Genomic DNA, 104,698 nt, shown 5'->3' with positions numbered 1-104,698 from the left:
GTTCCCGGCAGGTGCGTGCGTACGGCGTGTAGACACGGTAGCACTCGCCTTTACCGGTCAGCACCGTGCCTGGGCGCAGCAGCGAGGCGCCGTGGTGCAGGGTCCAATCCACGCCATCCGCCTGCAGCGCCTGGGCCACCGCCGCGTCGCGGCGGCGTTCGTTGATGGCCCATTCGGTGTTGGCATGGACTTGCGCGATGGCGTGCGCCCGGCAGAAGCCGGCGATGGCACGAGGAGCCGCGTCCCAATCGGCAACCGTCAACAATTTGAGGGGAATGCCCAGCTTGCCCAGATCGCCCGCAAGCTCGCGCAGGTTGCGCAACCAGAAATCCACCTTGGCTGGCGCGTCGCCATGCCGGCGCCACTGTCCGGGCGAAGCCAGGAACAGGGCGGTGACCGTGCCATTCTCCGCGGCGGCGGCCAGTGCGGGGTTGTCGTGCAGGCGCAGATCGGTGCGCAGCCAGAGCAGCGTATTCATCCAGGGCGGTCCAGTGTGGTACAGGGCGGGATCGGCGGACTGGCGGGTCCGGGCCAGTGAGGCTGGCATTCTAGCTTGCGGTCCGGGCATGGAAGACGATGTAAAAACTACGAGTAGATGTGACGGGGGATTCGCGTCGGCAGGAGGGCGGGGTACAGGGCCAACTCGGCGCGGGTACCGTGCGGTCGCGGTCAAACCATGAAACACGCTGGCGCTGCGTACGTATTGACGGGCCTGGCCCCGCGCCATGTAATCCCATTAACGACAAGAGCAAAGTTGAACGCTATGGGAAATCTGATGGACCTCCGCCCGTCCTTTCTGAGGGGACGTACCTCCGCCGGCAAGACGTCCCGCGACGTCCTGCAGGCCCTCTGGCGTTCGCTTGACCTCCCCGACGAGTCGCTGGAGCACGTGCTGCTGACCGGCGCGGATCCGGTGGTGCCCTCGTCTTTTGCGGTCGGCGCGGCGGCGCAAGCCAGCATGGCCGCCGCCGCCCTGGCCGCAGCCGAGCTTTGGCACCTGCGGGGTGGCGCCCGGCAGCAAGTCAGCGTCGACATGCTGCATGCCGCCCAGGAGTGCCGCAGCCATTTCAAGATCAACGGCCTGACGCCCAATCCGTGGGATCCCATCAGCGGCGTGTACCGCTGTGGGGACGGGGGTTGGGTGCGCATCCATGCCAATTTTGCGCACCATCGCGACGGTGCGCTGGCGCTGCTGGGCTGTCCTATCGGCGAGGGCACCACGCGTGAAACCGTGGAGCGCGCGTTGAGCCGCTGGAAGGCGCTGGACTTCGAACAGGTCGCCGCCGATGCCGGCATGGTGGTGTCCGCCATGCGCAGCTTCGACGAATGGGACCGCCACGCGCAAGGCCAGGCCATCGCCTCCCAGCCGTTGATGACGATCGAGCGCATCGGCGAGGCCGATCCGCGGCCCCTGCCCAAATACGGCCAGGACGCCCGGCCGCTGAAAGACATCCGCGTGCTTGACCTGACCCGCATCATCGCGGGGCCGGTCTGCGGCCGCGCGCTGGCCGCCTATGGCGCCGACGTGATGCTCGTGAATTCGCCGCAGTTACCCAATATCGACAACATCATCGACACCAGCCGCGGCAAGTTGTCCGTGCTGGCCGACCTGGATACTGCGGACGGCCGCATCGCGCTGGGCAATCTGCTGCGCAGCGCGCACGTGCTGGTGCAAGGCTACCGGCCTGGCGGGTTGGCGGCGCTGGGCTTCGGCCCGCAGGACGCGGCCCGCATCCGGCCGGGCATCGTCTATGTGTCGCTATCGGCCTACGGCAACGTCGGCCCCTGGGCCAACCGGCGGGGATTCGATTCCCTGGTGCAGACCGCCACGGGTTTCAACCATGCCGAGGCGCAGGCCGCCGGCCAGGACGCGCCGAAACCGCTGCCCATGCAGATACTGGACCATGCGTCGGGATACCTGATGGCATTCGGTGCGCAAGCCGCGCTGGCGCGGCAGGCAACCGAAGGCGGTAGTTGGCATGTCCGCGTGTCGCTGGCGCAGACCGCGCACTGGCTGCGCAGCCTGGGCCGGGTGGATGGCGGGCTTGCCTGCCCGATGCCGGGATTCGAAGGCTTGCTGGAGACCGAGCCCTCGGGCTTCGGCGAATTGCTGGCCGTGCGCCATGCCGCGCGGTTCTCTGAAACGCCGGCGCGTTGGACGCGCCCGTCCAGTCCGCCTGGCACGCATCCTCCGGTCTGGCCGTTCAATTAGCAGGCCGCCAGCGCCAATCCCCGGGCGCCGCCCGGGGCGGTTGCCCGTTATTGTCTGGCCTTCCAGTCGCGCAGCGCGCGCAGGGTGTTGGCCACGTGCGAATCAGGGTTCATGTCCGTGAATTCATACAGGATCTTGCCTTGCGGCGAGATCACGTAGGACACCCGTTGCGCGTAATCGGGCCGCTTGTCATGCACGGCGTCATAGGCCTTCATGATCTTGCCGTCGCCATCGGCCGCCACGGCGAATTTGCTGCGGCATTCGCTGACCGAGAATTTGTTCAGCGTGGCGATATCGTCCGTCGACACGCCGATGATGGTGGCCCCCAACGACTTGTATTCATCCGTGGCTTCGGCGAAGTTATGCGCTTCGATCGTGCAGCCTTTGGAAAACGCGGCCGGGAAAAAATACAGCACGACCGGGCCTTGCTTCAGGGCCTCGTTCAGCTTGAAGGTGAAGACATTGCCGCCCAGCGAAGCCTGGGTGCTGAAGTCGGGCGCGGGCGCACCCACGTTCAGGGCCGCTTGGGCCGAGGTGCCGGCCAGCAGGCCGCAGAGCATCAAGCAAGAGACAAGGCGATTCATGGGAAGCTCCGGTATCGGGTGCGCCACGCGGTGGACGCGCGCGGCAAAGTGCCTACTGTAGTCCTGCCGCTTGCAGGGGTCCAGGGCCTGTGCAAGGGGCTTCTTTTAGTGTGAACGGGCCCTGGTTCAGTCGCGGTTCGGCCCGCCCCGGCCCTCGCCGCGTTGCGCTTCACGGCCGCCGCCTCCGCCGCCTTGTTGCGGCGGGCGATTTTCAGGCCGGGGAGAAGCCTGCTGGCGCGCCTGTTGCTGCGCCTGTTGCTGCGCTTGCTGCTGCGCCTGCTGGTGTTGCTGATGCTGTGGTTCCCGCGCTTGCGGTTGCTGTGAATCGCGGGCCTGCTGCTGGCGCGACTGTTGTGGCTCGCGGGCTTGCCGCGCCTGCGGTTGCTGATCCCGGCTTTGCTGCGGCCGGGCCGCCTGCTGCGCTTGTTGCTCGCGGGCCTGTTGCTGGCGAATCTGCTGCTCGCGGGCTTGCTGCTGCTGCTGCTGCTGCTGCTGCTGCTGCTGCTGCGCGCGCTGTTGCTGTTGCGGGTCCCGCCCGGGATCCCGTGCCTGCTGTGGCGCCGGCGATTGCGGGCGCGTCGTGCCCGTGACGGTTTGCCCCGGCGTCTGCTGCGGGCCGCGAGGCGGGGTGGCGTCGCCAGGCCGATTATCGCGTCCATGGTCCCGCCCGTTGCCCGGACCATTCCCGGGACCGTTCCCCGGGCGCGCATCGCCGCCAGGGCGCTGCGTGTCGGGCGCGCGGCCGTTGTTGTTGGGATGGTCGACGAACGCCTGGGGCGGACGACCCTTGTTATGTTCGTAGAACTGCGCGCGGTTGTTGCCCGCGTCGCGCACGAAGCCGCGCTGCATGTCAGTGGGCGGCGCGTGCCGGTCGTTGCGGGCGGCCAGTTCACGGGGGTCGGCGTTGCGGCGGATGCCGTCGGGACCGCCGTGGTAGCTGACGCGCCGGTTGTCCACGTTGTTGACGATGACGGTGTGGTTGTAGACATTGGTGACGCGGGTGACGTTCACATTCGTCACGGACCGGTTGTAGTAGAAGCGGTCGCGTTTCCAGTAACCCCCGACATAGCCGATGCCGACGTAGCCGAAGCCATAGTTGATACCGCCATAGAAGCCCACGTGGGGACCCCAATAGCCGGCGTTCCAGATATACAGGCCGTTCACGAATCCCCAGTACCCCGGCGTCCAGAGCGCGCCGTTGTAGGGCGCCATCACCCAGGCGCCGGGCACCCAGAAATAGCCGTAGCGGTTGCGGCTCCAATAGCCGGGCACCCACATGTAGCCGTCGGCCGGCGCGGGCGGCTGCACATAGACAGGCAGTGGCGGGGGCGGCTCGGGGCTGCGGTCCACCAGCGCCAGGTTGGCGTTGGCGGGGTCGCTGCTGTCATAGGCGGGGGCAACGGGCGCCGGTGGCGCGGGGGGCGGGGCGTAGGTCTGCGCGGCCGCGCTGGCGCAGGCCGCCAGCAGGGTTGCGGTGGCCAAGGGCCGCAAGCGGGAAATCCGGACGGAAGATGTCATGGCTGTTCCTGATCGCCTCGGTTGCGAGGGTCAATATCCGCGGTAGTAATAATGCGGTGCGGGGTACGCCGGGTAATAGTAGTGCGGCGTGTAATAGACGGGGGCCGGGCGGTAGTAGCCCGGTCGGGCCGGCACCACCACGCATCCGGTCAACGAACTGGCTATCGCCAGCACCAGCAGCAGACGCTTCTTCATGTCAGTACTCCAAACCAGCGCCGGGCGTGCGGTGCATTGCCTGATGCGCTGATACGGATTAGGCCATACCCCGGGGCGCGAGTTCGCGCCTGTAATCGTTCCGAAACAGCTTTCAGGTGACGGATGTTTGCGCTTGCGTGACGGCGCGTGTCGTTGGTATCAATCTCTGCCGGAAAAGCAACGGGGCCGCCTGAGCGACCCCGTTTTTCGTGCGTCGCGCCGTCAACCGGCGCGACGCGGTCCCACGCGTCAGTTCCAGCGGCCGCCGCTACCGGCCAGGCTGAATCGGCCGGCGCCCATGAAGGCAATGGCCAGGGCGGTGAAGAGGAACATGCCTTGCAGTTCCAGCGCCCAGCCGCCGGTGTTGGTGATGCTGCCCAGTTGGCCGGTATGGGCCAGCAGGATCGCGACCACCATGTTGATGGCGATTACCAATCCGCCAAGACGGGTGTAGACGCCGATGATGAGCAGGACTGGCGCGATGATTTCGCCGATATAGACGCCATAGGCCAGAAAGCCTGGCAATCCGTGCGACGACAGCATGCCGCTGATGCCTGTGACGCCGTTGCCCATCAATTTGGACAGGCCATGGAGCAGAATCAGAATGCCGAGGGTCAGGCGCAGGATCAGCTTGCCGGTATCGTCGGATTTGATCATGGTGAGTTTCTCTTGTGATGGTTAAGGGGACAGCGGCTCGTTGGAGCATGCCGTTGACCTTTGGTTCCACGTCCGGCGTGTCGCGATTGCCGCGGACACACCGGGCCGGGCCGGGCCATTATGGCAAAACCCCAGCAAAATCATCAAGCTTTCATCGTGGTCTTTCGACCGTTACGCCGAAAAAAACGCTGTCGCGGCAGCAATCAAAATTCTTCGAGGAACCGCATGCGGAACCGGCGGCCCTTGATGTTGCTGTTGGACACGCGCGAGAACACCTGCTTGGCGATCTGGCGGTCCAGGGCCACGTAGGAATTGAATTCGGTGATGTTGATCTTGCCGACCTGCTCGAAGGTCAGGCCGCCGTCGCCGGTCAGGGCGCCCAGCAGATCGCCCGGGCGCAGCTTGTCTTTCTTGCCACCCTGGATGCACAGCGTGACCATCGGCGCGCGCAGGGGGCGGTCGGCCTTGGGTTTCAGCGACTTGATGTCGCCCCACTTCAGGGGCGAACCCTGGTATTGCTCGACCAGATTGGCCCAGCGCATTTCGTCGGGCGAACACAGACTGAGCGCCAGGCCCTTCTGGTCGCCCCGGCCGCTGCGGCCGATACGGTGGACGTGGACTTCGGTGTCTTTGGTGACGTCCACGTTGATCACGGCGCCCAGGTTCTGGATGTCCAGCCCGCGGGCGGCCACGTCGGTGGCGACCAGCACGGCGCAGCTCTGGTTGGCGAACTGGATCAGGATCTCGTCGCGCTCGCGCTGTTCCAGGTCGCCGTTCAAGGCTTGGGCGCTGATGCCGTCGGCCTGCAGCCGTTCGACCAGATCGTGGCTGCGGATCTTGGTGTTGCAGAAGGCCAGCGTGGAGACCGGACGGAAATGCGCCAGCAGGCGGGCCACGGCGTCCAGGCGGTCTTTACCGTCGATTTCGTAGAAGATCTGCTCGATGCGGCTGGCGTCGTGCTGCGCTTCCACCTTCACCTCGGCGGGGTTGCGCAGGAAGCGGGCGCTGAGCTTGCGGATGTTGTCCGGGTAGGTGGCCGAAAACAGCAGCGTCTGGCGCTTGGTGGGGCAGTGCGAGGCGATGGCGACGATGTCGTCGTAGAAGCCCATGTCGACCATGCGGTCGGCTTCGTCCAGCACCAGCGTGGTCAAACCGGACAACTCCAGGCTGCCGCGCGTCAGGTGGTCCTGGATGCGGCCGGGCGTGCCGACGACCAGATGGGCGCCGCGCGCCAGCGATTCGGCCTGGGGGCGGGCGGCCGCGCCGCCGCACAGGGTCAGGATCTTGACGTTGGGGATCAGGCGCGCCAGCCGGCGCAGTTCCTGCGCCACCTGGTCGGCCAGTTCGCGGGTGGGACAGACCAGCAGCGCCTGGGGCGTCAACCGGCTCGTGTCCAGCTTTTGCAGCACGCCCAGGCCGAACGCCGCGGTCTTGCCGCTGCCGGTCTTGGCCTGCGCGATGATGTCGCGGCCTTCCAGGATAAGCGGCAGGCTTTGCGCCTGGATGGGCGTCATTTGCTCGAACCCCAGGCTTTGCAGGTTGTCGAGCAGGGCGGGCAAGAGGGGCAGGGTGGAGAAGGGCGTGTTGGTCACAATAGGGGGATCGCAAGAAAGCGAAAAGCGGAGTCGACCGACAGTGTAAGCCCTGGGCAGGGCTTGGCCGCCGCCTGGGCGGGCGGCATGCTCAGATAAATAGGGGGCGCGCACAAGGGCGGGGGGCGTGGAACGAGTCGTGACGCCGGTTGCCGCTACGGCTGCGGCTCGTACGTGCTGGCCAGTGCGCGGGCGGCAGCCTGCATGCGCGGCAGCCACGCCCGCGCGCCGTCGATGGACAGGCGGGCCACCGGCGCGTGCAGGGCCACGGCGGCGATGACACGCGGCCCGTGCAGGATGGGCACGGCCATGCAGACGATGCCCAGCAGGAACTCTTCGCGGTCGAAGCTGGCGCCTTCCTTCTTGATGACGCGTAATTCGTGCTCAAGCGAGGCCACGTCGCACAGGGTGTTGGGCGTATAGCGCGGCAAGGGGGCGGCGGCCAGCAGGCGCGCGCGCGGCTCGCGCCGCATGTGGGCCAGGAACAGTTTGCCGCTGGCCGAACAATGCAGCGGCACCCGCGAGCCGGTCTGCAGGTTCACGCGCAGCGGCCAGGCGGTTTCCACGCGGTCCAGATAGATGACCTCGTCGCCGTCCAGCATGGTGCAGTTGCAGGTTTCGCCGATTTCATCGACCAGGCTGTCCAGGATGCGGTGGCGTTCCCCGCGCAACGGGGAATTCAGCAGCGTCTCGCGCGCCAGCGCGCTCAGGCGCGGACCGCTGACATAGCTTTTGCCGGCGGGTTCGCGCAGCAGCATGCCGGCTTCGACCAGCCGCGTCAGGATGCGCAGCACGGACGGTTTGGGCAGGCCGGTGGCGTCGGTCAGCGCCGCCAGCGACACGGGGGTTTCGGATCGGGCGACCTGTTCCAGCAAGGTCAGCGCGCGCAACGCGGCGGAGGATTCGTCTTTCATCTTTCAATAATTGAAGATTCGGCGGCCAACGGCCTATCGTCGCACGGATTTTGCAGAAAATGAAACGCCATGGGGTGGGACGCGCCGGTTTTCTCCGGCAGTATCGATTCACCCCGGCCACGATGCAACCACACAAGCGCCGGCCTGCCAGGAGAGAGACCATGAGCAGCAAGCAACACATGACCCCCAGCGAAGCGTTTGTCGAAACGCTGGTCGCCCAGGGCGTCAAAGACGTATTCGGCATTGTCGGTTCGGCCTTCATGGATGCGCTGGACCTGTTTCCCGCCGCGGGCATCCGCTTCGTGCCCACGGTGCATGAGCAGGGCGCCGCGCACATGGCGGACGGCTACTCGCGCGTCACCGGCCGCCATGGCGTGTGCATTGCGCAGAACGGCCCGGGCATCACCAACTTCGTGACCGGCGTGGCCGCGGCATATTGGGCGCACAGCCCGGTGGTAGCGATCACGCCCGAGACGGGCACCGCCGGCATGGGGCTGGGCGGCTTCCAGGAAACCGAACAGCTGCCTATTTTTTCCCGCATCACCAAGTACCAGGCGCATGTGAACCGCCCGGACCGCATGGCGGAATTCACGGCCAAGGCCTTTGACAACGCCTTGGCCGAACGCGGCCCCACGCAGTTGAACATCCCGCGCGACTACTTCTATGGCGAGATCGACGTGGCGATTCCCGAGCCGCGCCGCATCCGCCGCGGGCCGGGCTCGGAAGAGGATCTGGAGGCGGCGGCCCGCTTGTTGGCCGAGGCCAAGTTTCCGGTCATCGTGGCCGGCGGCGGCGTGCTGTTCTCGGAAGGCCAGGCCGAATGCGTGGCCCTGGCCGAATTGCTGGGCGCCCCCGTCGTGACCAGCTATCTGCACAACGATGCGTTCCCCGCCAGCCATCCGCTGTGGTGCGGGCCTTTGGGCTACCAGGGCGCCAAGGCCGGCATGAAGCTGCTGTCGCAAGCGGACGTGGTGCTGGCGCTGGGCACGCGGCTGGGGCCTTTCGGCACCTTGCCGCAGCACGGCCTGGACTATTGGCCGCAAGGCGCGCGCATCATCCAGGTGGACGCCGACCACCGCATGCTGGGCCTGGTGCGGCCGGTGTCGGTGGGCATCTGCGGCGACGCGCGGCCTGCCGCCGCGGCATTGACCGCCAAGCTGAAGGGCCGCGACGTCGCCTGCGCCCGCACCAAGGCGGCGCGCGGCGACCAGATCGCGTCGCAGAAGGCAGAATGGGAAAAGGAACTGGACGGGTGGTCGCATGAGCGCGACGACTGGAGCCTGGACATCATCGAGCAGGGCGGCGGCCGCATGCATCCCCGCCGCATGCTGCGCGAGCTGGAACGCGCAATGCCCAAGCACGTGATGGTGTCCACCGACATTGGCAACATCTGCTCGGTGTCCAACAGCTATCTGCGCTTCGACGAACCGAACTCCATGCTGGCCGCAATGAGCTTCGGCAACTGCGGCTATGCGTTGCCGGCGCTGATCGGTGCCAAACTGGGGCGCCCCGACCGGCCGGCCGTGGCCTACGTGGGCGACGGCGCATGGTGCATGAGCTTCCAGGAATTGCTGACCTGCGTGCGCGAGAAGATTCCGGTGACGGCCGTGGTCTTCCATAACGGGCAGTGGGGGGCGGAAAAGAAGAACCAGGTGGACTTCTACGGGCGCCGCTTCGTGGGCAGCAACCTGCTCAACCCCAACTTCGCCGAACTGGCGCAGGCCATGGGTGCGCAAGGCATCCGCGTCGAACATGCCGATCAGGTCGGCGCCGCGCTGCAGGCGGCATGCAAGGCGCAATCGGAAGGCAAGACCACGGTGCTGGAGATGATGGTCAGCCAGGAACTGGGCGACCCTTTCCGGCGCGATGCGCTCAAGCAGCCGCTGCGTCTGCTGGACAAGTACAAACAGTATGTGAACCAGCCGTTCCATTCGGGCGAAGTGCCGCTGTCGATCGAACCCGCCAAGGGTTGACCGATGCTTGCGGCGCGGCAGGTGCCGCGCCGCAAGCATCTCCTCTGATTTTGCGGACAGCCGCGGCAGGAGCACGTATCCATGGCAATCGATCGCTTGTTCGAATCTCTGCGCGATGCCGCGCTATCGGCTGGGCGGCAACGCACCGCGGTCGCCTATCCCCTGTGTTTGTCGAGTCTGGGCGCGGCGCTCCAGGCCCGGGACGCCGGTTATATCGAACCGGTGCTGGTCGGGCCGGCGCGCCGCATCGCGGCCTTGCTGGCCGAGATGGGCGTGCGCGCCGGCGACTTGGAGATCTTGGATACCCCCGATGACGAGAAGGTGGCGGCGCGCACGGCCGCCGCCTTGGCGCGCGACGGCGCGGCCGCCATGCTGATGAAGGGCAGCCTTCACACCGACCATTTCATGTCGGCCGTGGTGGCACGAGAATCCGGGTTGCGCACAGACCGTCGCATCAGCCACGCGTTCGTCATGGCGGTCGCTGCGTATCCCAAGCTGTTCATCCTGACGGACGCCGCCGTCAACATCGCGCCAACCTTGCAGGAAAAGGCGGACATCGCCCAGAACGCGATTGATCTGGCGCGGGCGCTGGGGGTGCCGCGTCCGAAGCTTGCCGTGCTGTGTGCCACCGAATCCGTCAATCCGTCGATGCCGGCCACGCTGGACGCCGCCGCCCTGTCGAAAATGGCCGATCGCCAGCAGATCCGCGGCGGCGACATCGACGGGCCGCTGGCGTTCGACAACGCGATCTCGCGAGACGCGGCGGAGCAAAAGGGCATCGTGTCGCGTGTGGCGGGCGATGCCGACATCCTGCTGGTGCCGGACATCGAGGCGGGCAACATGCTCTACAAGGAACTGACCTGGCTGGCAGGCGCCGGGACGGCCGGGCTGGTGCTGGGCACGCGCGTGCCGGTGCTGTTGACGAGTCGGTCTGATTCCATGGAGGCCCGGGTCAATAGCTGCGCGGTTGCGGTCCTGTATGCGCGCGCCGTTGCCGCAAACCCTTCCGGCCTGCCTTGAAGGTGTTCACGGCAACGCTGGCACCAAAGACTCTGTCTGTTTGGTACTAAGGCCTGGTCCATTGGGTGGCTACGCTAGTGCGCAAGCCATCCCATGAATGGCCGGGTAGCAAACACATCAAGGGGAATAAATCATGCGCAGCGCACGACAAGGCTTTGCAACGATTCTGGCGGTGATGGCGATGGCGGGCGGGGTCGCTGCGGCGGATGCGCCCAAACCCGGCGGCACGCTGGTGGTGGGGTCGACGCAGGTGCCGCGGCACCTGAACGGCGCCGTGCAATCGGGCACCGCGACCGCCTTGCCCAGCGCACAGCTCTTCGCCAGTCCCCTGCGGTACGACGCCGACTGGAAGCCACAACCCTACCTGGCCGAATCCTGGGAACTCGCGCCCGACGGCAAGTCCCTGACCTTGCATCTGCGCAAAGACGCCGTGTTCCATGACGGCAAGCCCGTCACGTCGGCTGACGTCGCGTTTTCCGTCATGGCGGTCAAGAACAACCACCCGTTCCAGACCATGTTCGCGCCCGTGCAATCCGTGGACACCCCGGACCCCCACACGGCCGTGCTGCGCATGAGCCAACCGCATCCGGCGATTCTTCTTGCGCTGTCGCCGGCCCTGATGCCGGTGTTGCCCAAGCACATCTACGACGACGGCCAGGACATCAAGACCCACCCCCGGAATTCGGCGGACGTGGTGGGCTCAGGCCCGTTCAAGTTCAAGGAGTTCAAGCCGGGGCAGGAGATCGTGCTGGAGCGCTTCGACAAGTTTTTCCTGCCGGGCAAGCCCTATCTGGACCGGATCGTGGTGAAGATCAATCCGGATGCGACCAACCTGCTGATTGGCCTTGAGCGCGGCGACATCGGGGCGTTGCCCTTCATGACCGAGCCGACCATCTTGCGCCGCGCCAAGGACAACCCCGCCATCGTCATGACCAACCGTGGCTACGAAGGCATCGGCGCGCTGAGCTGGCTGGCCTTCAACACGGCGCGCAAACCGTTGAACGACGTGCGCGTGCGGCAGGCGATCGCGTACGCGACCGACAAGGGCTTCATCACGAAGGCGTTGAATGCGGGCTTCGCCAAGCCCGCCGATGGCCCCATCGTCGGTACCAGCCCCTTCGCGACGTCTGACGTGAAGAAGTACCCGCTTGACCTGAAGAAGTCCGAGCAACTGCTGGAAGAGGCCGGTTTCAAGAAAGACGCCAAGGGCGAGCGCCTGACGCTGACGGTCGACTACATGCCGGGTTCTGACGTGCAGGGCAAGAACGTGGCGGAGTACCTGCGCAGCCAGCTGAAGAAAGTGGGCATCGCGGTGCAGGTCCGCGCCTCGCCCGATTTCCCCACGTGGGCCAAGCGCATCGCCAGCCATGATTTCGACATGACGACGGACATCGTCTTCAATTGGGGCGACCCGGTCATCGGCGTGCACCGCACCTACTTGTCCAGCAACATCCGCGACATCATCTGGACCAATACGCAGTCCTATGCCAATCCGAAAGTGGACGCGCTGCTGGCGCAGGCCGGCATGGAGACCGACATGGAAAAGCGGCGCGCGCAATACGCCGAGTTCCAGCGCCTGGTGACCGAGGACGTGCCCATCGATTTCCTGACGGTCATCCCGTACCACACCCTGACGTCCAAGAAAGTGCACGGCATGCCAGAGGGGATCTGGGGCATGCTGGCCCCGCTGGACGACGTTTACCTGCAATAAGACGAGGCCGCCATGCTGCGTTTTCTGTTGCGCCGTCTTGCCTACGCGGGGCTGTTGCTGCTGGCCGTGGTGACGCTGAACTTCCTGCTGATCCATATCTCGCCCGGCGATCCCGTCGAAACCATCGCCGGCTCCATGGGCGGCATCAGCGAAGACCTGCGGGCGCAGTTGCGCACGCAGTACGGGCTGGACAAGCCCTTTCTGGTGCAACTGGGCCTGTACCTGGCGCAGGTGCTGCGCGGCGACCTCGGCTATTCCTACTTCTTCAACGTGCCGGTGGCGCAGCTGATCTGGGAGCGCGTGCCCGCCACGCTGCTGCTGGTGGTGACATCGGTGTTCAGCGCATTCATCGTCGGCACGCTGCTGGGCACGCTGGCCGCCAGGAAGCCGAACGGGCCCCTGTCCCAAGGCATCACGCTGCTGTCGGTGGTGGGCTATTCGGCGCCGGTGTTCTGGACGGGCATCATCCTCATCATCCTGTTCGCGTCCGCGTTGCCGATCTTCCCCGTGTCCGACATGCGGTCGGCGGGCGGCCCGCAGGACGGTTGGGCGGGCATGCTGGACGTGCTGCACCATCTGGCGCTGCCGGCCTTCACGCTGGCGTTCGTCTACCTGGCCCAGTACAGCCGGCTGGCGCGTGCCAGCGTCATGGAGGCGCTGTCGGCCGACTACATCCGCACGGCGCGTGCCAAAGGTCTGCCGGAACGGTCGGTCCTGTACAAGCACGCGCTGCGCAACGGCGTGCTGCCGGTGGTGACGATGCTGGGCCTGCAGTTTGGCAACGTGCTGGCCGGCGCCATCCTGGTCGAAACGGTCTTCAATTGGCCGGGGCTGGGGCGGCTGGCGTTCGACTCGGTGCTGCGGCGGGACTACCCGACGCTGTTGGGCATTTTGTTGTTCGCCTCGCTGCTGGTGGTGGTGATGAATCAGCTAACCGATCTGGCTTACCGCCTGATCGATCCCAGGATCAAGACATCATGAGCCAGGCCCCTTCCGCCATTCCTCTTGCCGCCGTGGCGGCCACCGCGTCTCGCGCGCCGGCCAGGCAATCGTATGAAGCCCTGCGGGTGTTCATCCGAAACCCCTCGGCGGTGTTCGGCGTGCTGCTGCTGACGGCCATCCTGGCGGTGACGATCTTCGGGCCGATGCTGATGCAGGCGGATCCGTTCGAAATCGCCAGCGCGCCCATGGATCCGCCGGGCGGCGACATGCTGCTGGGCACCGACTACCTGGGCCGCGATGTGCTGACCGGCATGGTGTACGGCGGCCGCGCGACCTTGCTGGTGGGCGTGGTGGCCGCGGTGTTGTCGATGGCCATCGGTCTGACGGTCGGCGCGCTGGCCGGCTACTACGGCGGCTGGGTCGACGAGACGCTGATGCGCATCACCGAATTCTTCCAGGTGCTGCCCACCTTGCTTTTTGCGATGGTACTGGTGACGCTGTTCACGCCGTCGCTTGCGACCATCGCGGTGGCGATCGGCGTGGTCAGCTGGACGGGCACGGCGCGGCTGGCACGAGGCGAATTCCTGCGCTTGAAACGGCGCGAGTACGTGCTGGCCGAACGCGTGATTGGCGCGAGCGACGCGCGCATCATCTGGCGGGTGATCCTGCCCAACGCGCTGGCGCCGCTGATCGTGTCGGCCACGCTCGCCATCGGTACGGCGATCCTGTTTGAGGCCGGCCTGTCGTTCCTGGGGCTGGGCGATCCGAACATTATGAGTTGGGGGCTGATGATCGGCAGCAACCGCCCCTACATTCTCACGGCCTGGTGGGCCGTGACGCTGCCCGGCGCGGCCATTTTCCTGACCGTGCTGGCCGTCAGCCTGATCGGCGACGGGCTGAACGACGCGTTGAATCCCACGTCGCGGGGCCGCTCATGAACGACCGCCTGCAAGTCCCCGCCCTGGAAGTCGAGTCGCTCAGCCTGGAGTTCCGTGCGCGCGGCCGGGTGGCCGAGGTGTTGAGCGAAGTCAGCTTCGCGCTGCGCGCGGGCGAGACCCTGTGCCTGGTCGGCGAATCCGGTTGCGGCAAGAGCATGACGGCGCTGGCCATCATGCGTCTGATTCCGGCGTTGGGCCGGATCGGCGCGGGCCGTGTCCGCCTGTCGGGCGCGGATCTGGCGCTGCACGACGACGAGGCCATGCGGCGCGTGCGCGGCAACAAGATCTCGATGATTTTCCAGGAACCCATGACCGCGCTGAACCCCGTCTACACGGTAGGCGACCAGATCGCCGAGCCCCTGCGGCTGCACCAGGGCTTAAGCCGTGCGGACGCCCGGGTGCGCGCCATCGACATGCTGAAGTCGGTGGGCATTCCGGTGCCCGAGCGCCGCGTGGACGACTATCCGCACCAGATGTCCGGCGGGATGCGCCAGCGGGTGATGATCGCCATCGCGCTGGCCTGCGACCCCGACGTGCTGATCGCCGATGAGCCGACCACGGCGCTGGATGTCACCGTGCAGGCGCAGATTTTCGACCTGCTGCGCGAGCAGCAGGCGCGCCGTGGCACCGCGGTGCTGCTGATCACGCACGACATGGGCGCGGTGTCCGAAATGGCTGACCGCGTCGTCGTCATGTATGGCGGGCGGGTGGTCGAGCAGGGCGGCGTGCGGCAGATCCTGGCGCATCCCCGCCATCCCTATACGCAGGGGCTGATCGCCTGCCTGCCCGAACTGGACCGCGAACCGGACGACATCCGCCCGGACCTGCCCGAAATCCCTGGCGTGGTGCCGTCTGTGTGGGACCGCGGCGTGGGCTGCCCCTTTTTGGACCGTTGCAGCCGGTCGCTTGCGCGCTGCCGCAGCGAATTCCCGCCGTTGGCGCGCGTGGCCGAGGGCCAGGACGTGGCCTGTTGGCTCTATCAGGAGGCCGCATGATGGCGCAGCCGCACGTTCCCGCATTGCTGTCGGTCCGGAACCTGGCCGTGCATTTTCCCGTGGGCGGGAAGGGCCGCGACGGCAAGCCGGTGGTGGTCAAGGCGGTCGACGGCGTGTCGTTCGACCTGGCCCGCGGCCGCACGCTGGCGATCGTGGGCGAGTCCGGCTCGGGCAAGACCACCACGGCGTTGTCGGTGCTGCGGCTGGCCGACCCGACGTCGGGCTCGATTCATTTCGACGGCACGGACCTGACCGCCCTGGGCGGATCGTCGTTGCGGCAGATGCGCCGGCGGCTGCAACTGGTGTTCCAGGACCCCTATTCGTCGCTGAACCCGCGCCAGCGCGCCGAAGACATCGTGCGGGCGCCGCTGGACCTGATGCGTATCGACCCGCCTGGCGGGCGCGAGGCGCGGGTGGCCAAAATGTTCGAACTGGTCGGCCTGCGGCCCGAACAACGCCAGCTGTTTCCGCACCAGTTTTCCGGTGGCCAGCGGCAGCGCTTGAACGTTGCGCGGGCGCTGGCCAGTGCACCCGACCTGATCGTCTGCGACGAACCCGTGTCGGCGCTGGACATCGCCATCCGCGCGCAGATCCTGAACCTGCTGCGCCGGATCCAGCGCGAACAGGGGCAATCGTTCTTGTTCATTTCGCACGACATGGCCGTGGTCGAGCACATCTGCGACGACATCGCGGTGATGTACCTGGGCAAGATCATTGAACAGGCGTCACGCCGCGCCTTTTTCACGCGCCCCTTGCATCCGTACAGCGTGGCGCTGATGTCTGCCGTGCCGACGGTCAAAGGGGGACGCGAATCCGCCGCCCGCCGCGTGCGGCTGATGGGCGACCCGCCCAGTCCGGTGAACCCGCCGCCGGGCTGCTGCTTCGCCGGGCGGTGTCCGGCCGCGCAGCCCGACTGTTCCGCGCGCGAGCCCGAACTGCGCGAGGTCGTGCCCGGCCATCGCGTCGCCTGCCATTTCGTAGCGGTCCGCGACGGCGCCCTGGTGGCGCCGCTTGCGGGCTGATCCCAACCGTCACAAGGAACCCTCGATGACCCGGCCTGAAGGCAAGACGACGATCTACGCCGCCCGCAGCATCCTGACTATGAATCCGGCTCAACCGCGCGCCACCCATGTGGCGGTGCGGGACGGCCGCATCCTGGGGGTGGGCCGCAGGGAAGACCTGGACGGCTGGGGGCCGGCCGACGTGGATGACCGGTATGCGGACAAGGTGCTGATGCCCGGCCTGGTGGAAGGGCACTGCCATCTGCCCGAAGGCGGCATGTGGAAATTCGTGTACGTGGGCTACTACGACCGCCGCGGACCGGATGGCCGCCTGTGGAGCGGGCTGAAGAGCTTCGATGCGGTCGCCGGCCGCCTGCGCGACGCCGAGCAGAGCCTGCCGAAGGGCGAAACCCTGATCGGCTGGGGCTTTGACCCGATCTTCTTCGACGGCCAGCGGATGCGTGTCCAGGACCTGGACCGCGTGTCGCCCGAGCGGCCCATCGTCGTCATGCACGCCAGCATGCACTTGATGAACGTGAATACGCCGATGCTCGCTCGCGCAGGCATCGACCGCGACACCGACATCGAAGGCGTGACGCGGATGGAAGACGGCCGGCCCAGTGGCGAACTTTGCGAATTCGCCGCCATGTTCCCGGTCATGCGTCTGATCGGCAGCCCGTTCCGGACCGTGGGCTTGTCGGAAGACGGGCTGCGCATGTTCGGCAAGGTGGCGCAGTGGGCGGGCGTGACCACCGCGACGGACCTGGTCAATGAATTGGGCGACGAAGGCATCGCGACGCTGGCGCGCATTACGGCGGAACCGGATTATCCCGTGCGTATCGTGCCCGCCGCGTCGGCGCTGACCTACGCGGGCGATCCGGCGCGTTGCCTGGAGAAGCTGGCGGCGGCCAAGCGGATGAACCACGACAAGCTGCATCTGGGTATGGTCAAGCTGGTGGTGGATGGATCGATCCAGGGCTTTACCGCGCGGGTGCGTTGGCCGGGGTATTACAACGGCGCGCCCAACGGTATCTGGGTCATCGCGCCGGCCGAACTGGACGCGACGGTCCAGGCCTATCACGACGCCGGCGTGCAATTGCACATCCACACGAACGGCGACGAAGCCACCCAGCGCGCGATCGAGGCCGTGGACCTGGCGCTGCGCCGCACGCCGCGCCGCGACCACCGGCACACGTTGCAGCATTGCCAGATGGCCGACGCGGCGCAGTTCCGGCGGATGGCCAGCCTGGGCATGTGCGCCAACCTGTTCGCCAACCATATCTACTATTGGGGTGACGCCCATTACGCGCTCACCATGGGGCCGGACCGGGCCAACCGCATGGACGCCTGCGCATCGGCAGCGCGGGCGGGCGTGCCGTTTTCGATCCATTCCGATGCCCCGATCACGCCGCTCGGCCCGTTGTTCACCGCTTGGTGCGCCGTCAACCGCCTGACCGCGTCGGGCCGTGTCCTGGGCGAGTCCGAGCGGATCAGCGTGGACGCGGCGCTGCACGCCGTCACGCTGGGCGCAGCCTATACCTTGCATATGGACCATCTGGTCGGTTCGATCGAAGTGGGCAAGTACGCGGACTTCTGTGTGTTGGACGAGGATCCCGCCAGGGTGCCTGCCGACCGGCTGAAAGACCTTGCCGTTCTGGGCACCGTCGTCGGCGGGCGGCCGTTGGCCCTGGAAGGGGCCTGAGATGGCCGGCACGGGCGTGGCGCGCATACCGTTGACGGTCATTGGCGGCTTTCTGGGCGCGGGTAAGACGACGCTGCTGAATCATGTGCTGGGAGCCAGCCGCCGCCGCGCGGCGGTGCTGGTCAACGACTTCGGACCCATTGATATCGACGCCGGCTTGGTCGCGCAGCGCGCGGACGAAGTGATCCGGCTGGCCAACGGCTGCGTCTGCTGTTCGATGGCCGGCGGGCTGGACGACGCGCTGGCGCGCGTGCTGGCGCTGGACCCGCCGCCGGAGTGGATCGTGATCGAAGCCAGCGGTGTGTCGGATCCCTCGCGCATCGCGCAGGTCGGGATGTGCGACCCGCTGCTGCAGCTGGAAGGCGTGGTGGTGCTGGTGGATGCCGCGAACGTACAGGCGTTGGCCGCGGATCCCCTGCTGAGCGACACGGTGGCGCGGCAACTGCGGGCGGCCGATCTGCTGGTGCTGAACAAGACCGACCTCACGACGCCGGAAGACCTGACGCAGGTGCGCGCCTGGCTGCGGGACGTGACGCAAGGCGCGGCCATGATCGACACCCGGGAAGGGCGCGTCGATCTGCGCTGCCTGTCCGGCGACGCCGGGTCGGGCGCGTCGGGGCACGATTGCGCGCATACCGGTTGCGGCCATGCCGCGCATCGTGCCGCAATGCCGAATCAAGACCCCGATCATCCTTTCCAAAGCTGGCTCTGGGAAGCCCCCGGCACCCTGAACGCTGATCAACTGGCGGAGCAGCTTCGGCAGATGCCCCGACAACTGTTAAGGGGGAAAGGCTGGGTCCGCACCGACCGGCATGGCCTCGTGCTGGTGCAATGGGCGGGCCGCCGCGTGCGCTACGACACGCAGGCCGCGCCACCCGAAGGCCTGGACGCAGAAGGGCTGGTGTTCATCGGCCTGCGCGACGCCATCGATCCGCGGCAAGTGTCCGCGACGCTCTTGCCCGCCACGGCGTGACTGGTGCAAGCGATTTTCCGCTTCTGGTTCTAGACCCTGCCAGACCGCTCTCGTACCTTGGATCCTGTACGCAGGCGCATGCCGCGCCGGCGTCTATCGGAGGGTAGGCAATGCACAAGACCGTCACCGTGGAGATGTTGGCCGAATTCGCGGCCGCCTGGAACCGCCACGATATCGATGCCTTGATGAGTTTCATGAGCGAGGACTGCGTATTCGAGACCGTGGGGGGGCCGGACGCGTGTGGCAGCCGGCACACCGGACCGGAAGCGGTCCGCGCGGCATTCGCCGCCGCGTGGAAGAACTTTCCCGATGCGCAATGGAACAACGGCCGGCATTGGGTGGCGGGTGAGCGTGGCGTGTCCGAATGCACCTTCACCGGCACCGCCGCGGACGGGTCGCGGGTGGAAGCCGACATGGTCGACGTCTTCACGTTCCAGGACGGCAAGATCCGCGTGAAGAACGCGTTCCGCAAGCAGCGCCCGGCTTTGCCGGCCCGTGCCTGAGGCCGCGCCTCGGGCCTCGGAAGCACTCCGGGACCTTTCCGGAAACACCCAGGACACGGATTCGAAGCATGGATACCCAAATGCCCTTCGACACCTCACGCCCGCCCCGAGCGGCCACCCCAGGGGCCAACGCCTATAACCCGACCTATGATCCGCTGGTTTCGCCGCCCGGCCGGGGCCAGGACTACGCGCCCACCTATTGGGTCGCCAGTGCCGGCGATCCGCCCGAGGACGACGGGCCGATCCAGGGCGATGTCGATGCCGACATGGTGATCGTCGGATCGGGATTCACCGGCTTGTCGGCTGCGTTGACGCTGGCGCGCGACTTCGGCGTGCGCGCGCTGGTGCTGGAAGCCAACCGCGTCGTCTGGGGCTGCACCAGCCGCAATGGGGGCCAGGGGCAAAACGCGTCCGGCCGCCTGTATCGCTCGCAATGGATCGAACGCTGGGGGTTGGACACCGCCCGCCGCCTGGACGCGGAAATCCGCGAGGGCTTCGAATACTGGAAGAGCCTGGTCGCGCAAGTGGACTGCGACGCGCAGCCGGGCGGTCATTTGTACACGGCGCACCGCCAGAAGAAGATGGCGTTCCTTGCGAACGAGGCCCGCGTGATGCGCGAGGTGTTCGGTTACGACGCCAGGATGCTTGGCAAGACCGAACTGCGCGAACGCTATGTGGACGACCATGAAGCGGTCGGTGCCATGCATGAACCGGACGGCGTGGGCGTGCATCCGCTGAAGCTGGCGTATGGCTACCTGCGCCAGGCGCGCGCGCTGGGCGTGCGCGTGCATCCGTCCAGCCCCGTGCTGGGCTGGCGCAAGGAAAACGGTGTCATCCTGCTGGAGACGCCAGGGGGCGTAGTGCGCGCGCGCCGCGTGGCGTTCGCGACGGGCGGCTATACCGCGCAGGGTGTGAACCCGTTGCTGGACAATCGCATCATGCCGGTGTTGTCGAATTCGCTGGTGACGCGGGTGCTGTCACCGGCCGAACGCGAGGCGGCGGGGTTGAAGAGCACGGTCTTCATCACCGATACGCGCACCTTGCGCTTCTACTACCGCCTGCTGCCGGACGGCCGCATGCAGATCGGCAGCCGCAGCGCGTTGCGCGGCGCGGATGCCGAGCATCCCCGCCATCTGGCGCTGCTGCGCGAAGGCCTGGCGCGCAAGTTCCCGTCGTTGCGCGGCGTGGAGGTCGCGTATTCGTGGTGGGGCTGGGTGGACGTCAGCCACGACATGATGCCGCGCGTGACGCAACCGGATCCCGCGTTGCCCGTGTACTACGCGTTCGGCTACGGCGGCAACGGCGTGGCGTTCTCGGCGCATGCGGGCAGGCGGCTGGCTGAACGGATGATGGGCAAGGACGGCCCCGCCTGGGACCTGCCCATCTACGATTCGCCGCTGCCCGGGCACTTGTTCGCGCCGTTCCGTCGGATCGGGCAGGGCCTGCTGTACCGTTGGTATCACCTGCGCGACGAGCACCTGTAGCGTCCGCCGGCGCGGCGCGTGGCTATGCCGCCGTTCGCAAGCGGTAGCGGTGCACGACCTGCGCCAGCTTTTCGATCCCCGGCCCGATATGCTCGGGCCGGATCGACGTAAAGCCCACGCGCAGGTAGTTGCGCGGAGCGTCTGCGCCGTTCATGAAGAACACGTTCCCCGGTTCCACCACCACGCCTTCGGCCAGCGCCGCTTCGGACAAAGCGGCGGCATCCAGCCACGGCGGGCCGGCCAGCCAGCAGGACGACGAGCCCGTGATGGGAATCGCCTTGAAATCGGGCAGATGCCGGGCCAAGGCCTGGGCCAGCTCGGCGCCGCGCTTCTGGTAGGCCTGCGACTGCTTGCGCAGCAGCGAATGGTGATGGCCCAGCGAGATGAACAGCGAGAAGGCGCGCTGGATATAGGCGGACGGGTGGCGCAGCATCAGCCGGCGCAGGGCCCGCAGTTCGCTGGTCAGTTCGCGCGGCGCGACGATATAGCCGATGCGCAGGCCCGGCGCGAACGACTTGGCCAGGCTGCCGACATAGATGACGCGGCCGTCGCGGTCCAGGCTTTTCAGCGCGGGGATCGCGCCTTCGCCCCAGCGGCTTTCACTTTCGAAATCATCTTCGATGATCATGCTGTCAGCCTGACGCGCCAGCGCCAGCAGGGTCTCGCGTCGGTCCATCGCCAGTGTGACCGTGGTGGGGCATTGGTGGCCGGGCGTGACGAAGACGTAGTCGCACCCGAGCAGATGGGTGCCGGTGCACAGGCCGCGCTCGTCCACCGGCAGCGGCAACAGGTTGCGCGTATGGCTGGCGAAGATGTTGCGGGCATCGGGGTAGCCGGGATCTTCCATGCCGACCACGGTGTCGTCGTTGACCAGCAGGTCGGCCAGCAGGTAAAGCGCGTGCTGCGCACCCACGGTGATGACGATTTCCTCGGCGTCGGCCCAGACGCCCCGGCGCGGCAGCACCTGCGTGCGGATCTGTTCGATCAGCGTCGGGTCGTCGTGGGTGATGAGGTCGGGCGCCCAGCTGCGGATATCCAGCACGGAAAGTGCCTTGATGCAGCATTCGCGCCATTCGGCGGTGGGAAACAGGTCGGGGTCGAACTGGCCATACACGAAGGGGTAGGGTTGCTTCTGCCAATCTTGCGGTTTGGTGATATTGCGCTGCCGTGAAGGCCGGAAGCGCAGCCTTTCATCCCATCGCACGCGCCGCGGGTCGGGCGCATCGTCCAGCGGCGCGGCGTGGGCGGCATCAGAGGCCGAACCGGAATGCCCCTGCATGACGGAATCGCAGACGAAGTGGCCGCTGCGTTCGCGTGACACCAGATACCCCTCGCTGACCAGTTGCTGGTACGCGAAAACCACCGTGTTGCGGGCGATGCGCAACTGGTCGGCCAGTTGCCGGCTGGAGGGCACCGGCATGCCGGGCGGCAGGTGGCCGCTGAGGATGGCCGACACCAGCATCTGGCGCACGCGGCCTTGCAGGCTGAGGTTGGGCGCGCTTTCCCTTTCAAACAGGCGTTCCCACAACACAGGCTTGAGCATCGAGGCCTGGCTGGACATGACGGCTCCTTGTGACGGCGATGCGGGACCCCGGCGCAGGGCGCGGGCGGGGTCGGGTTCCGGATCTGAGCCTCAGGATAGAGGAGCCACCAGGGCGAAGAAATGGGGGATTGCCCTGTCGGTAACCGTCTTAGATGCGTCCCTTCCAGGGGATGGCGAATTTCTCCAGGTAGCGCACCAGCAGGTCGAAAGCGAAGGCGAACACGCCGATCACGATAATGCCCATGATGACGGTGTCGCTGGCCAGGAATTGGGCGGCGTTCAGCACCATGAATCCCAGGCCCCGGTCGGCGGCCACCATTTCGGCGGCCACCAGCGTGGTCCATCCGACCCCGATGCCGATGCGCATGCCCGTGAAGATCTCGGGCATCGCCGCCTTCAGGATTACGTGCCAGACGATCTGCATCCGCGTGCCGCCCATGGCGTAGGCGGCATGGATCTGTTCGATGGATACCGACCGCACGCCTGCGCGGGCGGCGATCGCCATGGGCGCGAAGATGGCCAGGTAGATCAGCAGGATTTTCGGGAACTCTCCGATGCCGAACCAGATGATGATGAGCGGCAGATAGGCCAGCGGCGGCAGCGGGCGGTAGAACTCGATGGGCGGGTCGAAGATGCCGCGCGCAAATCGGTTGACGCCCATCAGGATGCCCACGGGAATGGCGGTGAGGCAGGCCAGGAAGAATGCGCCGAAGACCCGCGTCAGGCTGGCCAGCGCATGCTCGGCCAGCGTGGAATTGGCGACGCCGTCCGTCATGGCCGAGACGAACTTGTCGTACACGGCGATCGGGGACGGCAGGAACAGCGGCCGCACCCAGCCCGCGCTGGTCACCAGGAACCACAGGGCGATCAGCGCCAGGCTGGTCAAGAGGCTGATGTGCCCGCTGTAGCCGGCGCCTGGCGCGCCATAGACCATCCCCGGCGTCGCGGGCTTGTGCCCGGACCGGTTCCTAGACATGGACGGCTTCGGGCGAGGCGGCGGCGCGCTCGTCGCCGTAGATGATGCCAAGGACTTGTTCGCGCATGGCGATGAAGTCGGGACTGGATTTGATGCCACGTCCATCGCGGGTCTCCAGGTAGCGCCGGTTGAAGTCCGGCGTGAAGGTGTGCGTGATGCGGCCCGGGCGAGGCGACATGACGATCAGCCGCGACCCCAGGAAGAGCGCCTCTTCCACGCTGTGGGTGATGAAGAAGAACATCTTGCTGGTCTGCCGCCAGATATCCAGCAGCAGCTCCTGAATGGTTTCGCGCGTCAGCGCGTCCAGCGCGGCCATCGGTTCGTCCATCAGCAACATGGCAGGGTCGCAGGTCAGCGCGCGGGCGATGCCCACGCGCTGCTGCATGCCGCCTGACAGCTGGTAGATCATGTGGCGGTGGAAATCCTGCAGGCCCACCAGTTCCAGGTTGCGGCGGGCGCGGGCGCGGCGGGTCTCCTTGTCCACGCCTTGCAGCTTCAGCCCGAACTCCGTGTTCTCCAGCACGTTCAGCCAGGGCAGCAGGGCGTGCTTCTGGAAAACAACGCCCCGGTCGGCGCCGGGCCCCACGATGGGCCGGCCGCCCAGCGTGATTTCGCCCTCGGTGGGCGACAGGAACCCGGCCAGCAGGCTGAGCAAGGTGGTCTTGCCGCAGCCCGAGGCGCCCAGCGCGACGACGAATTCGCCGGGCTGGATGGTCAGGTTGACGTTCTGCAGCGCGATCACCGGTCCGCTGTCGTGCAGGCCGGGATAGGTGACGCTGACTTGTTCCGCGCATAGCCGCTGCGCGGCGGAGGTGGACGGCATGGTCATGCGGGCTCCCCTTGAGGCGCGCCGGGCCGTTTACTTGGCCGCGGCCTTCGCGTACTGGTCGGTGACATGCGGGCTGTAATCGGCCAGAGCGCGATCGATCTGCTTCTGGTCTTTCAGGAACGTGGCGCTTGCCCCGAAGGCGCGCGCCGCGCCCGATTCCTTGCCGCCGCCCAGCCACTCGTTCGAGGCCTGTTCCTGCGCGGTGGGGAACACCAGCAGGCCCAGCGCTTCGACGACGTCGTCGGGCTTGCCGCCGATCAGGCGCACGATACCCTTGACCTGGGGCGATTCAGCGGTCCACTTGGCGCCGTTGGCGCGGTAGTCGGCGTAGGACTTGGCCAGCACGCCGGTGAAGGCGGCCATGAATTTCGGGTTCTTGGCGGCCCAGGCGCGGTCCACCACGATGCCATCGAACGTCGGCACGCTGGCGGCGCCGATCTGCTGCGAATCGGCGATGATCTTGCCGCTCTTGGCAATTTCCGTCAGCGCGGGCGGCCAGACATACGCGGCGTCGATGTCGCCGCGCTGCCAGGCGGCGACGATCTGCGGCGGTTGCATGTTCAGGATGCGCACGTCGCGCGGCGAAATCTTCCAGACTTGCTCCAGCCCCACCAGCAGGTGGAAGTGGGAGGTCGACACGAAGGGCGTGGCGACCCGCTTGCCCTTCAGGTCGGCCGTGCTGTTGATGCCGGAGCCGTTGCGGGCGACCAGCGCTTCCGATTTTCCGATGTTGTCCAGGACCCAGAACAGCTGCATGTCGACGCCCCGGGTGGCGGCCGAGGTGATGCCGGTGGACCCGAGGACGCCGACCGGCACGTTGCCGGAGGCCAGCGCGGTGGAGATGTCGCCGCCGGACGTGAACTGCCGCCAGTCGACCTGGTAGCCGGCCTCTTTTAACGCGGTGTCGAAGCTGCCGTCCGCGATGGCGGACAGGAACGGCCCCACGATCAGCTGATAGCCCACGACCAGCTTGGTCTGGGCGTAGGCGGGTGCGGCCAGCAGCGCGGCGGCCAGGCCGGCAAGGGTGCAGCGGCGGATGTGGCGGAATATCGCGTTCATGGTGGTCTCCGAGAGAGAGCGGCCGCGCCCCGGCGCAACCGGCTTGCTGGGTGCCAGTTTGCCCGGATGGGACCAGAACGCTAGGGCCAGATGCCTGGATCAGTAGGAGCCAAACGCCAGGGGCCCAATGCGGCCGGGCCCGGCCGCCGCGCCGGCGATGCCGGGTACAGGCATCGTCGGCGCAGCGGGCGGGCCCGCGATATGCGCCAAAAGAAGGGAGGGGGTCCTGCTATCGGATGAGACTGAGGAATTCGGCCCGGGTCGACGGGTTGTCGTGGAATTCGCCCAGCATCACCGACGTGACCATGGACGAGTTCTGCTTTTCCACGCCGCGCATCATCATGCACATGTGCTGGGCTTCGATGACGACGGCCACCCCCGCCGCACCGGTGACGGTCTGGACGGCTTCGGCGACCTGACGGCTGAGGTTTTCCTGAATCTGCAGGCGACGGGCGTACATCTCGACGATGCGGGCGACCTTGGACAGGCCCAGCACGCGGCCCGCCGGCAGGTAGGCCACGTGGGCCTTGCCGATGAAAGGCAGCATGTGGTGCTCGCACAGCGAATACAGCTCGATGTTCTTGACCAGCACGATTTCGCGGGTGTCCGAGGTGAACAGCGCCCCGTTGACGATTTCGTCCAGATTCTGGCCGTAACCGCGGCACAGGTGGCGCATGGCCTTGGCCGCGCGGGCGGGCGTATCGGCCAGCCCTTCGCGGGACGGGTCTTCCCCTAGTGCTTCGAGAATGGCGGTGTAGTGCTTTTCCAATGACATGGGGACTCCTGGGGGCAGCGCGCGCGTCGTGGCGTTGTGTTGTGTCGTCTGGCGTCGGGGACGCCACAATGGAGGCAAGTCTACCGCAGCGTGGGCGGCGGGTCAGGCGGCCGACGCGGATTCCGAGACCTAAACGCCCCGGTTCTCGACGGCGTACTTGATCAGTTCGGCCTGCCCGTCGATGCCCAGCTTGCGCTTGATGTTCAACCGGTGCGTCTCGACCGTGCGCACGGACAGGCCCAGCGCCTGGGCGATCTGCTTGTTGGCCTGGCCGCTGGCGATATGGCGCAGCACGTCGCGTTCGCGCTGCGTCAAGAGGGTAGCGGGGGCGCTGGCCTGGGACAGCCGCACGGCCACGGCCGCGCTGAAGTAGCTGCGGCCTGCCACCACCGCGCCGATGGCCGTGACGATCTCTTCGGCCGGTTCGTCCTTCAGCAGATAGCCCCGGGCGCCGGCCTTCACCGCCTGCACCATGTATTCGGGGTTGTCGTGCATGGACAGCACCAGCACGGCGATTTGCGGATAGCGTTCGTGCAATTGCGCCGTGAGCTCCAGTCCGCCCACGCCCGGCATGTTCAGGTCCATCAGCACCAGATGGGGCAGGGTGTCGCCCTGGGGATCCTCCACCAGGCACGCCGCCAGGAACATCAGCGCCGCCTGCGCGTTGCCGGCTTCGCCCACTACGCGCAGGCGCGGCACGGTCTCCAGGCGCAGGCGCAGCCCGTCGCGTACCAAAGGGTGGTCGTCGACCAGCAGGAGTCGGATGGCGTCGTCGGTGTCGGTCATGCTTGGGTCGTCGCGGTAGGGGCGGACAGGGCCGGCAGGGGCAGCCAGGCCTGCAAGGTCGTGCCTTGGGCGTTGGTGTGGAAGCCCAGGTTACCGGATAGCGCGGACATGCGTTCGCGCATGTTGCGCAGGCCGATGCCGCGGCGCGGGTCCTGCTGGACGTCGGCGAAGTCGAAGCCGCAGCCATCGTCCGAAATCGTCAGGCGCAGGTCGTGCGCGCCGTAGGCCAGGGTCAGGTCGGCGCGGGTGGCACCGGCATGGCGCACCACGTTGGTCAGCGCTTCCTGGGTGACCCGGAACAGCGCGGTGGCGTAGGCGTCGGGCAGCTTGACCGGGCGGCCGGTGGTGCGCAGGCGGACGGCCAGCGGCGGAGCCCCCTCCGTGCTGGGGATGGCGAACTCGCGGCCCAGGTGCTCAAGCGCCGCCGGCAGGCCCAGGTCGTCCAGCAGGGTCGGGCGAAGGTTGTGCGAAATGCGCCGCACCTCGCCCACGGCGCAGTTCAGGCGGTCCAGCGCGCCACCCAGGGGTTTGTCGATATGGGCCAGCGCCTGCGGTTGCGCTGGCAATGATTGCCGTAGCCGTTCGCGCGCGGCTTCCAGCGACAGCTTGATGGATACCAGCACCTGGCTGATGCCGTCGTGCAGTTCGCGTGACAGGCGCGCGCGCTCGTCTTCCTGCGAGCGCACCAGTTGCTGGGCCATCAGCCGCAACTTGGCGTCAGATTGCCGGTGGTCGCTGATGTTCAGCGCCAGGCCGCAAGCGGCTACCCCGAGGATGGACACGGCCGCAATGCCCGCCACCCAGGCGAACATGCTGCGGATGTTGGCCTGCGCGGCGGCGTCGATGCGCACCAGAGCCTGCTCCACGTCGTCCAGGTAGATGCCCGTCCCCAGCATCCAGCCCCAGCGGTCCAGCACCACGACATACCCCAGTTTTTCCACGGTCTGGTGGGTAGAGGGCTTTTCCCACAGGTAGTGCACCACCTCGCCTTGCTGGCCGCCGCGGCGGGCGGCCGTCAACAGGTTCTGGATGACGGTCTGGCCATGTGTGTCGCGCAGGTTCCAGAGGTCTTGGCCGACCAGTTCGGGCTGGCGCGGATGCATCAGGTTCTTGCCCTGCAAGTCGTAGACAAAAAAGTAGCCGTCGTGGCCGAACTCCATCTGCGCCAACAGTTCCAGCGCCCGCTGGCGCGTGGCCTCGTCGTCGCCCGCCGCCTGCAAAGGGGCGACGGCGCTGTAGGCCAGGCTGACGTAATGCCGCAATTCACTTTCCTTGCTGGCCAGCCAGGCGCTTTCCACGACCTGCTTTTCGCGCTGGGCCAGTTGCAGCCCCTGCACATAGACGGCCACGGTGATGGCGGCCACGGCCACCAGCAGGGGCACGGCGGCAAGTAGCAGGATTTTCAGGCGCAGCTTCATATTGTGGAGTTCAACCCGGATAAGGATTGGTGCGATGCATCACGACGGCTTCGCCTTAAGAGTCATTGGTCGACGGGCCGGATTTTACGGTTTCCACCGGGTTTTGTTGCAGCGCAATGCGTAGTACCACGTACGCGGATTGCGTAGTTCCGCGCTTGTTGGCGGGGGGGCAAAACGAAATACTAACGCCCGCGTCCCCAGGACGCAGTGCGGACGCCTGCGCGCCCGCCACCCTACAACAATGAGTCTGCCTTCCGCGGGACGAAAAAAGCGTTTCACGCCACAAGCAGGGCGGGAGGCAAGAGGAGCACTTATGCATACCAGCAGTAAGGGACTGGGTCAGCACCTGGTCTGGCTGGCGGTTGCGGTACTGGGCGCGTTCGCGCTGGGCACCGTGGCGCTAGCCAGAGGGGAGACCATCAACGCGCTATGGGTGGTGATCGCCGCCGTATGCGTCTACTTGATCGCATACCGCTATTACAGCCGTTTCATCGCAAAGAACGTCTTCCAGCTGGACGCCTCGCGCATGACGCCGGCCTGGAAGCACAACGACGGCCTGGACTACGTGCCCACCAACAAGCACGTGCTGTTCGGCCACCACTTCGCCGCCATCGCCGGCGCCGGCCCCCTGGTGGGCCCGGTGCTGGCCGCGCAGATGGGCTATCTGCCGGGCATGCTGTGGATCCTGGCGGGCGTGGTGTTCGCCGGCGCCGTGCAGGACTTCACCATCCTTTTCATCTCGACCCGCCGCGACGGCCGGTCGCTGGGCGATCTGGTCAAGTCAGAACTGGGCAAGATCCCGGGCGTGATCGCGCTGTTCGGCGCCTTCATGATCATGGTGATCATCCTGGCCGTGCTGGCGCTGATCGTGGTGAAAGCGCTGACGCACTCGCCGTGGGGCACCTTCACGATCGCGGCCACCATCCCCATCGCGCTGTTCATGGGCGTGTACCTGCGCTACATCCGCCCGGGCAAGATCGGCGAGGTCTCCATCATCGGCTTTGTCGGCCTGATGGCCGCCATCACGTTCGGTCAGGACGTGGCCGCGCACCCGGTGCTGGGCCCGATGTTCGACTTCGACGGCAAGGGCCTGACCTGGATCCTGATCATCTACGGCTTTATCGCCGCCGTGCTGCCCGTGTGGCTGCTGCTGGCCCCCCGGGACTACCTGTCGACCTTCCTGAAGATCGGCACCATCCTTGGCCTGGCGATCGGCATCGTGGTCGTGGCGCCCGAACTGAAGATGCCCGCGCTGACGCAGTTCGTCGACGGCACCGGCCCGGTCTGGTCGGGCAACCTGTTCCCGTTCCTGTTCATCACCATCGCGTGCGGCGCCGTGTCGGGCTTCCATGCCCTGATCGCGTCGGGCACCACGCCCAAGCTGATCGAAAACGAAACGCAGGCCCGCTATATCGGTTATGGCGGCATGCTGATGGAATCGTTCGTGGCCATCATGGCGCTGGTGGCGGCTTGCGTGATCGAGCCGGGCATCTACTACGCCATGAACAGCCCGGCGGCCGTTATCGGCACCACGCCGGACCAGGTGGCCCAGGTCGTGTCCAGCTGGGGCTTCGTGGTCACGCCGCAAGACCTGATCCAGACGGCCAAGGACGTCGGCGAAAGCACGATCATTTCACGCGCGGGGGGCGCTCCCACGCTGGCCGTGGGCATGGCGCACATTCTGCATCAGGCCATCGGCGGCCCGGGCATGATGGCCTTCTGGTACCACTTCGCCATCCTGTTCGAAGCGCTGTTCATCCTGACCGCGGTTGACGCCGGCACGCGTGCCGGGCGCTTCATGCTGCAAGACCTGCTGGGCACCTTCGCCCCGTCGCTCAAGCGCACGGATTCGCTGCCGGCCAACCTGATCGCCACCGCCTTGTGCGTGGCGGCCTGGGGCTACTTCCTGTATCAAGGGGTGGTCGATCCGCTGGGCGGCATCAACACCCTGTGGCCGCTGTTCGGCATCGCCAACCAGATGCTGGCCGCGATTGCGCTGACGCTGGGCACTGTCGTGCTGTTCAAGATGAAGCGCGACCGCTACGCCTGGGTCACGATCCTGCCCACGCTGTGGCTGCTGGCGTGCACGCTGACGGCAGGCTGGCAGAAGCTGTTCGATGCCGACCCGCGCGTCAGCTTCCTGGCCCACGCCGCCAAGTACAACGCGGCTATCGCCGAAGGCAAAGTGCTGGCCCCGGCCAAGTCGCTGGGCGAGATGTCGCGCGTGGTGATGAACGACTACATCAACGCCGGGCTGTGCGCGATCTTCATGTTCGTGGTGGTCAGCATCGTGGTGTTCGGCTTGAAGTCGGTGCAGCGCGCACGCGCCGAGAACAAGCCGACCTCGCGCGAGACGCCCTACGAAACGCTGCCCGTCGCGGCGGGCGCGGACTGATCGCCAAGGAGGCGCCGCATGCTGTTTGGCAACATGAGTTCAGCCGCCGGCGCCGCCGGCCGTTACCTGGGGCAGACGCTCCGGTTGATGGTCGGCGTGCCGGACTACGAGACGTATGTGGAACACATGCGGCGTACCCACCCCGACCAGGAGCCCATGACGTACGAGGCTTTCTTCCGCGAGCGCCAGGACGCGCGCTACGGAGGAAAGAAACGGATCGGCTGCTGCTGACGAAAAGCCCCTTCGGGGGCTTTTCTTTGGACGGGGGGATTTGGGGGCGCGAGAAGACGCGCAAGATGGGTTACGCGCGTTGGGCAGAAGGGTTCTTCGTCAAGGATTCCCGCGCCTCACCGCTCCTATGAAACTCGTCGCAGCTTCTCCGAATAGATCACTAGCGGCACCGCGCATAGCGCGCACAGGGCCATCACGAGGAAGCCGCCCGGCGCATAGCTGCGGTACAGGGCGCCGCCCAGCTGGATGCTGCCGAACATGAATACGCCGCCCGACAGCAGCGCGTAGAGCGCGATCGCCGAGGTCTTGCAGGCGGCGGGCACGTGACGGGTGATGTACCACATGATCGCGGCGTTGTTGCCGGCCAGCGTGAAGCACTGCAGCAGTTGCAGCGCGGCGATCAGCGCCGGGTCGGTGGTGGCGGACAGGCCCGCCCAGCGGATCGCCGTCATGACTGCCGACGCCAGGATCAGCCATTGCGCGCCGGTCCGGGCCAGCACCTTGGGCGCCAGGAAGAAGAACAGCACTTCGCTGCTGACGCCCACGACCCACAGCAGCGAAATCAGCGCGGTCGTCAGGCCGTTGGCCGTCCAGTACAGCGTGGAATAGGAATACAGGAAGCCGTTGCTGGCCTGGACCAACGACGCCGCCGCGATGCACATCACGAGCGGCCGGTCGCGCAGCACCGCCAACATGGGCAGCCGCACGCGTTCGACGGGGGCCTCGTCGGCGGCGGGGCGCGCGGCTTGGGGCAACCGTCGCACGCAAGCCAGGCAGGCCACGATCAGCAGGATCGACAGCCACATCACCCAGTCGACGTCGAAGGTCTTGATCAGGTAGCCGCCGATGACGGTGACTGCCGCAAAGCCCAGCGATCCGCAGGCCCGCATGATGGTGTAGGCGTTTCCTTGCTTTTTGCCGCTGGCGATCGCCATGCGGTCCATCAGCGGCAGCACGGCCGGAAAGACGGCATTCAGCAGCAGGGTGATGGCGAGCATCCAGCCTGCCGTCTGCGCAAACGGATAGCAGATGAACAATACTAGCGACGCCGCCAGCGCCGAGGCGATCAGCGCGTGCGCGCGGCCGCTCTGGTCGGCCAGGTGGGCCACGACCGGCGTGGACAGGATCTTGGGCAGGAAGGAGGTGGCGACGATCAGCCCGATGACGGCGGGATCCACGCCACGGCTGGCGAACCACAAGGGCAGGAAAGGGATGCTGACGCCCTGAAGGCCGTAATACAGGAAGTAGAACCCGTGCAACGCGATGGCGCCTTGTCTGGCGTCGGGATTGCCGCGCATAGCGATGGTGTGAATCTGGCTGAGACGAAGGCGCGTAGCATACTCCTTCCCGGGGAGGGCGCTACCAGGGCAGCGGGGCCTTTTCACCGTTGGCGTGTTCGCCGTAATAGATCGACGGCAGGAAGCGCGACAGGTAGGTGAATTCGGTATAGCAATGCCGCAGCAGGCTCAGGCCCAGTGCATCGGGCACGTCGTGCTCGGGTTGCGCACTGGACTTGCCCAGATAGAAGCGGCTGCGCAACACGCAGCCGAACGGCGTGTCGCGCGCCAGATGAATCATGTCGCCGTCCAGCGGATCGCCGTCGGCGTCCAGCGTGATGGGGTCACCGAATCCGATGCGCGCGTAGACCGCGGCCGACACGTCCTGGCGTTCGCGTGCCGCCTGCAGCCGCCCCGGATCGAAGCACTCGCGCGGGTCGTGGAATTTCAGCTTCGCGGCCACGGGCGGGATGTCGGCCAGGGATTCCACGGCATGGATCGACGCACCGATATAGCTTTCGCCGCGCCGCCACTGGGCGTCCCACCCGCGATGCTCGACATGGTCGTGCGGGTGCCACCATTTGATGTGCTGGGTGGTTTCGAAGAACGTGAACCACCAGTCCAGCATTCGGCCTTTGCAGCCGTGCAGGTCGGTGCGCGCGGCCACCACCAGTCCGCCGCCGGGCAACCGGGTGATGCCCGTTTCCAGGCGCAAGGGGGAGGGGTCCAGCAGGGTGTCGATGTCTGCCAGGATGTGGGAATCGTCGGGGTGCGGGGTGGCCATGGAGGGGCTCCGAGTTTGGGGAGTCCCTATTCTATAATAAAGAAACGTTGATCGTTTCCTAAATTAACGGGCGTGTAAGATCGCATCCGGAACACTCAGGAGGACGGCGTCGATGCCGCAAACACCCCCGACCGCCGCGCCCCGTGCGCGCGGGCGTCCGGCCCGGCCGGAATCGGAACAATTGGCGGCGGCGCTGGAAGCCGCCACGTGGCTGCTGCTGAACGCCGGCTATGCCGCGACCACGCTGGAAGCGGTTGCCAAGCGGGCCGGGATGGCCAAGAAGACCGTCTATCGGTACGCCGCCAATCGAGAGGATCTGGTGGCGCAAGTGGTGCGCGGCTGGACGGATGCCTTTGAACCCGTGATGACGCAGGACGTGTCGACGCCCGCCGAGGTGTTGCCCGCCTTGGCCCGCGTGTTGGACGTGATCGCAACGCGTGCGTTGTCGGCCGATGCGGTGGGCATGTTCCGATTGCTGACGGCGGACTTCCCGGCGCGCGAGGCGCTGCTGCCCGTGTATCAGAAGAACGGCATCGAACGGGGTACGGCGATGCTGGGCGATTGGCTCGCCCGGTTGGGCAAACGCGGCCTGATCCAGATCCGGCAGCCGCACGTCACTGCTGGCTTGCTGTTGTCCATGGTGATCGCCGAGCCCCTGCGGCAGATGGCGCTGGGCCTGGTGCCACCGTTGCCGGAAGGTTCCGTCAGCGACCGCATCCAGGCGGCGCTTGCGCTGCTGGCCGGAAGCCGCGCGGGCGACGGGCCCGGGTTTGCGCTGAAAGACTGAGGGAGCAGGGCGGCGTCGGGTGTTCAGCTTGCCGCCCGTTGATTCAAGCCATTGGCAAAGGCTGCGTGCGGGATTACCCTGGGGGGTCTCGCACGGCGTAGCCCATGCCGAGACTGCGTACTTTCTATCATTCCAAGGAGCGGCATTTCATGGCCAAGAAACTGAATGAGAAGACCATCAAGACGCTCAAAGAGCGGCGCAAACTTCCGCTGGCAACGCCTACCGACCTGGCGGCTGCTGCCACCCGCGACATCTCCGCCGCGCTGAACCAGCTACTGGCCGACGTGTTCGCGCTGTATCTGAAAACCAAGAATTTCCACTGGCACGTAAGCGGCCCGCACTTCCGCGATTACCACCTGCTGCTTGATGAACAAGGCGATCAGCTGTTCGCCATGACCGACCCCATTGCGGAACGCATCCGCAAGATCGGCGGCACGACGCTGCGTTCGATCGGGCATATCTCGCGCATGCAACGGATTTCGGACAACGACGCCGACTACGTGCAGCCGCTGGACATGCTGGCTGAGCTGCGCGAAGACAACAAAGTGCTGGCGGCGGCGCTGCGCGAAGCCCACAACATCACCGACGAACACCGCGACATCGCCAGTTCGAGCCTGATCGAGAACTGGATCGACGAAACCGAACGGCGCACCTGGTTCCTGTTCGAAGCCAGCCGCCAGGGCGACTCCACGGGTCACTGATTCCGGCTTCGTCTCGTCGGAAACGAAAACCGCCCAGCCCTGACGGCCTGGGCGGTTTCCCATTGCGCGCGCCATGTCGAAAAGGGAAGGGCGTGCGCATCAACCGCGTGGATGGCGGCAATGCACACGCGCACGGGCGCTACGCCAGGCGCGATGTCGCATTCATCACGCTGTTCTGTCTCAAGAGGCTGCTTTTTCGTTTTCTGCCTGGACCATCAGTGTGAATTTGCCAACGCCTTCACTCCCACGACCGTTCCAGAAGGGCCTCCCAGGGGCTCGTTCAACTATCCCTTGACGTGGAACTTCAGGTCGCGTAGCCTTTTTTAACCGATCGGTATAAAAGGAGCTGTCGACATGGAATTCCAAGGTAAGGTTGCCCTCGTCACCGGGGGTACGCGGGGCATCGGGGCGGCCATCGTCCGGCGGCTGGCACAACGGGGAGCGGCCGTGGCTTTCACGTACGCCAACTCTGACCAGGCGGCAAAAGACCTCTTCCATGGACTGGGTACGACCGATGCCAAGGTCTTGGCCATCAAGGCGGATAGCCGTGATCCGGCCGCCGTTCGCGCGGCCGTCGCGCAGACCGCCCGCGAACTGGGTGGGCTGGACATCCTGGTCAATAGCGCGGGTGTATTTCCCTCGGGCCCCATCGAGGACGCCACGCTCGAAGAGATCGACGACACGTTGGCGATTCACGCCAAGGCGGTCTTCGTGGCCTCGCAGGCCGCGTTGGCCCACATGGGATCCGGCGGGCGCATTATCTCCATCGGCTCCTGCTTTGCCGCGCGGGTGCCTTATGGGGGCGTGACGCTTTATGCGATGAGCAAATCCGCGCTTATCGGGTTCACCAAGGGCCTTGCGCGCGAAGTCGGCAGCCGCGGCATCACGGTCAACATCGTCGATCCCGGGTCGACAGACACAGATATGAATCCCGCTGACGGCCCGGCCGTCTCCGGGGAGTTGGCGCTCATGGCGATCAAGCGCTATGCCCAGGCCGACGAGATCGCAGCCGCCGTCGGATACCTGGCGGGCCCCGAGAGCCGATTCATCACTGGCGCGTCGCTCGCCATTGATGGCGGCTTCTCGGCGTAGCACCGCCGCGAGAGCCGCGGGTGGGGCTCGACGCCATCGCAGTTAACATCGAGTGAGGATTCAAATGGCTTGGGGACTATTGGTTCTGGCCGGCGTGCTTGAAATCGTCTGGGCGCTGGCGCTTAAACAGGCAGACGGATTGACGAGATTTTGGCCGAGCGTGATCGGTGTCAGTGTTGCCATGCTAAGCCTTGTCCTGCTCGGCCTGGCCTTGAAGGATCTGCCAGTGGGCACCGCTTATGCCATTTGGGTGGGGATCGGCGCCTTTGGCGTGGCGGTCTTCGGAACCTTGGTGCTGGGCGAACACATGTCATGGGCCAAGCTGTTGTTCCTGGGATTGATCGGGGTAGGGGTAGCGGGTCTACGGATGATTGAATCGTGAATGCTGGCAAGAAACAAGAATCAGCGCCTGCTGTGAAAATCGGGCGTCCGAGAGCGTTTGACAGAGACTCGGCGTTGCTTGCGGCCATGCGAACCTTCTGGGCGCAAGGCTACGAAGGGACATCGGTGCAGGACCTTGTCGGCGCCATGGGCGTCAACAAGCCCAGCCTCTATTCAACCTTTGGTTGCAAGGAAGAGATTTTTCGGGAGGCAGTCGAACTCTACGACCGCCTCGAAGGGCGGGCGACGTCCGAGAGCCTTAGCGAAGCCAGCACCGCCCGCGAGGCCGTTGAGACCATGTTGCGGTCGAACGCGCGAGCCTATGCCGTTGCCGACGGGCCGCGCGGTTGCATGATCGTGTTGTCATCGCTGCTGGGGGCGCCCGAGAACGAGAGCGTCCGTGCGTTCCTTGCCGGCAACCGGTCGGAGGGAGAAGCGGTGCTCAGGGATCGCCTGGCGCGGGGCATTGCGGAAGGCGACCTCCGGGCTTCAGCCGACGTCCACCAGCTTGCCGCCTTCTACACCACCGTGCTTGAAGGGCTCTCCATTCAGGCCCGCGACGGCGCATCCGCGGAGAAACTCAACCTGATCATCGACGCCGCAATGCTCGCCTGGCCGGGCGGCTGACGGGGCTACGGCTGGACCACCATCCAAGCGACAATCCGGCGCACGACGGGCAACAAGAACAAGAGGCTTGGAAACGCCACGATCCAGGAGGCGCCCCAGGCGCTTGGCCAGCGGCTGGCAAAATCGGGGCCCCAGCCGACGCTCGTGGCGGTGGCCACCGCTGAAACGAGGGCCGACATGAAAACCGACAGAACCAGCGGCATCAGGAAGCGGGCATAGGCTTGCGGGAATTTCTTCATTTGTTGTCGGCGGCCAGGTCGTTGATGTAGTCGCGCAGCGAGCGCGGTTCCCGTTCCAGCGCGGCCCTCAACGCAAGACTGTTTCCCCCCAGCCCATACGCCTGGTAGTGGTCGAGCACTTTTGACAGCAATAGCAACGAGTCGCCGCGATAGGGCAGGCGGGCATTCGCTGCCCATTCGTCGAAACCGGGCTCGGTCGCCACGATCGGGTATCCCAACGCTTCCGACAAGGCCGCCACGATGTCCATGCGGCTGAACATGCCGGCGCACAGCTCCAGCGCCGCGTAGGCCAGCCTGTCTTCGGTCAGCGCGATGGCGGCAACTTCCGCTACATCGCGATAGTCCACACGGGCGACCCTTGTGTCCTTGGGAAAGGGTTCGCCGAAGCAGGAGTGGTCGCGGATGGACGGCCAGGCCAAACCAATGTTCTGCATGAAATTCGCAGGATGCAGGATCGTGTATTCCAGCCGCGATGCGTAAAGGGCATCCTCTACCGGTATCTTGCTGGCGTGATTCGCCAGCCGCGTGTTCGTGGGCTGGATGACCGATGAAAAGACGAACTTCTTCACACCGCTTCGCTGCGCTGCGTCGACCAGGGCGACACCCATTGCCGCTTCGTCGGAAGCAAACGCGGGGCCGATGTGGAAGACGCCGTCCACGCCCCGCGTTGCCTCGGCAAGGCTGTCGCGATCGCGGAGGTCTCCCATGGCGATCTCTGTCGCGCCCCGCAAGCGGGCGACAGCCGCGCCTGCCTCGTTGCGGACAAGGGCGCGGACCGCAGCGTTGCGCTGCCGCAATTCAGGAACGACCAGGCCTGCGAATTTGCCTGTCGCGCCGACGACCAAAACGAGCGGTTGAGTGCTTCCCACTGGCCTCTCCTTGATACCGGTGAATGAGTGAAAGCAGTGTAAATTCTCAGCATTAGTGGAACAATGCCTATAAAAAATGAAGCTGAATCACGATATGCGAGATAAGTATGAGCCGCCTCGAAGACCTTGAAGCCTTCATTCATATCGCAGAAGCGGGGAGCCTGACGCAGGCGGCTCGCCGCCTGGATCGCACCCTGCAGGCCGTCAGCCGCTCGCTTGCAACGTTGGAAGAGGAGGTCGGCGTCCAACTGGTCCACCGCAGCACGCGGCATTCCTCATTGAGCGAAGCCGGCGAGATTTTTTTTCGGCGGGTAAAGCCGGCGTTGCAGGAAATAGGCGAGGCCCGGCTTGAAGTCGCCGATCGCCGGACGGCGCCGTCAGGCACATTGCGCGTGGGGGCCCCGATCCTGTTCGGCCCTGATTACCTGGTACCGGTCATCGCGGAATACATGCGGGCATATCCGCAGGTCGACGTGGATCTGCAACTGACGGATGCCTTTGTCGACCTTTCCGGCGACGGCCTCGATCTGGTCGTGCGTATTGCCGACCTGCCCGATTCCGGCTTGCAGGGCAAACGGCTCGGGGCGCTGCGCAGGGTCGTATTTGGCGCGCGGTCCTATTTCGAACAGCATGGCCGCCCCACGCATCCTTCGGAATTGCGCCAGCACGCCTGCATCGTCAGGACCGTCGATCAGCGTCCGGGCCAATGGGCGTTTCAGATCGCGGGAAAGCCGCGCAATATCGGGGTCCGCGGGCCCTTCCGCACCAATACGATGGCGGCGATTTATTCCGCGGTAAGCGCCGGGCTTGGCATCGGCTATTCGCCGATGTGGCAGATCAGGCACCTGTTGGATACGGGGCAGGTGGAGATCATCCTTGAGGCGTTCGAGCCCAAGCCGGTGCCCGTCCACGCGCTCTGGCAGGAGAACAGGCTCCCGCCTGCCAAGGTGCGCGCTTTCGTCGATTATCTGGCGACCCGGCTGAAACTTGATCACCTTTGATTGGCACGCCGCGGCGGGACTCATGCACAATCAGGATGGCGACGCATACCCCGCCATCGCGCAACTCCGATCGCTGGACGAGGGGGAGTTCATGGCGCGGGTTCGCCGCCAATCCTATTCGGGCTATGAATTGGTGGCAGCCTTTCGGGACGGCAAGATCATCGGCGTGCTGGGCATGCGGCCCGTCCACACCTTGGCACGTGGGGCGCATTTGCATGTCGATGACCTTGTCGTCGACGCTGCGGTGCGGGGTAGCGGCGCTGGCCGTGCCTTGATGGAATATGCCGAAAGCGATGCGCGTGCGCGCGGAATGACGGCCGTGTTTCTTGACGCGCGGCCGGATGCCGTTGCGTTCTACGAGCGAGAGCACTATCTGCTGCATCCCGCACCTTCAATGAAGAAGGTTCTGGCGTCATGACGGATGGCTTCCGATGCTTATGGTTACATAGATTCATGAGCGGCTAACAGCGAATCAGGCATATTGCCTGCGCTGCGTCGGCAGCAACGTCGCCGGGTAGCCATCGTGGCCGGGCGGCACGCAACCTGATTTCCGCAGACCTGATCCGTTTAACGCATTGGAGACCTGAATTGCCGATTTTCAAGCAAGCCCACGCCGTTGTTTCCCGTAGCCGTAAGGCCATCCTGATGGCTGCCGCGTTGACTTTGAGCAGCGGCGCCGCCCTCGCGCAGCAGGCCGCGCCGGGGCAGATGCCGAACATGGCTGCGTTGAGCGGCCAGATGCACGCCGCCGCCGAGTATTGCAATGCCTATACGGCCGCGCAGCTCGAACAGATGAAGCAACAGCAAAAGACCGCGGCGGGCGCCCATGGCATGACCGCCACGGACTTCGACACCGCCTTCTCGCAGTCATACACGAAGGCCCGCGGACAACTGGGAGGGCTGAGCGCGGCGGACAAGGAAAAGACCTGCGCGCAACTCAAAGCGATGTCCGCGGCCTACCCGAAATAGCGGGGCCGTGTGCTGGCAGATGCTTGAACCGCGCAAGTCAGACTGCGAATTCCGCCAGCACCGCTAGAACTGTCGTCATGGCCTCGAGCATTTGCGCAAGTCGCCGCATCGCAGAGGCCGCATCGGAAAGACCGATGCGGCTATCAGGCATTCCTGCTGGCGCCCGATAGGGGGCCGCGCCAACATTGCTCACCTACCACGTGGTTTTTCAGGAGGATGGGCATGGGTAACAGTCTGGCAGGACAACGGATCATGGTCGTTGGCGGCAATTCGGGCATGGGCTTGGCCGTTTGCGCGCAGTTGATGCGGATGCAGTGCGAGGTTCTGATCGTGGGCCGGTCACGCGACAAGCTCGACGCGGCGAGCGAACAGCTGCGCCCGTTCGGCCAACTGCATCTGCATCAAGCGGACGTAACGAGGGAAGAAGCGGTGCAGCAATTATTCGAGCGCGCCGGGGCCGTGGATCATCTGGTCTGCACCGCGGCCGACATCCGCGGCGCATACGAGTTGCTGCCGCAGCTCGAGCTGGACGCGCTGGACCGCGCCCTCCATTCGAAGGTCGTCGCGCCTATCCTGCTGGCTAAACATGGCGCGCGGCGGATGCCGGCCCACGGCTCGATCACGCTGACTTCCGGTATTGCCGCCTACCGGCCAAGACCAAAGGGCGTCGCCGTGGCGGCGATCAATGCAGCGCTTGAAGGGGCGGTGCGCGCCATGGCCGTCGAGCTGGCGCCGTTGCGGATCAATGCCGTGTCGCCGGGCTGGGTACGCACGCCGATCTGGAATGACGTGGCCGGTTCGGACAGCGACCAACTGTTGGCATCGATGGCCGAACGGCTTCCGGTCGGCAGGATCGGTACCGGCGACGATATCGCCGATGCCATCGTCTTCCTACTTGGCAATGGCTACACGACCGGCACGGTGCTTCATGTCGACGGCGGGCATCGACTCGTCTGATCGCGTGGCGGCAAGGCGAATCACGTCGATAAATGCCGCCACGTGTCGGGCGGGCGCTCTTGCCGACGTGAGCAGGCAGATGGGAAGACCGTCGCCCAGCGTGGACAACGGGCGCCATTCGACGCGTGCCCCCGTTGCGTCGGCGTCCACGGCCATGCTGGGCAGAATCGATACGCCGAGGCCCGCGGACACCATCCGCATCAACGCCGGCACGCTGTCGGCTTCGGCGCGGATGCGGGGGCGCACGGAGGATTCCTGCACCAGGGCGTCCAGATACTCGCGATAGCGGCAGCCCTCCATGGTGGCGATCAGGGGGAATGCGGCCAGCGCGTCGGGCCTGATGCCGGAAGCCTGGTTGAGCGGATGGCCCAAGGGCATCACGACGACCGGCATGTCGCGCGCGAGGATGTCGGCGTGGAGGTTGGCGTCGTTCGCCGGCCAGCCATGCACCACGCCGAAGTCGGCCGTTCCGCCGAGCACGGCCTGAGCCGTCGCAAAGGAGTTTCTTTCCTGGATCGACACCTGTGTTCCAGGATGCGAATCGGCAAAACGGAGCAGCTGGGGGAGCAGCAGACAGGTGCACAAGGTTTGCGGTGCGGCGACACGGATCGTGCCGCCTTGGTCGCCGGCGTCATCGCGAGCCTCTCGGAGGGTATCGTCGGCCATCGCGAGCAACTCGCGCGCACGGCTGGCCAACCTTTCTCCGGCGGCGGTCAGCCGCAGGCGGTTGTTTTGGCGGATGAACAGCGGGTGTCCGACGCTCTGCTCAAGCGCTTGCACCTGTTCGGTAACGCTGGGTTGCGACAGGTGGACCCGTTTGGCGGCTTGCGTAAAGCTCAACGTCTCGGCTGCCGCGACGAAAATTTTCAGTTGCCGTAGTTGGAACATGTCGGTCGGGAGGAGGGGGCACCGGCTACCGAGTTTACGTCAACGGCGCCCTCCGGCGAGGGCCTTTTCCCCACCATGCGCCGCAAGCGGCCTGCCGTCGCAGGCGCCTTCGGGCACGTGGGGAATGACGCGTCAGGCCGGCACCGGCCGCCCGGCGCGGTGCCCAAGCGCATTGGCAAGGTCAGCGATCGGCGCCAGCAACCCCCGGTCGAATGATTCATGCGCTTGCCCGGCGCGCAGCCGTGCCGGCCAATCGGCATGCGTAAGCGCGCCACGGCCAAGCGAGACAAAGTCCGCCTCTTGCCTGGCGATCATCCCGTCCGCCTGCCCCGCATCATGCAGCGACCCGTTGGCCAGCACCGGCACCGGCGCGTGGCGCCGCGCCAGCGCGGCAAGACTGGGGCCGGCCTTGCCGAAGGCGGGGCGCCAGGCCTCGAACTCGGTGGTGTGCAGGTAGTCGATAGGCTGCGCGCCGAGCGTGCCGAAGATCTGAGCCGCATCGGCCTCGCCACCCGCCCACTTGTGCGCGAAGTCGTTGACCTTGCCTTGCGAGGCGCGTACGCCCACCACGAAATGCGCCGACGTCGACCGCCGGACCGCCTGGATGACCTCCACCGTCAAACGCAGGCGATTGTCCAGGCTGCCGCCGTAACAGTCGTTGCGCAGGTTGGTATGGGCCGTGAGGAACTGGTCCAGCAGATACCCGTTGGCGCCGTGTATTTCGACGCCGTCGAAGCCGGCTTCTTGGGCCCTGCGCGCCGCTTGCGCAAAGCCTTCGATGGTGTCGGCGATGTCATCGGCCGACATGGCTTCAGGCATCCGGTAAGGTCCTTCGCCCCGATAGAAAGCCATCTGCTGTCCCGCCGGCTGCACGGCCGAGGGCCCCCTCGTCGCAAAGCGATGGGGATTGCCTTGCGACAGCGCGCCCGCATGCATGAGTTGCGCGATGATCCGGCCGCCGTGCCTATGCACCCGGTCCACCACGGTCCGCCACGCGTCGCGTTGCGCGTCGTTGGCCAGGCCGGGCTGGAACAGGTAGCCTTGCGCAAAGGCTTGGTCCGTGTAGATGCCTTCGGTAATCACCAGGCCGAAGCCGCCCGCCGCGAAGGCTTCGTAGTAATCCACCATCAGCGCCGTGGCGCGTCCATCCGCCGTGGCGCTGACCCGGGTCATGGGCGCCACGGCCAGGCGGTTGGACAACTCAAGTTCCGTTCCCAGCCGCAGCGGCGCGAACAATCTGGCCTGCGCGGTCTGCGCATCGCCCCCCGGACGATCAATTTGCGTGCTCATCTCAGCGGTCCTCCGGTTGGCGCACGGCCGCGATCGCCTCGATTTCGATCATCGCGGCGGGGTCGTAAAGCGCCTTGATCTCGGCAATCGTGTCGGCCGGGTAGGGGGCCGAAAAAAAGCGGCGGCGCAGGGTCACCACGTCCTGGAAATGCCCCATGTCCGTCACGAAGATGGTGACCTTGATGACGTCCTTCAGGCTGGAGCCGCCGGCCTCCAGCGCGCGGCGCAAATTTGAGAAAGCTTGTTCGCCTTGGGCAAGAAAGCCGCCTTCGACGATCTTGCCGTCGTCGTCGGCGCCCGCTTGGCCGGAAATGAAGAGCAGGTCCCCGAAGCGGATGCCCTGCGAGAGCAGGAAGGGCGCGTAATGGTCGGGCTGGGTGATGACACGTTCTAGCATGGTGCGAATTCCTTCACTTATGGCTGGTTGGAAGACCTGGCGGTAAATCGCCGATCCGTGCAGCTAATGTAGGAATTCACGGGGCCTGTGACAAAGGTTCATTTGTCAGCTATAAGAAGAAAATAACTCATCTATGAGCAGGTGCCTCGCCATGCCACGCCGATTTCTTCCACTCTCTGCGCTCCGGGCATTTGAGGCCGCCGCGCGCCTGGGCAGTTTCAAGGCCGCCGCCAACGAGCTGGCGGTGACGCCGACCGCCGTCAGTCACCAGATCCGTGCGCTGGAGGCGCAGACCGGGCTGGTTCTGTTTGACCGTCAAGTGCGTAAAGTGTCGCTGAGCGACGCGGGGACGCAGCTATACCCGGTGCTGCGCGACGGGTTCGATGCGTTCGAGACGACGCTGGCGCGGCTGATGCAACAGCGGACGCGCAGTCAGGTGAGCATCTCGGCGACGAACGCCTTTACCGTGAAGTGGCTGGTGCCGCGCATGAGCGATTTCCGCAGCCGGCATCCCGGCATCGACTTGCAGCTGCAGGCAAGCGACGACCTCGTCGACCTGCGATCGACGGCGGTCGACATCGCGATTCGCTATGGCCGGGGACCGTATCCCGGCCTGGTCGCCGAGCCTTTGTTCACGGACCGCTTTGCGCCCGTGGCCAATCCGCGTCTGGGCATCGGGTCGGCGGAAGATCTGGCTCGCGTGCCATTGATCCGCTTCGACTGGAAGCGGCCTCAGCCGGAGAATCCTACCTGGGAGCGGTGGTTCACGGTCGCGCAGCGGCCCCAGCCGCCCGAAGCGAGCCAACTGCGCTTTTCCGACGAAGGCCATGCCATTCAAGCGGCCGTCGCCGGTCACGGCATCGCATTGGTCAGCCTGGCGTTGATCGCCGACGAACTGGAAGCGGGCCATCTGGTGCAGCCGTTCGGGCCCGTGATCGACGGGCACACCTATCATCTGGCCATGTACGCCGATCGTCCGCCCTCAGCGCCCGTCCAGGCGGTGGCGCAGTGGTTGCGCGCGCAGGCGGCGCAAGCCTGAAGCGCTACGGCTGTTCCAGCGGCCAGACTTCAACGACGCCGTGGGCGATCGCGCAGGGGGTTCGCGACACCCGGTCTATCGCCTCGGCCAGATCGGCGGCTTCGATGATGGCAAAGCCAGCCACCGGCAAGGGCGATCTCAGGAAGGGCTCGTCTATCGTTTCAACCCCGGCAGCTTCGGGATTGCGCACCTGCACGGGCGGGCCGGCAATGCCCATCAGCGCGCCGTCTTTGCGCAGGGTGGCGTCATGCGCATGGGCGGCATCGCGAAGGGCGACCGGGGTGCGGTCGTATCCCGCTTGGTCGCCATATCCGATCGTAACGAACTTTGGCATGGACTATCTCCTTGAGAGGGTCGAAAAAAATCTGCCGCCGCCCAGGCCCCCGCTTGATGCCGGTGTGTCAGCCGTGCTTGCCGAAACCGCCGCTGGCCCACTCCGAGGCACGCTGGACGCTTAGCTTGTAGGTCGGCGCAACATGCGTTTCGGCCAGTTGCTCGCCGAATTCATCGTAGGCGCTCAGCACGGCATAGGGTTCGTCCTCGTCGGGAACGATATCCAGCTTGATGGTCAGGCGGCCGGCGGCGGCGTCGATCTTCACGCTTTTGTGCAGCGTCGCATGCAATTGCTGTTCGTGGCGGCGCAGGACTTCGTTGGCGGTCTTGACCAAGGTGAAGAAGGCGGGGGAGTCGAGCGGCTTGGGGTTCTTCTTGTCGCGGCCCATGGTCCACGGGCCTACCAGGGCCGGCTCGGCTTGTCCGTCCAAGGTCATTTCAACGGCCCAGCCGTCGTCGTCCTCGTTCTTGATGATCCGGGCCGTCCAGCCGTCATCGCGCCAAAGCCTGGCCTCTTGTTCCTTTCGGTCTTCGGGTTGGCCAGTCTCGGGTATGCGGGTGTCGTTCACTGCGGGAGTTCTCCTGAATTCATTTGCGTGCGGCCCCCACGATTGGGAGGCCGGAGCCGGTGTACTGTAGCCCGGCGCTCGCGGGAATTCCTGGCGCCCTGACGGCTTGCAGGACAATTTTGGCATAACCGCATGCGGCCGGTGGCTGGCGCCTAGAGCTTATCCAGGCGAGTGGGGTCGAATTCCCATTGATGGGCCGAGTCCGCCGTGCATTGGATGACGGTCTTGCCGTACCCCTTGGGGCCGACATCCTTGAGCTTGACCTCCCCGTTACATACCGGGCAGTCTCCGCGCAAGGTGGTGAGGTAGACCCGCCCGGACTGATCGGCCTCGATGTTGATCAGATCCGCAAACCGGACAAATCCTTTTCGAATCAAGCGATAACCGATAAAGAACGCGAATCCGCTTGGAATGACCAGCCAGAACCACCAAAAGCCCCATTTGAAAGCCATTTCGCCAATCGTCGCCAACAGACCCACCGCGCCCACCGCCGTGAGCCAACCTCGCTGCAGGGAGCGGCCGCCCAGGGCAATGGGGATGACGTCGGTTCGAACGAGCACCGGCCGATTCCAGCCGCCTTCGTCGGTCAGCGGCTGTTGATAGCCCGGCGCAGCGACGGGGTCCGGATCGGCATTCAAGCCGCCAGCGGGCGCCGGAACCGGTTTGGGGGTGGACAGGCCAGACAGCGTTCTTTGGCATTCGTCGCAAAGACGACTGCGGCCGCGATGCGCAGCCCCACAGGTTTGGCAATGCACGTGCGCTCCCTTGCGAATGATTGCTACGGCCGAGAGAATACAACTATCGAAGGTCCGGGGCTTGCGGGCGCCGCCGCGCGGCCAGGCGAAAACCGCCGCGGTTTGCCGTGCTACGCTTTTGCCGACCCCGAGGCTTGAACGCGACGACCTGATCCAACCAATGATTGTTCGACGAATGCTCCTGGTGCTCTCCACGCTGACCCTGTCGCCCGCGCTTAGCGCCCAAGCGACTTCCAACGCGGCGGCGTGGACGCCGGCGGGCCCGACGGCATGCCATTTTTCGGCCTGGACAAGCAGCCAGAAACCGGTGATCCGGGTGTACGCGGCGCCATCCATCAACGCAGATGTGTTGGGCGGGCTGCCGACCACCGAGGGCGATGACCCAGACCCCGATATCGACTACTACCCCGTCACGTTCGACGTGACCGAGGCGCGCGACGGCTGGCTCAGGATCAAAAGCGCCAGCGACGCGATGACCGGTAACGACGAGAGCCGGCCGCGACCCGTGTATCGCGGCGAGGGCTGGATCGAAGCGGCGGACGCGCAGGTCGGTATCCAGTCGGCGCGGGGATACGCCCGCCCGGACGTTGGCAGTGAGCGGCTGCTCGATCTGGGTAGCGACTGGCTGACCGACAGAGCCGAATTGCTGGGCATCGTCGCCTGCCAGGGCGACTGGCTGCTGCTGGATTACGCGTTGGATTTCAGTGAAAATTGGGAGCCGCTTGCTCCCAAGGACCGCACGCGGGGGCGGGCCTGGTTCCGGGGCGTCTGTGCCTCTGCCGAGACCACCTGCGACATGCGGTCGGTGGACAAGTAGGGCGGGAAGTATCGGAAGCAGGGGATGGCGATGGCAGGGCGCGCGGCGCTGACGGAGCCTCGTATTGCGAGTAAGGTACGCAGTAGAGGCCTTGATTGCCCGGCACGCCGGCCTGTGCCGCCAGCAGGAACCAGAACATCATGAATACCCTTCGTTCAATACTACGGCCAGTCCTTATTGCCGTCGCATGCGCGTCGATGGCCGCTTGTGCGGACAATCCGCCCAAGCAAACCGATATGGACTACCGGAGCCGGTCCTCTTCCACCACGCAGGGGGCGCAAGGCACCCCGGGTTCGTCGGGGCAGCGGTTGACCATACAGTCCGGAGAGGGGGAACGATTGAACCTTCCCTGGTTCGTCCAGGACACGCAGGACTGGATCAACAGCAACTGACCCCGTCCTGGACGCCGCGATGCGCTTCGATCGAACCGTCTACGTAGCGGCTTTTCGCCGCAATATCATCGGCTTTTTGAAATCACGCCGCTCATGTGTTTGTTCAAATCGCGAAAATCCTGAACCGTCCACGAATGCGGCGCCAGCTTGACGCCATTCTCTCGCAACGTTCTTGGGATCAGGTCCCCGTTTGGGCGAAGTATCACCGAGGAAACGATGACGCCGGGATAATCATGGAGCCGTTTTTTGAAAGCGGCGGTTGTCAGGTCGGGCGTGGGAGGATTGCTCTTCTTGGCCAATGGCCCGGTCCCTTTGAGATCTGCTCCGTGGCACATCGCGCATCGCTGTGTGAAGAGGGTCTTCCCATTGATATCTTGCGCGAAGGACGGCGATGTTTGAGTCAGCAACGCGACGCCTAGCGACGCGATGCATAATGCTCTTGCTTTCATTTGGTCTTGTTGTATTAGTCAGCTCATGATCGAGAGCGAAGGCCGGTGCGCCACGCAATACTCGACGCTTTCGATAATTTTCGACGTGAATCCAGATTCCACCAGCATCGAGAACCGCAGTCCGCATTCGGGAGTGCCTGGCACGGTTGCCGGGCCGTGGATGATTGCCGGGCGCCGCGCCTGGCGCATTATCGCAGACGGCGGGGCACGGTCCGTCGTGACAGCGGCCGGTTACCTGGCTGAGTGCGCCGCGCGCCAATAAGGAACCTAACCCATGCATACCGCAACAGATACCGCCATTGCCATCGTGGGCCCGGGCGCCATCGGCACCACGGTTGCCGCCGCGCTGCACGAGGTCGGCCGCTCGCACCTGTTGTGCGGCCGCACGCCCCGCGATCAGGTGACACTGCAGGATGGCGATCGCCGCGTCGTCGTTCCGGGGCCCGTGCAGACTGAACCCGGCCTGATCGATCGCAAGATGGATCTCGTTTTTCTCGCGGTCAAGGCGACGCAGACCGAGACCGCATCAGGATGGCTCGCGGCATTGTGCCGTCCGGATACCGTCGTGTGCGTGCTGCAGAACGGCGTCGAACAGTTGGAAGGAGTCGCGAAGCACGCGCCGCGTGCGAGGATCGTCCCGGCTGTCGTGTGGTTTCCTGCGCAGGCTCAAGCCGACGGCTCGGTGCGCTTGCGGGGGGACGCGCGCCTGAGCCTGCCCGACATGCCCGCATCTCGCGTGGTAGCCGAGGGGCTCCAGGGTACTCGGTGCGCCGTGGATATCACCGCGGACTTCCCGTCCGTGGCTTGGCGCAAGCTGCTGCAGAACGCGGTGGCCGGTCTCATGGCCCTCACACATCGCCGCGCCGGCATGTTTGTCCGGCCCGACATTGCCGCGCTCGCTCTGGCGTACTTGCGAGAATGCCTGGCGGTGGCGCGCGCCGAGGGAGCCAAACTGGGCGACGAGGTTCCGCAGGAAATCCTCGCCAAGTTTCAAGCCGCTTCCGCCGACTTGAGCACATCCATCCTGACGGACCGCGAGGCCGGCCGGCCACTCGAATGGGATATCCGAAACGGCGTCATTTCGCGTCGCGGCCGGGCGCATGGCATCCCGACGCCGATCAGCGACATCGTCTTGCCCCTGCTGGCCGCAGCGAGTGACGGGCCGGGCTGATTCGCAGTCTGTGCGACGAGGGGCTGCAACGGCGATCTCCGCATCGCGGCTGGGCGGAATCGCTTCGGCGCGCTCGTCGCTGTTCCGCCTTCAATTCACCAGCACCGGCTTGTCGCGGTAGCGGTCGGGGAAGGTCTTGGCCAGGTTCTCGACCTTGGGGACGTCGTTCACCATGATGTACATGCTGTACGGATGGCGCACCAGGTAGTCCTGGTGATAGCCCTCGGCCGGATAGAAGGCCTGGAGCGGTTCCACCGTGGTCGCCAGCGCCTTGGGGTACACGCCCGTCTGGTTCAACTGCGCGATGTAGGCCTCGGCCACCTTACGCTGGCTGTCGTTGGACGGGAAGACGGTGGAACGGTACTGCGTGCCGCTGTCGGGGCCTTGGCGGTTCAATTGTGTCGGGTCGTGTGCCACCGAGAAATAAATCTGCAGCAGTTCGCCGTAACTGACCTGCTTGGGGTCGTAAGTGATTTCGACGGCTTCGGCGTGGCCGGTGCGCCCGCTGCTGACGGTATCGTAATTGGCCGTGCTTGCCTTGCCCCCGGCGTAGCCGGATACGGCGTTGGTCACGCCCTTCACGTGCTGGAACACGGCTTGCACACCCCAGAAGCAGCCGCCGGCCATAACGGCCTTTTCCTGCGCGGCCGTGTCTTTCGCCTGGTCGACGGCGGGCGGCGGAATGATGAAGGCGGATTCGGCGGCCTGGGAGGCGCCCGCGGCCAGCAGGCCGGAGGCGGCTGCCAGGGTGGCGCAGAGCTTGCGGAACGGAATGTTCATGGTGTGGGGTCCTGATGGGGGCGGTCTGGGGTCAGGCTTGGGGGGCGAAGGTCATGGCGACCCCGTTCATGCAATAGCGCAAGCCGGTCGGGCGGGGGCCGTCGTCGAAGACGTGGCCCAGGTGGCCGCCGCAGTTGGCGCAGTGGACCGCGGTGCGGACCATGCCGAAGCTACTGTCGCGGGTTTCACCGACGGCGGCGTCCAGGGGCTGCCAGAAACTGGGCCAGCCGGTGCCGCTGTCGAATTTGGTGCTTGAAGAAAACAGCCGCTGCTCGCAACCTGCGCAAGCGAACGTTCCCTTGCGGTGCTCGTCGTTCAGCGGGCTGGTGTAGGGGCGTTCGGTGCCTTCGCGGCGCAGCACGTCGAACTGCGCAGGCGTCAGGCGGGCGCGCCATTGCGCGTCAGTCAAGGCGTAGGGAAACGAGGCGGCGGGGGGCGCGCTGCGCGCGGCCAGCAATGGGGCCAGGCCGGCACCCAAGGCCGCAACGCCGCTCAGGCTCAGGAAATGTCTGCGATTCAATGTCATGGCGTGGCTCCGTTCCGGGGGAGGTTTGGGGGCGGCCAACCCCGCTTGCCGGCGAGCGAAGCGGGGCTGGCAGCCGCGAGGGCTTACTTCTTCATGCTGTCGTTGGCCATGCCGCCCTTGGACATGCCGTCTTTCGACATGCCGTCCTTGGACATGCCGTCCTTCTTCATCCCGTCATGCGACATGCCGTCTTTCGCCATGCCGCCTTTGGACATCCCGTCCTTGGCCATGCCGTCCTTCGCCATGCCATCCTTGGCCATGCCGTCTTTCGACATGCCCCCCTTGGACATCCCGTCTTTCGACATGCTGTCCTTGGACATCGAGTCCTTGGCCATATTGTCCTTGCCCATGGTGTCGGCGGCGTGGGCGGCCACGGCGCCAAAGGCCAGGCACAGGGAGAAAGCGGCGGTGGTGAGTGTCTTCATGATGTGTTCCTTTGATGGAGGGGGTAAAGCATGTGGATAGACAGGATTTCCACCTAGCTTCCGCCGAACCAGTTGTAGCCCTGGTCCTCCCAGTAACCGCCTGGGTAGGTGTTGGTGACGAAAATCGCCCGGATGTGCTTGGGATTCTTGTAGCCAAGCTTGGTGGGCATGCGCAGCTTCATGGGAAAGCCGTATTCGGGTGGCAGCGTCTTGCCGTCATAGGTCAGCGCCAGGATGGTCTGCGGGTGCAGGGCCGTCGGCATATCGATGCTGGTGTAGTAGTCGTCCGAGCACTTGAAGCCCACGTACTTCGCCGTCAGGTCGGCGCCCACGCGCTTCAAGAACATGGAAAACGGCACGCCACCCCATTTACCGATGGCGCTCCAGCCTTCCACGCAGATGTGCCGCGTGACCTGGTCGATCTGGGGCATGGCGCGCAGTTCCTCCAGGCGCCATTGGCGCTTGTCGGCCACCATGCCGGTGACTTCCAGCCGGAACGACGCTTCTTCGACGTGGCGGACTTCGTCGATGCCGTAATAGGCGTTGAACGGGAAGGGCCGGGTGATCATCGATTCGGGATACGTCGGCGCCAGTTTGTTGGGGTCGAAGATCCAGCCTTGCACCTGGTCGTTGAACCGGGACACGGAGGCCAGCGCCTTTTCCACGTTCTCGTCGTCGGATAGCGAGCAGCCCGACAGCATCGCCAGTCCGCCCAGCGTCAGGCTGTTGCGCAGGAACGTGCGGCGGGATGGCTGCTCGACCCGTTTGGCCAAGAGGTTCCTGGCTTCTTTCAGGATGGCCGGGCCATCCAGGCCCAGCAGCGACAAGCGTCTTTTCTGGCTCACGAAGGGCTCCTTATTTGCCGCGGATCATGGCGACGAGGCTGCGCGGAACCAGCGCCACCATCACCAGATGGACCGCCACGAACGCGACCAGCAGCGCCATGGCAAAGAAATGGATGCGGCGCGCGAATTCGTAGCCGCCCATCAGTTCGCGCAGCAGATCGAATTGCACCGACTTCCACAGCACCAGCCCGGACAGCACCAGGACGACGATGTCGGCCATGACGAACAGGTAGGCCAGTTTCTGCACCTGGTTGTAGTGGCGCAGATCGTCGTGGGAGAGCTTGCCGCGCAGGGCGGCGCCCAGGTCGGCGGCGACGCCGCGGGGGCTGACGGGGAAGAACTTGCGCCACAGGCGGCCCGTGGCCACGTTCAGCGCCAGGTAAAGCAGGCCGTTGGCGAACAGCAGCCACATGCCGGCAAAATGCCATTGCAGGGCACCGCCCAGCCAGCCGCCCAGCGTGATGTCGTTCGGGAAGGTGAAGTCGAAGAACGGCGCGGCGTTATAGACGCGCCAACCGCTCATCACCATGATCACCACGGCCAGCGCGTTGATCCAGTGCATCACCCGCAGCCATCCGGGGTGGATGACGCCGGCCGGGCGGGGGGCGGCCGGTGTATCGTGACTTGCGGGGCTTGCCATCATGGCGGGTCTCCGGGGCGTTCTGTCGTTGAAGCCATTTTTCCCCGGGGCCGATATCGGAGTCCTCACGCAAACTTAAAATATTTGTGATAACTGCCTGCCTGCGTATTGGCGACAATGGCAGTACTAAATTGGTCCGAGCCCCCCATGGAAACGCCCCGACGCGTGCTGATAGTTGAAGACGACGCCCACATCGCCGAATTGCTGCGCCTGCATCTGCGCGACGAAGGCTATGCGGTGGAACATGCCGCCGACGGCAACGAAGGCATGCGGCGGCTGGAAGAGGGCAGTTGGGACGCGCTGGTCCTGGACTTGATGCTGCCCGGCATCGACGGCCTGGAAATCTGCAAGCGCGCGCGCGCCATGGCCCGCTACACGCCCATCATCATCACCAGCGCCCGGTCCAGCGAAGTGCACCGCATCCTGGGCCTGGAACTGGGCGCAGACGATTACCTGGCCAAGCCGTTTTCCATGCTGGAACTGGTGGCGCGGGTGCGGGCGCTGCTGCGCCGCAGCGACGCGGTGGAGCGCAACGCGCGCATCGACGCCGGCAGCCTGGCCGTGCATGGGGTGTCCATCGACCCGATCGCGCGTACGGTGGATGTGGACGAACGCCGCCTGGACCTGACGCCACGCGAATTCGACCTGCTGCATTTCTTCGCGCGCCATCCCGACAAGGTCTTTTCACGGATGGACCTGCTGAACCACGTCTGGGGGTATCAGCACGAAGGCTACGAACACACCGTGAACACGCACATCAATCGGCTGCGCACCAAGATCGAAGCCGACCCGTCCAACCCGCAGCGCATCCTGACCGTATGGGGCAGGGGTTACAAATTCGCGGCGGCGCCGGGCGGCACGGGAGCCGCGACATGAAACGCTTTACCCTGACCCAACGCCTGTCCGGCGTTTTCGCGCTGTTGCTGCTGGCCAGTTGCGGCGCGTCGGCCTGGCTGCAGATCGCCGCCAATTCGCGCTACGAGCAGGAAGTCGTGCAGCGCCTGTCCAGCGGGCTGGCGCAACATATCGCCGGCACGACCGAACTGATGGACACCAACGGGTGGAAGCCGGACGCCGTGCGTTCGCTGTTCGACATGCTGATGGCGGTGAACCCCGCGGTCGAGGTCTATCTGCTGTCGAACGATGGCCGCATCGTAGGCGACGCGGCGCCGGCAGGGCAGATCAAGCGGGACCGCGTGGACCTGGCGCCCGTCAAGCGGCTGCTGGACGGGGGGATGCTGCCCATCGTGGGCGACGACCCGCGCAACGCGGAGGCGCAAAAGGTGTTCAGCGCCGCGCCCGTACGGGTCGCGGGGCAAGACAAGGGCTATGTCTACGTGGTGCTGCAGGGGCAGGCGCACGATGCGCTGGCGATGTCGGTGTCGCGCAGTTCAGTGTTGCGCACGACGCTTTGGTCGATCGCGCTGGTGGCGCTGCTGGGGCTGGTGGCGGGCCTGACGGCGTTTGCCTTGATCACGCGGCCGCTGCGCGGCCTGACGCGCGCCGTGCGGGCCTTTGATGGCGACGACGGCCAGGCGCTGGCTGCGCTGGAGCGCCCCGGCGACGCCTCGGACAAGAGCGGCGACGAGATATCGGTGCTGCGGCGCAGCTTCGTGCAGATGGGCCGCCGGATTTCCGACCAATGGCGCGAGTTGACGCGGCAGGACCAGCAGCGGCGCGACCTGGTCGCCAATATCTCGCACGATCTGCGCACGCCGCTGACGTCCCTGCATGGCTATCTGGAAACGCTACGCCTGAAAGACGACACGCTGGACGCCAGCGAGCGCCGCCGCTATCTGGACATCGCGTTGGCGCAAAGCCGCAAGGTAGGGAGGCTGGCGCAGGAATTGTTCGAACTGGCGCGGCTGGAGTCCGGCCTGGTGCGGCTGGAGCCCGAAACGTTCTCGTTGCCGGAACTGGTGCAGGACGTGCTGCAGAAGTTCGAACTGGCCGCTGAGGCGCGTCATCAGCAGTTGACGACCGATATTCCCCAGGCCTTGCCGCTGGTGCGCGCAGACCTGGGACTGATCGAACGCGTCCTGACGAACCTGCTGGACAACGCCATCCGGCACAGTCCGCCGGGGGGCCGGATCGAACTGCAGCTAGGGGTGGCGCAAAGCCGGGTGCAGGTGCAGGTCAGCGATTCGGGCAAGGGCATTCCGCCCGAACTGCGCGCCGGCTTGTTCACCCGGGCTTCCGCGTTGAGCCGCGGGCCGCGCGACGGCGGCGGTTTGGGGCTGGTGATCGTGCAGCGCATCCTGCAACTGCATCAAAGCGAGATCCGGCTGGTGGAACGCGCCGAGCGCGGCGCGGTGTTCCAGTTCGAATTGTCGGCGGCGCGTTAACGCCGGCAGGCCGGGTCGCTGTGGGGTCAGGCGGCGGCGGGCATCTTCCCGTGCAGCAGGTAGTCCATCAGTTCGCGCACTGAGCGCATGGCGTCGCCGAACGGCAGCTTTGACGCGCCGCGAAAGAACAGGCCGCGGCTGACTTCTCCGCGCAGGGCCGCGGCCAGCTTCAGGTCGATGCAGAACTGGCCGAAACGCGACAGGCCGTCGCGCAGGCCGCATTGCGTCAGGCAATCCATGCGCTGGCTGCAACGCCTGGGGTCGGCGCGTGTACCGGCCTGCAACGTCTTTTCCTGGCGCAGGTAGCGGGTCAGCCAAGGCGTTGCCACCGCGCGTGCCGGCAGACCGGCAACGCTGGTGAATTCGGCCAGTTCGGCGGGGTCGGCATCCATCAGCACGCGCTTGAAATTCTCGTGCGCGTCGCCTTCGTGGGTGACGGCGAAGGCGGTGCCCACCTGTATGCCGTCAGCGCCGTGGGCAAGCCAGTGGCGCACCTGGTCATGGCTGCCGACGCCACCCGCGATGATCAGGCGCGGCGCGTCCTGGCCCAGTTGCAGCTCGTCGAAAAGGGCATGGCATTCGGCCAGGACGCGCTGGAAATCGAAGCGCTCGTTGTGGATGTCGTCCAGGCGCGCCGCGCCCAGGTGTCCGCCCGCGTGGCCCGGATGTTCAATGACCACGGCGTCGGCAAGCTTGCCTTTCTTCATCCATTTTTTCAGAACGACGGCCACGCCGCGCGCCTCCGACAGGATCGGCACCAGCGCGACCTTCGGGAAATCGGCCGTCATTTCAGGGAGGTCCATCGGCAGGCCGGCGCCCATCACAATGGCTTGCGCGCCGCTTTCGCAGGCCTGGCGCACCAGCGCCGGGTGGCCGCGCACGGCCTTCATGACGTTGACCGCGATCAGGCCGCGTCCCTGCGCCGTGTCCAGCGCGGCGCGCACTTCGCGGTCCAGCGCTTCCAGGTTGGCGCTGTCGATGGCGTCGCGGTCATTGCATTTGTCGGTTTTTTCGAGCAGATCCGGGTGGTGATGGCGCAAATCGATGCTGGCGATCGTGCCTACCGCGTTCTGGCTGGCGACGGCGCCGGCCAGGCGGTGAGCGGACACGCCGACGCCCATGCCGCCCTGAACGATGGGCAGCAATTCGCGTCCGGCGAGTTTGAGTGATTTGAACCACGTCATGTTGAGTCTTTCCTCTGGTCAAGTGGACAGAGGCTAGAACAAGGGCTGACGGGTCGCCTTGCGCGGGATCAAGCGGGCAGGCAATGGCGGGGCCGCGGTGGTCAGGCGCCGCCTTCAGCCCACGCGGCCCGTCAGCCGGTGGGCGGCCTGCAAGACAGACGCCAGGTGGTCCGGGTTGTAACGGTGCGCGGGGGCCGTCAGCGTCACCGCGGCTGCGATGCCGCCCGACAGCAAGAAAACCGGCGCCGAGATGCCCGCCACCTCGCTCAGCCGGTCGCCCATCGCGGCAAAATAGCCGTCCTGGCGGATGCGGGCGTACAGCGCCTGGTCCGGGCCGGGGGCGCGGCCCAGGATGTCGTCATAGGCCGTCAGCACGCGTCCGCCGCTGCCGCGTTCCAGCGGCAGCAGGTCGCCCGCCCGGATGTGGTCGCGCACCGGATGCGGGGAATCCACGCGGTACAGGCACAGGCGCGCATCGCCCTGGCGCACGTGGTAGGCCGCGCTTTCGCCGGTGGCGGCCACGAGTTCCCGCAGCACCGGCATGACGACGTGCTCCAGCGAAAACGATGCGGAATAGATGCTGTGCAGGCGGGCCACTTCGGGGCCCAGCGCGTAGCGGCCGTCGTCCAGGCGGCGGATCCATTGCGCGTGTTCAAGTGACGCCAGCAGGCGCAGCACGGTGCTTTTGTAAAGCCGGGTGCGTTCGGCCAGTTCGCCCAGCGACAGCGTGCGGTCAGCGGGCGTGAAGGCCGCCATCAGGCTCATCGCCCGGTCGACCGCGGCCACGCCGCCTGCTGCGGCATCGGCGTCCGCAACGGATTCGGTCACGGCTTTACGGGGCATGGCCAGCTCCGGCGGGGCGGCGCACAGCAATCGGCATATTCCATCCTTTAGAACGATTCGCGGCCATTGTAGGCACACGCCCGCCCGGCCGTGGGCACAAGACGCCCTTGACATCGATTTCCGGTTCGCATTTAATTCTATTGTAAAGAACATAGTTCTATTAGATAGAATAATTTGGAGACGCAAGCATGGCGCATGACGCCTCAACCCCCACAGATGTCCTGATCAGCGAAGTCGGGCCGCGCGACGGGCTGCAATCCGTGAAGGCCACCATGCCGACGGCCGACAAGTTACGGTGGATCGACGCGCTGGTCGCCGCCGGCCTGCGCGAAATCGAAGTGGCGTCGTTCGTGCCGCCTCGGCTGCTGCCGCAAATGGCCGATGCGGCGGAAGTGGTCGCCCATGCGATCCGGCACCCCGGGGTGACGGTGATGGCGTTGGTGCCGAATTTGCGCGGCGCCGAGGCGGCGTTGCACGCCGGCGTCCATAAGCTGACGTTGCCGGTCTCCGCCAGCCGCGCCCATTCGCTGGCCAACGTGCGCAAGACGCCCGAAGACATGGTGGAAGAAGTCCGCGCCATCGCCCAACTGCGCGACGCCATCGCGCCCGGCGTCAAGCTGGAAGCCGGCATTTCAACGGCGTTCGGCTGCACCTTGCAAGGCCTGGTGCCGGAGGACGACGTCATCCGGTTGGCGGCAATGTGCGTGGCGGCCGGCGCGGATGAATCCGGCCTGTCCGACACGGTGGGCTATGCCAACCCGGCGCAGGTGCGCCGCCTGTTCCGTCGCTTGCGCAGCGAGCTCGGGGCCCGCGCCGGCGCAGCCCATATGCACAACACCCGGGGCTTGGGATTGGCCAATTGCCTGGCGGCCTGGGATGAAGGCGTGCGCACGTTCGACAGTTCGCTCGGCGGCCTGGGCGGATGCCCCTATGCACCCGGCGCGTCGGGCAACGTCGTCACCGAAGACCTGGTGTTCATGTTCGAGGCGATGGGCGTGCGTACCGGGATCTCGGTGGAAAAGATCATCGCGGCGCGCACGCCGCTAGCCGCTGGTCTACCAGGCGAGCCGCTGTATGGCATGACGCCGGACGCCGGATTGCCGAAGGGTTTCGCGCCGCTCCGCTAGCCCCCTTTTACCGATCACGATGCCAACGCGGCAGGGGCGACACGCGCCGGCCGCGCAGGGCGGCGCTTTGCCTGAATGCTGCCGCACGGCGTCGAGCCATTCCCTTTGAAGGTGCCTCACATGTCCAGCCGTTCCTCGTCCCGTCTTCCGTACGAAGGCATCCGCGTCATCGAATTCACCCACATGGTGATGGGGCCCACCTGCGGCATGTTGCTGGCGGACCTGGGCGCCGAGGTCATCAAGGTCGAGCCGATGGGGGGCGATTCCACCCGCCAACTGCTGGGCTCGGGCGCGGGTTTCTTCCCCATGTTCAACCGCAACAAGAAGAGCATCGCGCTGGATCTGAAGCAGCCCGAAGGCATTGAGGCTGCGCTTCGCCTGATCGATTCGGCAGACGTGGTCAGCGAGAACTTCAAGTCTGGCGTGATGGAAAAGCTGGGCTTGGGGTATGGCGCGCTGAAGGCGCGCAACCCCCGGCTGATCTATGTCAGCCACAAGGGATTCCTGCCGGGGCCGTACGAGAACCGCACTGCCCTGGACGAAGTCGTGCAGATGATGGGCGGGCTGGCCTACATGACGGGCCGGCCGGGCGATCCGCTACGCGCCGGCGCCAGCGTCAACGACATCATGGGCGGCATGTTCGGTGCCATGGGGGCCATGGCGGCGTTGGCCCAGCGTGAACATACCGGCGTGGGCATGGAAGTGCAGGCCTCGCTATTCGAAAACAATGTCTTCCTGGTGGGCCAGCACATGATGCAGCACGCCGTGACCGGGAACGTGCCCGCGCCGATGCCCAGCCGCATTTCCGCGTGGGCCGTGTACGACGTTTTCACGGTGAAGGATGGCGAACAGGTGTTCCTGGCAGTCGTCAGCGACAAGCAATGGGACATCTTCTGCCGCGCGTTCGGCCTGGCGGAGTGGCTGGCGGACCCGCGCCTGAAGACGAACAACGACCGCGTGCAGGCCCGCGATTGGCTGATGCCGCAGCTGCGTTCGCATCTGGCTGGCTACCGCGCGTCGGCGCTGGCGGCCCGCTTCGAGCAAGAGGGCCTGCCGTTCGCGCCCATCACCCGGCCCGAGCAACTCTTCGACGATCCGCACCTCAAGGCCACGGGCGGGCTTGCGCCGGTCACGTTGCCGGACGGCCGCGAAACCCGGGTGCCGCTGGCCCCGCTGACCTTGGACGGCGTCCAGCCGCCCATCCGTCTGCAGCCACCGGCTGTGGGCGAACACACCGACGCGCTCTTGCGCGGCGTCGGCTATCGCGACGATGAAATCGCGGCCTTGAAGGCAAGGCACATTACACAAGGAGACAAACCCTCATGATCGCTCTATCCCGACGCTCATTCCTGGGCGCCGCCCTCTGCGCCGCCGCGTTGCCGCTGCGGGCGCAGACGGCCGGCGGCTATCCCGATGGCCGGCCGATCCGGCTGATCGTTCCCTACACGCCAGGCGGCGGCACGGATTCCGTGGCCCGGGCGATCGCAGCCAGGATCACCAGCCTGGCCGGCTGGTCGGTCGTGGTCGAAAACCGGCCGGGCGCTGGCGGCAACATCGGCTTGGACTATGTCGCCAAGACCAAGCCCGACGGATTCATGCTGGGCTTGGGGCAGACCTCCAACCTGGCCATCAACCCGGCGCTGATGCCGAAGATGCCGTTTGATGCCGCCAAGGATTTCGCCGCGGTCGCGCTGATCGCATCGCTGCCTGTCGTGCTGGTGGTGAAGGCCAACGCGCGGTGGAACACGCTGGCGGATCTGGTCCGCGACGCGCGCGCCGCGCCCGGTTCCATCAAGCAGGCCCTGGCGGGGTCGGGAACGGTGGGCCATCTGGCGGGCGAACTGCTGGCGTATCAGGCGAAGTTCGAGGTGCTGAACGTGCCGTACCGCGGCGCCGCGCCGGCCCTGAACGACCTGCTGGGCGAAAACACGGACTATATGTTCGCCACGCCCCAGGCCGCGCAGGAAATGCTGAAGGGTAAAGTGCTGCGCCCCTTGGCCGTGACCGCGCGGGCACGGCTGCCGATCCTGCCCGACGTCCCCACCGTGGCCGAGTCCGGCTTCGACGGCTTCGAGGCGTTGGATTGGAAGGCGCTGGTGGCGCCGGCCGGCACCCCCCGCGATGTGATCCAGGCGGTGAACGGCGTCGTGGAAAAGGTCTTGGCCGATCCGGCTACGGTGGCGCTTTTCACTGCCGAAGGCAGCACCGCGATGGGGGGCACGCCCGACGCGGCGCAGCAATACATCTTGCTGGAACAGAAGAAATGGGCCCGCCTGATCCGCGAGGCCAATATCCAGACTGCCGCTTGAAGCGGCCGCCGGGGCCGGCAGGCTGGCGCGATCCTGGACGCGCCGCTGCCGGTCCGGCGTGCCTACGCCATCAGCTTGACGATGGCCGGCACGGACAGCACGGCGGTGTAGTAGCCCATGAACTGCACGCCGGTGTTGAAGCCGAAGCGGCGCGAGAGCAGGCCGCCGAACAGGCCCATCGTCAGGATTACGAGCAGGCCCAGGAACTGGCCTTCCCAGATGCTGATCACGATGATCAGGCCCACGAAGGTGGCGATGATGGCTTCGTGGCTGACCTTGCGCGACACGAATAGCGCGGCGCGGCGCGCGAAGTTCATCGCGAAGGGGTAGGAGACCAGTGCGGCCAGCAGCACCGCCAGCATGCCGTAGCCCAGGAATTCCCAGTGGTTCAGCAGGTTGTGCAGATTGTGCGTCTGGCCCGTGGCGGCGTCCACCGTGAAACGCGGCGGGGCGTTGAACAGCGGGGCGGCAGGCCCTGCGGCAACCGGGCTGAGCGGCAGGCCGAACGCGATCAGCGGGATCAGCGCTTCCGCGATATAGGTCGCTTCGGTGACGCCGTTGCGGGCCGACAGGACCGTCGTCAGGCGGTGGTAGGCGTGCTTGATGCGCGAACCGACCAGTTCGCCCAGCACGACGGTCATGGCGACGGGGCTGAACACGAAGGTCGCGCTGGAAATCGCCGCCGTGGCCAGCGTCCAGCGGGTCTGCGTGCGGTCCATCACCTTCAGCGGGTTGGGGAAGTAGCCCGACCAGCTCTTGACGTCAGGGGCCAGCGAGAACGTGCGCACCTTGTCGCGCATCATCTGCGTGCGCCCCATGGGCGAGATGACCGTGAACAGGTCCGCGATCAGCGGGCCAATGGCGATGCCCAGGAAATAGCTGATACTGAGCTTGACGCCGTACTTGGCCGTCAGGCTTTGCAGCGCGATGATGACCACCACGAAGGGCACCAGCAACGCTACCGCGGCCCATCGCCCGGCCGAGAAATAGGCGATCAGCACGGCTGCGGCCAGGAAGATCCACGGCGCGGACTTCGTGATGGCGGCGCCGAACGGCGCCAGCAGCACGGCGAACAGCACGGCCAGCGGCACGGCGACAAAGGCGGCCACGATGGCGCCGGACACCATCTTGCGCAGCGCGATGTGCGGCACGCCCAGCTTGCGCAGCATGTTCGCATCCTGCAGCAGCGGCGTGGCCAGCGTGTCCCCGGGGATGCCCAGCAAGGCCGTGGGCACGGCGTGCGTCATGTGCTTGGCCACCGCGCCGGCCAGGAAGAATGTGAACACGCCCGCGGGCGGCACGCCCAACAGCACCACCAGCAAGGTCAGCGGCGCCAGCGTCGTGGTTTCATCGGTGCCCGACACCAGGCCGATCGCGGCGAACACCACCGCGCCCAGCAGCCCCATCGCGGCGGCCACCATGATTTGTTCAAGCAGGGCGGGGTCGCTCATGCCAGGGCCTCCTTGGATGCGCCTTGGGCGCGGGGGGACGACGCCGGCGCAGCGGCGGGCGCGGCGGCGGGCGGTTCGGTGAACAGGTCGTACAGGTCCAGTTCCTTCAGTTCGCGCACGACCGCCTCGGGCAGGTCGGCCAACGTGCCCAGGCCGCCGGGCTGCTCGGCCAGTTCGGCCAGCACTTCGGCGCGCCAGGCGGGGTCATGCGTGGAGGTGTGTTCAATGACTTCGCGTTTGGGCGGGAACAGGCGCGCGCAGATCACGCCCGCGATCACGCAGCCGGCCAGCCCGGCCAGCATGGCGTAGGCGTGCGCCAGCTCGGGAGACGCGACCATGCCGCGCAGCCAGCGGCTGGCGGCGTAGAAGCCGGCCACGCTGATCGTGATGCCGATGCCGATGGCCCACGCCAGTTGGCGCAGGTCCACGGTGTCGCTCCATACCTCGGCCAGGCGCCAGGGCGGCGCCGGGGATTTTGCTTCCATGTCTCTCTCCGTTGTGTCCGGGCGGCGCCGGCATTGCCGCGCGCCGCCTCTGTTCTTGTATGGCCTGGGCCGGCCGGGCTTATCGCGACTGCCGCAGTTCCTCCAGCAAGGCCAGCGCGCGGTCGGTGCGGACGTCCTGCTCCGCCGCCATGCGCTTGGCGATGGTATCGATCTCGGCGCCTGTCGCGCCGGCCACCAAGGCGATGTTGCGGGCGTGCAGCGCCATGTGGCCGCGCTGGATGCCTTCGGTCGCCAGCGCGCGCAACGCGCCCAGATTCTGCGCCAGGCCCACGGCGACCGCGACTTCGCCCAGCTCCTGCGCGGAGCGCACGTCCATGATCTTCAGGGCCAGGCGGGCCAGCGGATGCGTTTTGGTCGCGCCGCCCACCAGGCCCACGGGCATGGGCATTTCAATCGTGCCCACCAGGGCGCCGGACGTGTCTTTTTCCCATTGCGTCAGCGACGTGTAGCGGCCCGAGCGGGCCGCGTAGGCGTGCGCGCCGGCTTCCACCGCGCGCCAGTCGTTGCCGGTGGCGACGATGACGGGGTCGATGCCGTTCATGATGCCCTTGTTGTGCGTCGCCGCGCGGTAGGGGTCGACGGCGGCGAACGTGTAGGCGTCCAGCACGCCTTCGATGATCTCGGCGCCGCTGCGGTCTTTGGTGTCCAGCGCCTGCGGCGTCAAGCGCACGCGGGCCCGCGCCAGGCGCAGATCAGCCAGATTGGACAGGATGCGCAGGCGCACCGAGCCGCCGGTGATTGCTTCGACCAGCGGCGCCACGGCCTCAGCCATGGTGTTGACGGTGTTGGCGCCCATCGCGTCGCGAACGTCCACGATCAGGTGCAGCACGATCATCGGGCCGCGCGGCGTGTCGGCGAAGACGTGGACTTCCAGGTCCTGGCAGCCGCCGCCCAGCCCGATCAGCACTTTGTCGCGGCTGTTGGCCAGCGTCACGATGCGCTCGCGTTCACGCAGTAGCGCCAGCCGCGCGCCATGCGGGTCGGTCAGGCCCAGCACCTGGACCTGCGCACGCATCAACGGGCGGCTGCTGGACGTCTCGAAGCCGCCGCATTCGCGCGCAAGCTTGGCCATGTAGGAGGCCGCCGCCACGACGGAGGGCTCTTCCACGGCCATCGGCACCAGCACGTCACGGCCATTGACCTGGAAGTTGCCGGCCACCCCAAGCGGCAGTTCGAACGCGCCGATGACGTTTTCGATCATGCCGTCGGCGCGGTCCAGGCCGAGCGCGCCAGGGCGGGCCAGCAGTTGCTGTTCTTCGGGGGTCAGCGAGGCGGCGTCCGCGATGGCGGCCAGGCGTTGCGCAGGCGTCAGCGCGCGGAAGTTGGGCAAGCGTGAATCGGCCACGATGGCAGGTCTCCGTATAAGAATTAAGTGGCCTGATTCTAGGTAAACTGTACCGCTATTGAGAGGTACAGTTTGGGCAAACAGTACCATCGCACTGCACCAATTCTGGCCAGGATTCACGCGGAAGACGACGCATGGAAGACACAACAAAACCGGGCCGGCGGCCGCGCGCCGCACCCATCGCCGAAAGCCTGGCCAAGCTGATCGGTCAGCAGATCGCCGACGGCGTGTACCGGCCGGGCGACAAGCTGCCGTCCCTGCGGGAACTCTCGCAACTGCACCGCTATGCCAAGAACACCGTGGTCGTGGCCTTTGAAATGCTGGTGGCCCAGGGGCTGGTGGAACCGCGCCGGGGAGCGGGCTTCTATGTGCTGGACGGCCACTTCGCGCGCAAGGCGGCCGACGAGGAATCAGGGCAGCTGAGCCGGGCCATGGACATCGTCTGGCTGATGCGCGAACAGCTCAAGACGCAGCCCGACGCGGTGCAGGCCGGCGACGGTTTCCCGCCCGTGGAATGGCTGGCCGACATGCGCATGGACCGCTATCACCAGAAAGTGGTGCGCACGGGCCTGGGCGCCTTGTTCCGCTATGGCAGCCGCTTCGGCTACGCGCCGCTGCGCGAGAGCCTGGTGCGCAAACTGGGCGACGTGGGCGTGAATGTGGCGCCGCCGCAGCTGGTGCTGACGCAGGGCGCCAACGAGGCCATGGATCTTGTGATCCGCTATTTCGTGCCGCCGGGGGCGACCGTGCTGGTCGACAATCCCGGGTACTACCCCTTGTTCGGCAAGCTGAAGCTGGCGGGCGTGCGCATGCTGGGCGTGCCGCGTCTGTCCGACGGCCCCGACGTGGCCGCGCTGGAAGCCTTGCTGCAACGCGAAAAACCGCGGCTGTTCTTCACGCAGTCGCTGGCGCACAACCCCACCGGTTCCGATATTTCGCCGGCTAAAGCCTATAAGGTCCTGCAGCTGTCCGAACGCTACAACCTGATGGTCGTCGAAAACGATTCGCTGGCCGACTTCAAGCCCACGTCCGCCGTCCGGCTGTCGGCGCTGGACCAGTTGGAGCGCACCATCTATATCGGCAGTTTCTCGAAATCGTTTTCGGCTGCGCTGCGGGTGGGCTTCATTGCCTGCAATGCGGCGCTGGCCAGCGACCTGGCCGACCTGAAAGCCCTGGTGCACGTCAGCAGTTCCGAATACTGCGAACGCATGGTGGACGTGATGTTGCGCGACGGGCACTACGAGCGGCATCTGGTCCGGCTGCGGCAACGCCTGGAGGCCGCCACCGGCCACGCCCTGCAAGTACTGGATTCACTGGGGGCGGAGGTCTTCGCGCGGCCCACGAGTTCGCTCTACTTGTGGTCGGCCTTTCCCGGTGTGTCCGATTCGCTGACGCTGGCCGCGGACCTGATGCCCGAAAAAGTCATCATGGCGCCGGGCCGCGTATTCAGCGTGGACCCGACCGCCACGTCACCGTGGTCTCGGTGCAATGTCGGGGCGATCGGCTCGCCGCGGTTTCTTCCGACGCTGGCGGCGGCGTTGGCTCAGCGGTAGGTGAATTCGCTAAACCACTGCGTCAGCAGGGACTGCGCCTGCGCGCTCAACGCGCGGCCGGGCGGCGCACCGGGTGAACTGCGCGCGCCTTGGACGGCGAAGCGTCGCACGCCGCGGCGGGCCATTTCGCGGGCCAGGGTCAACAGCCGTGTTTCATCCAGCCAGTCGGGGTGCCAGGTGATGCGGCATTCGAAATCCGTGCCGGCCGACAGCAACTGCGTCAGGCAGGCCAGCGCGGGGCGCTGGGAGTCGCGACGGCCGGTGATGTCGTCGTAGCCCTGCGCGTCGGCTTTGATGTCCAGCCCCACCCAATCCAGATGGCGCAGCACGTCGGCCAGGCGCAGCGGATAGATGCCCGCCGTGTGCAGGCCCACGCGGTATCCCATGCGCCGCACGTCGCGGATCAGGGACGGCAGCCGGGGTTCGCTCAGGGGCTCTCCGCCCGAGAACACCACGGCATCCAGCAGGCCGGTGCGGGTTTCCAGGAAGGCCCGCGTTTCCCGCCAGTCGTATCGGGCGGCGCGGGTTTGCAGTTCGGTGTTGTGGCAATAGTGGCAACGCCAGGGGCAGCCCGAGATGAAGACGACGGCGGCCAGTTGACCCGGCCAATCCACTGTCGAGAAGGGCACCAGGCCGCCGATCGCGGGCGAATGCCGCGGCAGCGGCTGGGCGACGGGTTGGGGCGGCGCCGCGTAGGCCGGCCTTGCGGCCAGCCTGCGCGTACCGGGTTCAGCGTGTTGAGGCGCGCCTTCAGGCGCGTTGCTCGACGAAGAAGCGGCGTTCATTGAATTCGCCTTGTTTGCCGGTGTTGAAGGAAGAGACGGGACGGTGGTAGCCCATTACTCGGGTCCAGACTTCGCAGCGCACGCGTTGGCTGTCGTCCAGTTGCAGGACGGGGGCCGCGGCGGTGGGGGCGGGGACGGTCAAGGTTTGCATCGAGGACTCCTTGGGGTGAATGCCGGGCTTGCGCCCGGCGGGGTGTCGCGCGCTAGGCGGGTGCGCAGCACGCGGATTGCTTGGCCAACAGTTCGGCATCGCATTTCGGGCAGAACTCGTGATGCCCGGCCAGATACCCGTGGTTGGGGCAGATGGAAAACGTGGGCGTGACCGTGATGTAGGGCAGCCGGAAATTCGACAGGGCGCGGCGTACCAGCTGCTTGCACGCTTCGGCGGACGACACCGCTTCGTTCATGTACAGGTGCAGCACGGTGCCGCCGGTGTATTTGCTCTGCAGCGTCTCCTGAAGTTGCAGTGCGTGGAACGGGTCGTCAGTGTGGCCCACGGGCAACTGGCTGGAATTGGTGTAGTAAGGCTGGGCGTCGGTGCCGGCTTGCAGAATGCCGGGATAGCGCTTTCTGTCTTCGCGGGCGAAGCGGTAGGTCGTGCCTTCGGCCGGCGTGGCCTCCAGGTTGTAGAGGTGGCCGGTCTGCTCCTGGAATTCCGTCATGCGGTCGCGTACGCGGTCCAGCAGACGCACGGCCAGCGCGTGGCCCGCGGCGGTGGTGACGTCCTCCGCATCATTCGTGAAGTTGCGGATCATCTCGTTGATGCCGTTCACGCCCAGCGTGCTGAAGTGGTTGCGCAAGGTGCCCAGGTAGCGCCGGGTGTAGGGGTACAGGCCCTGGTCGATATAGCGCTGCACCACCTTGCGCTTGGTCTCCAGCACGTCGCGTCCCAGGCCCAGCAGCGTGTCCAGGCGCGCCATCAGCTTCGCCTCGTCGCCCTGGCAGGTGTAGCCCAGGCGCGCGCAGTTCACCGTCACCACGCCCACCGACCCCGTCTGCTCCGCCGATCCGAACAGGCCGTTGCCGCGCTTGAGCAGTTCGCGCAGGTCCAGTTGCAGGCGGCAGCACATGGACCGCACCATGTGGGGTTCCAGGTCTGAATTCAGGAAATTCTGGAAGTAGGGCAGCCCGTATCGTGCCGTCATCTCGAACAGGCGGTCGGCGTTGGGGTGGTTCCAGTCGAAGTCGGGGGTGATGTTGTAGGTGGGGATCGGGAAGGTGAACACGCGCCCCTTGGCGTCGCCAGCCATCATCACTTCGATGTAGGCGCGGTTGATCATGTCCATTTCGGCTTGCAGGTCGCCATAGTGGAACGGCATTTCCTGGCCACCCACGTAAGGCACCTGTTCCTTCAGGTCGGCCGGGCAGGTCCAGTCGAACGTCAGGTTGGTGAACGGCGTCTGCGTGCCCCACCGGCTGGGCACGTTCAGGTTGAAGATCAGTTCCTGCATCGACTGCTTCACCTCGGCGTACGTCATCGCATCGCGGCGGATGAAGGGCGCCATGTAGGTGTCAAAGGAACTGAAGGCCTGCGCGCCCGCCCATTCGTTCTGTAGCGTGCCCAGGAAGTTGACGATCTGGCCGATGGCGGCCGACATGTGCCTGGGCGGCGTGGATTCCACTTTGCCCGGGATGCCGTTGAAGCCTTCGGTCAACAGTTGGCGCAGCGACCAGCCGGCGCAATAGCCGCTGAGCATGTCCAGGTCGTGGATGTGGATGTCGCCGTTGCGGTGCGCCTGACCCGCTTCGGGGGTGAAGACGTTGGACAGCCAATAGTTGGCGGTGACTTTGCCTGCGACGTTCAGGATCAGGCCGCCCAGGCTGTAGCCCTGGTTGGCGTTGGCGTTGACGCGCCAGTCGCGCTGGTCCAGGTATTCCTCCATGGCGCTTTCCACGTCGACCAGGGTGTGGCGCAGCGCGCGCAGCCGGGCGTGTTGTTCGCGGTGCACGATGTAGGCGCGGGCGGTGCGCCAGTGGCCCGCCTGGACCAGGGCCTCTTCGACCCGGTTCTGGATGGTTTCGACGCCGGGGCAGGGCTGGTCAGCCAGGGCGGCGATGACAGTGTCAGTCAGGGCCTGCGCCCCCGCCAGGTCCAACTCTCCGGTGCTGGTTCCGGCCGCCGCCATGGCGTGCGCGATCTTGTCGCGGTCAAAGGCCGCGACGCGGCCGTCGCGCTTGAGGATGTGTTGGATAGGCATTATTGACACCATATGTAGTGGGGTGTGAAAACTCTACCACCACATATGGTGTTACCGGTGCGCAAGACGCACGCGATATCAGCCTGGTTTGATACGGGTCAATCGGCGGGGGATGGCCCGTGGAATGCGCAATGCGCGGCGGGCGTCAGAAACCGATGCCGATGCCGGCCAGTGAAATCGCCACCGCCAGCGCGGCGGTTCTGGCCGCGGGGCGCGGGGCCCAGGACAGCATGCCGACCCACAGCAGCGCGCCGGCGGACAGCCAGCCCAGCCAGGCGACCACGCCCACGGTGTTGCCCCACAGGCCCACGCAAGGCAGCAGGGCCAGCGCCAGCAGCAGCACGCCGGCACCGCGCAGCACGCGCGTGTGGCCGGCCGACGGATCGCGGCCCCAGACCTGATCGTAATGGCGCGGCATGGCCAGGCTCAGGCAGGCCATGCCGGAGTAGGTCAGCAGCAAAGCCATCACAATGGCGAAGACGTCGTTCATGTTCATGCCGCAGCCTCTTGGTTCGCGCGGGGGGTGCGCTGGGCGGGCGCGGACAGGGGCTTCTTCCACAAACGGATGGCCGCCCAGGCGGATAGTACGCCAAAGGCGACGGCGGTCAGTTCAACCCCGGCGCTTTCCCAGTCGCCGCGCGCGATCTGCGCGTACAGGTGATCGCCCAACGCCGCGAACGACATCAGCGGCAGCAACAGGCACAGCGCGGACAGCAAGCCCAGTTGCATGATCCATGCCCGGCGCGGGCGGCACAGCCAGGCCAGCGCCAGCATCAGCGCCCAAGCGCCGAAGAAGCAGCGCAGTTCCCACAGCACCCGGTTCTCCAGCGCGACGGGCAGCAGGCGGTTGGCCCAGAAGTAAGCGGCGCAGGCCACCGCCAGGCCGGCCAGCGCGGCCACGTTCAGGCCTTCGAACAGCCGGTACATGCGCGCCGTGGCGGCGCCGAATTCATTGCCCAGCTTGGCGCGCCGTTTCACCATGAACAGCACGGCGCCGGTGCCCATCATGGCGGCGCCCGCCAGGCCGCAGATGAAATACAGCCAGTGGATGGCCAGGCCGCCGAAGCGCCCCATGTGCAGGTCGCTCATCACTTGGCGGACCAGCGCCGGCGTGCCGCCGTTGACCCCGCCCGCTGGCCGCGTGCGCAGCAGTTCGCCTGTGGCGCCGGAAAATTCGGCCATGCCGGTCGTGGCGCTGATGTTGTGGAAGGTGTCGCGGTCTTCGTTCCAGCCGTAGACGCCGATCCGCATGGAGCTGTCTTCGGGGTTGTTGATGACGATGGCGCGCGCCGTCTGGCCGATCAGCGCCTCGGCCTGGGCCACGATGGGTTCCAGCTTAGGGCTGGCAAGCGGCGCGCCAGTGCGCAGGGGTTTGATTTCGCCCTGCATTTCGGCCAGGTACAGGCGGGTGCCTTCCATCCCCGCGCCGTAGTGAGCGACAACCGGCGCCGGCATCAGGTCGGCGCTGGAGATCGTGATGCCGGTATAGGCGATCATGAACTGAAAGGGCAGGGTCAGCACGGCGACGGCGTTGTGCGCGTCCAGCCACGAGCGCTGCCCCTTCTTCGCGCGGAACGTAAAGAAGTCCTTGAAAATGCGCTTGTGCGTGACCACGCCCGAAATCAGCGCGACCAGCATCGCCATGGTGGCGAACGCCACGATCCACAGGCCATAGCGGCTTTCGTGCAGCATGTAGTGGAAGTTCACGAAGTGCGTGCCGCCCATCGTGGCGCGGCCTTCTTCGTCGTGGTGGTCGTCTATCTCGGCGCCGGTGACGGGGTCAAGCTCGGCATCGGCGTATTGGCCGTTCTGATCGAACCAGTAGACGGACAGGCTGTTCTCGTGCGAGCGGTTGACCGGCCAGATTTCCCACATTTCAGCGCCAGGGTGCTTTTTCGACATGTAGTCGATCGCCAGATCCAGACGGCGGGCGCGGTCCACGGACGGGCTTTCCTGCTGCGCGGCCAGGGCTTCGGCCGCGTGGTGCTCGGGTGTCATCCAGTGGGTGATGGGCTCGGAAAACACGGCGAGCGATCCGGTCAGGAACACGGCGAACAGCAGCCAGGAAAACCACAGGCCGACCCAGGTGTGCAACCAGGCCATGGATAGGCGGAAACCGGATTTCAGAACAAGCCTCTTTTTTCGTTGTTGCCGCCGCGAGCCGGGCGGATGTTGGTTTTATTGAGAATGGTTCCAATTCTAAGCGAATTGGGGCCGGAGTTGCGATGCTAAGCATTCCGGGTTTGCCGTTGTCTGGGGCAGGCGCGGGGCGATCAGGCATGGCGATTGCTGAAGGGGCGCTTCATCCCGCTCGACTGTCCGTGTTGGCCGGTCAGGCCGCAGATGTCCATGAACGAGGAGTCCCCTGATGAAACACAAAGCCGGAAACGCCCAGCAGATCAACGAACTGCTGTATCAGGCGCTGGAGACCGAGATCGGCGGCCTGTCCGTCTACGAGACCGCGGTGTCCTGTGCCATTAACGAAGACCTGAAGAAAGAATGGAAGGAATACCTGGAGGAAACGCGCACGCACCACCGCGTCCTTTTGACCGTGTTTGAACAACTTGGACTCGATCCCGAAATGCAGACGCCGGGCCGCGAGGTGGTCCGGCATCTGGGCGAATCGCTGGTCAAGGCCATGAAGATGGCGGTCAGTGCTGGCGACCGGGACGCCGCGCAGCTAGTGGCAACCGAGTGCGTGGTGCTGGCCGAAACGAAGGATCATGCGAATTGGTCGTTGATCGGCGTGATTGCCGACCAGCACTCCGGCCGTGAGGCCAAGATCCTGAAGCAGGCCTATGACGCCGTGGCCACCGACGAAGACCACCACCTGTATCACACGCAAGGCTGGTCCCGCGAATTGTGGATCGAGTCGCTGGGCTTTCCGGCCGTGCTGCCGCCGCCCGAAGAGGTCAAGCAGGTGGAATCCGCGATCGGCGCATCCCGAGCCGAACAGGCGCGCGACAAGATGCTGAAACACTAGGAGACCGGCCATGGCAACGAAGAAACCCGCAGGCAAGCCCCCCGCAGGCAAGGGCGGCGGCGCACTCGACACCGCTTATATGAATACCGATAGCGGTCCCGCTGCCGGCCCCGCCGGCAAGCCTGGCCATCCGGCCTTGAAGCGAGCCGCCGCCGTGGGCGCGACGGTGGCGGCCATCCCCCACAATGCCGACAAGGCTGCCGAGTACGGCGCCGAGGCGGCGCGCTGCCCGGTCACCGGTGCGCATGTGCCCCTTGCGGATCCGTCCGTGGGCGGCAGCACCTTGTCGGAAAGCGAGACGTCGGACAAGACCGTCGACACGGCCGCCCCGGGCGTGAACGCCGTGGACGGCCGGCTGGCGCGAGTGCGTTCGGACGCCAGCGACCAGATGCTGACGACGAACCAGGGCGTGCGCGTCGGCGATAACCAGCATTCGCTCAAAGCCGGATTGCGTGGGCCGGCCTTGCTCAAAGACTTCATCCTGCGCGAGAAGATCACGCATTTCGACCACGAGCGCATTCCAGAGCGCATCGTGCACGCGCGCGGCTCGGCGGCGCACGGCTACTTTGAATGCTACAAGCCGCTGACCGACCTGACGGCCGCCTCGCTGTTCGCCGAGAAGGGCAAACGCACGCCGGTATTCGTGCGGTTTTCGACCGTGGCGGGCGAACGCGGCTCCAAAGACACGGCGCGCGACGTGCGCGGCTTCGCCGTGAAGTTCTACACCGACGAAGGCAATTGGGACCTGGTGGGCAACAACATCCCCGTCTTCTTCATCCAGGACGCGATGAAATTCCCGGACCTGGTGCATGCCGTGAAGGCCGAGCCGCACCACGGTATGCCGCAGGCCGCGTCTGCCCACGATACGTTCTGGGATTTCGTGTCGCTCATGCCGGAATCCACGCACATGCTGATGTGGGTGATGTCCGACCGAGGCATTCCGCGCAGCTACCGCATGATGCAGGGATTCGGGGTGCATACCTTCCGCTTCGTCAACGCGCAGGGCGAATCGCGGCTGGTGAAATTCCATTGGAATCCCGTGCTGGGTACGCATTCCCAGGTGTGGGACGAAGCGGTCAAGGTATCGGGCGCCGACCCCGACTTCCACCGGCGCGACCTGTGGGAAGCCATCGACGCGGGCAACGGCCCCGAATGGGAGTTGGGCGTGCAAGTCTTCACGGAAGAAGAGGCGGAGCGCTTCAGCTTCGACGTGTTGGACGCCACCAAGATCGTGCCGGAAGAACTGGTGCCGGTCACGCCCATCGGCCGGATGGTGCTGGACCGCAATCCCGACAACTTCTTCGCCGAGACCGAGCAGGTCGCCTTCTGTACGGCGCATGTCGTGCCGGGGGTGGACTTCACCAACGACCCGCTGCTGGCCGGGCGCATCCACTCGTATGTCGACACGCAGATCTCGCGCCTGGGCGGCCCGAATTTCCACGAAATCCCCATCAATGCGCCGCTGGCGCCGGTGCACAACAACCAGCGCGACGGCATGCACCGCCAGGCCATTCACCGGGGGCGCGTGGCGTATGAACCGAATTCGCTGGCGGGTGGCTGCCCGTTCCAGGCCGGCATGGACGGCTTTGTGCCGTTCCCGGAACCCGTGACGGGTGACGAGTTGCGCGGCCATCCGGAGAAGTTCGCCGAGCACTACAACCAGGCCGCGCTGTTCTTCAATAGCCAGACGGACTGGGAGCAGCGGCACATCATCAACGCCTTCGCCTTTGAACTCAGCAAGGTCACCGTGCCGGCGATCCGGCAGCGCATGGTGGCGTCGCTGCGCAACGTGTCGGACGAACTGGCCCAGGCCGTGGCGAACCAGTTGGGCATGGCCTTGCCCGAACCCTTGCCGCGCGCCGCCTCCCAGCCGCCCAAGCCAGAGGTGGATTTGTCGCCGGCGCTGTCGCTGACCGCAAGGCCGGGCGATGGCGGCGTCGCCACGCGCAAGGTCGCCATCCTGGTGGCCGAAGGCGTGGACGGCGCGGCCGTAACGGCCGTGGCGGACGCGCTGATCAAAGCCGGTGTCGTGGTGCGGCTGGTGGGGCAGCGGATTGGCCCTGTGCAGGCGGAAGACGGCAGCACGCTGGATGCGGACGCGTCGCTGGACAATCACCCTTCGGGGCTGTTCGACGGCGCTGTGGTCCCGGGCGGCGAGGGCGCCGTCGGGCGATTGCGGACGGACGGGCGGGCGCTGGAATTCCTGCGCGACGCCTTCCGCCATGGCAAGACGCTGTTGGGGCAGGGAGCCGGCGCGCAGGTCTTCGAGGCAGCGGGCATTGCGCCTGACGGGTCGGACGCCGGCCTGCTGGTGGAAACCGGGGCGCCGGCGAAAAGCGCGGCCCGGTTCATCCAGGCGCTGGCCAAGCACCGGCATCCCGAGCGGGAGACGATGCCGCCGGCGGTGTAGGGCGTCAAGATGGGGAATGGCGGGCGATTGCCCGCCATCATCAATAATGATTACAATTCCCATTCTTAAAAATCAGGAAGCGGTCGCGCTACGGCCATGTCGTCCTTGGAATCTCTGGAGCACCGCGAGCTAGGCTTGCTTTATCGCGATCACCACGGCTGGTTGCGTGGGTGGCTGCTGCGGCGGCTGAGCGTGCCGGCCGAAGCCGCCGACCTGGCCCAGGACACCTTTCTGCGTCTGTTGGCCTCGCCCGCGTCCATGGCGCAGCTGCAGGGTGTGCGCCAGCCGCGCAGCTTTCTGGCCACCGTGGCCCAACGCACGCTGGTGGACCACATTCGCCGCCAGGTGTTGGAACGCGCCTGGATGGAAACCCTGGCGCAGCAGCCGGAGGCCCATGCGATCTCACCCGAAACACAGGCCATTCTGCTGGAAACCATCCGCGAGATCGACGCCATGCTGCAGGGCCTGGGCGACAAGGTGCGGCGTGCGTTCCTGATGTCCCAGCTGGAAGGCGCAAGCTACGCGGACATCGCGGCCAGGCTGGGCGTGACGGTCAGTTCGGTCAAGAAATACATGGCCCGCGCGACCGAGCACTGCCTCGTGTACGCCTTGGAACGGCAGTAACCGGCGATGGCGGACAAGACAATCTCTGCGGCGGCGCAATGGTATGCGCGGCTATGCGCCGACGACGCCGATGCGGCCGATGTGGCGGCGCATGGCCGTTGGCTGGCTGCCGACCCGGAACATGCCCGCATCTGGCGGCAGGTCGAACGCCTGCGCGGCACATTGGGCGCGGCGCCCGCGCGGCTGGCCGCCGATACACTCAACCGCGCAGACCACCACTTCGCGCGCCGGCGCGCCGCCTTGCGCAGTGGCCTGGGGGCGGTGGCCCTGTTCGGCGCCGGCGGCGTGCTGGCGTGGCGTACCTTGCCGGTCGAGCGGCTGGCGGCCAGCTATCTGGCCGACTACCGGATGGGCGCGGGCGAACGGCGCGAACTGCTGCTGGCGGACGGCACCTTGCTGTGGCTGGACAGCGCAAGCGCGGTGGACGTCGCCATGGACGCGCGCGGCCGCCACGTGACCGTGCACGCAGGCGAGATCCTGATCGATACCGAACATGCCGCCCCGGGCCTGCCGCCTTTGCGGGTGACGACGCTGCACGGCACGGTGCGTCCCTTGGGCACGCGCTTTACCGTCAATCGGCAGGATGCATGCACGCGTGTCGCGGTACTGCGGCATGCGGTCGAGCTGCGGCCCGCCAACGGGGCGACGCCACTACGGCTGAACGCGGGCGAACAAGGCGTGCTGGAAGCGTCGGGCGCCCGCCGCGCGGGCGTCGTCCTGGGCGAACCCGATGCGTGGACGCGGGGCCTGCTGATCGTGGACGGCATGCGGCTGGCCGAGTTCATTGCGCAGCTGGACCGCTACCGTCCCGGCCGCCTTCGTTGTGACGACGCGGTGGCGGCCCTGCGCGTGTCGGGCGCGTTTCCCATCGACGACACCGACCGCGCGTTGGCGGCCGTGGAACGCGCGCTGCCCGTGCGCGTGTCGCGCTTCACCCGCTATTACACCCGCGTGGTCGCCCGCGGCTGATTTATTTTTATTTGGCATTGTCCTTTTTCCGCGCTCGTCCGACTTAGCAGGGATTACGTCGGATTCGATTCACGGAAAACCAGAGCTTATGCCCTTCAACATGTCCTTGCACCGCCATCCCGGACCGCTGGCGCCGATCGCGCGCGCCGTTTTTGTCGCCTTGATGGCGCTGGCGTCGGCGCCGCCCGCGGTGGCGCAGGCGGCGCCGTCCGCCGATGCGGCCCGCCGCTATGATGTTCCCGCCGGTCCGCTGGGCCTGGCGCTCGGCCGCTTCGCCGCGCAGGCGGGCGTCGTGCTGTCGTTCGACGCCCAATTGACGCAAGGCAAGCAAAGCGCCGGCCTGCAAGGCGATTACGGCATCGCGTCGGGGCTGGCGGCCATGCTGTCGGGCACCGGGCTGGAGGTCGTCAGCCAAGGCGGCAACAACTACGGACTGCGCATCGCCGGCGCGCAGACGCTTGCGCCGGTGGAAGTGCTGGGCTCGCGCGACCCCGCGCCCAGCGAGGGATCGGACTCGTACACCGTGGGCTTGTCCACGACGGCCACCAAGCTGCCGATGACGCTGCGCGAGACTCCCCAATCGGTGTCGGTGATGACGCGCCAGCGCCTGTCGGACCAGGGGCTCAACACGCTGGAAGACGCCATCGCCAACACGCCGGGCCTGACCTTCAAGAAGAAGGGGTCTGCGGACGACAACGAGAAGGGCTTGTACGCGCGCGGCATGGAGATCACCAACATGCAGGTGGACGGCGTGCCTACCCACAAGGACTTCAATGCGCTGGGCCTGGACACCGCGCTGTATGACCGGATTGAGGTGGTGCGCGGTTCCACCGGCCTGTTGAACGGCGCCGGCAACCCCGCTGCCTCGATCAATCTGGTGCGTAAGCGGCCCACCCGCGAGTTCGAGGCCGGCGTGGGGGCCGCCGTGGGTTCCTGGGACTACAAGCGCACGGAGTTCGATCTGGGCAGCCCTCTGGACGAAGCGGGCAAGCTTCGCGGCCGGCTGGTCGGCGCGTGGCAGGAAGGCGGTTCGTTCATCGACCGCGTCAAGCAGGATTCGCAGTTGCTGTATGGCGTGGTCGAGGCCGACCTGACCGAACGCACCATGCTGACGCTGGGCGCGGAGTATCAGCGCAAGAAGTGCACGGAATGCTCGTACTTCGGTTTCCCCGCCGCGTATGCGGATGGGACGAAAACGGATTTCCCGCAGCGCTTCAATTCGGCCACTGACTGGAGCCGCCAGGAACGCACGCGCTACAACGTGTTCGCGACGCTGGACCATGAATTCGCGCCGTCGTGGAAGGGCTCGGTGACCGTGTCCCGCACAGGCGATGACAACGACCGCACCTATGGCTGGTTCAGCAGCAACGGCTGGGCCAACCCGACGACGGGTCAGGGCGCATCGGTATGGGTGGCCAAATGGCCCATTCCGAAAACCCAGAACGCCGTCGATGCCAGCCTGACCGGCGCGTTCGACGCCTTTGGCCGTCAGCACGACCTGGTGGTGGGCGCCAGCGCATCGCGCACCCGGGGCGACTACGACATGTATCCGCTTTGGGTCGCGCCGGGTTATGACGCCAAGATTCCCGATATCCGCCAGTGGAACGGCGACATGCCCGAGCCGGATTGGCAATCGACAGGCAGGCGCTACTACACCGAAAAGCAGTCGTCGATCTATGGCGCGGTACGCCTGCGCCCGACGGACGCGCTGTCGCTGGTGTTGGGCTCGCGGGTGACGTGGTGGGACCAGCAGGCGTCCTACAACTATAACGATGGCTCGTCCTACCCGGACAATATGCGCGAGCAGGGCGTCTACACCCCCTATGCCGGCGTGGTGTACGACCTGACCAGCACCCTGTCCGCCTATGCCAGCTACACCAGCATCTTCCAGCCGCAACAGGCGCAAGACGTGACGGGCGGCGTGCTGGAACCCATCAAGGGCAATACCTACGAGATCGGCCTGAAATCGGCGTTCCTGGACGGCCGCCTGAACGGGTCGCTGGCCTTGTTCCGCACCCGTCAGGACAACTATGCGATGGTGGACGGCGACCGTCTGGCGCCGAATGGCGATAGCGCCTACGTCGCCGCCGACGGCGCGGTGATGCGCGGCGTGGAAGCCGAAATCACCGGCGAGCTGACCCCTGGATGGCAGTTGCAGCTGTCCTACGCCTACGTGGACCGCCGCCTGCCGCAAGGCTTCATCACGCAAGTCGGCCTGCCGCGCCACATCGCCAAGCTGTACACCACATACCGTCTGCCGGGCGATCTCAGCGCATTGACGGTGGGCGGCGGGGTGCGATGGGAAAGCGGCAGCGAGTATTCCAGCCGGGGCCCGGGCGGGCAACCGTTCGAGTCGTCGCAAAGCGGCTATGCGCTGGTGGATTTGATGGCACGCTACCAGTTCAGCCGCCAGTGGTCGGCCACCTTGAACCTGAACAACGTGTTCGACAAGAAGTACTACGCCAGCACCAACGTCTACAGCAACTACTATGGCGCACCGTTTAGCGCCATGCTGGGCGTGAACTACAAGTATTGATCGCTCCGGCGAGCCGGCCGCGCCGCATGCCCTGCGCCGCGGCCGGCCGCGCGCGTCAGTCCAGCGTGATGTTTGCGCGTTTGGCCACGTCGCCGAACGTGCGCATTTCCCGGGTGATCTGTGCGTGGAACGCCTGGCCGGGCAAGTACACGGGTTCAAGCGCCAGGTCCGACACGGCTTTGCGCACCTGCGGATCTTCCATGATCTTGGCGACCGCGCGGTTCAGCGTGTCGATGACCGGCGCGGGCGTGCGGGCCGGAGCGGCCAGCGCATACCAGCCGACAAAAGACACCTCGGGAATGCCCGCTTCGGTGAAGGTGGGCACGTCCGGCAACTGCGGCACGCGGTGTTCGCCCGTGACCGCCAAGGCGCGGACCTTGCCGGCGCGCACCTGCGGCGCGGCCGACGACACCGTGTCCACGCCCAGCGCGACTTCTCCACCGATCATCGCGGTGATCAATTGCGCGCTGCCCTTGTAGGGCACGGGCATCATCTTGGCGCCTACCGCTTCGGCGAACATTTCGCCGGCCAGGTGCGGCGCGGAGCCTGGTCCGAAGGTGCCGTACATCAGGCCGCCCTTGTCGCTTTGCCGCTTGGCCAGCGCGGCCGCTTCCTGCACCGTGTTGACCGCCAGGCCGTTCTGCGCCAGCAGCACGACGGGGGCCATGGCCACGATGGCGATGGGTTCGTAGCTGTTGATCGGGTCATAAGGCAACGTGGACTTCAGTGCGGGCAATACCGTATAGGTGGTGCTGCCCGACAGCAGCAGCGTGTAGCCGTCGGGTTGCGCGCGCGCCACGGCATCGGCGCCGATCACGGTGGACGCGCCCGGGCGGTTCTCGACGATCACGGACTGTCCCAGGCTGCCCGACAGCCGGTTGGCCAGCAGCCGGGCCACCGCGTCGGTGGCACCGCCCGGCGTGAACGGCACGACGATCTTGATCGGCTGTTCGGGGTACGCGGCATGGGCCTCGCCCGCATACGCGGCGACGGCAAGGTTGAACGCCATCACGGCGGCACAAAATCTAGCGGTCATGGCAAAGCTCTCGAAGGGTCATGGGAAACGCGAAAATAGGGGGGAGGGGTCAGGCAGCCAGGGGGGCGGCCGAGGCGGCGGCCGCGTCCCGCAGGGCGGGGCCCTGGTCGCCCAGGTCCCAGAACAGGCCGGCCATGATGGCCAGCCCCTCGCGCGCCACGCTGCCCAGCAGATGTTCATTGGGCGCGTGCTGCGCGCAGGCGGGGTAGGAGTGCGGCACCCACAGGGTGGGCAGGCCCAGTTGGTCGGCAAAAATATCGTTGGGCAGCGAACCGCCCAGGTTGGGCAGCAGCGCGGGCCGTTTGCCGGTCGTGCGTTCCAGCGACGCGGCGGCCCAGCGCACCCAGGCATTGTCGGGCGACAAGCGCGTGGCGCCCGCCTGCATGCCGATCCGCACGTGCACGGCTTCGAAGCCCGCCTGGCGCAGGTGTTCGCGCACGTGGGTCTCCAGCGCGCGCCAGTCGGTGCCGACCACGAAGCGCAATTGGCACCAGGCCACGGCTTCGGGCGGGATCGCGTTCACGGGCTTGGACGGGTCTCCCGCGCCAAAGGTCAGGACGTCAAGGCTGTTCCAGCCGAACACCTTTTCGGGCGCCGACAGGTCGGGTTCGCCCCACCACGCGTTGATCTCGGGGTCGTCTTCGCCACCGCCCACCTGCAGGTCGGCCAACGCAGCGGCCACCGCGGCCGGGATCGGCGGCGGGCGCAGGCCATCAACGGTGATGCGACCGCGGGCGTCCACCATCGTGCCGATGGCGTGCATCAGCACGATGGCTGGATTGGCCAGCAGGCCGCCCCAGTTGCCGGAGTGGTAGCCGCGCTCGCGCGCGCGCACTTTCAGTTCGAAATTCACCGCGCCGCGCGACCCCATGAAGAGCGTGGGGCGTTCGGCGCTCAGGCGCGGGCCGTCGCTGGCGATGAATACGTCGGCTGCCAGCGCGTCGCGCTGCGCATCGCAGAAGGCGGCCAGGCCGGGCGAACCGGCCTCTTCACCGGTCTCGATCAGCCAGGTCGTATTGAAACCCAGCTTGCCGTCGCGGGCGGCGATCACGTGCCGCAGGGCTTCCAGGTTGATGGAATGCTGGCCCTTGTTGTCGGCCGTGCCGCGGCCGTACCAGCGGTCGCCCTCGACTTGCAGGCGCCACGGGTCGCGCCCGGCTTCCCATTTCGCGGCGTTGCCGCGCACGACATCGCCGTGGCCGTACATCAGCACAGTCGGCAGGCCGGGGTGTTCGACGCGGCGCGCCACCAGGATGGGCAGGTCGACCCCGGCGGGATTGGCATGGACCTCACAGGAAAACCCCAGCGCCGTCATCAGCGGGATCAGGTCTTCATTCAGGTAGGCATGCTGCGCGGGCGCTTGCTCCGGCACTTCGCTTTCCGTGGCGTAGGCGACGCGACGCGCCAGCGTGGTCAGCAGGGCGCCGGAGTCAAAGGCTTCAACGGCGTGGAGGACGGCTTGTTCGCGAATCACATCGGTTCTCGGGTGCGCAAGGGAAGCACAAAGTTATTACGCTTCACCCCGTGCCACAATTAGATAATTAGCATCTTTAACGTGCCTTTAAGGCATGGCTTGAGGACCCGACCATGATTTCACTGGCCTTGAGGTATTTCCTGGAAGTTGCCCGCTGCGGATCCATCGCCGGGGCGGCGGCGGCGCAGCACGTGGCGGCCTCGGCCGTCAGCCGCCAGATCGCCAAGCTGGAAGACGACCTGGGTATCGTGCTGTTCGAGCGCCAGGCGCGCGGCATGGCGCTGAGCGAAGCCGGCCGTCAGCTTGCGGCCTATGCCAACGCCGCCGCCCTGGAGGCCGAGCGCGTCACGACCCAGATCCGCCAGCGCGGCCATGTGGGCGACGTCACGATCCGGCTGGCCTGCACCGAAGGTTTCGCGCACCGCTTCCTGCCGCTCAGCATGGCCGAGTTCAAGCGGCTGCGGCCGGAGGCGCGGTTTCACCTGCATGTGGAGCGGCCGGACGAAGTCAGCCGCCAGATCCTGGAAGGCCTGTCGCAGATCGCGCTGCGCTATTCCACGGTGCAGGACGAACGACTGAAGACCGAACTGCTGACGCGGGCGCCGGTGTATGCGGTGATGTGCCGGGACCATCCGCTGGCGAGCCGGCGCAGCGTGGGCATGCGGGATCTGGCGGATTACCCGTTATCGCTGGGTGACCAAGGTACGACGGTCCGGCAACTGTTTGACGCCGCGTGCGCGAACGCCGGGCTGCATATCGAACCCGCGTATGTGTCGAACCATTCGGCGGCGTTCCTGCCGATGCTGCCGGGCAGCCGCATCGTGGCGTTGACGGGATACCTGACCCTGATGGGCCTGGCGGGCAGCGACAAGCTGACCGGCGTGCCGTTCACGAACCCGGAAATGCGGCAGCGAAGCATCCAGGTGCTGACGTTGCAGGGCAGGACGTTGCCGCTGTTGGCGCGGGAGTTCCTGGCGTTCATGGCCGAACGGTTGACGGCGGCGACGCGGTTACCGGAGTAGATCCGCCCAACCCGTCCCCGCGAAGGCATCCGCGGGGAGGCCTGGCTTACTGGCGCGTCGCGGCGTCGTTGGTCTCGCTCGGGGTCTCAAGCGGCATGTCGATATGACAGGAGATGCCGTCCGGCTTGAAATCCATGGCGGTCTTGGCGCGCAGCGCGACGACCAGCGTCTGCTCGATCAATTCACGGCCGTAGCCCTGGTGCGCCGCGTCCGGCGCGGCGGGAAGGCCGGATTCGGTCCAATCCAGGATCAGGTGCTCGGTGTCGCCATCGCGGCGTTCGACGTGCCATTTGACATCCAGCCGGCCCGATTCGTAGCGTAGGGCTCCGTATTTCACGGCGTTGGTCGCCAGTTCGTGGACGGCCAGCGCCAGGGTCTGGATGCGTTCCGGGCCGATGCGGACCTCGGGGCCGTTGATCGTGACCTGGCGCTCGTTGCCCACCGCGTCGAGCTCGCGATGCACGACGCCGCTGAATTCGATCTTTTCCCCATTGGTTTCGCTCAGCATGCCCTGCACGCGGCTCAGTGCGGCCAGTCGCGTGTCCAGACGCTGGAAAGGTTCGCCGTCGCCCAACGTGCGCCGCGCCACGCTTTGCACCAGCGCCAGCAAGTTGCGGGTGCGGTGCTGCAGTTCGGATATCAGGACGCGGTGGCGCCGTTCAGCGCGGGTAATAAGGGTGATGTCGATGAACGTCACGACGACGCCGTCGACCTGGCTGTCGCTGCTGCGGTAAGGCACCAGGCGCAGCAGGTAGTGCTTGCCGTCCAAGGTGCCGGCGATGCGGCGTTCGATCGGCTGATAATGGGTATAGACCTGGGCGATGTCGTTGGCGAAGGAGGGCAGGTCGAAACGGCTGGCCAGATCGGTGATGGGGCGTCCGCAGTCGCTGGGAAGAATGTTGAACACATCGCCCATGGCCGGCGTGAAGCTGCGGATGATCAGGTCGCGGTCCAGGAACAGCGTGGCGATGGCGGTGCTTTCAAACAGGTTGTGCAGGTCGCTGTTGCTGCGGTCCAGTTCGTCGACCTTGCCATGGAGTTCGGCATTGACGGTGTGCAGCTCTTCGTTCAGCGACACCAGCTCTTCCTTGGACGCCTCCAATTCTTCGTTGGTGGACTGGAATTCCTCATTGACCGATACCAGCTCTTCATTGGAAGACTTCAATTCCTCCAGTGCGGTTTCGTATTCCTCGATCATGGATTGCAGGCGTTCGCGCGTGTCGCGCAGTTCCAGCTCGATCTGCTGGGCCGCGCCTTGCTGCGTCATGCTGCCGTGGGCGTAGGCTTCGTCGCGGTTAAACGGGGGCCCGTGATCGGCAAACAGGATCAGGAACAGCGGTTCGTTTTCCTTGTGGTCGGCCAGGGGCTCCACCGTCAAGGTCACCATCTGGACGCGGCCATCCTCGCCGTCGACGGCCACGTTCTCGCGCACGGCGGGCAGGCCGGTTTCCGCGGCCTCGTGCAACAGGGTGCGCAAGTCCAGGCGCAGCCCCTTGCGCGCCAGGGTCAGCACCTGACGCGTCGGTACGCCGGCGGCGGCTTCCAGGTATTTTCCGGTGCGCCCGGAGTAATAGACGATGTCGCCGTCGCGGTTGACCAGCACGTGGGGCGGCGCATGGTGCGCCAGCACCTGGCTGTCGACGGATTGGCGCAGCGCCGAAGCGCCGGTCTGCGCGCGGCGGTGCGTGGAATGGGGCAGGTCCGGTTTATGCATGGAGGGCAGGGCGATCGTAGGCCGCGGCTGTGCGCCGATATCCGTGCGGCGCTGGAAGATCCGGTGTTTTTTGTTGACCGGGCTGAACAGGTCGTTGAACTGAGTGACGTTTTCCGACATCCCCAGGAACAGATAGCCGCCTGGTCGCAACGCGTAGTGGAACGTGGGGATGACCTGCTTCTGGATGCCACCGCCGAAATAGATCAGCAGGTTGCGGCATGACACCAGGTCGATCCGGGAAAACGGCGGATCGCGCAATACGTTGTGCGGCGAAAAAATGCACAGGTCGCGCACGGCTTTGCCGACCACGTAGCTGTCGCCATCGGCGACAAAAAAACGTTTGCGCCGCTCGGACGATACCCCGTCAAGCAAGGCGGCGGGATACCGCGCCGCCCGCGCGACGGCCAATGCGCGGTCGTCGATGTCGGTGGCGAAAATCTGTACGCGAGGCGCCGTCGGCAGGGTGTCCAGGTGTTCGCGCAGCAGGATCGCCAGGGAATAGACCTCTTCGCCCGTGGCGCAACCGGGCACCCACAGGCGGATGGTTTCCGTGGCGCCGCGGTCTTTCATCAGTTCAGGGATGACCTGAGCCTCCAACGATTCGAAGGCCTCGGCGTCGCGGAAGAAGTTCGTGACGCTGATGAGCAGATCGCGGAACAGAGCCCCCGCCTCCTGGGGGGTCTGCTTCAGGAATTCGACATAGGCGTCCAGGGTGGGCATCTGGTTCACATGCATGCGGCGCTGCACGCGGCGCATAAAGGTCTTGCTTTTATAGCCGCTGAAATCGTGCCCGATGCGTACCCGCAGCATTGCGTAGATCTCGTGTTTGGCGGCGTTCAGCCGGGCGCGCTCCGGCCCTTGGGCGGCGGCGTCGTTCAGATCGTCCAGATGGCCCAGCCCGGCTGCGAAATCGACCAGGTTCCTGCCCATCTGATCGGCCGGCACGATCAAGTCCACCAGGCCCGTGGCGATGGCGCTGCCTGGCATCTCCGGGCTGCTCGGGCCAAATCCGTTGGCCGACTGCGCCAAGGTCAGGCCCCCTTGCTCCTTGATGGCCTTGATGCCCAACGTGCCGTCCGAATCGCCGCCGGAAAGCACCACGCCCGCCGAGAATTCGCGGCGATCCAGCGCCAGCGACGTGAAGAACAGGTCGATCGGGCGCGGGCCTCGTTGCTCGGGCACCCGCTGGCGCAGCCGCAGCCGCCCTTCGTGGATCGACATCACGGCATCGGCGGGCAGCACGTAGACGTTGTCGACCAGGATCTCCGCGTCCTGCGTGGCCGTTTGGACTTTCAAGCCGGTGTAATGCTGGATTACCTCGGGCAAGTGGCTTTCACGCGCGGGGCTCAAATGGGTAAGCACGACGAAAGCGAGCCCCGGCTTTGGGGGCAGGCCACGGAAAAAGCCTTCCAGCGCTTCGATGCCGCCAGCGGAAGCGCCAATACCCACAATGGGAAAGTCCGTTCGCACAGTCATTGTCTCTTCGGCCTGATCAATCACGTAAACAGTGTTTGAAGTGTCAACGAATCAGAAACCGGGGATGGGATATCCACCTGATGCACAAAGACGGTGGATGGCGCGGGCGCCTGCATAGTCCCCTTTTTCTGCGTCGGCGCCGGAACGCCTCGGTCAACGCGCTGTTATCGGAATACACGCAGCGACATTACCATGGACGCCTGGGGATTGATATGCGAAGCACCGGTCCTGCCGGGCTAGGACGGTTGGACTACATCGCGCGGACCCGCGCGGCGCGGACCTTCAGTCGCAGCCGCTCCAACGCCAGGTAGACGATCGGCGTCGTGTACAGCGTCAGGAACTGGCTGATCATCAGGCCGCCGACAATCGCGATGCCCAGCGGGCGCCGCAATTCGGAGCCTTCGCCCATGCCCAGCACCAGCGGCAGCGCGCCCAGCAGCCCCGCCAGATTGGTCATGACGATGGGCCGCAGGCGCAGCATCGCGGCGCGGTGAATGGCCTGTTCGGGCGTCAATCCTTCCCGCCGTTCCAGGCTGAGCGCGAAGTCGATCATCAGGATGGCGTTCTTCATGACGATGCCGACAAGCAGGAACAGCCCCAACAGCGCAATCAGGGTGAACTCGATGTTGGCTATGCGCAACGCCAGCAGCGCGCCAACCCCCGCCGAAGGCAGTGTCGACAAAATGGTCAGCGGATGCAGCGGGCTTTCATACAGGATGCCCAGCACCAGATAGATGGCGACCAGCACCGCCAGGATCAACCAGGGTTGGTCCTGGACGCTTTGCTGGAAGTTGCGGGCGTCGCCGCCCAGGCGCGTCTGGATCGAGGAGGGCACCATCAGTTTGGCCATCGTGGCGTCGATGGCGGCCAGTCCTTGTTCCAGCGATACGCCCTCGGCCAGGGAAAAGCCCACGCCCACGGCGGCGAACAGGCCGTCGTGGAAGACGCGGTCGTTGACCAGGCCGTTCTCGTAGGTGGCGAACGCCGTCAGCGGCACGCGCGTGCCGTTGGCGGCAACGACGTGCACCTGCTCCAGCACCTCGGGGTCTTCGGTGTAGCGGGGGTCCAGTTCCAGCACCACGCGGTACTGGTTCATGGCGTCGTACAGCGTGGCCACCTGGCGCTGGCTGAAGGAATTGCTGAGCACGCTGCTGATCGTGTCCATGTCCACGCCCAGGCGCTGGGCGGCGCTGCGGTCGATGTTGATCACTACCTGCTGGGTGGCGCCATCCCCCTCGGCGTCCACGTCGCGCAGTTCGGGGATGGCTTGCATGGCCTTGGAGATCTTGCGCGACCATTCCCGCAGCGCGGGCACATCGCTGGCCATGATGGCCAGTTCGTGATCGCCCGAGTTGCCGAAGCCGCCCGGCATGCGCAGGTCCTGGTCCACGTTCAGGAAGAACATGCCGCCCGGCACCGGTGGCGAATTCACACGTAGCCAATTGATGACTTCGGTGGAAGATTCGCGGCGCTGGGACACGGGTTTCAATCGGATCAGGAACAGCGAATTGCTGATGCCCAGGCCGCCGCCGTTATAGCCGATGACGTCCTGCACGGCCGGGTGTTTGAGCACCAGCTGGCGGTACTGGTCGATCTTGGGCTGCATGACCTGGAACGAGAACCCGTCGTCGCCCCGGACGAACCCGACCAGTTGGCCGGTATCCTGGACCGGCAGGAAACCTTTGGGGGCGTCCACGTATAGGTAGACGTTCAGCCCGATGACTCCCGCCAGCAGCAACAGCGTCAGGCGCGCATGGCCCAGCACGCGGGCCAGCGATACGCCGTACCCGTCGTGCACGCGGGCAAAGGCCGCCTGCATGCGCGATGGGCGGGCCGGCCCGGCATGAGGCGCCGCGCCGGGTTTGAGCCAACGCGCGCACAGAGCGGGAATGATCGCGACCGACACCACCAGGGAGATCACGGTGGCGGCCACCAGCGTGATCGAGAATTCGCGGAACAGCCGCTCGACCAGCCCGCCCATGAACAGGATGGAGACGAACACCACGCTCAGGGCAGCGGTCATGGCAACCAGCGTGAAGCCCACTTCCCGCACGCCGCGCAGCGCCGCCTTTCTGGGCGACAGGCCTCGTTCGAGGTGCCGCGAAATGTTCTCCAGCACGACGATCGCGTCGTCCACCACCAGGCCGGCGGCCACGATCAGCGCCATCAGCGACAGATTGTTCAGCGAAAAACCCCACACGTACATGACGGCGAAGGTGGCGACCAGGCAGACCGGGATCGCCACGCTGGGGATGGCGGCCGCCCGCGCGTTGCCCAGGAACAGCCACACGACCAGGATGACCAGCGCCGTGGCCAGCGCAAGGGTGATGTGCGCTTCACGCAGCGTGGCGTTGATGCCCGGCGATCGGTCCAGCGCCACGGTCAGGTCCACGTCGGCCGGCATCAGTGCGCGCAAGCCGGGCAGGGCCTCGTTGATGGCCTTGATGGTTTCGATGATGTTCGAGCCGGGCTGGCGGCTGATGGTCAGCACGACAGCGGGGTTGCGGTTGTGGAAGCCGCTGCTGTAGCGGTTTTCCACCGAATCGCTGACTTTCGCCACCTGGGCCAGCCGGATGACGGCGCCGTCCTGGTGGCGCACGATCAGGCTGCCGTATTCCTGCGCGGTGCGCGGTTGCGCGGGCGTGCCGACCTCCCAACGCTGGCCGGCCGAATCCAGTTGACCCTGCGGGCGCATCGGCGCGGCCTCGGAGATGGCCTCGCGCACGTCGTCCAGCGCCACGCCGTAGTGGGCCAGCGCGTTGGGATTGACCTGCACCCGGACGGCGGGCAGCGAACTGCCGCCCATCGTCACTTCGCCCACCCCGTTGATCTGCGAGATCTTCTGCGCCAGCACGGTCGCGCCCAGGTCGTAGAGCTGGCCTGCGGGTCGGGTCGGGGAACTGAGCGCCAGGGCCATGATGGGCGCCTGCGACGGGTTGATCTTGCGGTAGCTGGGATTGCCCGGCATGCCCGCAGGCAGTTCGGCGCGGGCGGCATTGATGGCGGCCTGCACATCGCGGGCGGCTTCGTTGATGTCGCGGTCCAGGTCGAACTGCAGCTGGACGCGGGTCGCGCCCTGGTTGCTGGACGACGTCATGGAACTGACGCCCGCGATGCTGCCCAGGGCGCGTTCCAGCGGGGCGGCCACGGTGCTGGCCATGCTTTCGGGGCTGGCGCCCGGCAACTCGGCGCGCACTTCGATGGTGGGGAAGTCCACCTGGGGTAGCGGGGCCACGGGCAGCAGCCGCCAGGCCACCGCGCCCAGCAGCGTGAGCGCCAGCGCCAGGAAGATGCAGGCGACCGGCCGGTGCAGCAAGGCCCGGATCATGCCGCGGGCCCGTCAGTCCTTGCGGGCTTGGCGGCGACGCCGCGCCGCTGGCCAAGGCGGTGGAAGAACAGGTAGACCGCGGGCGTGGTGAACAGCGTCAGCACCTGGCTGACCAGCAATCCGCCCACCATGACCCAGCCCAGCGGCTGGCGCAGTTCGGCGCCGGAGCCCGTGGCCAGCATCAGCGGCAAGGCGCCGAACAAGGCGGCCAGCGTCGTCATCAGGATGGGGCGCAGGCGCAGCAGCGCGGCTTCGCGGATGGCGGCTTCCGGCGGCAGGCCGCGCGCGCGCTCGGCTTCCAGCGCGAAGTCCACCATCATGATGCCGTTCTTCTTCACCAGCCCGATCAGCAGGATGATGCCGATGACGGCGATCAGGTCCAGCGGCCTGCCCGTGAGCAGCAGCGCCAGCAGCGCGCCCACCGTGGCCGACGGCAACGTCGACAGGATGGTGACGGGATGGATCGCGCTTTCGTACAGCATGCCCAACACCAGATACATCGTGACCACGGCGGCCAGCATCAGCCACAGCGTGTTGGACAACGATGCCTGGAACGCCGACGCGGCGCCCTGCAGGCGCAGTTCGACGCTGGGCGGCATGTTGATGTCGCGCTGGGCGGTGTCGATGGCGGCGATGGCCTCGCCCAGCGAGCCGCCCGGTGGCAGGTTGAAAGACAGATTCACCGCCGGGAATTGCGACAGATGATTCACGGCCAGCGGCACGGCCCGCTCGCTGACCGTGGCCAGCGCCGACAGCGGAATGGCCTGGCCGGCGTCGGTCTGCAGATGGATGCGTTCCAGCGCGTCGGGGCTCAAGGCCAGCCGGCGGTCCACTTCGAGCACCACGCGGTACTGGTTGGACTGGGTGAACAGGGTGGCGACCTGGCGCTGGCCGAACGCGTTGTAGAGCGTCTGCACCACGTCGTCCATTGTCACGCCCAGCCGCGCGGCGGTGTCGCGGGACACCTGCAGGAAGGCCTGGCGGCCGTCGCCTTGCAGGTCGGACGACACCTCGGCCAGTTCGGGCGACTGTGCCAGGCGCTGCGTCAGCGCGAGGCTCCACTGGGTGAGCAGGGCGCTGTCGGGCGAGGTCAGCGTGAACTGATACTGGCCGCGGCTGACGCGGTCTTCGATGTTCAGTTCCTGCACGGGTTGCAGGAAGAGCGAAATGCCCTGGACCTCGCGGGCGCGCGCATCCAGCCGGGCCATGATGTCGGCCAGCGGCGCGCTGCGCTCGGCCCAGGGCTTCAGGTTGATCAGCAGGCGGCCGGTGTTCAGCGTGGTGTTCATGCCATCGATGCCGATGAACGACGACAGGCTCTGCACGTCAGGATCGGCCAGCAGGCTGTGCGCCACCGCCTGCTGTCGCCGCGACATGGCGTCGAATGATGTGTTCTGCGACGATTGGGTCACGCCTTGCAGCACGCCGCCGTCCTGCACCGGGAAAAAGCCCTTGGGAACCGCCAGGTACAGCAGGCCGGTCAGCACGACGGTGGCCACCATCACCAGCAACGTCAGGCGCTGGTGGCGCAAGGTCACGTCCAGCCAACCGGCATAGCGCGCCTGGACGCGATCCAGCAGGCCGGGGCGCGATTCCACGTGGGCGGGGAGCAGGCGCGCGCACATCATGGGCGTCAGCGTCAACGACACCGCCAGCGATATCAGGATGGCCACCGCCAGCGTGATGGCAAACTCGCGGAACAGGCGGCCCACCACGTCTTCCATGAACAGCAGGGGGATCAGCACTGCGATCAGCGACAGCGTCAGCGACACCAGCGTGAAGCCGATCTGCCCGGCGCCTTTCAGCGCGGCCGACATGGGGCTGTGCCCCTGTTCGCGGTAGCGCGCGATGTTCTCCAGCATGACGATGGCGTCGTCCACCACGAAACCGGCGCCGATGGTCAGGGCCATCAACGTCAGGTTATTGGTGGAAAAGCCGGCCAGGTGCATGAAGCCGAACGTGCCGATCAAGGACAGCGGCACCGCCAGGCTGGGGATCAGGGTGGCGGGCAGGTTGCGCAGGAACAGAAAGGTCACCAACACAACCAGGCCCACGGCGAACACCAGTTCCCACTGCACGCCGCGCACCGATGCGCGGATGCTCTCGGTGCGGTCGGTCAGGATGCGCACCTGCGCCGCGGCGGGCAGGCTGGCGGTCAATTGGGGCAGCAGCGCCTTGACCTGGTCGGCCACGGCGATGACGTTGGCGCCCGGCTGGCGCTGGATGTTGACCAGCACGGCGGGCTGCTTGTCGACCCAGGCGGCCAGGTAGCGGTCTTCGGCGCCGTCCTCGATCGTGGCGACCTGGCCCAGCCGCACCGGCGCGCCGTTCTTCCAGGCGACGATCAGCTCGCGGTATTCCTCCGCGCTTTGCAACTGGTCGTTGGCGTCCATGATGACCGAGCGCACCGGACCGTCGAAGCTGCCCTTGGGCTGGTTCGAGTTAGCCTTGGCGATGGCCTCCTGCACATCCGACAGCTGCAAGCCGCGAGCGGCCAGCGCCATCGGGTTGACCTGCACCCGCACGGCCGGACGCTGGCCACCGGCCAGACTGACCATGCCCACGCCGGACAGTTGCGACAGGCGCTGCGTCATGCGCGTGTCCACCAGGTCGTAGACCTTGGGCAAGGGCAGGGAATCAGAGGTGACGGCCAGCGTCAGGATGGGCACGTCCGCCGGGTTGACCTTGCGGTAGACAGGGGGCGTCGGCAGGTCCGACGGCAGCAGCGAGCCGCTGGCGCTGATGGCGGCCTGCACTTCCTGTTCGGCCACGCCCAGCGACACGTCCAACGAGAACTGCAGCGTGATCACCGAAATGCCGCTGCCGCTGGTGGACGACATCTGCTTCAAGCCCGGTATCTGCCCGAAACGCCGCTCGAGCGGCGCCGTGACCGCGCGCGCCGTCACAGTGGGACTGGCGCCCGGGTATTGGGTGGTGACCTGGATGATCGGGTAATCCACCTGCGGCAACGCCGCGACCGGCAGCATGCGCCAGGCCAGGATGCCCGACAGCAGCAGGGCGATCATCAGGAAGGACGTTGCGACCGGGCGCAGGATGAAGGGGCGTGACAGGCTCATGCGCGATTCAGGTAAGGGGCTCGAGGGGAAGGGGCTCGACGATCTGGACGTCGCGCCCGTCATGCAGGCGGTCCACGCCCTCGACCACGACACGCTCGGCAACGGCCAGGCCCGCTTCGACGACCACGCGGCCGGCGTTGGCGGAACCCAGCTGCAGGACCCGGCGCGTGGCGCGCTGGTCGTCGCCGATGACGAACACGAATGCGCCCTCGGAGCCGTACTGCACGGCGGCGGTCGGGATGGTGATGACGTTGTCCTGCTGCACCACGGCCAGGCGGATGTTCACGAACTGGTTGGGAAACAGCGATTCGTCGGTGTTGTCGAAGCGGGCGCGCAGCCGGACGGTGCCGCTGGCCGCCTGGATGCGGTTGTCCAACGCCTCCAGCGTGCCTTCGGCCAGGATGCGGCGGTCGTCCGCGTCCCAGGCCTGCACGCGCAGCAGCGCGGTCTTGGCCTGGGCCTGGCGCAGGATGTCCAGCCGGGTCTCGGAAATGCTGAAGATCGCGGAAATGGGCACCGTCTGCACCAGCGTGGTCAGGCCGTTGGCGTCCTCGGCGCGCACGTGATTGCCGGCGTCGACGCGGCGCAGGCCGATGCGGCCGTCCTGCGGGGCGACGATGCGCGTATGGCCCAGCAGGCGCTCGGCATCGGCGACTTGGGCCTGGTTCCATTGGCGCTGCGCGGTGTAGGCGCGCACCTGGGCTTCGGCGGTGTCCAGTTGCTGGCCCGCGACGGATTCCTGGCGCGCCAGCCGGCGGTAGCGCTGCAAGTCGGCTTGGGCGTTGTCCAGCAATGCCTGGGTTCGCGCCAGTTCGCCTTCGGCGGCCGCCAGCGCGGCCAGATACGGCCGGGCGTCGATCTCGGCCAGCAATTGGCCCCGGGTGACGGCCTGGCCCTCGGTGTAATGCAGGCGGATCAGCTCGCCGTCGACCTGGCTGCGCAACGTCACCTGCGCCAGGGGCGTAATGGTGCCCAACGCGTGGAGGTCGCGCTGTAGCGGGCCCGCGCGGGCGGCGGCAACGCTGACGGCGACGGGGATCTGCCCGTATTCGGGCGGGCGCGCGGCGGCGGGGCCTTGCTTTCCCATCAACCCGTACGCAACCGCGATCAGCACGGCCAGCAACAGGGCCGCGGCGATCAGGATCAGGCGCTGGGTTCGGGAAGGGCGGCCCGCGGAAAAGGGCAGTGACATCTGGGCTGCCAGGCAGGATGTTGCGGACAGCCGAGATTCTATATTAATAATAATGATTAGCGTTATTAATGCTGGATTTCAAGAAGGGTTTTCGCCATGTCCCGGCAGGGAATTCAACGTAAAATCCGGCCGACGCCGTGAAGTACCGGCGCAATACGCCTTCCCCTACGGCATGTACGTCGATCTTCATACCCTTTACCTCCTTATCATCGGGACGTTGCTGGCCAGCGCGGGGATGATCTTCTGGGAGCTTCGGGCCCACCCGCTGCGCAGCAAGACGCTGCGCCTGCTGGGCATCGGGTTCGCGACGTTGGCGGCAGGGTGCATGCTGATCCTGTTCCGCCGCGACTTCCCGGGGGCAATCGGCGCGGCGCTCAGCAATCTGGTCGTGCTGTCAGGCTATCTCCTTGTCTTGAACGGCGTGGCGTCCTTACGCGGGCGACAGTACCGCGCGGCATCCCTGGGCTTGCTGGCCGCGATGGCGCTGGTATGGGCGGTCGCGGGAACGCGATGGCTGGATGTCGTATGGGCCTATGCCAGCGCGGTGCCGATCGCGCTGATCAGCGCCATGACCTCGCTGGAGATGCTGCGGTGCCGGGCGATGCAAGCGCTGCAGCCGCGGCGGATCATCGTCGTGGTCACCGGCATCCATGCACTGCTATATACGGGCAGGGCGTTCGTCCTGCCCGGGTTGGTGGCGGAATACGGCCAGGCGGTGCTGATGGCCGCCAGCAACATCACGATGTACGAAGGCGTTCTGTATTCGGTCATTTTGCCGATGACGCTGCTGAAACTGATCCGCGAAGAGGCCCACGGCCAGCTGCTGCAGGAATCCCAGACAGACTATCTGACCCGACTGGGCAACCGCAGATGGTTCTTCGAACAGGGGGCGCGCGTGATGGGCGGCGCGGCCGGGCAATGCCCTGTTGCCCTGCTTGCCTTCGATCTGGACCACTTCAAAGCCATCAACGACCTGCATGGCCACGAAACGGGCGACAAGGTGCTGACGTCATTCGCGGGCGTGGCCCAGGGCGTGGCGGGGCCCGGCGCCGTGCTGGCGCGGATCGGCGGAGAGGAGTTCGCGTGCCTGTTGTCAGGCGAGGATGCGCGCCGCGCCCATCTGCTGGCCGAAGCCATCGTCAGGCGCTTCGCCGAGATCGTGGCCGACCCGGCCAGAGGCGTAGGCGTGCCCGCCACGGTCAGCGTCGGCCTGGCCCAGTTCGACGGTGAAGCGCCTGCGCTTGCTGCGGGGCTGGCCGAGGCGGACCGGGCGCTGTACCGCGCAAAGGCGTTAGGCGGCAATCGAGTCGAATTGGCGCGCTTGGCCGCAAGTTCCGCCGCCGCCTGACCCGCCAATCGTTATAGTGGCGGCTATTTTCAATACCCCATCAGCAAGGAGCAGGTCCATGGGTGAGCATCCCCTCGAAAGTCCACGGCAGTTGTTCGAACGCCTTCAAGCCAGATTGGAGACCGAACGCGCCCGCTTGCGGCAGTGGCAGGCCGTTGAGGCGGACTACCGGCAGAAGTACGCCGAAGGGCTGTCGCCGCTGGAGCAAAAGCTGCATGAACTACGCATGAAACTGGTGCTGTGTTTCGACCATGCGCACAAGAACATGGGGCTGTCCAAGTCGGAACGCGAATTCGTGTCTGAGCTGGTGGTGGAATTCTCGGAAGAATTGCTGCAGTTGGCCGCCAAAGGCGCATTGCCGGCGGGCTGCGACACTGGCCGGCTCAAGACGCTTTATAAGAAGCACGGCGGGTCCGATTATGACGCGGACGTGGCCGAAGAGACCGAAGACGCCAAAGTCGAACTGGCCGACGCGCTTGGCCTGGACGCCGATCCGGCCGCCTTGTCGCCGGCACAATGGCTCCAGCGTATCCAGGACCAGTACGAAGACGAGGAGGCCGAGGAACTGCTGGCGCTGGCGCGCCTGGCCACACGGACCACCACGCCGAACGCCGTGGCGTGGCAAGCCTTGCAAGACGCCGAGCGCGAGCGTGCCGGCCGGGCCGCAGGAAATCCGGACCTGCACGCCGAGGTAGACACCGCCGGCGACATCGCCGACGCGCGCCTGCCGCGGATGAACGCGATCCTGCAAGCCCAACTGGACGAGGTCCTGCACCAGTCCGCCTACGCGGAAGAGGGTTTCAAGCTGCGTTACGACCTGGACCCGTTCGCCTCGTTCGATCCGGAAACGGTGATGGAGGACCTGGAAGCCGATATCGTCGACATTCAGGAATACATCGGCGAACTCGAGCATGAGGTCATGCAGTTCTCGGATCAGGGTTTGCTCAAGTCCTGGCTCAAGGCGATGAGGCGCGAAGTCGAGGCTATCGAGCGCCGCGAAGGCCGCAAGGGCCGCGAGTAAAGCCTTTCGCCTGGCGTGACGTGCAAGGGCGCCGGCCGGCGCCGCCGCGCACGCTACCTGCGCCACCTGCGCTACCTGCGCTACGTGCGCCGGGCCACGGGCATCACGCGCATCACGGGCGCTGCCGGCTTGGCGGCGTCGGTGCGCGGCCGGATCATCATCGGGAAGAAGCGCCACAGGTACAGCCCCAGGGCCAGCACCCAGGCCGTGGTCGACGCGTGCAGCAAGCCGACCGTGGCGGCGGTGGGCAGCAGGGCGGTCAGGCGAAGCAGCGCCGCCAGAATCATCAGCACGTAGCTGGCCACCATGCTGCGGTCGGTTTGCAGCGGCCGCCCCAGATGGCCCAGCGCGGTGCGGGTGACCATGCCCAGGATCAGCACCGAAAAGCCGGCCACGCCGACCACATGAGCGGGCCAGGCCGCTCGAATGACATAGCCGGCCAGGTGTGCGGCCCCAACCAGCAAGCCGATCCCCAGCCCCAGATAGCCCGCATACAGGATCCATAGCAGCGGTACGCGCCGCACGGCCCAGGGCTTCCACGACACCCATTGCACCAGCGCGATGAGGCCCGTCGCCGCCAACGCCAATGCGGCCCCGCGCGGCGCGCCAGCCACCAGGCAGGCGATGGCGGCCACGCCCAACGCCAGTTGCCAATGCCCGCTACGCGTGTGCGCCGGGATGTCCAGGCCCGCCACCGCGCGCTTGGCGAAGAAGGGCAGGACGCGGCGCGCGATCAGCAGCGTCAATACCGCCATGCACAGCAACCCGGCGTTGAAATAGCGCATCAGGGCCAGATAGTCGCCCTGCACGACGGCCCACAGGTACATCGCGTTGGCGACGGCCAGCCCCAGCAGCAGGAAGGGCACGCCCGCATTGCGCTGGTTGCGCGTGACCCAGACGGCGCGTCCCAAGGCGGCGGCGCCCCACAGGGAAAACGCCAGATCGGCAGCGGCCGCCACCAGGAACGCAGGCCGGCCCGGCATCAGGTAGCCTGCGCGCGCCACGATCCACAGCAGGCAGAGGCCGGCCAGCGCATTGCCGCGCAAGGGGTTCTTGCCCGTCCAGTTGGCGCCCGCCGTCAGCAGGAAGCCCACGGCGATGGTGGCGACGAAGCCCCACAGCATCTCGTGCGCGTGCCAGAACATGCCGCCCATCACGCCGGTGATGCGCGCGGGCGCATGTACCCACAGCCACACGGACGCCAGCGCCCAGAAACAGCCCGCCAGGTACAGCGGACGGAACCCCATTTCAGTGAATGCGCGCCATTGGGGGCGGGGCTGCCGGGGCGAAGCAGCGGGTTCGTCGATGGTCATCAGCGGTGGCATGGCGGTCTGTCAGATTAAAGGTGTATTTCAAATGCATATTAATCCTGCGTCCGGTAGCCCGCCAGCGCGGTTGTTTGATCTGGCGCAAACCCACCCGGGAACCCCGCAGTGACTAGGCACATTGGCAGGGCCGGATGGTCAGCCGGCGAATGGCGGCGAGGGCGCCGGATCCCTAGGCTAGCTGCATGTATTCGTGAGCCAAGCGAGAGTAACCATGACAGCAGCAATTTCCCCGTCCGGCAGGCCGATGCGGGTCCTGATTTCCAGCACGTTCGCCTTCACCATCTGTTTCGCGGTCTGGATGATCTTCGCGGTGCTGGGCATCCCCATCAAAGCCCAGTTGGGCCTGTCCGAAACGCAGTTCGGCCTGTTGGCCGCCATGCCGGTGTTGACCGGCTCGCTGGTGCGGGTGCCGCTGGGCATCTGGACCGACCGTTATGGCGGCCGCCCGGTGTTCTTCATCCTGATGCTGCTGGCGGTGGTGCCGATCTGGCTGCTGTCCTATGCGACCGAATACTGGCAGTTCCTGGTGCTGGCGTTGTTCGTCGGCCTGACGGGCGGCTCGTTCTCGGTCGGCACGCCCTATGTGGCGCGCTGGTTTCCGCGTAGCAAGCAGGGGTTGGCGATGGGCGTGTTCGGCGCGGGCAATTCCGGGTCGGCCATCACCAAGTTCGTGGCGCCGGCGCTGATCGCGGCTGCGGGTGGCGCCTGGGTGATTGTGCCGCAGGTGTACGCCGTGGCGCTGCTGGTCACCGCCGTGCTGTTCTGGATGTTCTCGGCCTCCGACCCGGCCCACCGCGTCACGCGCGGCGCGACCCTGTCCGCACAATTCGCCATGCTGAAGGACCCGCGAGTCTGGCGCTATTGCCAGTATTACTCGGTGGTGTTCGGTGGCTATGTCGCGCTGGCGCTGTGGATGACCAAGTACTACATCGGGGAATACGGCTTCGATATGAAGCTGGCCGCCTTGCTGGCCGCCTGCTTCTCGTTGCCCGGCGGCGTGCTGCGCGCCCTGGGCGGGTGGATCTCGGATCGCCACGGCGCCTACAAGACCACGTGGTGGGTGATGTGGGTGTGCTGGGTGGCGTTCTTCCTGCTGAGCTATCCGCAAACCGAATTCACCATCATGACGGCCAACGGCCCGCGCAGCTTCGGTATCGCGCTGGGTCCCGTCTCGTTCACCGTGCTGCTGTTCATCGTCGGCATCGCCATGGCGATCGGCAAGGCCTCGGTGTTCAAGTTCATCTCGGATGAATTCGGCGAAAACATCGGCGCCGTGTCCGGCATCGTCGGCCTGGCAGGCGGCCTGGGCGGTTTCGTGCTGCCCATCCTGTTCGGCGTGCTGCTGGACCTGACCGGCGTGCGCTCCAGCGCTTTCATGCTGCTGTACGGCACGGTCTGCGTCTCGCTGATCTTCATGCACTTCAGTTTCCGGCCCGAAAGCGCGGCCAGTGCCTCGGCGGCGGTTGCCAAGCAAGCCGCCTGAACCCGTACCTGATCCCTCCCACCCAAGCAAAGAGCCTTCACCATGTCTACTCAAGTCCTATCGCGTTGGGAGCCGGATAATCCCGGTTTCTGGAAGCAGACCGGCGCCCGCGTCGCCAATCGCAACCTCTGGATCTCGATTCCGGCGTTGATGCTGGCGTTCAGCATCTGGATGCTGTGGAGCGTGGTGGTGGTCAACCTGGACCGCGCCGGCTTCATGCTGTCCAAGAACCAGTTGTTCTGGCTGACCGCGCTGCCCGCGCTGTCGGGCGCCACCTTGCGCATCTTCTATTCCTTTCTGGTGCCGGTCTTCGGTGGCCGAAAATGGACCGCCATTTCCACGGCCTCGCTGCTGATTCCGGCATTGGGCATGGGCTTCGCGCTGCGCGACCCGACCACCTCGTTTCCGACCCTGCTGATCCTGGCGCTGCTGTGCGGCCTGGGTGGCGGCAACTTCAGTTCCAGCATGGCCAACATCAGCTTCTTCTTCCCCAAGGAAAAGAAGGGCTTGGCCACGGGCCTGAACGCCGGCATCGGCAACCTGGGCGTATCGCTCGTGCAGTTCGTGGTGCCGGTCGTGATCTCGGTGGGCGTCTTCGGCGTGGCCGGCGGCGCGCCGCAGGAAATCACCGTCAACGGCGTGCAGCAGAACCTGTGGCTGCAGAATGCGGGCTTCATCTGGGTGATCCCCATTGCCATCGCGGCCATTGCCGCATGGTTCGGCATGAACGACATCGCCGACGCGCGGGCATCCTTCGCCGACCAGGCCGTGATTTTCAAGCGCAAGCACAACTGGCTGATGTGCTGGCTGTACGTGGGCACGTTCGGCTCCTTCATCGGTTTCTCGGCGGGCTTCGCCATGCTGACCAAGACGCTGTTCCCGCAGGTCAACCCCATGGCCTACGCGTTCCTGGGGCCACTGGTGGGTTCGTTGACGCGCCCGGTGGGCGGCTGGGTGTCTGACAAGCTGGGCGGCGCGCGCGTCACGCTGTTCACGTTCGCGGGCATGATCGCCGCGGTGCTGGGCGTGGTGATGTTCCTGCCCGTGGGCGGCCAAGGCGGCGACTTCAACGGTTTCCTGGCCATGTTCATCGTGCTGTTTGCGCTGACCGGCCTGGGCAACGGGTCCACCTTCCGCATGATCCCCGTGATCTTCCTGCGCGAACGCACCCAGGCGGCCCAAGGCAAGGGCGCGGCGGGCCAGAAGCAGGCCATGAGCGAAGCGGCCAAGGAATCCGCCGCCGTGCTGGGCTTTTCGGGCGCCATCGGGGCCTACGGGGGCTTCTTCATTCCCCGCAGCTTCGGCACGTCGCTGGAAATGACGGGCGGCGTCCAGGCGGCGTTGTATTGCTTCATCGGCTTCTACGCCACTTGCATGCTGATCACCTGGTGGTTCTACGCGCGCCGCAACGCGCCGGTGCCTTGCTGAACGCGCGCCGCGCACGCGGCCGGGGTGACTAGTCACTTTGCCGCGTCCGGCCTGTGCCACTGGCGAATAGGCGGGGGACAGAGCGGGGCCTAAAGTGGTTTCAACGGCATTGATCGCAGTACGCGCCGGCCAGGCCGGCGTTCTTGGAGAAACACAATGAGTCATTTTCTGGACCGGCTGAAGTTCATGTCGCGGGTGAAATCCACCTTCGCGGACGGCCACGGCGAAACGGTCAATGAAGACCGCAAGTGGGAAAACGCCTATCGCTCGCGCTGGCAGCACGATAAGGTCGTGCGTTCGACCCATGGCGTGAATTGCACGGGTTCGTGCTCGTGGAAGGTGTACGTCAAAAATGGTCTGATCACCTGGGAAACGCAGCAGACCGACTATCCGCGCACACGTCCGGACCTGCCCAACCACGAGCCTCGTGGCTGTCCCCGGGGCGCGTCCTACAGCTGGTACGTGTATTCGGCGCAGCGCGTGAAGTACCCGATGATCCGGGGCCGCCTGATGGAAATGTGGCGCGAAGCGCGCAAGACCATGGACCCCATCGCCGCGTGGGAATGGATCAGCCAGGACCCCGTTCGCGCCAAGCGCTACAAGGCCATCCGCGGCCTGGGCGGCTTCGTGCGCGCCGATTGGGACACGGCCACCGAGATCATCGCCGCCGCCAACGCGCTGACCATCAAGAAGTACGGCCCCGACCGCGTGATCGGCTTTTCCCCCATCCCCGCCATGTCCATGGTCAGCTATGCCGCCGGCGCGCGCTACTTGAGCCTGCTGGGCGGCGCGTGCCTGAGCTTCTACGACTGGTATTGCGACCTGCCGCCCGCCAGCCCGCAGATCTGGGGCGAACAGACCGACGTGCCGGAATCGGCTGATTGGTACAACTCGACCTACCTGATGGTGTGGGGTTCGAACGTGCCCCAGACCCGCACGCCCGACGCGCACTTTTACACCGAGGTCCGCTACAAGGGCACCAAGACGGTCGCCGTGTCCAGCGACTTCGGCGAAATGGTCAAGTTCGGCGATATCTGGTTGGCGCCCAAGCAGGGCACCGACGCCGCGCTGGCCATGGCCATGGGCCATGTGATCCTGAAAGAATTCCACCTGTCGACAGACCCGTCGCCGTACTTCCAGGACTATGTGCGGCGCTACACCGACATGCCGATGCTGGTCCTGTTGAAAGAACGCGACGGCTTCTACGCGCCTGACCATTTCCTGCGGGCCTCGCACCTGGACGGCGCATTGGGCGAGCAGAACAATCCCGACTGGAAGACGCTGGTGCTGGACGCGCACAGCGGCGACCTGGTGGCGCCCAACGGCAGCATCGGTTTCCGCTGGGGCGAAGCTGCGGTCAACGGCGGCGAAAAGGTCGGCCGCTGGAACCTGGAATCCAAAGATGGCGGCAACGGCCGCGAGATCGAACCGACGCTGAGCCTGATCGGCGCGGGCAACGACGTGGTTGGCGTGGGCTTCCCGTACTTCGGCAGCGAACACGACGAACTGCTGGTGCGCAATGTGCCGGCGCGCCGCATCCGCCTGGCCGACGGCACGGACGCGCTTGTCGCCACCGTGTATGACCTGCAGATGGCCAACTATGGGCTGGACCGCGGCCTTGGCGGCGGCAATGTCGCCACGTCCTTCGACGACGACGTGCCCTACACGCCCGCATGGCAGGAAAAGCACACGGGCGTGCCGCGCGCGCAGGTGATCCAGGTGGCGCGCGAATTCGCGCAGAATGCGCACGATACCGAAGGCAAGTCGATGGTGATCGTGGGCGCCGGCCTGAACCACTGGTATCACATGGACATGATCTACCGGGGCATCATCAACATGCTGATGATGTGCGGTTGCGTCGGCAAGAGCGGCGGCGGCTGGGCCCACTATGTGGGCCAGGAAAAGCTGCGGCCGCAGTTCGGCTGGGCGCCGCTGGCGTTCGGGTCGGACTGGGTGCGCCCGCCGCGCCAGATGAACGGCACCTCCTTTTTCTATGCGCACACCAGCCAGTGGCGCCATGAAAAGCTGAACGTGCAGGAAATTCTGGGCCCGACCGCCGACCGCGCCAAGTACGGCGAACTCAGCATGATCGACCTGAACGCCCGCGCTGAGCGCATGGGCTGGCTGCCCTCGGCCCCGCAACTGCGCACCAATCCGCTGGACGTGGTGGACCAGGCCGAGGCCGCTGGCCGCGACCCCATCGCGCATGCCGTCGAGCAGTTGAAGTCCGGCGCGTTGCGCATGTCTTGCGAAGACCCGGACGATCCCGCGAACTTCCCGCGCAACATGTTCGTCTGGCGCTCCAACATCCTGGGCTCCAGCGGCAAGGGGCACGAGTACTTCCTGAAGTATCTGCTGGGCACGCAAAACGCGGTGTTCGGCGACGAAGGCGACGCGATCAAGCCCACGGAAGTCACCTTCCAGGACGACGCGGCCGAAGGCAAGCTCGACCTGCTGACGGTGTTGGACTTCCGCATGAGCACCACCTGCCTGTATGGCGACATCGTGTTGCCGACGGCCACCTGGTACGAGAAGGACGATCTGAACACGTCCGACATGCATCCCTTCATTCATCCCTTGAGCGAAGCGGTGCAACCGCTGTGGGAGAGCAAGACCGACTGGGAGATCTACAAACTGCTGGCCAAGAAATTCAGCGAGATCGGCGGGCCCTACCTGGGCAAGCGCCGCGACCTGGTGCTGACGCCCCTGATGCACGACACCCCGGGGGAACTGGGCCAGGCCTTCGAGCCGAAGGACTGGAAACTGGGCGAATGCGACCTGGTGCCTGGCAAGACCGCGCCGTCGATGACGGTGGTCGAACGCGACTACAACGACATCTACCGCAAGTTCACCTCGGTCGGTCCCTTGCTGGACAAGCTGGGCAACGGCGGCAAGGGCATCAACTGGAACACCGAGCACGAGGTTCACGAGCTGGCGGGCATCAATGAAAGCGTGGCCGACGCCGGGGTCAGCCAGGGCCGTCCGCGCCTGGATACCGCCATCGACGCCGCCGAAATGATCCTGACCTTCGCGCCCGAGACCAACGGCCACGTATCGGTCAAGGCCTGGGAGGCGCTGGGCAAGATCACCGGACGCGACCACAGGCACCTGGCCGCCGGCCGCGAGCACGACAAGATCCGCTTCCGCGACGTTCAGGCGCAGCCGCGCAAGATCATTTCGGCCCCCACCTGGTCGGGCCTGGAAAGCGAAGAGGTCAGCTACAACGCCGGCTACACCAACGTTCACGAACTGATCCCGTGGCGCACGCTGACCGGCCGCCAGCAGTTCTACCAGGACCACCGCTGGATGCTGGATTTCGGCGAAGGCTCTTGCGTCTACAAGCCGGCCATCGACACCAAGACGGTGGCGCCCATGCTGGGCCGTTACCCGAACGGCGAAAAGGAACTGGTCCTGAACTGGCTGACGCCGCACCAGAAATGGGGCATCCACAGCACGTATTCGGACAACCTCCGCATGCTGACGCTCAGCCGCGGCGGCCCCCACGTGTGGGTGTCGGAAACCGAAGCCAGGCAGGCCGGGTTGGTGGACAACGACTGGGTCGAAGTCTTCAACGTCAACGGCACCTTGACCGCGCGGGTGGTGGTCAGCCAGCGCGTGCCGGTGGGCATGTGCCTGATGTACCACGCGCAGGAAAAGATCGTGAACGTGCCGGGCGCCGAAACCAGCGGCAAGCGCGGCGGCATCCACAACTCGGTCACGCGCACGGTGCTCAAGCCCACGCACATGATCGGCGGCTACGCGCAGCAGGCGTACGGCTTCAACTATTACGGCACGGTCGGCGCCAACCGCGACGAATTCGTGGTGCTGCGCAAGATGAAGAAAGTGGACTGGCTGGAAGGCCCGCTCGTTGAAGACCCCGCCATGCAGGCAACGCAACAAAAAGAGAAGCAATCATGAGGATACGCGCCCAAATCGGCATGGTGCTGAACCTGGACAAGTGCATCGGCTGCCACACTTGCTCGGTCACCTGCAAGAACGTCTGGACCAGCCGCGACGGTGTCGAATACGCCTGGTTCAACAACGTCGAGACCAAGCCCGGCATCGGCTATCCCAAGGAATGGGAGAACCAGGAAAAGTGGAAGGGTGGCTGGAAGCGCACCGCCGCAGGCAAGCTGGAACCGCGCCAAGGCGGCAAGCTGCGCATCCTGGCCAACCTGTTCGCCAACCCGAACCTGCCGGCCATCGACGACTACTACGAACCCTTCACGTTCGACTACGAGCATCTGCAGAACGCGCCCTTGCTGCAGACGCCGCCCACCGCACGTCCCATTTCGGTCCTGACGGGCAAGAAGATGGAGAAGATCCATTGGGGACCGAACTGGGAAGACGACCTGGGCGGCGAATTCAGCTCGCGCAGCCGGGACGCGCTGTTCGAAGGCGTGCAGAAGGAGATGTACTCCACGTTCGAGAACACCTTCATGATGTACCTGCCGCGCCTGTGCGAACACTGCCTGAACCCGGCCTGTGTCGCCAGCTGCCCGTCGGGCTCCATCTACAAGCGCGAAGACGACGGCATCGTCCTGGTGGACCAGGACAAGTGCCGCGGCTGGCGCATGTGCATCTCGGGTTGTCCGTACAAGAAGATCTATTACAACTGGAGCAGCGGCAAGGCGGAAAAATGCACGTTCTGCTACCCGCGCATCGAAGCCGGCCAGCCGACCGTCTGCTCGGAGACCTGCGTGGGCCGTATCCGCTACCTGGGCGTCATGCTGTACGACGCCGACCAGATCGAGCGCGCCGCGGCCACCGCCGACGAGCAGGACCTGTACGAGTCGCAGCTGGACCTGTTCCTGGATCCGCATTCACCGGAAGTGATCGCCGCTGCACGCGAACAGGGCATTCCGGAATCGTGGCTGGAAGCCGCCCGCCAATCGCCCGTCTACAAGATGGCGGTGCAATGGCGCGTCGCCTTCCCGCTGCACCCGGAATACCGCACCTTGCCGATGGTCTGGTACATCCCGCCGCTGTCGCCGATCCAGACGGCCGCGGAAGCCGGCCAGATGCCGCAGCGCACCGTGGGCAAGAGCGCCATGATTCCGGACGTGTCCAGCCTGCGCATTCCCGTGCGTTACCTGGCCAACCTGTTGACGGCGGGCAAGGAAGCGCCGGTGCTGCAGGCCCTGGAACGCATGCTGGCCATGCGCGCCTATAAGCGGTCGGAAACGGTGCACGGCGAGCGCGACACCGCCTTGCTGGAACAGGTGGGCCTGACCGAGGCCACCGTGCAGGACATGTACAAGATCATGGCCATCGCCGACTACGAGGACCGCTTCGTCGTGCCCAGCAGCCACAAGGAAGTGGTGGAAGACAGCTTCAACGAGAAGGGCAGTTGTGGATTCACGTTCGGCAACGGCTGCTCTGGCGGCGTGTCCGAAGGCACTTTGTTTGGACGCAAGCCCCAAGGCAGTGAAATCTTCATCGAGATGCCCAAGTCCCGCAAGAAGGCCGCCCTGGCCCGCTAGGAAAGGAAAACACCATGAACATGTACCGCTTGCTTTCCGCCTTGCTCAGCTACCCCGAGCCCGACCTGCTGGACGCCCTGGGCGACGTGGAATCGGCGCTTGCCGCCGATCCGGACGCCGAGGAAGCCCTGCAGCCGCTGATCGCTTACCTGGCCACGAACGGCTTGATCGCCGTGCAGGAGAACTATGTGGCCACGTTCGACCGCAATCGCTCGCATTCGCTGCACCTGTTCGAACACGTGCACGGCGAAAGCCGCGACCGCGGCCAGGCCATGGTCGACCTGCTGGAGACCTACCGCGGCCACGGCTTCGAACCGGTCGTGTCCGAGCTGCCGGATCACGTGCCGTTGTTCCTGGAGTTCCTGGGCGTGATCGAGCCCGGGCAGGCGCAGGAACTGCTGGATGAAGCGATCCACGTGCTGGCCGCCATTGGCGCGCGGCTGGCCAAGGGGGGCAGCCCCTACGCCGGCATCTTCGCCGTGCTGCGCGCCCAGTCCCGGGTAATCCCGCGTGAACAGACCGAAGCGCCCGTGCGCGACATGGATGACGCCATGGAGACCTTCGGCGTCAGCCAGGACGGCGTGGAACCGCTGCTGCGGCCATTCTCGGGCGACGGCGCGCAAACCGTGCGCTTCTACCCCCGGGCGCCGGCCGCCCATTAATGCTCAGGACGACGCATCATGAATTCCCTGAATCAGTTTTTCTTCGGCATCTATCCCTATATCGCGCTGACGGTCTTCCTGCTGGGCAGTCTGGCGCGCTTCGAGCGCGAGCAATACACCTGGAAGACGGACAGCTCGCAACTGCTGCATCGCGGCCAATTGCGCTTGGGGAACATCCTGTTCCACGTCGGCATCCTGGGCCTGTTCTTCGGGCATCTGGCGGGGTTGCTGACGCCGGTCGTGGTCTGGGACACGCTGGGCGTCTCGCATACGCTGAAGCAGACGGTGGCGATGGCGGCCGGCGGCGTCATGGGCGGAATCTGCCTGATCGGCTTGTTGATTCTGATCCACCGCCGCCTGACCGATCCGCGCATCGCCCGCACGACGCGTCCCGGCGACAAGCTGCTGCTGTTGTGGATCCTTGTCACCTTGCTGCTGGGCCTGTCCACCATCGTGCTGTCGGCCGGCCATATGGACGGTGAAATGATGGTGCGCCTGATGACCTGGGCGCAGCACATCGTCACCTTCCAGG

The 104,698-nt window shown here is 66.1% G+C and carries 94 protein-coding genes (1 of these 94 running past the window's edge); 47 read left to right on the top strand and 47 right to left on the bottom strand.

Going from position 1 to position 104,698, the window contains the following annotated elements:
* Window positions 1–478, bottom strand: a 478-nt coding sequence (locus tag HG262_RS07250; RefSeq protein ID WP_169270371.1) for a deoxyribodipyrimidine photo-lyase, incomplete at its 3' end; no start/stop codon positions are given.
* 285 nt (window positions 479–763) lie between these two features.
* Between HG262_RS07250 and HG262_RS07245 the strand changes: the two genes are divergently transcribed.
* Complete coding sequence (locus tag HG262_RS07245) at window positions 764–2,212, top strand: CoA transferase (RefSeq protein WP_169270370.1); 1,449 nt, start codon at window positions 764–766, stop codon at window positions 2,210–2,212.
* 47 nt (window positions 2,213–2,259) lie between these two features.
* On the opposite strand, the gene HG262_RS07240 is transcribed toward HG262_RS07245, so the two are convergent.
* From HG262_RS07240 to HG262_RS07215, 6 genes are all read right to left on the bottom strand, one after another.
* Entirely contained in the window at window positions 2,260–2,796 is a 537-nt protein-coding gene (locus HG262_RS07240) for a peroxiredoxin (RefSeq protein ID WP_169270369.1), read from the bottom strand.
* Window positions 2,797–2,922: 126 nt separating this feature from the next.
* Window positions 2,923–4,314: an adenylate cyclase gene (locus HG262_RS07235; RefSeq protein ID WP_169270368.1), complete on the bottom strand. Its 1,392-nt coding sequence runs from the start codon at window positions 4,312–4,314 to the stop codon at window positions 2,923–2,925.
* A gap of 30 nt (window positions 4,315–4,344) precedes the next feature.
* The gene (locus tag HG262_RS07230) at window positions 4,345–4,509 is read right to left on the bottom strand and encodes a hypothetical protein (RefSeq protein ID WP_169270367.1); all 165 of its coding nucleotides are present in this window, start codon (window positions 4,507–4,509) and stop codon (window positions 4,345–4,347) included.
* 249 nt (window positions 4,510–4,758) lie between these two features.
* Window positions 4,759–5,166 carry a DoxX family protein gene (locus tag HG262_RS07225; protein WP_169270366.1) on the bottom strand — a complete coding sequence of 136 codons (408 nt, stop codon included), beginning with the start codon at window positions 5,164–5,166 and terminating at the stop codon, window positions 4,759–4,761.
* Window positions 5,167–5,369: 203 nt separating this feature from the next.
* Window positions 5,370–6,758: an ATP-dependent RNA helicase DbpA gene (gene dbpA, locus HG262_RS07220; RefSeq protein ID WP_169270365.1), complete on the bottom strand. Its 1,389-nt coding sequence runs from the start codon at window positions 6,756–6,758 to the stop codon at window positions 5,370–5,372.
* 155 nt (window positions 6,759–6,913) lie between these two features.
* Window positions 6,914–7,672, bottom strand: coding sequence for an IclR family transcriptional regulator (locus HG262_RS07215; RefSeq protein ID WP_169270364.1), 759 nt, complete (start codon window positions 7,670–7,672; stop codon window positions 6,914–6,916).
* Between the two features lie 161 nt (window positions 7,673–7,833).
* On the opposite strand from HG262_RS07215, the gene xsc reads away from it, so the two are divergent.
* The 11 genes from xsc (at window position 7,834) to HG262_RS07160 (ending at window position 20,914) form a co-directional block, all read left to right on the top strand.
* Window positions 7,834–9,645 (top strand): sulfoacetaldehyde acetyltransferase, encoded by a 1,812-nt coding sequence (gene xsc, locus HG262_RS07210; protein WP_169270363.1) that lies wholly within the window; start codon window positions 7,834–7,836, stop codon window positions 9,643–9,645.
* 81 nt (window positions 9,646–9,726) lie between these two features.
* A complete protein-coding gene (locus HG262_RS07205; RefSeq protein WP_169270362.1) occupies window positions 9,727–10,665 on the top strand; it encodes a bifunctional enoyl-CoA hydratase/phosphate acetyltransferase in 939 nt (312 codons plus the stop codon).
* 133 nt (window positions 10,666–10,798) lie between these two features.
* On the top strand, window positions 10,799–12,376 hold the full coding sequence (locus HG262_RS07200) for an ABC transporter substrate-binding protein (protein WP_169270361.1): 1,578 nt from the start codon (window positions 10,799–10,801) through the stop codon (window positions 12,374–12,376).
* 12 nt (window positions 12,377–12,388) lie between these two features.
* The gene (locus tag HG262_RS07195) at window positions 12,389–13,357 is read left to right on the top strand and encodes an ABC transporter permease (protein ID WP_169270360.1); all 969 of its coding nucleotides are present in this window, start codon (window positions 12,389–12,391) and stop codon (window positions 13,355–13,357) included.
* Window positions 13,354–14,256, top strand: a complete 903-nt coding sequence (locus HG262_RS07190) for an ABC transporter permease (protein WP_169270359.1) — start codon at window positions 13,354–13,356, stop codon at window positions 14,254–14,256. Before HG262_RS07195 ends, HG262_RS07190 begins: the two co-directional genes overlap by 4 nt.
* On the top strand, window positions 14,253–15,251 hold the full coding sequence (locus HG262_RS07185) for an ABC transporter ATP-binding protein (protein WP_169270358.1): 999 nt from the start codon (window positions 14,253–14,255) through the stop codon (window positions 15,249–15,251). Before HG262_RS07190 ends, HG262_RS07185 begins: the two co-directional genes overlap by 4 nt.
* Window positions 15,248–16,273 (top strand): oligopeptide/dipeptide ABC transporter ATP-binding protein, encoded by a 1,026-nt coding sequence (locus HG262_RS07180; protein ID WP_211186990.1) that lies wholly within the window; start codon window positions 15,248–15,250, stop codon window positions 16,271–16,273. The genes HG262_RS07185 and HG262_RS07180 overlap by 4 nt, the downstream gene beginning before the upstream one ends.
* Window positions 16,274–16,298: 25 nt before the next feature.
* Window positions 16,299–17,954: an amidohydrolase gene (locus tag HG262_RS07175; protein ID WP_169270357.1), complete on the top strand. Its 1,656-nt coding sequence runs from the start codon at window positions 16,299–16,301 to the stop codon at window positions 17,952–17,954.
* A gap of 1 nt (window position 17,955) precedes the next feature.
* A complete protein-coding gene (locus HG262_RS07170) occupies window positions 17,956–18,927 on the top strand; it encodes a GTP-binding protein (protein WP_169270356.1) in 972 nt (323 codons plus the stop codon).
* A gap of 110 nt (window positions 18,928–19,037) precedes the next feature.
* Window positions 19,038–19,430 (top strand): nuclear transport factor 2 family protein, encoded by a 393-nt coding sequence (locus tag HG262_RS07165; protein WP_169270355.1) that lies wholly within the window; start codon window positions 19,038–19,040, stop codon window positions 19,428–19,430.
* Between the two features lie 68 nt (window positions 19,431–19,498).
* On the top strand, window positions 19,499–20,914 hold the full coding sequence (locus HG262_RS07160) for an FAD-dependent oxidoreductase (RefSeq protein ID WP_169270354.1): 1,416 nt from the start codon (window positions 19,499–19,501) through the stop codon (window positions 20,912–20,914).
* Between the two features lie 22 nt (window positions 20,915–20,936).
* Here the strand turns inward: HG262_RS07160 and HG262_RS07155 are convergent, their stop codons facing one another.
* The 7 genes from HG262_RS07155 to HG262_RS07125 form a co-directional block, all read right to left on the bottom strand.
* On the bottom strand, window positions 20,937–22,475 hold the full coding sequence (locus HG262_RS07155) for a PLP-dependent aminotransferase family protein (RefSeq protein ID WP_169270353.1): 1,539 nt from the start codon (window positions 22,473–22,475) through the stop codon (window positions 20,937–20,939).
* Window positions 22,476–22,605: 130 nt separating this feature from the next.
* Window positions 22,606–23,433, bottom strand: coding sequence for an ABC transporter permease subunit (locus HG262_RS07150; RefSeq protein ID WP_169270352.1), 828 nt, complete (start codon window positions 23,431–23,433; stop codon window positions 22,606–22,608).
* Window positions 23,426–24,262: a taurine ABC transporter ATP-binding protein gene (locus HG262_RS07145; protein WP_169270351.1), complete on the bottom strand. Its 837-nt coding sequence runs from the start codon at window positions 24,260–24,262 to the stop codon at window positions 23,426–23,428. Before HG262_RS07145 ends, HG262_RS07150 begins: the two co-directional genes overlap by 8 nt.
* A gap of 30 nt (window positions 24,263–24,292) precedes the next feature.
* Window positions 24,293–25,321, bottom strand: a complete 1,029-nt coding sequence (tauA, locus tag HG262_RS07140; protein ID WP_169270350.1) for a taurine ABC transporter substrate-binding protein — start codon at window positions 25,319–25,321, stop codon at window positions 24,293–24,295.
* 229 nt (window positions 25,322–25,550) lie between these two features.
* Window positions 25,551–26,096 carry a GTP cyclohydrolase I FolE gene (gene folE / locus HG262_RS07135; protein ID WP_169270349.1) on the bottom strand — a complete coding sequence of 182 codons (546 nt, stop codon included), beginning with the start codon at window positions 26,094–26,096 and terminating at the stop codon, window positions 25,551–25,553.
* Window positions 26,097–26,225: 129 nt separating this feature from the next.
* Complete coding sequence (locus HG262_RS07130) at window positions 26,226–26,882, bottom strand: response regulator transcription factor (protein WP_169270348.1); 657 nt, start codon at window positions 26,880–26,882, stop codon at window positions 26,226–26,228.
* On the bottom strand, window positions 26,879–28,300 hold the full coding sequence (locus tag HG262_RS07125) for a cache domain-containing protein (RefSeq protein ID WP_169270347.1): 1,422 nt from the start codon (window positions 28,298–28,300) through the stop codon (window positions 26,879–26,881). Before HG262_RS07125 ends, HG262_RS07130 begins: the two co-directional genes overlap by 4 nt.
* Window positions 28,301–28,613: 313 nt before the next feature.
* Here HG262_RS07125 and HG262_RS07120 point away from each other — a divergent pair, with 313 nt between their 5' ends.
* The gene (locus HG262_RS07120; RefSeq protein ID WP_169270346.1) at window positions 28,614–30,695 is read left to right on the top strand and encodes a carbon starvation CstA family protein; all 2,082 of its coding nucleotides are present in this window, start codon (window positions 28,614–28,616) and stop codon (window positions 30,693–30,695) included.
* Window positions 30,696–30,713: 18 nt separating this feature from the next.
* Window positions 30,714–30,926 (top strand): YbdD/YjiX family protein, encoded by a 213-nt coding sequence (locus tag HG262_RS07115; RefSeq protein ID WP_085946884.1) that lies wholly within the window; start codon window positions 30,714–30,716, stop codon window positions 30,924–30,926.
* A gap of 125 nt (window positions 30,927–31,051) precedes the next feature.
* Here the strand turns inward: HG262_RS07115 and HG262_RS07110 are convergent, their stop codons facing one another.
* Together HG262_RS07110 and HG262_RS07105 are read right to left on the bottom strand one after the other, a co-directional pair.
* Window positions 31,052–32,224, bottom strand: coding sequence for an MFS transporter (locus HG262_RS07110; protein WP_169270345.1), 1,173 nt, complete (start codon window positions 32,222–32,224; stop codon window positions 31,052–31,054).
* 61 nt (window positions 32,225–32,285) lie between these two features.
* Complete coding sequence (locus tag HG262_RS07105; RefSeq protein WP_169270344.1) at window positions 32,286–32,987, bottom strand: hydrolase; 702 nt, start codon at window positions 32,985–32,987, stop codon at window positions 32,286–32,288.
* Window positions 32,988–33,099: 112 nt separating this feature from the next.
* On the opposite strand from HG262_RS07105, the gene HG262_RS07100 reads away from it, so the two are divergent.
* The 5 genes from HG262_RS07100 to HG262_RS07080 all read left to right on the top strand — a co-directional run bounded on the left by HG262_RS07100 (window position 33,100) and on the right by HG262_RS07080 (window position 36,575).
* Window positions 33,100–33,774: a TetR/AcrR family transcriptional regulator gene (locus HG262_RS07100; protein WP_169270343.1), complete on the top strand. Its 675-nt coding sequence runs from the start codon at window positions 33,100–33,102 to the stop codon at window positions 33,772–33,774.
* Between the two features lie 149 nt (window positions 33,775–33,923).
* Complete coding sequence (locus tag HG262_RS07095) at window positions 33,924–34,475, top strand: DNA starvation/stationary phase protection protein (protein ID WP_169270342.1); 552 nt, start codon at window positions 33,924–33,926, stop codon at window positions 34,473–34,475.
* Between the two features lie 354 nt (window positions 34,476–34,829).
* Window positions 34,830–35,567 (top strand): 3-oxoacyl-ACP reductase family protein, encoded by a 738-nt coding sequence (locus HG262_RS07090; RefSeq protein WP_169270341.1) that lies wholly within the window; start codon window positions 34,830–34,832, stop codon window positions 35,565–35,567.
* Between the two features lie 64 nt (window positions 35,568–35,631).
* Window positions 35,632–35,949 (top strand): multidrug efflux SMR transporter, encoded by a 318-nt coding sequence (locus tag HG262_RS07085; protein ID WP_169270340.1) that lies wholly within the window; start codon window positions 35,632–35,634, stop codon window positions 35,947–35,949.
* A gap of 86 nt (window positions 35,950–36,035) precedes the next feature.
* Complete coding sequence (locus HG262_RS07080) at window positions 36,036–36,575, top strand: TetR/AcrR family transcriptional regulator (RefSeq protein ID WP_169270381.1); 540 nt, start codon at window positions 36,036–36,038, stop codon at window positions 36,573–36,575.
* 5 nt (window positions 36,576–36,580) lie between these two features.
* On the opposite strand, the gene HG262_RS07075 is transcribed toward HG262_RS07080, so the two are convergent.
* Window positions 36,581–36,814 carry a DUF2798 domain-containing protein gene (locus tag HG262_RS07075; RefSeq protein WP_169270339.1) on the bottom strand — a complete coding sequence of 78 codons (234 nt, stop codon included), beginning with the start codon at window positions 36,812–36,814 and terminating at the stop codon, window positions 36,581–36,583.
* The gene (locus tag HG262_RS07070; protein WP_169270338.1) at window positions 36,811–37,683 is read right to left on the bottom strand and encodes an NmrA/HSCARG family protein; all 873 of its coding nucleotides are present in this window, start codon (window positions 37,681–37,683) and stop codon (window positions 36,811–36,813) included. Before HG262_RS07070 ends, HG262_RS07075 begins: the two co-directional genes overlap by 4 nt.
* Window positions 37,684–37,790: 107 nt before the next feature.
* Here HG262_RS07070 and HG262_RS07065 point away from each other — a divergent pair, with 107 nt between their 5' ends.
* The 4 genes from HG262_RS07065 to HG262_RS07050 all read left to right on the top strand — a co-directional run bounded on the left by HG262_RS07065 (window position 37,791) and on the right by HG262_RS07050 (window position 40,610).
* Entirely contained in the window at window positions 37,791–38,684 is an 894-nt protein-coding gene (locus HG262_RS07065) for a LysR family transcriptional regulator (protein WP_169270337.1), read from the top strand.
* The gene (locus HG262_RS07060) at window positions 38,671–39,102 is read left to right on the top strand and encodes a GNAT family N-acetyltransferase (protein ID WP_248293267.1); all 432 of its coding nucleotides are present in this window, start codon (window positions 38,671–38,673) and stop codon (window positions 39,100–39,102) included. The genes HG262_RS07065 and HG262_RS07060 overlap by 14 nt, the downstream gene beginning before the upstream one ends.
* A gap of 170 nt (window positions 39,103–39,272) precedes the next feature.
* Window positions 39,273–39,653 carry a hypothetical protein gene (locus HG262_RS07055; RefSeq protein WP_248293266.1) on the top strand — a complete coding sequence of 127 codons (381 nt, stop codon included), beginning with the start codon at window positions 39,273–39,275 and terminating at the stop codon, window positions 39,651–39,653.
* Window positions 39,654–39,875: 222 nt separating this feature from the next.
* Window positions 39,876–40,610 carry an SDR family oxidoreductase gene (locus tag HG262_RS07050; protein ID WP_169270336.1) on the top strand — a complete coding sequence of 245 codons (735 nt, stop codon included), beginning with the start codon at window positions 39,876–39,878 and terminating at the stop codon, window positions 40,608–40,610.
* On the opposite strand, the gene HG262_RS07045 is transcribed toward HG262_RS07050, so the two are convergent.
* The 3 genes from HG262_RS07045 to HG262_RS07035 all read right to left on the bottom strand — a co-directional run bounded on the left by HG262_RS07045 (window position 40,545) and on the right by HG262_RS07035 (window position 43,185).
* Window positions 40,545–41,498 carry a LysR family transcriptional regulator gene (locus HG262_RS07045; RefSeq protein ID WP_169270335.1) on the bottom strand — a complete coding sequence of 318 codons (954 nt, stop codon included), beginning with the start codon at window positions 41,496–41,498 and terminating at the stop codon, window positions 40,545–40,547. The two genes, HG262_RS07050 and HG262_RS07045, sit on opposite strands and share 66 nt — an antisense overlap.
* A gap of 132 nt (window positions 41,499–41,630) precedes the next feature.
* Window positions 41,631–42,788, bottom strand: coding sequence for an NADH:flavin oxidoreductase (locus tag HG262_RS07040; RefSeq protein ID WP_169270334.1), 1,158 nt, complete (start codon window positions 42,786–42,788; stop codon window positions 41,631–41,633).
* Between the two features lies 1 nt (window position 42,789).
* Window positions 42,790–43,185 (bottom strand): RidA family protein, encoded by a 396-nt coding sequence (locus HG262_RS07035; protein ID WP_169270333.1) that lies wholly within the window; start codon window positions 43,183–43,185, stop codon window positions 42,790–42,792.
* 151 nt (window positions 43,186–43,336) lie between these two features.
* On the opposite strand from HG262_RS07035, the gene HG262_RS07030 reads away from it, so the two are divergent.
* Window positions 43,337–44,224: a LysR substrate-binding domain-containing protein gene (locus HG262_RS07030; RefSeq protein ID WP_169270332.1), complete on the top strand. Its 888-nt coding sequence runs from the start codon at window positions 43,337–43,339 to the stop codon at window positions 44,222–44,224.
* Window positions 44,225–44,228: 4 nt separating this feature from the next.
* Here the strand turns inward: HG262_RS07030 and HG262_RS07025 are convergent, their stop codons facing one another.
* The 3 genes from HG262_RS07025 to HG262_RS07015 form a co-directional block, all read right to left on the bottom strand.
* Window positions 44,229–44,558, bottom strand: a complete 330-nt coding sequence (locus HG262_RS07025) for a YciI family protein (RefSeq protein WP_169270331.1) — start codon at window positions 44,556–44,558, stop codon at window positions 44,229–44,231.
* Between the two features lie 67 nt (window positions 44,559–44,625).
* Window positions 44,626–45,126: a hypothetical protein gene (locus tag HG262_RS07020; RefSeq protein ID WP_169270330.1), complete on the bottom strand. Its 501-nt coding sequence runs from the start codon at window positions 45,124–45,126 to the stop codon at window positions 44,626–44,628.
* A 152-nt stretch (window positions 45,127–45,278) separates the two neighbouring features.
* Window positions 45,279–45,764, bottom strand: coding sequence for a hypothetical protein (locus tag HG262_RS07015; protein WP_169270329.1), 486 nt, complete (start codon window positions 45,762–45,764; stop codon window positions 45,279–45,281).
* Window positions 45,765–46,056: 292 nt separating this feature from the next.
* Between HG262_RS07015 and HG262_RS07010 the strand changes: the two genes are divergently transcribed.
* On the top strand, window positions 46,057–46,698 hold the full coding sequence (locus tag HG262_RS07010) for a hypothetical protein (RefSeq protein ID WP_169270328.1): 642 nt from the start codon (window positions 46,057–46,059) through the stop codon (window positions 46,696–46,698).
* A 140-nt stretch (window positions 46,699–46,838) separates the two neighbouring features.
* A complete protein-coding gene (locus HG262_RS30960; RefSeq protein ID WP_248293265.1) occupies window positions 46,839–47,090 on the top strand; it encodes a hypothetical protein in 252 nt (83 codons plus the stop codon).
* A 65-nt stretch (window positions 47,091–47,155) separates the two neighbouring features.
* Here the strand turns inward: HG262_RS30960 and HG262_RS07005 are convergent, their stop codons facing one another.
* On the bottom strand, window positions 47,156–47,539 hold the full coding sequence (locus HG262_RS07005) for a cytochrome c (protein ID WP_169270327.1): 384 nt from the start codon (window positions 47,537–47,539) through the stop codon (window positions 47,156–47,158).
* Window positions 47,540–47,813: 274 nt separating this feature from the next.
* Here HG262_RS07005 and HG262_RS07000 point away from each other — a divergent pair, with 274 nt between their 5' ends.
* On the top strand, window positions 47,814–48,710 hold the full coding sequence (locus HG262_RS07000; protein WP_169270326.1) for an oxidoreductase: 897 nt from the start codon (window positions 47,814–47,816) through the stop codon (window positions 48,708–48,710).
* Window positions 48,711–48,800: 90 nt separating this feature from the next.
* On the opposite strand, the gene msrA is transcribed toward HG262_RS07000, so the two are convergent.
* The 5 genes from msrA to HG262_RS06975 all read right to left on the bottom strand — a co-directional run bounded on the left by msrA (window position 48,801) and on the right by HG262_RS06975 (window position 51,929).
* A complete protein-coding gene (gene msrA / locus HG262_RS06995) occupies window positions 48,801–49,490 on the bottom strand; it encodes a peptide-methionine (S)-S-oxide reductase MsrA (RefSeq protein ID WP_169270325.1) in 690 nt (229 codons plus the stop codon).
* Window positions 49,491–49,521: 31 nt separating this feature from the next.
* On the bottom strand, window positions 49,522–50,016 hold the full coding sequence (gene msrB, locus HG262_RS06990) for a peptide-methionine (R)-S-oxide reductase MsrB (RefSeq protein WP_169270324.1): 495 nt from the start codon (window positions 50,014–50,016) through the stop codon (window positions 49,522–49,524).
* 83 nt (window positions 50,017–50,099) lie between these two features.
* A complete protein-coding gene (locus HG262_RS06985) occupies window positions 50,100–50,441 on the bottom strand; it encodes a pentapeptide MXKDX repeat protein (RefSeq protein WP_169270323.1) in 342 nt (113 codons plus the stop codon).
* A 53-nt stretch (window positions 50,442–50,494) separates the two neighbouring features.
* Complete coding sequence (locus HG262_RS06980; RefSeq protein ID WP_169270322.1) at window positions 50,495–51,286, bottom strand: molybdopterin-dependent oxidoreductase; 792 nt, start codon at window positions 51,284–51,286, stop codon at window positions 50,495–50,497.
* A gap of 10 nt (window positions 51,287–51,296) precedes the next feature.
* The gene (locus HG262_RS06975; protein WP_169270321.1) at window positions 51,297–51,929 is read right to left on the bottom strand and encodes a cytochrome b/b6 domain-containing protein; all 633 of its coding nucleotides are present in this window, start codon (window positions 51,927–51,929) and stop codon (window positions 51,297–51,299) included.
* 144 nt (window positions 51,930–52,073) lie between these two features.
* On the opposite strand from HG262_RS06975, the gene HG262_RS06970 reads away from it, so the two are divergent.
* Both HG262_RS06970 and HG262_RS06965 read left to right on the top strand, forming a co-directional pair.
* Window positions 52,074–52,802 carry a response regulator transcription factor gene (locus tag HG262_RS06970; RefSeq protein WP_169270320.1) on the top strand — a complete coding sequence of 243 codons (729 nt, stop codon included), beginning with the start codon at window positions 52,074–52,076 and terminating at the stop codon, window positions 52,800–52,802.
* Window positions 52,799–54,271: a HAMP domain-containing sensor histidine kinase gene (locus tag HG262_RS06965; protein WP_169270319.1), complete on the top strand. Its 1,473-nt coding sequence runs from the start codon at window positions 52,799–52,801 to the stop codon at window positions 54,269–54,271. Before HG262_RS06970 ends, HG262_RS06965 begins: the two co-directional genes overlap by 4 nt.
* A 26-nt stretch (window positions 54,272–54,297) precedes the next feature.
* On the opposite strand, the gene HG262_RS06960 is transcribed toward HG262_RS06965, so the two are convergent.
* Together HG262_RS06960 and HG262_RS06955 are read right to left on the bottom strand one after the other, a co-directional pair.
* Window positions 54,298–55,455, bottom strand: a complete 1,158-nt coding sequence (locus HG262_RS06960; protein ID WP_169270318.1) for a nitronate monooxygenase family protein — start codon at window positions 55,453–55,455, stop codon at window positions 54,298–54,300.
* Window positions 55,456–55,569: 114 nt separating this feature from the next.
* The gene (locus tag HG262_RS06955; RefSeq protein ID WP_169270317.1) at window positions 55,570–56,298 is read right to left on the bottom strand and encodes an IclR family transcriptional regulator; all 729 of its coding nucleotides are present in this window, start codon (window positions 56,296–56,298) and stop codon (window positions 55,570–55,572) included.
* A 188-nt stretch (window positions 56,299–56,486) separates the two neighbouring features.
* Here HG262_RS06955 and HG262_RS30955 point away from each other — a divergent pair, with 188 nt between their 5' ends.
* From HG262_RS30955 to HG262_RS06945, 3 genes are all read left to right on the top strand, one after another.
* The gene (locus tag HG262_RS30955; RefSeq protein ID WP_248293264.1) at window positions 56,487–57,425 is read left to right on the top strand and encodes a hydroxymethylglutaryl-CoA lyase; all 939 of its coding nucleotides are present in this window, start codon (window positions 56,487–56,489) and stop codon (window positions 57,423–57,425) included.
* Window positions 57,426–57,545: 120 nt separating this feature from the next.
* Complete coding sequence (locus HG262_RS30950) at window positions 57,546–58,751, top strand: CaiB/BaiF CoA-transferase family protein (protein WP_248293263.1); 1,206 nt, start codon at window positions 57,546–57,548, stop codon at window positions 58,749–58,751.
* On the top strand, window positions 58,748–59,734 hold the full coding sequence (locus HG262_RS06945) for a tripartite tricarboxylate transporter substrate binding protein (protein ID WP_169270316.1): 987 nt from the start codon (window positions 58,748–58,750) through the stop codon (window positions 59,732–59,734). Before HG262_RS30950 ends, HG262_RS06945 begins: the two co-directional genes overlap by 4 nt.
* Window positions 59,735–59,796: 62 nt before the next feature.
* Here HG262_RS06945 and HG262_RS06940 read toward each other — a convergent pair whose 3' ends face one another.
* The 3 genes from HG262_RS06940 to HG262_RS06930 form a co-directional block, all read right to left on the bottom strand.
* Complete coding sequence (locus HG262_RS06940) at window positions 59,797–61,185, bottom strand: tripartite tricarboxylate transporter permease (RefSeq protein WP_169270315.1); 1,389 nt, start codon at window positions 61,183–61,185, stop codon at window positions 59,797–59,799.
* Window positions 61,182–61,670, bottom strand: a complete 489-nt coding sequence (locus HG262_RS06935) for a hypothetical protein (protein WP_169270314.1) — start codon at window positions 61,668–61,670, stop codon at window positions 61,182–61,184. The genes HG262_RS06940 and HG262_RS06935 overlap by 4 nt, the downstream gene beginning before the upstream one ends.
* Before the next feature lie 79 nt (window positions 61,671–61,749).
* Window positions 61,750–63,039, bottom strand: a complete 1,290-nt coding sequence (locus HG262_RS06930) for a hydroxymethylglutaryl-CoA reductase, degradative (protein WP_169270378.1) — start codon at window positions 63,037–63,039, stop codon at window positions 61,750–61,752.
* 131 nt (window positions 63,040–63,170) lie between these two features.
* On the opposite strand from HG262_RS06930, the gene HG262_RS06925 reads away from it, so the two are divergent.
* Window positions 63,171–64,589 carry a PLP-dependent aminotransferase family protein gene (locus HG262_RS06925; protein WP_169270313.1) on the top strand — a complete coding sequence of 473 codons (1,419 nt, stop codon included), beginning with the start codon at window positions 63,171–63,173 and terminating at the stop codon, window positions 64,587–64,589.
* On the opposite strand, the gene HG262_RS06920 is transcribed toward HG262_RS06925, so the two are convergent.
* From HG262_RS06920 to HG262_RS06900, 5 genes are all read right to left on the bottom strand, one after another.
* Window positions 64,580–65,374 (bottom strand): anaerobic ribonucleoside-triphosphate reductase activating protein, encoded by a 795-nt coding sequence (locus HG262_RS06920; protein ID WP_211186988.1) that lies wholly within the window; start codon window positions 65,372–65,374, stop codon window positions 64,580–64,582. The two genes, HG262_RS06925 and HG262_RS06920, sit on opposite strands and share 10 nt — an antisense overlap.
* Window positions 65,340–65,525: an anaerobic ribonucleoside-triphosphate reductase gene (nrdD, locus tag HG262_RS06915; protein WP_088588230.1), complete on the bottom strand. Its 186-nt coding sequence runs from the start codon at window positions 65,523–65,525 to the stop codon at window positions 65,340–65,342. The genes HG262_RS06920 and nrdD overlap by 35 nt, the downstream gene beginning before the upstream one ends.
* A gap of 52 nt (window positions 65,526–65,577) precedes the next feature.
* Window positions 65,578–67,572 carry a ribonucleoside triphosphate reductase gene (locus HG262_RS06910; RefSeq protein WP_169270312.1) on the bottom strand — a complete coding sequence of 665 codons (1,995 nt, stop codon included), beginning with the start codon at window positions 67,570–67,572 and terminating at the stop codon, window positions 65,578–65,580.
* A 145-nt stretch (window positions 67,573–67,717) separates the two neighbouring features.
* Window positions 67,718–68,068, bottom strand: coding sequence for a DUF3325 domain-containing protein (locus tag HG262_RS06905; RefSeq protein ID WP_169270311.1), 351 nt, complete (start codon window positions 68,066–68,068; stop codon window positions 67,718–67,720).
* Entirely contained in the window at window positions 68,065–69,675 is a 1,611-nt protein-coding gene (locus HG262_RS06900; protein ID WP_169270310.1) for a PepSY-associated TM helix domain-containing protein, read from the bottom strand. The genes HG262_RS06905 and HG262_RS06900 overlap by 4 nt, the downstream gene beginning before the upstream one ends.
* A gap of 265 nt (window positions 69,676–69,940) precedes the next feature.
* Here HG262_RS06900 and HG262_RS06895 point away from each other — a divergent pair, with 265 nt between their 5' ends.
* The 5 genes from HG262_RS06895 to HG262_RS06875 all read left to right on the top strand — a co-directional run bounded on the left by HG262_RS06895 (window position 69,941) and on the right by HG262_RS06875 (window position 77,094).
* Window positions 69,941–70,555 (top strand): hypothetical protein, encoded by a 615-nt coding sequence (locus HG262_RS06895; protein WP_169270309.1) that lies wholly within the window; start codon window positions 69,941–69,943, stop codon window positions 70,553–70,555.
* Window positions 70,556–70,565: 10 nt separating this feature from the next.
* Window positions 70,566–72,965: a catalase gene (locus HG262_RS06890; RefSeq protein WP_169270308.1), complete on the top strand. Its 2,400-nt coding sequence runs from the start codon at window positions 70,566–70,568 to the stop codon at window positions 72,963–72,965.
* Window positions 72,966–73,061: 96 nt separating this feature from the next.
* Window positions 73,062–73,589 carry a sigma-70 family RNA polymerase sigma factor gene (locus HG262_RS06885; protein ID WP_169270307.1) on the top strand — a complete coding sequence of 176 codons (528 nt, stop codon included), beginning with the start codon at window positions 73,062–73,064 and terminating at the stop codon, window positions 73,587–73,589.
* 6 nt (window positions 73,590–73,595) lie between these two features.
* Window positions 73,596–74,558, top strand: coding sequence for a FecR domain-containing protein (locus HG262_RS06880; RefSeq protein WP_169270306.1), 963 nt, complete (start codon window positions 73,596–73,598; stop codon window positions 74,556–74,558).
* Window positions 74,559–74,646: 88 nt separating this feature from the next.
* A complete protein-coding gene (locus HG262_RS06875; protein WP_169270305.1) occupies window positions 74,647–77,094 on the top strand; it encodes a TonB-dependent receptor in 2,448 nt (815 codons plus the stop codon).
* Window positions 77,095–77,149: 55 nt separating this feature from the next.
* Here the strand turns inward: HG262_RS06875 and HG262_RS06870 are convergent, their stop codons facing one another.
* Both HG262_RS06870 and HG262_RS06865 read right to left on the bottom strand, forming a co-directional pair.
* Window positions 77,150–78,130, bottom strand: a complete 981-nt coding sequence (locus HG262_RS06870; protein ID WP_169270304.1) for a tripartite tricarboxylate transporter substrate binding protein — start codon at window positions 78,128–78,130, stop codon at window positions 77,150–77,152.
* Between the two features lie 49 nt (window positions 78,131–78,179).
* Window positions 78,180–79,604, bottom strand: a complete 1,425-nt coding sequence (locus HG262_RS06865; protein WP_169270303.1) for a M20 family metallopeptidase — start codon at window positions 79,602–79,604, stop codon at window positions 78,180–78,182.
* Window positions 79,605–79,717: 113 nt separating this feature from the next.
* On the opposite strand from HG262_RS06865, the gene HG262_RS06860 reads away from it, so the two are divergent.
* Window positions 79,718–80,626: a LysR family transcriptional regulator gene (locus HG262_RS06860; RefSeq protein WP_169270302.1), complete on the top strand. Its 909-nt coding sequence runs from the start codon at window positions 79,718–79,720 to the stop codon at window positions 80,624–80,626.
* A 46-nt stretch (window positions 80,627–80,672) separates the two neighbouring features.
* On the opposite strand, the gene HG262_RS06855 is transcribed toward HG262_RS06860, so the two are convergent.
* The 4 genes from HG262_RS06855 to HG262_RS06840 all read right to left on the bottom strand — a co-directional run bounded on the left by HG262_RS06855 (window position 80,673) and on the right by HG262_RS06840 (window position 91,413).
* The gene (locus HG262_RS06855) at window positions 80,673–83,816 is read right to left on the bottom strand and encodes a CheR family methyltransferase (protein ID WP_169270301.1); all 3,144 of its coding nucleotides are present in this window, start codon (window positions 83,814–83,816) and stop codon (window positions 80,673–80,675) included.
* A 250-nt stretch (window positions 83,817–84,066) separates the two neighbouring features.
* Window positions 84,067–87,144: an efflux RND transporter permease subunit gene (locus HG262_RS06850; RefSeq protein WP_169270300.1), complete on the bottom strand. Its 3,078-nt coding sequence runs from the start codon at window positions 87,142–87,144 to the stop codon at window positions 84,067–84,069.
* Window positions 87,141–90,221, bottom strand: a complete 3,081-nt coding sequence (locus tag HG262_RS06845; protein WP_169270299.1) for a multidrug efflux RND transporter permease subunit — start codon at window positions 90,219–90,221, stop codon at window positions 87,141–87,143. The genes HG262_RS06850 and HG262_RS06845 overlap by 4 nt, the downstream gene beginning before the upstream one ends.
* A gap of 7 nt (window positions 90,222–90,228) precedes the next feature.
* Window positions 90,229–91,413, bottom strand: a complete 1,185-nt coding sequence (locus HG262_RS06840; protein ID WP_169270298.1) for an efflux RND transporter periplasmic adaptor subunit — start codon at window positions 91,411–91,413, stop codon at window positions 90,229–90,231.
* A 172-nt stretch (window positions 91,414–91,585) separates the two neighbouring features.
* On the opposite strand from HG262_RS06840, the gene HG262_RS06835 reads away from it, so the two are divergent.
* Both HG262_RS06835 and HG262_RS06830 read left to right on the top strand, forming a co-directional pair.
* Window positions 91,586–92,761 carry a GGDEF domain-containing protein gene (locus HG262_RS06835; RefSeq protein WP_169270297.1) on the top strand — a complete coding sequence of 392 codons (1,176 nt, stop codon included), beginning with the start codon at window positions 91,586–91,588 and terminating at the stop codon, window positions 92,759–92,761.
* A gap of 58 nt (window positions 92,762–92,819) precedes the next feature.
* Entirely contained in the window at window positions 92,820–93,782 is a 963-nt protein-coding gene (locus tag HG262_RS06830; RefSeq protein WP_169270296.1) for a molecular chaperone DnaJ, read from the top strand.
* Between the two features lie 80 nt (window positions 93,783–93,862).
* Here HG262_RS06830 and HG262_RS06825 read toward each other — a convergent pair whose 3' ends face one another.
* Entirely contained in the window at window positions 93,863–95,107 is a 1,245-nt protein-coding gene (locus tag HG262_RS06825; RefSeq protein ID WP_169270295.1) for an NnrS family protein, read from the bottom strand.
* 214 nt (window positions 95,108–95,321) lie between these two features.
* On the opposite strand from HG262_RS06825, the gene HG262_RS06820 reads away from it, so the two are divergent.
* From HG262_RS06820 to narI, 6 genes are all read left to right on the top strand, one after another.
* On the top strand, window positions 95,322–96,593 hold the full coding sequence (locus tag HG262_RS06820; protein WP_248293262.1) for a nitrate/nitrite transporter: 1,272 nt from the start codon (window positions 95,322–95,324) through the stop codon (window positions 96,591–96,593).
* Between the two features lie 42 nt (window positions 96,594–96,635).
* Window positions 96,636–98,021, top strand: coding sequence for a NarK family nitrate/nitrite MFS transporter (locus HG262_RS06815; RefSeq protein ID WP_169270294.1), 1,386 nt, complete (start codon window positions 96,636–96,638; stop codon window positions 98,019–98,021).
* A 156-nt stretch (window positions 98,022–98,177) separates the two neighbouring features.
* Window positions 98,178–101,939 carry a nitrate reductase subunit alpha gene (locus HG262_RS06810; protein ID WP_169270293.1) on the top strand — a complete coding sequence of 1,254 codons (3,762 nt, stop codon included), beginning with the start codon at window positions 98,178–98,180 and terminating at the stop codon, window positions 101,937–101,939.
* Window positions 101,936–103,504 (top strand): nitrate reductase subunit beta, encoded by a 1,569-nt coding sequence (narH, locus tag HG262_RS06805; protein WP_169270292.1) that lies wholly within the window; start codon window positions 101,936–101,938, stop codon window positions 103,502–103,504. Before HG262_RS06810 ends, narH begins: the two co-directional genes overlap by 4 nt.
* 14 nt (window positions 103,505–103,518) lie before the next feature.
* Window positions 103,519–104,166, top strand: a complete 648-nt coding sequence (gene narJ / locus HG262_RS06800; protein ID WP_169270291.1) for a nitrate reductase molybdenum cofactor assembly chaperone — start codon at window positions 103,519–103,521, stop codon at window positions 104,164–104,166.
* An 18-nt stretch (window positions 104,167–104,184) separates the two neighbouring features.
* Window positions 104,185–104,698: the 5' portion of a respiratory nitrate reductase subunit gamma gene (narI, locus tag HG262_RS06795; RefSeq protein WP_169270290.1), read on the top strand. The gene runs 170 nt beyond the window's last position; the window shows 514 of its 684 coding nt (coding positions 1–514); it begins with the start codon at window positions 104,185–104,187; its stop codon lies off the right edge, out of view.

Origin of the sequence: Achromobacter sp. Bel (assembly GCF_012928505.1) — a bacterium.
In the GTDB taxonomy this organism is placed as follows: Bacteria; Pseudomonadota; Gammaproteobacteria; order Burkholderiales; family Burkholderiaceae_B; genus Achromobacter.
Note: the sequence above shows the minus strand (reverse complement) of the source record. Positions and strands in the feature narration are given on the sequence as shown.

Coding starts and splice junctions, on each gene's coding strand:
- HG262_RS07245 (WP_169270370.1), top strand. CDS start 764: ATGGGAAATCTGATGGACCTCCGCCCGTCCTTTCTGAGGGGACGTACC.
- HG262_RS07240 (WP_169270369.1), bottom strand. CDS start 2,796: ATGAATCGCCTTGTCTCTTGCTTGATGCTCTGCGGCCTGCTGGCCGGC.
- HG262_RS07235 (WP_169270368.1), bottom strand. CDS start 4,314: ATGACATCTTCCGTCCGGATTTCCCGCTTGCGGCCCTTGGCCACCGCA.
- HG262_RS07230 (WP_169270367.1), bottom strand. CDS start 4,509: ATGAAGAAGCGTCTGCTGCTGGTGCTGGCGATAGCCAGTTCGTTGACC.
- HG262_RS07225 (WP_169270366.1), bottom strand. CDS start 5,166: ATGATCAAATCCGACGATACCGGCAAGCTGATCCTGCGCCTGACCCTC.
- HG262_RS07215 (WP_169270364.1), bottom strand. CDS start 7,672: ATGAAAGACGAATCCTCCGCCGCGTTGCGCGCGCTGACCTTGCTGGAA.
- xsc (WP_169270363.1), top strand. CDS start 7,834: ATGAGCAGCAAGCAACACATGACCCCCAGCGAAGCGTTTGTCGAAACG.
- HG262_RS07205 (WP_169270362.1), top strand. CDS start 9,727: ATGGCAATCGATCGCTTGTTCGAATCTCTGCGCGATGCCGCGCTATCG.
- HG262_RS07200 (WP_169270361.1), top strand. CDS start 10,799: ATGCGCAGCGCACGACAAGGCTTTGCAACGATTCTGGCGGTGATGGCG.
- HG262_RS07195 (WP_169270360.1), top strand. CDS start 12,389: ATGCTGCGTTTTCTGTTGCGCCGTCTTGCCTACGCGGGGCTGTTGCTG.
- HG262_RS07190 (WP_169270359.1), top strand. CDS start 13,354: ATGAGCCAGGCCCCTTCCGCCATTCCTCTTGCCGCCGTGGCGGCCACC.
- HG262_RS07185 (WP_169270358.1), top strand. CDS start 14,253: ATGAACGACCGCCTGCAAGTCCCCGCCCTGGAAGTCGAGTCGCTCAGC.
- HG262_RS07180 (WP_211186990.1), top strand. CDS start 15,248: ATGATGGCGCAGCCGCACGTTCCCGCATTGCTGTCGGTCCGGAACCTG.
- HG262_RS07175 (WP_169270357.1), top strand. CDS start 16,299: ATGACCCGGCCTGAAGGCAAGACGACGATCTACGCCGCCCGCAGCATC.
- HG262_RS07170 (WP_169270356.1), top strand. CDS start 17,956: ATGGCCGGCACGGGCGTGGCGCGCATACCGTTGACGGTCATTGGCGGC.
- HG262_RS07165 (WP_169270355.1), top strand. CDS start 19,038: ATGCACAAGACCGTCACCGTGGAGATGTTGGCCGAATTCGCGGCCGCC.
- HG262_RS07160 (WP_169270354.1), top strand. CDS start 19,499: ATGGATACCCAAATGCCCTTCGACACCTCACGCCCGCCCCGAGCGGCC.
- HG262_RS07155 (WP_169270353.1), bottom strand. CDS start 22,475: ATGTCCAGCCAGGCCTCGATGCTCAAGCCTGTGTTGTGGGAACGCCTG.
- HG262_RS07150 (WP_169270352.1), bottom strand. CDS start 23,433: ATGTCTAGGAACCGGTCCGGGCACAAGCCCGCGACGCCGGGGATGGTC.
- HG262_RS07145 (WP_169270351.1), bottom strand. CDS start 24,262: ATGACCATGCCGTCCACCTCCGCCGCGCAGCGGCTATGCGCGGAACAA.
- tauA (WP_169270350.1), bottom strand. CDS start 25,321: ATGAACGCGATATTCCGCCACATCCGCCGCTGCACCCTTGCCGGCCTG.
- folE (WP_169270349.1), bottom strand. CDS start 26,096: ATGTCATTGGAAAAGCACTACACCGCCATTCTCGAAGCACTAGGGGAA.
- HG262_RS07130 (WP_169270348.1), bottom strand. CDS start 26,882: ATGACCGACACCGACGACGCCATCCGACTCCTGCTGGTCGACGACCAC.
- HG262_RS07125 (WP_169270347.1), bottom strand. CDS start 28,300: ATGAAGCTGCGCCTGAAAATCCTGCTACTTGCCGCCGTGCCCCTGCTG.
- HG262_RS07120 (WP_169270346.1), top strand. CDS start 28,614: ATGCATACCAGCAGTAAGGGACTGGGTCAGCACCTGGTCTGGCTGGCG.
- HG262_RS07115 (WP_085946884.1), top strand. CDS start 30,714: ATGCTGTTTGGCAACATGAGTTCAGCCGCCGGCGCCGCCGGCCGTTAC.
- HG262_RS07110 (WP_169270345.1), bottom strand. CDS start 32,224: ATGCGCGGCAATCCCGACGCCAGACAAGGCGCCATCGCGTTGCACGGG.
- HG262_RS07105 (WP_169270344.1), bottom strand. CDS start 32,987: ATGGCCACCCCGCACCCCGACGATTCCCACATCCTGGCAGACATCGAC.
- HG262_RS07100 (WP_169270343.1), top strand. CDS start 33,100: ATGCCGCAAACACCCCCGACCGCCGCGCCCCGTGCGCGCGGGCGTCCG.
- HG262_RS07095 (WP_169270342.1), top strand. CDS start 33,924: ATGGCCAAGAAACTGAATGAGAAGACCATCAAGACGCTCAAAGAGCGG.
- HG262_RS07090 (WP_169270341.1), top strand. CDS start 34,830: ATGGAATTCCAAGGTAAGGTTGCCCTCGTCACCGGGGGTACGCGGGGC.
- HG262_RS07085 (WP_169270340.1), top strand. CDS start 35,632: ATGGCTTGGGGACTATTGGTTCTGGCCGGCGTGCTTGAAATCGTCTGG.
- HG262_RS07080 (WP_169270381.1), top strand. CDS start 36,036: ATGCGAACCTTCTGGGCGCAAGGCTACGAAGGGACATCGGTGCAGGAC.
- HG262_RS07075 (WP_169270339.1), bottom strand. CDS start 36,814: ATGAAGAAATTCCCGCAAGCCTATGCCCGCTTCCTGATGCCGCTGGTT.
- HG262_RS07065 (WP_169270337.1), top strand. CDS start 37,791: ATGAGCCGCCTCGAAGACCTTGAAGCCTTCATTCATATCGCAGAAGCG.
- HG262_RS07050 (WP_169270336.1), top strand. CDS start 39,876: ATGGGTAACAGTCTGGCAGGACAACGGATCATGGTCGTTGGCGGCAAT.
- HG262_RS07045 (WP_169270335.1), bottom strand. CDS start 41,498: ATGTTCCAACTACGGCAACTGAAAATTTTCGTCGCGGCAGCCGAGACG.
- HG262_RS07040 (WP_169270334.1), bottom strand. CDS start 42,788: ATGAGCACGCAAATTGATCGTCCGGGGGGCGATGCGCAGACCGCGCAG.
- HG262_RS07035 (WP_169270333.1), bottom strand. CDS start 43,185: ATGCTAGAACGTGTCATCACCCAGCCCGACCATTACGCGCCCTTCCTG.
- HG262_RS07030 (WP_169270332.1), top strand. CDS start 43,337: ATGCCACGCCGATTTCTTCCACTCTCTGCGCTCCGGGCATTTGAGGCC.
- HG262_RS07025 (WP_169270331.1), bottom strand. CDS start 44,558: ATGCCAAAGTTCGTTACGATCGGATATGGCGACCAAGCGGGATACGAC.
- HG262_RS07010 (WP_169270328.1), top strand. CDS start 46,057: ATGCTCCTGGTGCTCTCCACGCTGACCCTGTCGCCCGCGCTTAGCGCC.
- HG262_RS30960 (WP_248293265.1), top strand. CDS start 46,839: ATGAATACCCTTCGTTCAATACTACGGCCAGTCCTTATTGCCGTCGCA.
- HG262_RS07005 (WP_169270327.1), bottom strand. CDS start 47,539: ATGAAAGCAAGAGCATTATGCATCGCGTCGCTAGGCGTCGCGTTGCTG.
- HG262_RS07000 (WP_169270326.1), top strand. CDS start 47,814: ATGCATACCGCAACAGATACCGCCATTGCCATCGTGGGCCCGGGCGCC.
- msrA (WP_169270325.1), bottom strand. CDS start 49,490: ATGAACATTCCGTTCCGCAAGCTCTGCGCCACCCTGGCAGCCGCCTCC.
- msrB (WP_169270324.1), bottom strand. CDS start 50,016: ATGACATTGAATCGCAGACATTTCCTGAGCCTGAGCGGCGTTGCGGCC.
- HG262_RS06985 (WP_169270323.1), bottom strand. CDS start 50,441: ATGAAGACACTCACCACCGCCGCTTTCTCCCTGTGCCTGGCCTTTGGC.
- HG262_RS06975 (WP_169270321.1), bottom strand. CDS start 51,929: ATGATGGCAAGCCCCGCAAGTCACGATACACCGGCCGCCCCCCGCCCG.
- HG262_RS06970 (WP_169270320.1), top strand. CDS start 52,074: ATGGAAACGCCCCGACGCGTGCTGATAGTTGAAGACGACGCCCACATC.
- HG262_RS06965 (WP_169270319.1), top strand. CDS start 52,799: ATGAAACGCTTTACCCTGACCCAACGCCTGTCCGGCGTTTTCGCGCTG.
- HG262_RS06960 (WP_169270318.1), bottom strand. CDS start 55,455: ATGACGTGGTTCAAATCACTCAAACTCGCCGGACGCGAATTGCTGCCC.
- HG262_RS06955 (WP_169270317.1), bottom strand. CDS start 56,298: ATGCCCCGTAAAGCCGTGACCGAATCCGTTGCGGACGCCGATGCCGCA.
- HG262_RS30955 (WP_248293264.1), top strand. CDS start 56,487: ATGGCGCATGACGCCTCAACCCCCACAGATGTCCTGATCAGCGAAGTC.
- HG262_RS30950 (WP_248293263.1), top strand. CDS start 57,546: ATGTCCAGCCGTTCCTCGTCCCGTCTTCCGTACGAAGGCATCCGCGTC.
- HG262_RS06945 (WP_169270316.1), top strand. CDS start 58,748: ATGATCGCTCTATCCCGACGCTCATTCCTGGGCGCCGCCCTCTGCGCC.
- HG262_RS06940 (WP_169270315.1), bottom strand. CDS start 61,185: ATGAGCGACCCCGCCCTGCTTGAACAAATCATGGTGGCCGCCGCGATG.
- HG262_RS06935 (WP_169270314.1), bottom strand. CDS start 61,670: ATGGAAGCAAAATCCCCGGCGCCGCCCTGGCGCCTGGCCGAGGTATGG.
- HG262_RS06925 (WP_169270313.1), top strand. CDS start 63,171: ATGGAAGACACAACAAAACCGGGCCGGCGGCCGCGCGCCGCACCCATC.
- HG262_RS06920 (WP_211186988.1), bottom strand. CDS start 65,374: ATGAACGCCGCTTCTTCGTCGAGCAACGCGCCTGAAGGCGCGCCTCAA.
- nrdD (WP_088588230.1), bottom strand. CDS start 65,525: ATGCAAACCTTGACCGTCCCCGCCCCCACCGCCGCGGCCCCCGTCCTG.
- HG262_RS06910 (WP_169270312.1), bottom strand. CDS start 67,572: ATGCCTATCCAACACATCCTCAAGCGCGACGGCCGCGTCGCGGCCTTT.
- HG262_RS06905 (WP_169270311.1), bottom strand. CDS start 68,068: ATGAACATGAACGACGTCTTCGCCATTGTGATGGCTTTGCTGCTGACC.
- HG262_RS06900 (WP_169270310.1), bottom strand. CDS start 69,675: ATGGCCTGGTTGCACACCTGGGTCGGCCTGTGGTTTTCCTGGCTGCTG.
- HG262_RS06895 (WP_169270309.1), top strand. CDS start 69,941: ATGAAACACAAAGCCGGAAACGCCCAGCAGATCAACGAACTGCTGTAT.
- HG262_RS06890 (WP_169270308.1), top strand. CDS start 70,566: ATGGCAACGAAGAAACCCGCAGGCAAGCCCCCCGCAGGCAAGGGCGGC.
- HG262_RS06885 (WP_169270307.1), top strand. CDS start 73,062: ATGTCGTCCTTGGAATCTCTGGAGCACCGCGAGCTAGGCTTGCTTTAT.
- HG262_RS06880 (WP_169270306.1), top strand. CDS start 73,596: ATGGCGGACAAGACAATCTCTGCGGCGGCGCAATGGTATGCGCGGCTA.
- HG262_RS06875 (WP_169270305.1), top strand. CDS start 74,647: ATGCCCTTCAACATGTCCTTGCACCGCCATCCCGGACCGCTGGCGCCG.
- HG262_RS06870 (WP_169270304.1), bottom strand. CDS start 78,130: ATGACCGCTAGATTTTGTGCCGCCGTGATGGCGTTCAACCTTGCCGTC.
- HG262_RS06860 (WP_169270302.1), top strand. CDS start 79,718: ATGATTTCACTGGCCTTGAGGTATTTCCTGGAAGTTGCCCGCTGCGGA.
- HG262_RS06855 (WP_169270301.1), bottom strand. CDS start 83,816: ATGACTGTGCGAACGGACTTTCCCATTGTGGGTATTGGCGCTTCCGCT.
- HG262_RS06850 (WP_169270300.1), bottom strand. CDS start 87,144: ATGATCCGGGCCTTGCTGCACCGGCCGGTCGCCTGCATCTTCCTGGCG.
- HG262_RS06845 (WP_169270299.1), bottom strand. CDS start 90,221: ATGAGCCTGTCACGCCCCTTCATCCTGCGCCCGGTCGCAACGTCCTTC.
- HG262_RS06840 (WP_169270298.1), bottom strand. CDS start 91,413: ATGTCACTGCCCTTTTCCGCGGGCCGCCCTTCCCGAACCCAGCGCCTG.
- HG262_RS06835 (WP_169270297.1), top strand. CDS start 91,586: ATGTACGTCGATCTTCATACCCTTTACCTCCTTATCATCGGGACGTTG.
- HG262_RS06830 (WP_169270296.1), top strand. CDS start 92,820: ATGGGTGAGCATCCCCTCGAAAGTCCACGGCAGTTGTTCGAACGCCTT.
- HG262_RS06825 (WP_169270295.1), bottom strand. CDS start 95,107: ATGCCACCGCTGATGACCATCGACGAACCCGCTGCTTCGCCCCGGCAG.
- HG262_RS06820 (WP_248293262.1), top strand. CDS start 95,322: ATGACAGCAGCAATTTCCCCGTCCGGCAGGCCGATGCGGGTCCTGATT.
- HG262_RS06815 (WP_169270294.1), top strand. CDS start 96,636: ATGTCTACTCAAGTCCTATCGCGTTGGGAGCCGGATAATCCCGGTTTC.
- HG262_RS06810 (WP_169270293.1), top strand. CDS start 98,178: ATGAGTCATTTTCTGGACCGGCTGAAGTTCATGTCGCGGGTGAAATCC.
- narH (WP_169270292.1), top strand. CDS start 101,936: ATGAGGATACGCGCCCAAATCGGCATGGTGCTGAACCTGGACAAGTGC.
- narJ (WP_169270291.1), top strand. CDS start 103,519: ATGAACATGTACCGCTTGCTTTCCGCCTTGCTCAGCTACCCCGAGCCC.